This is a genomic window from Roseateles sp. T103 (assembly GCF_057219915.1).
In genome coordinates, this window is sequence record NZ_JBXVVS010000002.1 from 762,846 (window position 1) to 851,575 (window position 88,730).

The 88,730-nt window shown below is 68.3% G+C and carries 77 protein-coding genes and 1 riboswitch; of the genes, 33 read left to right on the forward strand and 44 right to left on the reverse strand.

Going from position 1 to position 88,730, the window contains the following annotated elements; translation table 11 throughout:
• The first annotated feature begins 115 nt into the window (after window positions 1–115).
• Window positions 116–1,366: a TetR/AcrR family transcriptional regulator gene (locus AC2EBS_RS09895; protein WP_484728222.1), complete on the forward strand. Its 1,251-nt coding sequence runs from the start codon at window positions 116–118 to the stop codon at window positions 1,364–1,366.
• Window positions 1,367–1,397: 31 nt separating this feature from the next.
• Here AC2EBS_RS09895 and AC2EBS_RS09900 read toward each other — a convergent pair whose 3' ends face one another.
• The 6 genes from AC2EBS_RS09900 to AC2EBS_RS09925 all read right to left on the reverse strand — a co-directional run bounded on the left by AC2EBS_RS09900 (window position 1,398) and on the right by AC2EBS_RS09925 (window position 12,030).
• A complete protein-coding gene (locus AC2EBS_RS09900; RefSeq protein ID WP_484728223.1) occupies window positions 1,398–2,996 on the reverse strand; it encodes a carboxylesterase/lipase family protein in 1,599 nt (532 codons plus the stop codon).
• Between the two features lie 3 nt (window positions 2,997–2,999).
• Entirely contained in the window at window positions 3,000–4,559 is a 1,560-nt protein-coding gene (locus tag AC2EBS_RS09905) for an FAD-dependent oxidoreductase (protein WP_484728224.1), read from the reverse strand.
• A gap of 175 nt (window positions 4,560–4,734) precedes the next feature.
• Window positions 4,735–6,663 carry a cellulase family glycosylhydrolase gene (locus tag AC2EBS_RS09910; protein WP_484728225.1) on the reverse strand — a complete coding sequence of 643 codons (1,929 nt, stop codon included), beginning with the start codon at window positions 6,661–6,663 and terminating at the stop codon, window positions 4,735–4,737.
• Window positions 6,660–8,225, reverse strand: coding sequence for a carboxylesterase/lipase family protein (locus AC2EBS_RS09915; protein WP_484728226.1), 1,566 nt, complete (start codon window positions 8,223–8,225; stop codon window positions 6,660–6,662). Before AC2EBS_RS09915 ends, AC2EBS_RS09910 begins: the two co-directional genes overlap by 4 nt.
• On the reverse strand, window positions 8,222–9,607 hold the full coding sequence (locus AC2EBS_RS09920) for an MFS transporter (RefSeq protein WP_484728227.1): 1,386 nt from the start codon (window positions 9,605–9,607) through the stop codon (window positions 8,222–8,224). Before AC2EBS_RS09920 ends, AC2EBS_RS09915 begins: the two co-directional genes overlap by 4 nt.
• Window positions 9,607–12,030, reverse strand: a complete 2,424-nt coding sequence (locus AC2EBS_RS09925) for a TonB-dependent receptor (RefSeq protein ID WP_484728228.1) — start codon at window positions 12,028–12,030, stop codon at window positions 9,607–9,609. The genes AC2EBS_RS09920 and AC2EBS_RS09925 overlap by 1 nt, the downstream gene beginning before the upstream one ends.
• A gap of 755 nt (window positions 12,031–12,785) precedes the next feature.
• Between AC2EBS_RS09925 and truD the strand changes: the two genes are divergently transcribed.
• Entirely contained in the window at window positions 12,786–13,802 is a 1,017-nt protein-coding gene (gene truD, locus AC2EBS_RS09930) for a tRNA pseudouridine(13) synthase TruD (protein ID WP_484728229.1), read from the forward strand.
• Between the two features lie 199 nt (window positions 13,803–14,001).
• Here the strand turns inward: truD and glmS are convergent, their stop codons facing one another.
• Complete coding sequence (glmS, locus tag AC2EBS_RS09935; protein ID WP_484728230.1) at window positions 14,002–15,876, reverse strand: glutamine--fructose-6-phosphate transaminase (isomerizing); 1,875 nt, start codon at window positions 15,874–15,876, stop codon at window positions 14,002–14,004.
• A 191-nt stretch (window positions 15,877–16,067) separates the two neighbouring features.
• Between glmS and AC2EBS_RS09940 the strand changes: the two genes are divergently transcribed.
• Window positions 16,068–16,574, forward strand: a complete 507-nt coding sequence (locus AC2EBS_RS09940) for an Lrp/AsnC family transcriptional regulator (protein WP_484728231.1) — start codon at window positions 16,068–16,070, stop codon at window positions 16,572–16,574.
• A gap of 15 nt (window positions 16,575–16,589) precedes the next feature.
• Here the strand turns inward: AC2EBS_RS09940 and AC2EBS_RS09945 are convergent, their stop codons facing one another.
• Genes AC2EBS_RS09945 through AC2EBS_RS09975 form a run of 7 tightly spaced genes read right to left on the reverse strand, consistent with a single transcriptional unit; the run spans window position 16,590 to window position 23,763 of the window.
• Window positions 16,590–17,774 (reverse strand): class I SAM-dependent rRNA methyltransferase, encoded by a 1,185-nt coding sequence (locus AC2EBS_RS09945; protein ID WP_484728232.1) that lies wholly within the window; start codon window positions 17,772–17,774, stop codon window positions 16,590–16,592.
• 28 nt (window positions 17,775–17,802) lie between these two features.
• Window positions 17,803–19,380: a hypothetical protein gene (locus AC2EBS_RS09950; RefSeq protein WP_484728233.1), complete on the reverse strand. Its 1,578-nt coding sequence runs from the start codon at window positions 19,378–19,380 to the stop codon at window positions 17,803–17,805.
• A gap of 36 nt (window positions 19,381–19,416) precedes the next feature.
• Complete coding sequence (gene xerC / locus AC2EBS_RS09955) at window positions 19,417–20,379, reverse strand: tyrosine recombinase XerC (protein WP_484728234.1); 963 nt, start codon at window positions 20,377–20,379, stop codon at window positions 19,417–19,419.
• Window positions 20,357–21,070 (reverse strand): DUF484 family protein, encoded by a 714-nt coding sequence (locus AC2EBS_RS09960; protein WP_484728235.1) that lies wholly within the window; start codon window positions 21,068–21,070, stop codon window positions 20,357–20,359. The genes xerC and AC2EBS_RS09960 overlap by 23 nt, the downstream gene beginning before the upstream one ends.
• Window positions 21,067–21,924, reverse strand: coding sequence for a diaminopimelate epimerase (gene dapF, locus AC2EBS_RS09965; RefSeq protein WP_484728236.1), 858 nt, complete (start codon window positions 21,922–21,924; stop codon window positions 21,067–21,069). Before dapF ends, AC2EBS_RS09960 begins: the two co-directional genes overlap by 4 nt.
• Window positions 21,925–21,975: 51 nt before the next feature.
• Window positions 21,976–22,890 (reverse strand): lysophospholipid acyltransferase family protein, encoded by a 915-nt coding sequence (locus AC2EBS_RS09970; protein WP_484728237.1) that lies wholly within the window; start codon window positions 22,888–22,890, stop codon window positions 21,976–21,978.
• 3 nt (window positions 22,891–22,893) lie between these two features.
• A complete protein-coding gene (locus tag AC2EBS_RS09975) occupies window positions 22,894–23,763 on the reverse strand; it encodes a lysophospholipid acyltransferase family protein (RefSeq protein WP_484728238.1) in 870 nt (289 codons plus the stop codon).
• A gap of 177 nt (window positions 23,764–23,940) precedes the next feature.
• Here AC2EBS_RS09975 and metK point away from each other — a divergent pair, with 177 nt between their 5' ends.
• Window positions 23,941–25,122 carry a methionine adenosyltransferase gene (gene metK / locus AC2EBS_RS09980; protein ID WP_484728239.1) on the forward strand — a complete coding sequence of 394 codons (1,182 nt, stop codon included), beginning with the start codon at window positions 23,941–23,943 and terminating at the stop codon, window positions 25,120–25,122.
• A gap of 91 nt (window positions 25,123–25,213) precedes the next feature.
• Here the strand turns inward: metK and AC2EBS_RS09985 are convergent, their stop codons facing one another.
• Complete coding sequence (locus AC2EBS_RS09985) at window positions 25,214–25,603, reverse strand: response regulator (RefSeq protein ID WP_484728240.1); 390 nt, start codon at window positions 25,601–25,603, stop codon at window positions 25,214–25,216.
• Between the two features lie 32 nt (window positions 25,604–25,635).
• Window positions 25,636–26,601: a chemotaxis protein CheX gene (locus AC2EBS_RS09990; protein WP_484728241.1), complete on the reverse strand. Its 966-nt coding sequence runs from the start codon at window positions 26,599–26,601 to the stop codon at window positions 25,636–25,638.
• A gap of 198 nt (window positions 26,602–26,799) precedes the next feature.
• Here AC2EBS_RS09990 and AC2EBS_RS09995 point away from each other — a divergent pair, with 198 nt between their 5' ends.
• From AC2EBS_RS09995 to AC2EBS_RS10005, 3 genes are all read left to right on the forward strand, one after another.
• A complete protein-coding gene (locus AC2EBS_RS09995; RefSeq protein WP_484728242.1) occupies window positions 26,800–27,831 on the forward strand; it encodes a GGDEF domain-containing response regulator in 1,032 nt (343 codons plus the stop codon).
• A gap of 82 nt (window positions 27,832–27,913) precedes the next feature.
• Window positions 27,914–29,794, forward strand: coding sequence for an ATP-binding protein (locus tag AC2EBS_RS10000; RefSeq protein WP_484728243.1), 1,881 nt, complete (start codon window positions 27,914–27,916; stop codon window positions 29,792–29,794).
• Window positions 29,791–30,663 (forward strand): phosphate/phosphite/phosphonate ABC transporter substrate-binding protein, encoded by an 873-nt coding sequence (locus AC2EBS_RS10005; protein WP_484728244.1) that lies wholly within the window; start codon window positions 29,791–29,793, stop codon window positions 30,661–30,663. The genes AC2EBS_RS10000 and AC2EBS_RS10005 overlap by 4 nt, the downstream gene beginning before the upstream one ends.
• Here the strand turns inward: AC2EBS_RS10005 and AC2EBS_RS10010 are convergent.
• On the reverse strand, window positions 30,640–31,437 hold the full coding sequence (locus AC2EBS_RS10010) for an HAD-IIB family hydrolase (protein ID WP_484728245.1): 798 nt from the start codon (window positions 31,435–31,437) through the stop codon (window positions 30,640–30,642). The two genes, AC2EBS_RS10005 and AC2EBS_RS10010, sit on opposite strands and share 24 nt — an antisense overlap.
• 71 nt (window positions 31,438–31,508) lie before the next feature.
• Window positions 31,509–31,608: riboswitch (S-adenosyl-L-homocysteine riboswitch) on the forward strand.
• 90 nt (window positions 31,609–31,698) lie between these two features.
• Between AC2EBS_RS10010 and ahcY the strand changes: the two genes are divergently transcribed.
• The 13 genes from ahcY (at window position 31,699) to AC2EBS_RS10075 (ending at window position 44,240) form a co-directional block, all read left to right on the forward strand.
• A complete protein-coding gene (ahcY, locus tag AC2EBS_RS10015; protein WP_484728246.1) occupies window positions 31,699–33,141 on the forward strand; it encodes an adenosylhomocysteinase in 1,443 nt (480 codons plus the stop codon).
• 145 nt (window positions 33,142–33,286) lie between these two features.
• Window positions 33,287–34,048, forward strand: a complete 762-nt coding sequence (locus AC2EBS_RS10020; RefSeq protein WP_484728247.1) for a TlyA family RNA methyltransferase — start codon at window positions 33,287–33,289, stop codon at window positions 34,046–34,048.
• A 1-nt stretch (window position 34,049) separates the two neighbouring features.
• Window positions 34,050–34,907, forward strand: a complete 858-nt coding sequence (gene metF, locus AC2EBS_RS10025; RefSeq protein WP_484728248.1) for a methylenetetrahydrofolate reductase [NAD(P)H] — start codon at window positions 34,050–34,052, stop codon at window positions 34,905–34,907.
• Window positions 34,908–35,046: 139 nt separating this feature from the next.
• The gene (locus AC2EBS_RS10030) at window positions 35,047–35,694 is read left to right on the forward strand and encodes an OmpW/AlkL family protein (protein WP_484728249.1); all 648 of its coding nucleotides are present in this window, start codon (window positions 35,047–35,049) and stop codon (window positions 35,692–35,694) included.
• A 113-nt stretch (window positions 35,695–35,807) separates the two neighbouring features.
• Entirely contained in the window at window positions 35,808–37,457 is a 1,650-nt protein-coding gene (locus tag AC2EBS_RS10035; protein ID WP_484728250.1) for a sigma-54-dependent Fis family transcriptional regulator, read from the forward strand.
• A 230-nt stretch (window positions 37,458–37,687) separates the two neighbouring features.
• Window positions 37,688–38,866, forward strand: coding sequence for an acyl-CoA dehydrogenase family protein (locus AC2EBS_RS10040; RefSeq protein WP_484728251.1), 1,179 nt, complete (start codon window positions 37,688–37,690; stop codon window positions 38,864–38,866).
• 21 nt (window positions 38,867–38,887) lie between these two features.
• Window positions 38,888–39,082: a rubredoxin gene (locus AC2EBS_RS10045; protein WP_484728252.1), complete on the forward strand. Its 195-nt coding sequence runs from the start codon at window positions 38,888–38,890 to the stop codon at window positions 39,080–39,082.
• Between the two features lie 20 nt (window positions 39,083–39,102).
• Window positions 39,103–40,503, forward strand: coding sequence for a CmpA/NrtA family ABC transporter substrate-binding protein (locus AC2EBS_RS10050; protein WP_484728253.1), 1,401 nt, complete (start codon window positions 39,103–39,105; stop codon window positions 40,501–40,503).
• 1 nt (window position 40,504) lies between these two features.
• Window positions 40,505–41,359, forward strand: a complete 855-nt coding sequence (gene ntrB, locus AC2EBS_RS10055) for a nitrate ABC transporter permease (RefSeq protein ID WP_484728254.1) — start codon at window positions 40,505–40,507, stop codon at window positions 41,357–41,359.
• A 17-nt stretch (window positions 41,360–41,376) separates the two neighbouring features.
• Entirely contained in the window at window positions 41,377–42,357 is a 981-nt protein-coding gene (locus tag AC2EBS_RS10060; RefSeq protein ID WP_484728255.1) for an ABC transporter ATP-binding protein, read from the forward strand.
• Window positions 42,354–42,797: a cyanase gene (gene cynS, locus AC2EBS_RS10065; protein ID WP_484728256.1), complete on the forward strand. Its 444-nt coding sequence runs from the start codon at window positions 42,354–42,356 to the stop codon at window positions 42,795–42,797. Before AC2EBS_RS10060 ends, cynS begins: the two co-directional genes overlap by 4 nt.
• A 22-nt stretch (window positions 42,798–42,819) precedes the next feature.
• Window positions 42,820–43,377: an OsmC family protein gene (locus tag AC2EBS_RS10070; protein WP_484728257.1), complete on the forward strand. Its 558-nt coding sequence runs from the start codon at window positions 42,820–42,822 to the stop codon at window positions 43,375–43,377.
• A gap of 110 nt (window positions 43,378–43,487) precedes the next feature.
• Window positions 43,488–44,240 carry a sulfite exporter TauE/SafE family protein gene (locus tag AC2EBS_RS10075; RefSeq protein ID WP_484728258.1) on the forward strand — a complete coding sequence of 251 codons (753 nt, stop codon included), beginning with the start codon at window positions 43,488–43,490 and terminating at the stop codon, window positions 44,238–44,240.
• On the opposite strand, the gene pepQ is transcribed toward AC2EBS_RS10075, so the two are convergent.
• Window positions 44,237–45,577, reverse strand: a complete 1,341-nt coding sequence (pepQ, locus tag AC2EBS_RS10080; RefSeq protein WP_484728259.1) for a Xaa-Pro dipeptidase — start codon at window positions 45,575–45,577, stop codon at window positions 44,237–44,239. The genes AC2EBS_RS10075 and pepQ overlap by 4 nt on opposite strands.
• A gap of 7 nt (window positions 45,578–45,584) precedes the next feature.
• Window positions 45,585–46,151 carry a 5-formyltetrahydrofolate cyclo-ligase gene (locus AC2EBS_RS10085; protein ID WP_484728323.1) on the reverse strand — a complete coding sequence of 189 codons (567 nt, stop codon included), beginning with the start codon at window positions 46,149–46,151 and terminating at the stop codon, window positions 45,585–45,587.
• 60 nt (window positions 46,152–46,211) lie between these two features.
• On the opposite strand from AC2EBS_RS10085, the gene AC2EBS_RS10090 reads away from it, so the two are divergent.
• Window positions 46,212–46,640, forward strand: a complete 429-nt coding sequence (locus tag AC2EBS_RS10090; RefSeq protein ID WP_484728260.1) for a TfoX/Sxy family protein — start codon at window positions 46,212–46,214, stop codon at window positions 46,638–46,640.
• Here the strand turns inward: AC2EBS_RS10090 and AC2EBS_RS10095 are convergent.
• Window positions 46,564–46,941, reverse strand: a complete 378-nt coding sequence (locus AC2EBS_RS10095) for a DUF2917 domain-containing protein (protein WP_484728261.1) — start codon at window positions 46,939–46,941, stop codon at window positions 46,564–46,566. The genes AC2EBS_RS10090 and AC2EBS_RS10095 overlap by 77 nt on opposite strands.
• Before the next feature lie 112 nt (window positions 46,942–47,053).
• On the opposite strand from AC2EBS_RS10095, the gene AC2EBS_RS10100 reads away from it, so the two are divergent.
• Window positions 47,054–48,025, forward strand: coding sequence for a LysR substrate-binding domain-containing protein (locus tag AC2EBS_RS10100; RefSeq protein WP_484728262.1), 972 nt, complete (start codon window positions 47,054–47,056; stop codon window positions 48,023–48,025).
• On the opposite strand, the gene AC2EBS_RS10105 is transcribed toward AC2EBS_RS10100, so the two are convergent.
• The gene (locus AC2EBS_RS10105) at window positions 48,022–48,609 is read right to left on the reverse strand and encodes a 5-formyltetrahydrofolate cyclo-ligase (protein WP_484728263.1); all 588 of its coding nucleotides are present in this window, start codon (window positions 48,607–48,609) and stop codon (window positions 48,022–48,024) included. The genes AC2EBS_RS10100 and AC2EBS_RS10105 overlap by 4 nt on opposite strands.
• Window positions 48,610–48,736: 127 nt before the next feature.
• Here AC2EBS_RS10105 and AC2EBS_RS10110 point away from each other — a divergent pair, with 127 nt between their 5' ends.
• From AC2EBS_RS10110 to AC2EBS_RS10120, 3 genes are all read left to right on the forward strand, one after another.
• Window positions 48,737–50,716, forward strand: a complete 1,980-nt coding sequence (locus AC2EBS_RS10110) for a lytic transglycosylase domain-containing protein (protein ID WP_484728324.1) — start codon at window positions 48,737–48,739, stop codon at window positions 50,714–50,716.
• Window positions 50,713–51,714, forward strand: a complete 1,002-nt coding sequence (locus tag AC2EBS_RS10115; RefSeq protein ID WP_484728264.1) for a complex I NDUFA9 subunit family protein — start codon at window positions 50,713–50,715, stop codon at window positions 51,712–51,714. The genes AC2EBS_RS10110 and AC2EBS_RS10115 overlap by 4 nt, the downstream gene beginning before the upstream one ends.
• Window positions 51,715–51,843: 129 nt before the next feature.
• On the forward strand, window positions 51,844–52,518 hold the full coding sequence (locus AC2EBS_RS10120; protein WP_484728265.1) for a glutathione S-transferase N-terminal domain-containing protein: 675 nt from the start codon (window positions 51,844–51,846) through the stop codon (window positions 52,516–52,518).
• Window positions 52,519–52,528: 10 nt separating this feature from the next.
• Here AC2EBS_RS10120 and AC2EBS_RS10125 read toward each other — a convergent pair whose 3' ends face one another.
• A complete protein-coding gene (locus AC2EBS_RS10125) occupies window positions 52,529–52,864 on the reverse strand; it encodes a hypothetical protein (RefSeq protein ID WP_484728266.1) in 336 nt (111 codons plus the stop codon).
• 203 nt (window positions 52,865–53,067) lie between these two features.
• Between AC2EBS_RS10125 and AC2EBS_RS10130 the strand changes: the two genes are divergently transcribed.
• Together AC2EBS_RS10130 and AC2EBS_RS10135 are read left to right on the forward strand one after the other, a co-directional pair.
• Window positions 53,068–54,300: a multifunctional CCA addition/repair protein gene (locus AC2EBS_RS10130; RefSeq protein ID WP_484728325.1), complete on the forward strand. Its 1,233-nt coding sequence runs from the start codon at window positions 53,068–53,070 to the stop codon at window positions 54,298–54,300.
• Complete coding sequence (locus AC2EBS_RS10135; protein ID WP_484728267.1) at window positions 54,297–54,749, forward strand: GNAT family N-acetyltransferase; 453 nt, start codon at window positions 54,297–54,299, stop codon at window positions 54,747–54,749. Before AC2EBS_RS10130 ends, AC2EBS_RS10135 begins: the two co-directional genes overlap by 4 nt.
• A gap of 141 nt (window positions 54,750–54,890) precedes the next feature.
• On the opposite strand, the gene AC2EBS_RS10140 is transcribed toward AC2EBS_RS10135, so the two are convergent.
• From AC2EBS_RS10140 to purE, 11 genes are all read right to left on the reverse strand, one after another.
• Window positions 54,891–55,751, reverse strand: a complete 861-nt coding sequence (locus tag AC2EBS_RS10140) for a hypothetical protein (RefSeq protein WP_484728268.1) — start codon at window positions 55,749–55,751, stop codon at window positions 54,891–54,893.
• 2 nt (window positions 55,752–55,753) lie between these two features.
• A complete protein-coding gene (locus AC2EBS_RS10145) occupies window positions 55,754–56,788 on the reverse strand; it encodes a hypothetical protein (RefSeq protein WP_484728269.1) in 1,035 nt (344 codons plus the stop codon).
• 121 nt (window positions 56,789–56,909) lie between these two features.
• Window positions 56,910–58,052 carry a class I SAM-dependent methyltransferase gene (locus AC2EBS_RS10150; protein ID WP_484728270.1) on the reverse strand — a complete coding sequence of 381 codons (1,143 nt, stop codon included), beginning with the start codon at window positions 58,050–58,052 and terminating at the stop codon, window positions 56,910–56,912.
• 32 nt (window positions 58,053–58,084) lie between these two features.
• The gene (locus tag AC2EBS_RS10155; RefSeq protein ID WP_484728271.1) at window positions 58,085–60,175 is read right to left on the reverse strand and encodes a putative bifunctional diguanylate cyclase/phosphodiesterase; all 2,091 of its coding nucleotides are present in this window, start codon (window positions 60,173–60,175) and stop codon (window positions 58,085–58,087) included.
• Between the two features lie 6 nt (window positions 60,176–60,181).
• Complete coding sequence (locus AC2EBS_RS10160; protein ID WP_484728272.1) at window positions 60,182–61,039, reverse strand: uracil-DNA glycosylase; 858 nt, start codon at window positions 61,037–61,039, stop codon at window positions 60,182–60,184.
• On the reverse strand, window positions 61,036–61,527 hold the full coding sequence (gene rimI, locus AC2EBS_RS10165) for a ribosomal protein S18-alanine N-acetyltransferase (protein ID WP_484728273.1): 492 nt from the start codon (window positions 61,525–61,527) through the stop codon (window positions 61,036–61,038). Before rimI ends, AC2EBS_RS10160 begins: the two co-directional genes overlap by 4 nt.
• Complete coding sequence (gene tsaB, locus AC2EBS_RS10170) at window positions 61,524–62,252, reverse strand: tRNA (adenosine(37)-N6)-threonylcarbamoyltransferase complex dimerization subunit type 1 TsaB (protein ID WP_484728274.1); 729 nt, start codon at window positions 62,250–62,252, stop codon at window positions 61,524–61,526. The genes rimI and tsaB overlap by 4 nt, the downstream gene beginning before the upstream one ends.
• Window positions 62,253–62,290: 38 nt before the next feature.
• Window positions 62,291–63,250, reverse strand: a complete 960-nt coding sequence (locus tag AC2EBS_RS10175; protein ID WP_484728275.1) for an SGNH/GDSL hydrolase family protein — start codon at window positions 63,248–63,250, stop codon at window positions 62,291–62,293.
• A gap of 20 nt (window positions 63,251–63,270) precedes the next feature.
• Entirely contained in the window at window positions 63,271–64,248 is a 978-nt protein-coding gene (locus tag AC2EBS_RS10180) for an L-threonylcarbamoyladenylate synthase (protein WP_484728276.1), read from the reverse strand.
• 7 nt (window positions 64,249–64,255) lie between these two features.
• On the reverse strand, window positions 64,256–65,434 hold the full coding sequence (locus AC2EBS_RS10185; protein WP_484728277.1) for a 5-(carboxyamino)imidazole ribonucleotide synthase: 1,179 nt from the start codon (window positions 65,432–65,434) through the stop codon (window positions 64,256–64,258).
• The gene (purE, locus tag AC2EBS_RS10190) at window positions 65,434–65,898 is read right to left on the reverse strand and encodes a 5-(carboxyamino)imidazole ribonucleotide mutase (protein WP_484728326.1); all 465 of its coding nucleotides are present in this window, start codon (window positions 65,896–65,898) and stop codon (window positions 65,434–65,436) included. The genes AC2EBS_RS10185 and purE overlap by 1 nt, the downstream gene beginning before the upstream one ends.
• A 121-nt stretch (window positions 65,899–66,019) precedes the next feature.
• Between purE and AC2EBS_RS10195 the strand changes: the two genes are divergently transcribed.
• On the forward strand, window positions 66,020–66,973 hold the full coding sequence (locus AC2EBS_RS10195; RefSeq protein ID WP_484728278.1) for a tetratricopeptide repeat protein: 954 nt from the start codon (window positions 66,020–66,022) through the stop codon (window positions 66,971–66,973).
• Between the two features lie 139 nt (window positions 66,974–67,112).
• Here AC2EBS_RS10195 and AC2EBS_RS10200 read toward each other — a convergent pair whose 3' ends face one another.
• The 3 genes from AC2EBS_RS10200 to fba form a co-directional block, all read right to left on the reverse strand.
• Window positions 67,113–68,222 carry a hypothetical protein gene (locus AC2EBS_RS10200; RefSeq protein WP_484728279.1) on the reverse strand — a complete coding sequence of 370 codons (1,110 nt, stop codon included), beginning with the start codon at window positions 68,220–68,222 and terminating at the stop codon, window positions 67,113–67,115.
• Window positions 68,223–68,265: 43 nt separating this feature from the next.
• Complete coding sequence (locus tag AC2EBS_RS10205) at window positions 68,266–69,162, reverse strand: phosphoribosylaminoimidazolesuccinocarboxamide synthase (RefSeq protein ID WP_484728280.1); 897 nt, start codon at window positions 69,160–69,162, stop codon at window positions 68,266–68,268.
• 88 nt (window positions 69,163–69,250) lie between these two features.
• The gene (gene fba, locus AC2EBS_RS10210; RefSeq protein ID WP_484728281.1) at window positions 69,251–70,315 is read right to left on the reverse strand and encodes a class II fructose-bisphosphate aldolase; all 1,065 of its coding nucleotides are present in this window, start codon (window positions 70,313–70,315) and stop codon (window positions 69,251–69,253) included.
• A 185-nt stretch (window positions 70,316–70,500) separates the two neighbouring features.
• Between fba and AC2EBS_RS10215 the strand changes: the two genes are divergently transcribed.
• Window positions 70,501–71,520, forward strand: coding sequence for an ATP-binding protein (locus tag AC2EBS_RS10215; RefSeq protein WP_484728282.1), 1,020 nt, complete (start codon window positions 70,501–70,503; stop codon window positions 71,518–71,520).
• Between the two features lie 197 nt (window positions 71,521–71,717).
• On the opposite strand, the gene pyk is transcribed toward AC2EBS_RS10215, so the two are convergent.
• From pyk to AC2EBS_RS10255, 8 genes are all read right to left on the reverse strand, one after another.
• Window positions 71,718–73,148, reverse strand: a complete 1,431-nt coding sequence (gene pyk, locus AC2EBS_RS10220; protein WP_484728283.1) for a pyruvate kinase — start codon at window positions 73,146–73,148, stop codon at window positions 71,718–71,720.
• Between the two features lie 88 nt (window positions 73,149–73,236).
• The gene (locus AC2EBS_RS10225) at window positions 73,237–75,561 is read right to left on the reverse strand and encodes an NADP-dependent malic enzyme (RefSeq protein WP_484728284.1); all 2,325 of its coding nucleotides are present in this window, start codon (window positions 75,559–75,561) and stop codon (window positions 73,237–73,239) included.
• A 526-nt stretch (window positions 75,562–76,087) separates the two neighbouring features.
• Window positions 76,088–76,657: an adenylyl-sulfate kinase gene (gene cysC, locus AC2EBS_RS10230; protein WP_484728285.1), complete on the reverse strand. Its 570-nt coding sequence runs from the start codon at window positions 76,655–76,657 to the stop codon at window positions 76,088–76,090.
• 5 nt (window positions 76,658–76,662) lie between these two features.
• On the reverse strand, window positions 76,663–77,541 hold the full coding sequence (locus AC2EBS_RS10235) for a carbon-nitrogen hydrolase family protein (protein ID WP_484728286.1): 879 nt from the start codon (window positions 77,539–77,541) through the stop codon (window positions 76,663–76,665).
• Window positions 77,538–78,512 (reverse strand): ABC transporter ATP-binding protein, encoded by a 975-nt coding sequence (locus AC2EBS_RS10240; protein WP_484728287.1) that lies wholly within the window; start codon window positions 78,510–78,512, stop codon window positions 77,538–77,540. Before AC2EBS_RS10240 ends, AC2EBS_RS10235 begins: the two co-directional genes overlap by 4 nt.
• On the reverse strand, window positions 78,505–79,509 hold the full coding sequence (locus AC2EBS_RS10245) for an ABC transporter ATP-binding protein (RefSeq protein WP_484728288.1): 1,005 nt from the start codon (window positions 79,507–79,509) through the stop codon (window positions 78,505–78,507). The genes AC2EBS_RS10240 and AC2EBS_RS10245 overlap by 8 nt, the downstream gene beginning before the upstream one ends.
• 17 nt (window positions 79,510–79,526) lie before the next feature.
• Window positions 79,527–80,417, reverse strand: a complete 891-nt coding sequence (locus tag AC2EBS_RS10250) for an ABC transporter permease (RefSeq protein ID WP_484728289.1) — start codon at window positions 80,415–80,417, stop codon at window positions 79,527–79,529.
• An 8-nt stretch (window positions 80,418–80,425) separates the two neighbouring features.
• The gene (locus AC2EBS_RS10255; protein WP_484728290.1) at window positions 80,426–81,427 is read right to left on the reverse strand and encodes an ABC transporter permease; all 1,002 of its coding nucleotides are present in this window, start codon (window positions 81,425–81,427) and stop codon (window positions 80,426–80,428) included.
• A 355-nt stretch (window positions 81,428–81,782) separates the two neighbouring features.
• Here AC2EBS_RS10255 and AC2EBS_RS10260 point away from each other — a divergent pair, with 355 nt between their 5' ends.
• The 4 genes from AC2EBS_RS10260 to AC2EBS_RS10275 all read left to right on the forward strand — a co-directional run bounded on the left by AC2EBS_RS10260 (window position 81,783) and on the right by AC2EBS_RS10275 (window position 88,586).
• Window positions 81,783–83,330 (forward strand): ABC transporter substrate-binding protein, encoded by a 1,548-nt coding sequence (locus AC2EBS_RS10260; RefSeq protein ID WP_484728291.1) that lies wholly within the window; start codon window positions 81,783–81,785, stop codon window positions 83,328–83,330.
• 135 nt (window positions 83,331–83,465) lie between these two features.
• On the forward strand, window positions 83,466–85,865 hold the full coding sequence (locus AC2EBS_RS10265) for a TonB-dependent receptor (protein ID WP_484728292.1): 2,400 nt from the start codon (window positions 83,466–83,468) through the stop codon (window positions 85,863–85,865).
• A gap of 101 nt (window positions 85,866–85,966) precedes the next feature.
• Entirely contained in the window at window positions 85,967–87,568 is a 1,602-nt protein-coding gene (locus AC2EBS_RS10270; RefSeq protein ID WP_484728293.1) for a sulfotransferase family protein, read from the forward strand.
• An 82-nt stretch (window positions 87,569–87,650) separates the two neighbouring features.
• A complete protein-coding gene (locus AC2EBS_RS10275) occupies window positions 87,651–88,586 on the forward strand; it encodes a LuxR C-terminal-related transcriptional regulator (protein WP_484728294.1) in 936 nt (311 codons plus the stop codon).
• The last annotated feature ends 144 nt before the right edge of the window (window positions 88,587–88,730 follow it).

Sequence of the window (88,730 nt, forward strand, 5' to 3'; positions counted from 1 at the left end):
TCTTGGCATGACCCAGCGCCATCATGCGAATAAGCAGAACATTCGGTATGTTTCTTGCTGACGAAGATCCGGTCTCGCGACGCGGCACAATGACGACAAACTCGGAACACAGCCCATGGAAGAGACCCCAGCCTTCGAAACCGGTGCGACTCAGTCGAAGCGATTCAGTCACAAGCGTGAAGCCATCATTGCTGCAGCAATCGGCCTCTTCAACGAACGAGGGGTGGTCGGAACGACCCTGTCGGAGGTCGCGGCGCGCGTCAATCTGATCAAGACCGGCGTCACCTACTACTTTCGCCGCAAGGAGGATCTGGCCCAGACCTGTTTCATGGGCGCCATCGACACGTTCGACGGGATCATTGCTTCGGCGGCGCAGCGGCAAGACATCGAGGATCGGATTCACCAACTGATCCGCGCCAGCGTGGAGCTCAATGGCCAGATCGCCGCGGGCCAGCGCCCGCCCATCATGTACTTCCACGAGATCCGTGCCCTGCCGCAGCCGCAGAGTACCGAGGTCTTCGACCGCTACACCGGCATGTTTCGCCGGCTGCGCCAGCTGCTGAAAGACCCGCGCACGGCTGATTGGTCCCGCGAGGATGCCAATGCCAGGAGCCACTTGCTGCTGTCGCTGCTGCATGCCATCAGTGCTATCGCCCATCGCTACGCACCAGAAGATCTGGGGCGCGTCGCACAGCGGCTCGGCGACGTGGTGATCCATGGGGTCGGGACAGCACATTCACAATGGCTGGACTCCGGCTTGGAAGCGCAGTGGCTGGAACAGATGCCAGAGAGGACCTTGTCCAATCAGTTCCTGAAAGCCGCCACGGAACTGATCAACGAGCAAGGCTATGCCGGCGCATCGGTCAATCGAATTTCCGAGCGCCTGAACCTCACCAAGGGCGGCTTTTATCACTACCACGACAACAAGGACGAGGTCGTCAAGCAGTGCTTCGATCGCTCGTTGTCGACCCTGCGCAAGGCGGTGAACTTGACCGAGACCTTCGGCGGCTCCGGCTGGGAGCATCTCTGCTCGATTGCCCGCGGCCTGGTCCTGTACCAACTCTCCGACGATGGCCCTTTGCTGCGCTGGTCGGCAAACTCGGCACTGCCCGATGCCGAGCATCGGACCCAGGTCGCCGAAGACTTCGGGCGCATGATGGAACGGGTCAGCGGCATCGTGGTCTCCGGGATGATCGACGGTTCGGTTCGGCCCGTGGATCCACGGCTTGCCGCCTTTGCGCTCTTGAGCGGCGTCATGGCGGCGGCTGAACTGCGTCGCTGGGTGCGTTCGGCAGACGCAGGGAATGCGTGCGAGCTCTACGCCCGGCCGATCATGATGGGCCTGCTGTCACCCGCCAGCCGTTGATCCGGGCCCCTTGCCGCGATCTGGGCGGCGGCTAGTAGCCGAGACGGGTCGCCAAGCCTTCGATCAGGTCCAGCCGTCGGCTTCGCTGGTCCGGCCTTGTCTCGATGCGGTCCGGCTCCACGCTCAGCAACAGTTCGCTTGTTCCGTAAGGCGACCATCGGGGGCGGCCGGGAGCGTTGGGGTCGCCATGCCGTGCGAATGCGGCGACGTAGTCGGCCATCGTCGCGGCAACCTCCAGGTCGCGCTCATCGAGCGAGAGCCCGGTGGCGCCCATGCGATCGAAGAAGTACGGTAGCGAATAGCCATGAGGGACGCCGGCCAGCCGCCCCACCGCCGCACGAGCCAGGTAGCCGAAGCGGTACATCCAGACGGGTGCGCCGTGCAGCCGCATCTGTCGAGCCAGGTGTCGTGCAGGTTCGGTGAAGACGATGTCGCCGCCCAGTTCCCGCAGCAGTCGCGCGCCATCCCCGCCATAGGCGGCTGTCACCGCCTGGCGGGCCTCACCAAACGCGGTCAGCGCGGTTTCGAGCATCGTCGGCGTCATCGCGAGCAGCGCTTCGGCATCCGTCGCGCCGACCAGATAGGGCACCGGCATGGCATCACCGCGGGCGAATGCCTCCGCGACTGTGTGACGGACCAGTTTGCCATCGATGACGACACCAGGGAACTGCTCGCTGCCGCTCGAAGCAGCCTCGTACGGCAAGGCCAGCTTGTCCAGCGGCAGGGCACGCAGCTCGGCCGCAGTGGCTGGCGCCAGACCTTGCGCTGCGATGTGCTGCTCGCCAATGGACTCGGCCGACCGTTCGCCCGGCTGCCTTGCCGTGCCGGCGCGCACCGTGACTGCGGGAGGAATGACGCGGCCACCGCCTGATTGCACGATGGCCTTGTGGAAGAGCCCGCGCGCCAGTGGCGAGGCGATCAGATGGTTCACCGAAGCACCACCGGCCGACTCGCCCATGAGCGTGACATTGGCAGGATCCCCGCCAAATGAGCGGATGTTCTGCTTCACCCAGCGCAGCGCCGCCAGCTGATCCTGAAGCCCGTAGTTGGCGAGCAGGCCGTCAGGGTTCTCGGCCGTCAGCAGAGGGTGCGCGAAGAAGCCCAGACGCCCGAGACGGTAGTTGAGCGACACGACAACGAGTCCACGGCGCGCCAGCGCCGTACCCTGGGTCATGCCGCGCGCCCCGGTTCCCGCTACAAAGCCGCCACCGTGAATCCAGACCAGCACCGGAAGGTCTGCGGCTCGCTCGCTCGGGGTCCAGACGTTGAGGTAGAGGCAGTCCTCGCTCTGCGGTCGGCCGCTGGGATCTATGGTGAGCCGGCTGGTGGGTTGCGGACATTCGTTGCCGGCCACCGACGCGTCCCGCGTCCCGCTCCAGCGCTCCGGAGTCGCGGGCGGACGCCAGCGCCGATCGCCGACAGGCGCTGCCGCGTAGGGGATGCCCAGGAAGCTGTCGACGCCATCGGCGGAACGCCCGGCCAACCGTCCCTGTGCGATGTCGAGGCCAAGCGGTTCAGCCTGCGCGGCGGCAGCCAGCGCCGTGAGCGCCAGCGCAGAGCAAAGCCGCGCCACGCCGGTGAGTGAATGGCCTGTACGCTGGGGAGCTGCCTGCTTGATGAAGGCGCGCATCGCTCAGCGCCCCTGGAGCTCGAGAATCTGTCCAGCAGCAACTAGCCTTGCGCGCAGATCCGCATAGTCGATGGACTGCACGGATCGGTTCTGCTCGATCGCCAGCGCTGCGGCGCTGGCCGCCGACTGCCCGAGGATCATGTAGACAGGCTCCATGCGGATGGAGCCATAGGCCATATGCGATGCCGACAGCGCCACAGGCACGAGCAGGTTCTCCGCCTCGCCACGCCGCGGCACGATGGATCGGTAACTGATCGGATACGCGCGCCCTGGCGGGTACTCGATATTGCCCTCGTTGCGAACAAAGCCGCGCTCGGTCACATAGCGCTGCACATTGTGCGAATCCAGCCAGTACGAGCCCATGCCCACCGGCTCGGGCGTCGCCTTGGCACCGAAGAGGTGAGGCTCGGCCATGACGAAGTCCGACACCATGCGTCGCGCCTCGCGCACATAGATCTCCCGGGGCCAGTTGCCATTGGCGCCGAACTCGTCCTTGCACAGACCCCAGCGGCGCATCTCCTGTTGGATGGACGCTGGCACTCGTGGGTCATTGCCGAGGAACCACAGCAGTCCCTGCTGATAGCGCCTGTGCGCGGCGACGATGGCCTCGCGCTCGGCATAGCTGCCTTCCGGATAGCCGTGGTTCATGCCTATCGCATCGAAGGACACGCCGCCCCAGTTGTTGACATCCGTCTTGCCATTGGGGATGCGGTCGAACTTGCGGAACACCTGATTGAAGCCCTTGGCCAGATAGCGCGCCATCAGCTCATGGTCCATCGGGTCGTAGCCCTCGGGCTGGGTGATTGGTGCGCGGTTCGCTGGCACGTCGGTCAGGCAGAGCCTGAAGGTGTAGGCCTGCACCTTCTTGTCTGCCGAACCGTCCGGCCCGGGTTTCTCGGCGGAAATGAATGGCAGCAGGCCGCTCTCCGGGCGCCCTGGGATGCGATAGGGATCGACGTCCGCCTCGATCTGATGGTGCAGGGTGTAGCGGGCCTGCACGCCGTTGAGCACCTCGCCATAGCTGGCATTGGACTCGCGCCCGACCGTGTAGCTCACGCCGGCTGCGGCCATCAGATCGCCTTCGTAGCTGGCGTCGATGAACATCCGGCCCCGATACAGCCGTCCATCCAGTGTGCGCAACGCCACGATGCGGCGACCGTCCATGTGCACGCCGCCAGGGGACCGATCGAGCCGCTGATGCCAACGAGGCTGTACGCGAGCCTCGCGCAACCAGGCGTCGAACACCGCCTCTGCGACATGGGGCTCGAACACCCACTGTGCGCCGTCGCTGACGAAGCGGTTCGCTGCCGGGTCCGGAGCGGCGGTGAACTTCCACGCCGAGGGCTGCTGGTAGTGCTGGTAGACGCGCCGGTAGAACTCGAGCGCATAGCCGCCTATCGCTCGGTGGTTGCCGACATCGGACCAGCCCAGCCCGTTGCTGCTCATGCCGCCGACATGGTCATCCGCGCAGAGCAGTTCGACGCTCCTATGCTGCCGGGCCGCGCTGATCGCCGCCACGACGCCGGCCGAGGTGCAGCCGTACACCACCACATCGGTCTGCACGGCTTGCCTGGGTTCCAGCCGAGCACAGCCGGCCAGAAGCAGGCTGCCGGCAGCGAGCCATACCGGCCACGGGAGTCTCGAGCGCATGGATGCGCAAAGGTCTCGGGTCATGAGTGTTCCTTCCATTCCTTGCGGCCTTGCCGGTGGTGCCTGCGATGGAGCCGAACCGGCCCGCTCAGAAGTAAATGACGATGCGCAGCTCGCCGTCTTCCTCGGCAGTGATGCTGAGCAGGCGTTGCTGGGGCGCATGCACCAGGCGCGCAGGCGCACCGCTGCAGTCGATCTCCATGCGCTCGGACTGCAGCCACTCGGGCAGATGGATCTCGGTGGGCGCGTCGATGGAGGCATCGGCCGCGATCAAGGCCTCGAACCTGCGCTTGCCCGGCAGGAACGAGACCTCGCGCAGACGGCCCTGGGCGGCGCGCACATAGGGGCGGTCGAAGCCGCGCCGCGCTCTTGCGCCGTCATGACGCTCGCCCTGGTCCGTCGAGTAGATCGAGAGGTCTTCCTGGTTCCAGCCGTCGCCGATCCAGGCGTCGTTGCGGTTGGATGCGGTGTAGTTCCACTGCATGCTGTGGATGCGCAGCTCGTCCAGCACGCCGTACATGGCGCCGAGCGCGGCCTCCTGCTCGGCCCAGACCTCGTCGTCGCGGCGCCCCTGAGCCCAGAGTTCGTAGGCATGCGCATCATCCAGGTCGTAGGGCGTGCCGAACTCGCCGATCAGCGTCGGCAGGCCGACGGCTTCGGACACTGCGCGCATGCCGCCCAGCTGGGCGCGGTAGCGCTCCAGCCGCGTGCTGTCGTTGCGGTCAAAGCGCTTGGTGTAGAGCAGCTGCGTGTCGTACCAATGACTCGCGTTCACGCTGGCCTGAGGCATGTCCTGGGGAAAGTAGCGACCCAGCGCGAGCGCATAGGGGTCCATCTCGGCGAAGAGCAGCCAGTCCTTGCGATGGCGCCGTACCGTGCTTGCGACGCGGTGGAAGAAGGGCGCGAAGATGTCGCTCGATGGCTCGATGGGCCGACCGTCGATGTGCGCGAAGGCGTGCTCGCACCTTGCGATCGCGCGACCGTCCTGCAGCGCGTAGATGCCTGCGGCTTCGAACGGGCAAGGCCGGTCCTGCTGCCAGATGCGAACCCGTTCGGCATTCAGGACGACATCCGGCCCCAGCGACAGCGCCAGCGTCTGCGGGTCGCGCTCGATCTGCGGCAAGGTGATCGGCAGCCCCTGTGCCAGCGCCAGGCTTTCCAGCGGCGACCAAGCCGGGCCCGGCTTGAGCGGACGCATGCGCTGCGACGCGCCGGGCAGCAGGCGCGCCGACAGCGGCGTGCCGACCCAGCCGAGGCCAGGCTCGTTCAGCGAGTCGAAGCCGATGACCTGCGGATACCTGGCCATGCGGCGCGCCATCTCGTCGACGGCGGCCAGGTAGCGCCCCTGGAGGAAGTCTTGCACGTTCTGGCCGTCGATCTCGAACTGGGGCGTGACCTGACGGCCGAGCCAGAACAGCGTCCACATGATGCCGCTGACTGGCGCCAGGTAGTTCGAACTCCAGGCCATCTTCGGATAGCTGGCCTGATGGGGGTTCGGATTGTCGAAGTCCATCGCTGCCTGCATCACCAGCGCGGCCTGCGCAGCCGGGAAGCGCGTGAAGTCCAGCCCGACCCTCTCCAGCGTCCACCCCGGTGCGCCCGCACCGCCGGACATGCGGCTCCAGACATCCTGATGAAAGTCGATGAAGACGCGGATGCCGTGTCGCCCGGCTGCCTCGACGACGGCGCAGAAATAGTCGAGGTACTCATCGTCGTAGCGACCGGGGCCGGCGTGCTCCACCGCTTCCCAGGTCGTGAGCAGGCGCACGCAGTTGAAGCCCCAGCGCGAGATGCGCGCGAAGTGCGCCGCTGCCTCGGCCAGCGGAAAAGGTCGGCCGATGAAGGAGACCTCGCGATGGTCCGAGAAGTCGGTGGGGATGTGGGTGCCGCCATCCGGGAACGGCAGCTTGGCGTCGGCGCCGAGATTGACGCCGCGCAGGATGATGTCGCGCCCTGCGCCATCGAGCAGGTGCGTTCCTTCCACGCGGATCGAGAAGAGCTGCTGTCGTGAGGTCATGGCGCCAGTCGGTTCCAGATCTGCGTCTGGTAGTGCTGTTCGATCAGGTCCAGACGCTCCCTGTCGAGGTCGTGCTCGACACGAGCGCCTTCGGCGTCGATCACCAGCGTCGCGCGCTTCGAGCCGTACTCGGGCCAGTCCCAGCCTGCACAGCCGGGACGTCCCGTCTTCGCGAAACACGCCCAGGCCGCGCTGGTTGCGCGCGCCACCTGGCGATCCGCATCGGTCACGCCGGCGATGGTCTCGGGGTTGTTGAAGACGTAGGCGATCTCGGACGCGTGCCTGGCCCCGCGCAGACGACTGCGCTGGCTCTCGGCCACATAGCCGAACCGGTAGTGGTAGGCCGGCTGGCCGCCCGCCGTGACCAGCTTGGCCATGAAGCGGGCCGGCTCGACGAAGACGGCGTCGGAGGGCAGCAGGCGCAGCTCGTCCTTGCCGCCGGCGGTGTAGGCCTTGCGCAGTGCGGGACCATCGTCGCGGAACTGCAGCACCGCGTAGTTGGCGATGCCATCGATGTTCGACATGGCCCCCAGCTCGTCGCTGTTGGCACCCACCATCACGGGTACCGGTGCCTGACGGCCGCGCATCATTGCGCTGATGAAGTCCTCGGTAGCGAAGTTGCCATCGATCATCCAGTTGATCGTGCGCCTGCGGTCGCCGTTGTTCATCATGTTGACGCCGCCGACGACCTGCTCGACCGACAAGGCGCGCAGCTGCGCGGCGGCTGTGGCGTCCGAGCCTTCGATGCCGAGCGACTTGGCAAAGCCGCTGCCGATCTCCTCCATCGACGGGCCACCGTCGAACGATGCGCCACGCATCCGGACCGGAGTGCTGCGTCCACCGCCGGACTGCACGATCAGCTTGGCGAACAGCCCGCGCGCTGTCGGGTGGTTGAGAATGCCTGCAGCAGAGCCGCCCCCCGCCGATTCGCCGAAGACCGTCACATTGGACGGATCGCCATCGAAGGCGCTGATGTTGTTGCGCACCCAGCGCAGCGCTTCGATCTGGTCCATCAGACCGTAGTTGCCCAGCGGCGCCTGCGGAGCCTCGGCCGTCAGCGCCGGATGGGCGAAGAAACCGAGCCGGCCGAGCCGGTAGTTGAACGTGACGACGACGACACCCTGCCGGGCCAGGGCGCGGCCGTCGGTCGTGGCCGTCGCGGCGCCGCCGTTGAGGAAGCCGCCGCCGTGGATCCAGACCATCACCGGGTGCGGTCCTTTGCCCGGTGGCGTCCAGACATTGAGCGTCAGGCAGTCCTCGCTCATGCCGGGTTCGAGCGGCTGCATATCGCCCGGGAACGGCAGCTGCGGGCACGAGGGGCCGTACGACCGGGCTGAGCGGATGCCGTCCCAGCCCTGCGCCGGAACTGGCGGTCGCCACCGACGCTCGCCTAGCGGCGGGACCGCGTAGGGAATGTTCTTGAACACCCTGATGCCCGCGTCCACCGTTCCTTCCAGTTCGCCCTGGGCGACGCGCACGCGTGGCGCCAAGGGATCGGCTGCATCTGCAGTGGCAACGCCGGCCGTCAGGACTGCGGCGACGAGTAGAACAAACGGCTTCATGTTGTTGTCGCTCCCGACGAGCGTTGCTGGATGTCGTGCAGCATCTGGCGATGCGCTCGCGGCGAGATGGGGTAGAAGAAGACCAGTGCGCCCGTCACCAAAGCGCCGCCCAGCGGAATCCAGAACATCATGTTCTTGATCGCCTCCAGCGTCTGCGCCGACTGTGCGCCGCTGCCTGTGTAGCCGGCCTGCGCTAGCAGCATGCCTAGGGCGCCGGCAGCCAGGCCTAGCGCCGCTTTCTGGCCCAACATGACCAGGCCGAAGGCGAAGGACTCGGAGCGGATGCCCGTCTTCCACTGGCCGTATTCCACGGTGTCCGGCAGCATGGACCAGAAGGAGACGACATAGGCCGCAGTGCCTATGCTCATCACCGCCAGCGCAGCATGCAGCGCCAGCAGGCCGTGGCCATCGGCAGCCTTCCAGAGCAGCAGGCCGAGCACCGTGGGCACGATGCCGGCGATCCAGACCTCGCGCTTGCCATAGCGTCGCGCCGCAAAGGTCCACAGCGGCACGCAGATGGCGACGACGATCGCGTACAAGCCGAACGCCCAGCCGACCAGGCGCGCATCGCCGACCACGTACTTGAAGTAGTAGACGAGGTTCTTCTGGAAGATGGTCTGCGTCATCGAGCTGACCGCCACACCGGCCAGCACGATCAGCAGCGGGCCGTTCAGCGCCGTCGTGCGCAGCTTCTCGCGCAGCGTCGGGCCGGAGGGTTCGTCGGCCGTGGCGGCATCCAGACCGGTAACGCCGAAAGCGCAGAGCAGCAGCATCGCTGTCGCGAGCGCTCCATAGAGCACCGCCACGCCCCCCCAGCCTTCACGCCCGTGGCCGAAATGAGCAGCGATCGGCAGCGTGGCCATCGCCACCACCACGGCCGCGGCCGTAGCGCCGATCATGCGGAAGGCGGCGATGTCGCCGCGCTCGTTTGAGTCCGTCGTGATGCGCGCACTCAGCGATGCGTAGGGAACGGCGACCACAGCGTAAAGGCCGCGGAACGCGAAGTGCAGCAGCACGGTGAGCGACATGCTCCACGACATGGCCCAGGTGGACAGCAGGAACATGGCGACGAAGCTCACGGCCAGCAGCGGTGCACCGATCAGCAGATAGGGCCGGTAGCGCCCTGACCGCGAACGCGTGCGGTCGGCCAGCAGTCCGACCAGCGGGTCCAGGGCGGCATCCCACACAAGTGCGAGCATGTAGATCGCACCGGCCGTGGCCGGCGGGATCTGCAGCACATCGGTGTAGAAGTACAGCAGGTACAGCGAGGCGATCTGCCAGTAGATGTTCAGGCCGAAATCGCCTGCACCTACCGCCAGCTTGCGCCCCGCACCCAGTCGGCCGGGCTGCCTCCCGGCGCTCTCGGAGAAGGCTGCTGCCATCAGTACCTCACCTGGAGCTCGAGGCCGTAGGTGCGTGGCGGCGTGAGCGAGTAGGTGGTCGCCACGCCGGCTGCCGTCGCGGCGGCGCCGACTGCCTCGTAGCCGAGCTTGTCAAGCATGTTGCGGGCGAAGGCAGCGACGGTGACCTTGCCTGAACCATTGGTGAAGCTGATGCGTCCATCCAGCTGGCCGAACGAGGGCGCCCTTGCGATGCCGTCCTCGAAGATGCCGGCCTTGATCGCGCTGCGCCAGGCATAGGTGCCGGCGACGAGCATCTGGCCGCCGAAGGCTGCAAAGCGGTAGGCCGGTGTCAGCGAGACCTTGTGCTTGGCCGCGACGGGCAGCGTGTTGCCCGAGACATCCTGCGCTCGGGCGCCGCCGGTGGCAGCGCCAACGGGGCGCGCGCCGGGCAGCAATGCCTGCGGATCGAGCGGGTTCACATAGCAGCAGCCGTTGACGATCTTGGTGTCCAGCCAGGCATAGGTGGCGAACAGGTTGAGACCCTGCGCCGCTTGCCAGTTCGCCTCGATCTCTACGCCCTGCGAGCGAACCTTGTCGAGATTGATCAGATCGGTACGCGCACTGGAGGAGCCGGCAGGCAGCACCAGCAGCGGGACCTGCATATTGCGGTAGCTGTAGTCGAACACGGCGGTGTTGACCCAGAAGGTCCGCGCCACCTCGCGCTTGTAGCCGACTTCGAAGGCATCGACGGTCTCGGAGTCGACCTGCGACACCGGCGCGATCGAGCCGATGTTGAAGCCGCCGGACTTGAAGCCGCGGCTGTACTTCGCGTAGGCCATGTTTTCGCGGTCGGGCGTCCATTGCAGGCCCGCCGTGCCGGACTCGGCCGACCACTTGCCGGACAAGCTGCGAGAGTCGTTGCGATAGTCGTAGGCCAGGCCCGTGCATTGATTCGCCTGGCAATAGAAGCCGACGCCCGGCCCCAGCGTCGGGTTGTAGATCACGCCATGCAGCGACTCGGTGGCGTTCTTGACATCCTTGCTCCAGCGCAGCCCGGCCGTCGCGCGCAAGGTCTTGGTGATGTCGTAGTCCACCTGACCGAAGACCGCGTAGCTGTCGCTCTTCTGTCTTGCCTGGCTGTCATAGAGCAGCCGGTCGGGGTTCGCCGGTGCGGGCCGGAACGGGCTTGCGTAGAACGGGGCCGCGACCTCCGGTGCCGAAGGCTGGTCGATGGTGACCGGCTGGTTGAAGTCTTCATGCAGGAAGAACAGTCCGCCGATCCAGCGCAGCGGCCCGGCCTTGGTCGAAACCAGGTTGAGTTCGTGGCTGAAATAACTGCGGTCTTCGATGTAGCGGCGCCTGTAGTCGACACCCATGGTCATCGGCACGCTCGCGCCGTTGGGGCGGTACTGGTAGGAGACCACCGCGCTGTTGTCGTAGTCCTGGATCTGGTCGAAGACGTACTGGTGGTAGCCGCCCACGTACTTCAGGTCGAAGCCGTCGAAGTAGACCGTCGCGTTGGCCACCAGGAGCTGGTGGTCCTTGAGCTTGGTGCTGGTCGGCGTGTTGGCGTTGAACTTGCGGATGTCGTTGTTCGCTGGGTTCGCAACCGTCGAACCGAAGGTCGGGTTCATGCCCAGCGGAATGGTCGGCGAGGTGGTGTCGTAATTGCCAAGCGTCGCGCTGTAGCGACCGCGCTCGTCCCGTTCCAGTCGGCCATAGCGAAGGAAGAAGTCGAAGTCTTCGAACTGCCCCTGCAGGATGCCTTCGACATAGCTGTTGTTGACGACACCGCCCTCATCCGGACCGCCGGCGATGTTCTGGTAGTAGCCGTCGGTCTGCTTGATGCGCTCGGCGTTGAAGCGCGCCTGGATGGACTCGGTCAGCGGGCCGGATACCGAGGCGCGGGCCTCCTTGCGGCCAAAGTTGTCGAGCGAGCCGCGGAACTCGGCATAGGGCTTCTTGGTCGCCGGACTGGCGATGACGTTCACCGCACCACCAATGGAGTTGCGGCCGTACAGCGTGCCCTGCGGGCCGCGCATGATCTCGACGCGCTCGATGAACAGCGGCGAACCAGCCGCGGACACGGTGGATGGCGCGTAGAAGCCGTCGGTGTAGACGGCCACGCCTGGATCGGTGCCCACCGTATTGGTCTGCCTGCCCACGCCTCTGATGTAGACCTTGTCCTGCGAGGTGCTGTACGAGAGGCCTGGCGTGACATTGGTGAGGTCCGCAACGGTCAGCACCCCGGTCTCCTCGCGCTGTTTGCCGGAGAACGACGAGACCGCCACGGGTGTTTTGGAAAGCGACTCGCTGCGCTTCTGGACCGTGACGACCACGGTCTCAAGTTGCTCCTTCTCCGCCTGCGACTCGCCGGGTTGCTGCGCCAGGACAGGCAGCGCAGCACCGACAGCAGCGGTGAGGGCAAGGACGCGGTGATTGGCTCTGGGCAGGAATTTCACTGTGATGTCTCCATGTTTGTTGTCTGCTCGCCTGGGTCTCATTGCGATGCGCCTCGGCCGAGGCAATTCCGAGCGCCCCTGGGCGCCTGGCCGCATCTCGACGCGAGTAGCTGCCTGTTACGTGTGCCTTCGGTCATTCATCAGTCACGCCAGATCGGCGCAGTTGTCCCGTACCGATCCCTTGTGAGCACCTGCCGGCGCCGATCGGGTCAACCGGTGCCTGCCATTGCGCGAAGGGCGCTCGTCGATCGAACAGCTCTGGCATCGCATCAGCCGATCGAATTGAACAAGCGGAATGTATTGCCTGTCCAGAGAATGCAGCAGAAATCGCATGTAACCAAGGGAATTCACTAGTCTGCACCGGTTTCTAAGCACAGCACCGGCCTGCTTTTTGAACAATAGGTTTGCAAAAGATCGGCTGCCAGCACGGATCAGCTTGCCGTCAGCGCTAGGGAGACTCCGTGCCAGACGGGTGACGCGCCGGCTGGCCTCGGTCGAGCGACCTCGTGACAGCGCGGCGCCGACGGCGTCGCTGCCGACCGAGGCCGTGGCCCTCGATCGACCGATCCCTGCGGATGCGGCTTTTCGCCCGCGCCGGCCCAAGGCCGCTCGCCATAGCGCGCCGCAACTCCCGTCGCTGCCGCATCGGCTGATGCTCGCCCAGGCATGCGAGCGGGGAGAGAATCACTGCCTGGTCTGCCCCGGGGTCGGCCAGACAGCCTGCCCCATCTACAGCTGGAGCCGTCAGACCGCTCATGACCGTCGCTTCTCAATACACGACCTTGCCGCCGTGGCCCAACGCCTATCCGTCCAGCGGCGCCTGCGCCACCCTGAAACTCCTCAACGAGGATTTCATCGTCACCGAACTGCCGCTGCAGCTACCCTCCGGAGAAGGCGAACACATCTGGCTGGAGGTCGAGAAGAACGGTGCCAACACCGCCTTCGTCGCCCAGCAGCTGGCCGAGGCTGCCGGCGTGCAGGAAAGGGACGTGGGCTATGCCGGACTCAAAGACCGCTACGCCGTCACGCGTCAATGGTTCAGCATCTATCTACCGAAGGGCGAAACGCCCGACCTGACCCAGCTTCAGCACCCGGAGTACAAGGTGCTGCACCAGAGCCGCCATGTGAAGAAGCTGCGCCCCGGTGATCTGCAGGGAAACCGCTTCCGCATCGTGCTGCGTGGCGTGAGCGGCGACCGCGACGCCATCGAGGCCAATCTCAAAGCCATTGCGGCTCAGGGCGTGCCCAACTACTTCGGGGCTCAGCGCTTCGGCTTTGATGGCGGCAATGTGACGCTGGGCCTGGCCATGCTGACCCGCGAAATCCGCGTACGCAACCCGAAGAAGAAGAGCATCTACCTGTCGGCGGTGCGCTCCTTCGTCTTCAATGAAGTGCTGGCACAGCGAATCCAGCAGGGACTCTGGAGCAAGACCCTGCCCGGCGATGTGCTGGACGAGGCGGGCCGACCCACCGGACCGCTCTGGGGACGGGGCCGCGTAGCCACCACCGATCAAGCGCAAGCCCTCGAGAACGACGTGGCTACACGTCATGCCACCTTGTGCGACGGCATGGAACACGCCGGCCTGGATCAGGAGCGCCGCGCCCTGGTGGCGAGCCCGGCTGAGATGTCATGGGAATGGCCGAAAGCCGATCAACTGGCGCTCAACTTCTCCTTGCCCGCCGGGAACTACGCCACGTCCGTACTGAGAGAAATCGTCAAGACCACGGAGCCTGAGCGGCACACGGAGAACGAGCCTGCGGCTGACGAATGACGGCTCAATCAATCGCTGGCCGAAGACGCTACCGAGCCGTCGCCGGATTCCCAGCTACCTGAACCCGCCCAGCCGCACCATTCCGACTGCACTCGCAGGCGCGACAGAATGCGACTCGCCGCGGCAACTGGCAGAGTTCAACCGACACTGAGGCTGCACCGACGGACTTGCTCCTCTCGAGCAACGACTCGAAGACGCGTCACTCAACCGTTACGCTCTTTGCCAGGTTGCGCGGCTTGTCGACATCCGTCCCACGTGCACAGGCCGTGTGATAGGCCAGCAGCTGCAGCGGCACCACGTGCAGGATGGGGCTCAGCGCGCCGTAGTGCTCGGGCATGCGGATCACGTGCAGGCCTTGCTCGCTCTCGATCTGCGTGTCGCTGTCGGCGAAGACGTAGAGCTGGCCGCCGCGGGCGCGCACTTCCTGCATGTTGCTCTTGAGCTTCTCCAGCAGCGCGTCGTTGGGTGCCACCGTCACCACCGGCATCTCGGCGGTGACCAGCGCCAGCGGGCCGTGCTTGAGCTCGCCGGCCGGATAGGCCTCGGCGTGGATGTAAGAGATTTCCTTGAGCTTCAGCGCGCCTTCCAGCGCAATCGGGTAGTGCAGGCCGCGGCCGAGGAACAGTGCGTTTTCCTTGCGGGCGAACTCTTCGCTCCAGGCGATCACCTGCGGCTCCAGTGCCAGCACCGCTTGCACGGCCACCGGCAGGTGGCGCAGCGCCTTCAGGTGCTCGGCTTCTTGCGCTTCGCTCAGGTGGCCGCGCGTCTGCGCCAGCGCCAGCGTGAGCAGGAACAGGCCGACCAGTTGCGTGGTGAAGGCCTTGGTCGAGGCCACGCCGATCTCGGCGCCGGCACGGGTGATGTAGGCCAGTTCGCACTCGCGCACCATCGCGCTGGTGGAGACGTTGCAGACCGTCAGCGTGTGCAGCATGCCCTGGGCGCGCGCATGCTTCAACGCGGCCAGCGTGTCGGCCGTCTCGCCGCTCTGGCTGATGGTGACGACCAGGGTGCGCGGGTTCGGCACGCTGTCGCGGTAGCGGTACTCGCTGGCGATCTCCACACTGGTGGGGATCTTGGCGATGCTCTCCAGCCAGTACTTGGCGGTGGAGCCCGAGTAGTAGCTGGTGCCGCAGGCCAGGATCAGCACCGAATCCACGTCCTTGAAGATGCGATAGGCGCCGTCGCCGAAGAGCTCGGGCGTGATGCTGGTGATGGACTCCAGCGTGTTCGCGATCGCCGTGGGCTGCTCGAAGATTTCCTTCTGCATGTAGTGGCGATAGGGGCCAAGCTCGGCCGCGCCGCTGTGCGCGTGCACCGTGCGCACCGGGCGCTCCACCGGCGAGTAGCGGCCGCTGCCGGCGGCGTCCAGATGCGTGATCCAGTAGCGGCCCATCTGCAGGTCCACCACATCGCCTTCTTCCAGATAGACGATCTGGTCGGTCACGCCGGCCAGTGCCATTGCGTCGGAGGCGAGGAAATGCTCGCCCTGGCCTGGTTCGGTGCCCACGCCCAGCACCAGCGGCGAGCCTTCGCGCGCGCCGACCACGCGGTGCGGTTCGTCGCGGCAGAACACCGCGATCGCATAAGCACCCCGGAGCCGGCCCAGCGCGGCCTGCACGGCTTCCAGCAGATCGCCGTGGTAGTGGTGGTCGATCAGGTGGGCGATGACCTCGGTGTCGGTCTGGCTGAGGAACTCGTAGCCGCGGCCCTTGAGCTCGGCGCGCAGCTCGTCGTGGTTCTCGATGATGCCGTTGTGCACCAGCGCGATCCGGCCGGCCGTGGCGCTCGTCGCGTTCGGGCCATGCGAGAAGTGCGGATGCGCGTTGTGCACCGCCGGTGCGCCATGCGTGGCCCAGCGGGTGTGGGCGATGCCGGTGCCGGACGCGATGCCGTCTTCCTTGGCCAGCGCATCGAGCTCGGCCACGCGCGAGGTGCTGCGTGCGCGCTTGAGCTCGCCGCCCTGGTGCACCGCCACGCCGCAGGAGTCATAGCCGCGGTACTCGAGCCGCTTCAGACCCTCGATCAGGACCGGAACGATGTTGCGCTGACTGACGGCGCCGACGATGCCACACATAGCGAGCTCCCTTGCTGGACGGACTGACGGTGTTGCCACGCCGGCTTCAGGCAGATGTCCGAGCCGTGCGAGGCGGGAGCGATCGTAGGCAGGCCGACAAGGTGAATGCTTTCAAAATTCTTTAGCAAATGAAATTCAATGCCATGCGTGATAAATTACCCAATTAAATTTCATGAATCCGTATTTTGTGAATGATTAGTTCATCACCCCCCGGATTGGATGCCACCGACCTGCGCATCCTCGACCTGCTGCAGCAGGACGCTTCGCTGTCCAACCAGGATCTGGCGCAGCGCGCCCATGTCTCGCCGGCCACCTGCCTGCGGCGGGTGAAGCGCCTGGTGGACGGCGGCATCATTGAGCGCCGTGTGGCCCTGCTGTCGCCGGCCAAGCTGGGCGCCGGGCTCTCGGCCATCGTCGAGATCACGCTGGACCGCCAAGGTGCCGAGCATCTGCAGGCCTTCGAGCAAGCCGTGGTGGACGACCCGGCGGTGCAGCAGTGCTGGCGCGTCTCGCCGGGGCCGGACTTCGTGCTGGTCGTTCAGGTGGCCGACATGCCGGCCTATAACGCGCTGGTTCAGCGCCTCTTCACGCAGCAGGCGAATGTGCGTAACGTGAAGAGCTTCTTCAGCCTGCAGCGGGTGAAGTTCGATCCGCGGCTGGCCTTGCCCAAAGCCGGTCATGCCGGCGCTGCCGGCTGAGCGGCGCGCGAGGCCTCAGCCGCGCTTGAGGATCAGCAGCCCCTTCAGGTACTCGCCCTCGGGGAAGTTGATCGTCTGCGGATGGTCGGGCGCGGCGCCGACACGCTCGAGGATGTAGCCGTCCACGCCCGCGTCCAGGCCCGCGCCGGCGACGATCTTGTGGAACAGGTCCGGCGCAATGCCGCCTGAGCAGGAGAAGGTGAACAGCAGCCCGCCGGGCGCCAGCAGCTTCAGGCCCAGGCGGTTGATGTCCTTGTAGGCGCGCGCGGCGCGCTCGGCGTGCGCCGCGGTGGGCGCGAACTTGGGCGGGTCCAGCACGATGGCGTCGAAGCTCTGGCCTTCCTGCAGGCAGCGGCGCAGCGTCTGGTTCACGTCGGCGTCCAGCGCGGTGTGGCGCGCGGCATCGAAGCCGTTGAGCGCGACGTGGTGCTTGGCGCGCTCCAGCGCCGGGCCCGAGGAGTCGACGCTGATCACCTCGTCGGCGCCGCCGGCCAGCGCGGCCACCGAGAAGCCTCCCGTGTAGCTGAAACAGTTCAGCACCCGCTTGGCCCCGTAGTGGCGCACCACGTCGGCGAAGCGCTTGCGGTTGTCGCGCTGGTCCAGGTAGTAGCCGGTCTTGTGGCCCTCGGCCACGTCCAGGCTCAGCTGCCACTCGTGCTCGCGGATCACCAGTTCGGTGGCGCCGCTGCCGCGCAGCCAGCCGCGGATCTCGGGCAGGCCCTCAAGGGCGCGCACGCTGGCGTCGCTGCGTTCATAGAGCTTGGTCAGCCCCGTCGCGGCCAGCAGCGCATCGGCGATCACCGCCTTCCAGCGCTCCATGCCGGCGGTGCCGAACTGCGCGACGAGCACATCGTCGTAGCGGTCGACCACCAGGCCGGGCAGACCGTCGGATTCGCCATGGATCAGCCGCACCGCGTTCGAGGCAATCGGCAGCCGCGCGCGCACCGCGACCGCGGCGGCGATGCGGCGCTGGAAGAAGGCGGCGTCAATGCGCTCGGCCTGGTCGAAGCTCCAGGCCCGCGCGCGGATCTGCGACTCGGGGCTGAACGAGGCCCAGCAGAGGAACTGGCCGTCGGCCGATTCCACGCGCACGGTTTCGCCGGGATCGGCGCGGCCCTTGTCGATGGCGCCCTGGAAGATCCAGGGATGCCGGCGCTGCAGCGAACGCTCCTTGCCGGCGCGAAGACGGATGCTTTTCATGATGGCGGCGATTGTCGCCGCCCGGGCCTTATCTGGTTAGCGCGCCAAAGGCATAGCCCAGCGAGACATTGACCAGCGACGAGGACTGCGTCTGCCCGCGCAGACTGCGCCACTGGCCCAGGCCGGTGCGCAGGCGCCAACGCTGCTGCTCGCCCAGCGTCCATTGCGCCCAGGCCTCGCCCTGCGCGATGGCGCCGCCGGCCACATCCACGCCGCCGCCGCCGGCCGCACCGACCAGCAGCTCGGCGCCAACACGCGGCATGCCCCAGTTGATCAGCAGCGGCTTGCTCTGCAGGCCCAGGCCGAAGAGGCCGAAGGAATAGGCCCCCGCGCTGCCGAAGGCTGCGCTGCCCGCCTGCGCCGAACCGTAGACGTAGGGGCTGAACTCGCGCGTCATCAGCAGCGCGAGATGGCCGATGCTCTCGCGCCGCCCGTCCTTGAAGCGCACCGAGGGCAGGCGCTGCAGGCTGGCATGCACGGTCTGCGTCTGCACCACGCCTTCGCGCTCGTCGAAGGGGCCGGCCTTGCCGATCGCCTCGTCCAGCGGCAGCGCCAGCGACAGCCGTGCATACGTGCTCTTGAACTTGCCGGTCGCCGCGCCCATCACGCCGGCATCGAAATGCAGGCTGGGGCCCCAGGGCGACTTCCAGCGCAGCGTCGGGCCGGCCTTGACCAGCCAGCCGTTGCCGGTGTCCACGTCGCCGCCGCCGCCCAGGCCGGCGGCGACATGCCAGCCACCGCGCCAGGCCTTGCTGCCCCAGAGCCTGTAGTCCTCGCCCAGCGTGCCCAGCACCTCCATATAGCCATCGGCGCCACCCGACGCCGCACCGGCCGCCTCCAGGCCCCACCAGGCGCCTTCGGTGACGTACTGGCGCAGCACCGCACCGGCCTTGCCGATGTTCTGCGTGGTCTTGCCGCTGCGCGTGCGCGCGCTGGACAGTGGCTGGTAGTGCCCCAGGCTCAGGCCGATCTCGTCGAAGCCCAGACCCGAACGCTTGTAGCCCAGCACCCGCTGTCCTGCGCTGGCCGGCGAGTAGCTCATGAAGCCGTCGGAATAGCCCAGCACCAGGCCCACCGAGTTGTCCTTGACGTTGCCGCTGGGGAAGCGCGTCTGCGCCAGTGCGAAGCCGTAGTACCAGTTGCCCACCTCGGTGCGCAGCGAGAGCTCGGGGCGCAGCATCAGCCCGCCGCCGAAGCGCACCTGGTCCGAGCTCAGGCCGCCGCCGGCGCCGGCATAGAGGCTGGCCGCCCAGTGCAGGTTCTGCGCCACACGGCCACGGCGCTGCGCGGTGAAGCCGACGGTGAAGATGCCGCCGTAGTTGCCCTGCGCGGCGCCGTAGAAGCTCGGCCCCACGCCCCAGCTGTTGTCCATCGCGACCAGATAGCTGGCGCCGAGCAATGCGATCCGCTCCTTGGTCGGCAACGTCAGCGGCGTCCAGTTGGCCTCGAAGGCGGCGGGCTGCGCGAGCAGAAAGCCCGGGCGAGGCAAGGGGCTCGCCTCACCGTCGTTGGCTGACTTCTGCTGCTGCGCCAGACCCAACGCAGGCGCCAGGGCCAGCGCGAGACAGGCAAATTTCCTCAGGAACGACTTGTTGTTCTTCGACATGGCGCGCAGCTTAGCAGCGCCTCCGGCCGAGGCGGCTCAGGACTTCTTCTTCGCGCGCGGATGCGCCGCGTCGTACACCTTGGCCAGGTGCTGGAAGTCCAGCTTGGTATAGACCTGCGTGGTGGCGATATGCGCGTGGCCCAGCAGCTCCTGCACCGCACGCAGGTCACCGCTGGATTGCAGCAGGTGCGAGGCGAAGGAGTGGCGCAGCATATGCGGATGCACATGCGCCGGCATGCCGGCCTGCAGCGCGCGTTTCTTCAGCACCGCGCGCACCTGGCCGTCGGACAGCCGCGCGCCGCGTGTGCCGACGAACAGCGCCGGCTCGTCCGCACGCGCCAGCTGCGGCCGCAGCGCCAGCCAGCGCTGCAGCGCCGCCGCCGCCGCGCTGCCCAGCGGCACGCTGCGCCGCTTGGATCCCTTGCCCAGCACCTGCACCTCGGCCGAGGGCAGGTCGATCCAGCCGCGCGCTGCGGCGCTGGCTTTCGCATCCAGGCCCACCAGCTCGGCCACGCGCAGGCCGCAGCCGTAGAGCAGTTCCACCAGGCACTGGTCGCGCGCCTCCAGGCGCGCATCGGCCGCGTTATCGGAGAAGTCCGCCAGCTGCACCGCGTCGTCGGCCGACAAGGCCTTGGGCAGCGGCTTGGGCGCCTTGGGCGCGCGCAGGCCGGCGATCGGGTTCAGCGGCACCAGGCCTTCGCGGCCCAGCCATTGGTAGAAGCCGCGCCAGGCCGAGAGCTGCAGCGCCAGCGTGCGCGGCCCCAGCCCTTCGGCATGCAGCAGGGCCAGCCAGCGCCGCGCCTGCGGCGGCTGCACGCGGCGCAGGCTCTCAAGCCCGTCGCGCTGGCTGAGCTGCTGCAGGCGCTGGAGCGCCTCGCCATAGATGACCAGCGTGCGCGCGGCGACGCGGCGCTGCACGCGCAGATAGTCAAGGTAGCGCTGCGCGTCCTCGCACAGCGCGACCACCTCGTCGGGCTCAGCCGGCCTTGCTCTGCTCATCGCTGCTGGCCGGCAGCAGACGGGCCAGCGCGGCGCTGGCGATCTCGCCGATGCGGGCCAGGAACTCGGTGCCCATCTCGGCGGTGTAGCGCGTCGGGTCCGGCGAGCCCAGCGCCAGCAGGCCGAAGCTCTGCTCGCCGCGCTTGAGCGGCACCAGCGCCAGCGAGGCCACGTCGCGGTCGCCCTCCAGCCAGCGCGCCGCCTCGAAGCCCGAGTTCACGCCGCAATAGGGCTGGGTCAGGCTGGCGGCGAAGCTCTTCACGTCGGCGCTGACCGGCTGCGCGAACTCGGCCTCGGCATGCTCGGGCGCCACGCCCCACAGGCGCAGGCCGGCCTGCGGGATCATGAACTGGTGGCGCAGCTCGCGCGTGGTCACCGCCGGCAGCGCAGCGGCGTCCTGCGTCAGCATCAGCGTCAGCGTCCAGCGGTGCAGGCGGTCGGCGATGGCGACGTTCTCCTGGCCGTTGCGGATCATCTCGATGATCTTGAACTCCAGGCCCTTGATCTTGTCGCGCAGCATCTCGGCCTGGCGCTCCTGCAGCGACACGGCGCGCTGGCTGTGCGGATGGCTCAGCTGCACGGCGGCCAGCATCTCGGCATGGCGCTCGAAGAAGCTCGGGTTGTTGACCAGGAACTCGGCGATGTCCTGTTCGGTGATGCCTGCGGTGCCCTGGTTGGCTTGGTTGCTCACAGCGAAATTTCTCCTTCAAAAACCGTCTCGGCCGGACCGGTCATCAGCACCGATGCGTCCAGGCCCTGGCTCAGGCCCGCCCATTCGATGGTCAGCAGCCCGCCGCGCGCCTGCACGTCCACCCGCTCGTCCAGCCAGCCCAGGCGGATGCCGGCGACCACCGCCGCGCAGGCGCCGGTGCCGCAGGCCAGCGTCTCGCCGGCGCCGCGCTCGTAGACGCGCAGCTTCACATGGCCGCGGTCGAGCACCTGCAGAAAGCCGGCATTGACGCGGCGCGGGAAGCGGTGGTGGCTCGCGATCTTCGGGCCCAGCGTCTGGACCGGCGCGCTGTCGACCTCGGCCACGCGCAGCACCGCATGCGGATTGCCCATCGACAGCACCGCCAGTTCGCTGTGCAGGTCGGCCAGCGGCCAGAGCTCGAAGCCGTTTTCCAGGCGCGGCTGCAGGCCGGTGGCGTCGAAGGGCACGCGCTCCAGCGCGAAGACCGGCGCGCCCATGTCGACGGTGACACGGCCGTCGTCGCGCAGCCGCAGCTCGAGCAGCGCATTGACGGTGCGCACCTTGATGCTGCGCTTCGCGGTCAGGCCCTTGTCCGACACATAGCGCACGAAGCAGCGCGCGCCGTTGCCGCAGTGCTCGACCTCGTCGCCGTCGTTGTTGAAGATGCGGTAGCGGAAGTCCACGCCCGGCTCAGTGCTGCCCTCGATCACCAGGATCTGGTCGCAGCCCACGCCGAAGCGGCGGTCACCCAGGCGGCGGATCTGCTCGGCCGACAGCGCCAGCGGCTGCGTGGTGGCGTCGATCACGACGAAGTCGTTGCCGGCGCCCTGCATCTTGGTGAAGCGCAAGTTCATATGCGGATTATCGCCGGGGCTCAGCCAGCGGCTTGTCTCGCCGACTGGCCCTCAGTACAAGGACGGCTCGCCTTCGGGGCGGGTCTTGAAGCGCTTGTGCACCCAGAAGTACTGCGCCGGATGCTCGCGGATGCGCGCCTCCAGCCAGCGGTTGAAGAACATCGCGTCGGCCAGCGGATCGTCGCTGGGATAGCCGTCGAAGGGTGCGCCGAACTCCACCTCGTAGCCGCCGCCGCCGGGCAGCATCGTGATCATCATGGGCTGCACCGGCATGCGCATCGTGCGCGCCAGCTTGGCCGGCGCCAGCAGCGTGCAGGCCGGCACGCCGAAGAAGGGCACGAAGGCCGAGTCCTTGGGGCCGAAGTCCATGTCCGGCAGGTTCAGGAAGGAATAGCCCTTGCGAATCATGCGCAGCACGCCGCGTATGCCCTCGTGGCGGTCGACGAAGGCATTCACGCCCAGGCGCTGGCGGCCGTAGAGGATCTGCTTGTCGAACACCTCGTTGCTCTGCGGCTGGTAGATGTTCACGCCCGGGCGACCCTGGAAGAGCATCAGCGCCGGACCCGACCATTCGAGCCCGACGAAATGCGGCATCAGCCACATCACCGGCGTCTCGCTCTGATCGGCCAGGTGCACCTGCCCTTTCACATGCACCAGGCGCTTGAGCCGCGCCGGCGACGCGAACCACAGCAGGCTGCGCTCCAGCAGGCTGCGCCCCAGCCAGCCGAAGTGTTCCTTCGCGAGGGCCAGGCGCTCGTCAGCGGTCTTCTCCGGAAAGCACAGCTCCAGATTGCGCAGCGCGATGCGGCGCCGTGAGCCGGCCAGCCTCCACAGCAGCCGCCCCAATCCCCAACCCAGCGCCGCCAGCACCGGCAGCGGCAGGAAATGCAGCAGCCAGACCAGGCCGATGAAGGCACGCGAGGCGCCATTGCCCAGGCGCTTGCCGAGCTTCTTGCCAAAGGACATCGATCAGCTCGCGTCCGACGGCTGGCCCAGGTCCAGCGCGCGCGGGTTCTTGTAGCGGTGGTAGCCCCAGAGGTATTGATGGGGCGCATCGAGAATCATCTGTTCCATCGCCTGGTTGATCTGCGTGGCAGCGGATTCTGGCGTGGATTCGCGCGCGATCTGCGGCCCCGGTCGCACCCGCACCACAAAGCCGCGGCCCCAGGGCAGCCGGTCGCCCCACAGGCACAGCACCGGCGCGCCACTCTGCTGGGCCAGCTTACCGGCCAGCGTCATCGTGTAGGCCGGACGACCGAAGAACGGCGCCCACACGCCCAGCCCCTCGGGCGGCACTTGGTCGGGCAGCAGCCCCACCACCTGACCCTGGCGCAGCGCGCGCAGCATCTGGCGCACACCAGCCAGCGTGGCCGGAACAGCCGACAGGCCCGGCCGGTCGCGCGAACCGGCGACGAGCTCGCGCATCCACGCCTTGCGCGCCGGACGGAACAGCACGGTGATCGGCGATTGCGCGCCGTAGCGCTCGGCAAAGGCCTGCGCGGTGACTTCAAAGCAGCCCAGATGCGGCGTCAACAGCACCAGCCCGCGCCCCTGCGCCAGTGCCGCCTCGACCAGCTCGGCACCCTCCCAGCGCACGCGGTCGCCCAGCCGGCTGTCCGGTGCACGCAGCCACAGCCAGGGAGCTTCGGCCACCATCCGCCCGGCATGGGCGACGGCACCGCGCGCGCGCTGCCACGGCAGACCGGCCGTCATCACCTGCGCGCGAAAGCGCTGCCTGTAGGTCGGCGAGCCCAGCCAGGTCAACCAGCCCAGCAGGGCGCCAATGCCATGGAGCAGCCACAGCGGCCAGCGGGACATCAATCGAAGCAGCATCGGCATCATGTTTCTATAATTCGGGCATCGCCGAGTTAATTTGGACAACTTGCGGGGCGATGCGGTTAATCGAGCGATCGAAATGCCGCCGGGCTGTCAAGCTCAACAAATGCCGCTAAAGCGTTCGCCGCGTCTCCTGACCAGCACGGCAACGCCGATGGACTGACATTCAAGGAGTACTCCGTGGCGAGCGATTTTCTCTTCACTTCCGAATCCGTCTCTGAAGGACACCCCGACAAGGTGGCCGACCAGATCTCGGATGCGATTCTCGACGCAATCCTGGCCCAGGACCCGGTGTCCCGCGTCGCGGCCGAGACGCTGACCAACACCGGCCTGGTGGTGCTGGCCGGCGAGATCACCACGCAGGCCAATGTCGACTACATCCAGGTCGCGCGCGACACGATCAAGCGCATCGGCTACGACAACACCGAGTACGGCATCGACTACAAGGGCTGTGCGGTGCTGGTCGCCTACGACAAGCAGAGCAACGACATCGCACAGGGCGTGGACCGCGCCAGCGACGACTACCTGAACACCGGCGCCGGCGACCAGGGCCTGATGTTCGGCTATGCCTGCGACGAGACGCCCGAGCTGATGCCCGCGCCGATCTATTACGCGCACCGCCTGGTCGAGCGCCAGGCCCAGCTGCGCAAGGACGGCCGCCTGCCCTTCCTGCGCCCCGACGCGAAGAGCCAGGTCACGCTGCGCTATGTGGACGGCAAGCCGCATTCGATCGACACCGTCGTGCTGTCCACCCAGCACGCCCCCGAGATGAGCCTGGGCGACAAGATGAAGCCCGAGTTCTACGAGGCGGTGCGCGAGGAGATCATCAAGCCGGTGCTGCCCAAGGAGTGGCTGACCGCCGACACCAAGTACCTGATCAACCCGACCGGCCGCTTCGTCATCGGCGGCCCGCAGGGCGACTGCGGGCTGACCGGCCGCAAGATCATCGTCGACACCTACGGCGGCGCCTGCCCGCACGGCGGCGGCGCCTTCTCGGGCAAGGACCCGACGAAGGTGGACCGCTCGGCGGCTTACGCGGCCCGCTATGTGGCCAAGAACATCGTCGCCGCCGGCCTGGCGCGCCAGTGCCAGATCCAGGTGGCCTACGCGATCGGCGTGGCTCGCCCGATGAACGTGACGGTCTACACCGAAGGCACCGGCGTGATCCCCGATGAGCAGATCGCCAAGCTGGTGAACGACCATTTCGATCTGCGCCCCAAGGGCATCATCCAGATGCTGGACCTGCTGCGCCCGATCTACAGCAAGACCGCAGCCTACGGCCACTTCGGCCGCGAAGAGCCCGAGTTCACGTGGGAGCGCACTGATCGGGCGCAGGTGCTGCGCGCCGCGGCCGGCCTGTAAGGACCGCGCGTTCGCCGCCAAGGATAAAGGCCGCTCCGAAATCCCGGGGCGGCCTTTTCATTTGCCGGCGCTCTGCCAGCCGCCGGCGGGCTCAGGCCGTCATGCCACAGAGCTTCTTCAGCGGCCCCAGCACCTTCTCGCCACGAAAGGGCTTGACGATCCAGCCGTTGACGCCGGCAGCGCGGCCACGCTCACGCATGCTCGCGCTGTCCTCGGTCGTCAACATGACGATGCGCACCTCGGCATTGCCGAGTTCCGCGCGGATCTTCTCCGCCATCGTCAGGCCGTCCATGTGCGGCATGTTGATGTCGCTGATCACCAGCCGGATCGAGGGATCGCGGTGCAGCTGCGCCAGGCCATCGCGTCCGTCGGTGGCGGTGGCCACCGCGAAGCCATGGCTGCCAAGGAAACTGCCCACGATCTCGCGCATCGTCGCGGAGTCGTCGACCACCAGTACCTTCGTCTGCGTCTCTTTCGTCATCTCTGCTTGCAGGTGGACGCCACGTCGCGCCCTCAGAACAGCTCCAGCTCGCCCGTGGGGCCGGACTCAGGCGCCTTGGCCGCCGCCTCGGCGAAGCCCTCGGGCGACCAGAACAGGTTGAAGATCAGGCGCTGCACGATCACCTGCGGCGGCATGCCTGGCCGGCGCGGGTCCGCAAGCTGGTAGCGGATGCACAGCTGCGGATCCTGCGAGCCGAAGGAGATGTACTTGTGCTCGTGGTTGATCACGATGGGCACCTGGGTGGGCTGGTGCGCGAAGCTGGTGTCGGGCACATAGCGGTTCTTGAAGGCGCCCCAGACCAGATTGGTGACCTCACCCAGCAGGTTGTTGATCTCGCGGAAGTTCAGGTCGCCACCCACGCCCACCGGAGCCAGCCCCTGGATCAGGCCCTGGCGCAGCCCCTGCTCCTCGGTCTGCAGCATCATGTAGCCGCGGCACCAGGTGCTCTCCAGCGGAATCAGCGTGGACACCTGGCCGAAGATGATGCGGTCGTGAACCACATAGGGCTCCTCGGCGCTGACGGTCGCGTGCGGAAACATCGAGCTCAGGGAGTTGATCGTGAGCTCCACGATGCCGTCGACCAGCTGCGTCGGGTAGCGCAGGCTGAAGATGCTGCGCTCCACGCCGGCACGCAGCTCCTCGATCGCGCCCGAGGTCCAGCAATGCCGAATCGCCCGCTCGTCGTCCGGCGCCAGCAGGGCGGAACTGGTGCGGCGCAGGAAGATCGGCAGCTCCGGCCGCTGCTTGTGGATGGTGCGGGCCAGATCCAGGGCCGTCGGCCCCTCGCCCGGCAGGTCTTCCGCCAGCAGCACGCCGCCCAGGTCCTTGTGCTGAGCCAGCGTCGCGACGGCATCGAGCGCGGTGCGCGGCAGCACCTGCAGGCCGATCTCCGCGCAGAAGTCCAGCAGCAGACGGTACTGCGCCGGGTCGTGCTCGAGCAGCAGGACCTTGGCCTCGAGATGGGTCGTATCGTTCATAGCCTTCCAGGACTTGCGCCCTGCCCAGAATGCAAACTACAAGCAAGAAGCGCGGCCGCCGTCCGCAACGCGCGGCCTCGCCCCATTGTGACTGCGTCTGGTGCCCGTCGCCTAGCACAAACCCTCTGCTGTCGCGACAGCACGGATCGATAATGCCCACGCCGTCAACTACTTCTCTTCCTAGCCGGAGCTGGAACGGTGGAAGCTTCAGCCTCGCTCCCCCCGCTGCGGGTTCTCGTCGTCGATGACCAAAGAAGCGCCCGCCAGTTGCTCGCGGCGCAGCTTGCCGCTGCAGGCCACTCGGTCATCGAGGCTCGCGACGCCGACGAGGCGCTCACCCGCTTCCGCGCCGACAGGCCCGATCTGGTGCTGCTCGATGTGGAGCTGCCCGGGCATGACGGCTACTGGATCGCCAGTCAGATGCGCGCCAGCGAGGCCGGCGGCTGGACGCCGATCATCTTCCTGTCCAGCCGCGACCAGGACCAGGACCTGTGGCTGGGCATCGAATCCGGCGGCGACGACTATCTGGTCAAGCCGGTCTCGGCCACGGTGCTGCAGGCCAAGCTTCGCGCCATGCAGCGCTTGCGCCGTGTCCAGTCGCGGCTGGTCGAGCTCTCGGACGAGCTGCGCAGCGCCAACGAGCAACTCAGCCGCCTGAGCCACGAGGACGCGCTTACCGGCATGCCCAACCGCCGCGCCTTCGACGCCCGGCTGCAGCAGGAGATCGCCAGCGCGCGCCGCGAGCAGCAGCCGCTGACGCTGGTGCTGTGCGACATCGACTACTTCAAGACCTACAACGACAAGCTCGGCCATGTCGAAGGCGACGCCTGCCTGCAGCGTGTGGGGCGCCTGCTGCAGCAATGCTGCCGCCGCCCGCGCGACAGCGCGGCGCGCTTCGGCGGAGAGGAGTTCGCGCTGATCCTGCCGGGCACGCCGCGCTCCGGCGCGATGAACTTCGCGCACAGCGTGCTGCGCAGCCTGCGTCTGGCGGCCCTGCCGCATCCGGCATCGGAGGTGTCGCCCTATGTCACGGTCTCCGGCGGCATCACCAGTTGCACGCCCGACGACGGCACCACCGTCGAAGGCCTGCTGCGCCGCGCGGACGATGCGCTCTATGCCGCCAAGTCACGCGGCCGCAACCGCTTCTTCAGCTTCGAGATGCAGATGGACACGCTGGAACAGCGATCGGCGCGCACGTCGAGCGCCAGCCAGGGCGGTATCGATGCCTGAGTTCCTCACCGAAGCCGCATGCCGGCGTCTGGCCCTGTGCCAGGCATGCCCGATCGACTGCCTGATGGACTGAGTCACCGCCTTGCTCAAGAGCCTGCGTTCCCAGTACTTTCTCGGCAGCCTCGTCACGCTGGTGCTGATGCTGGTCGTGCTGCTGTGGAATGCCGAGCAGCTGATGCACCGCACCCTCGAGGAGCGTTTCGGCGCCGAGCTGGACCTGGCGGCGCCGCTGCTGGGTGCGGCGGCCGCCCCTTTGCTGGCCGAGCGCGACTATGCCGGCGCACGCGACCTGCTGCTGCAGAGCGCCAATGCCTCGCACCTGGTGTTCGCCGAGTTGCTCGATGCCCGCGGCCAGTCGGTGGCACGGGTCGGGCGCCCCGTCGACGGCAATCCCGCCGTGCGCAGCACGCGTCAGGATGTGATCCTGGCCGGTCAGCGCCTGGGCCAGCTGCACCTGGGCCTCGATGCCTCCGCGCTGCAGGCGAGCCAGCAGCGGCTCTGGCGCAACAGCCTGTTGATCGGCACGGTGATCCTCGTGCTGGGGCTGGCGCTGCTGGCCGGATGGACAGCCTGGGTCAGCACCCATCTGCGCCGGCTGACCGAGGCCAGCCAGAGCGTCGCGGCAGGCCACTACGACCAGGCCCTGCCCACCAGCCGTGTGCAGGAGCTCGGGCTGCTGGCTGACTCCTTCAACCGCATGTCGGCCGCGATCCGCGACAAGATCGCCGCGCTGACTGCCAGTGAACAGGCCTTGCGTGCGCTCAACGAGGGGCTCGAATCCCGCGTGCAGCAGCGCACGCACGAGCTGCAGGCGGCGCGCGATACCGCCGAACGTGCCAGCCAGGCCAAGTCGCAATTCCTCTCGCGCATGAGTCACGAGCTGCGCACTCCGCTGAACGCCATCCTCGGCTTCGCCCAGCTGCTGGGCATGTCGCGAGAGCGACTGAGCGACGGCGAAGCCGAGAAGGTGCTGCAGATCGAGCGCGCAGGCTGGCATCTGCTGGAGCTGATCGACGATGTGCTGGACCTCTCGCGCATCGAGGCCGGCGAAATGAGCACGCGGCCCGAAGCGCTGGATGTGCGGGCCCTGGTGACCGAGACCACGCAGATGCTGGCCTCGCTGGCCGGCCAGCAGGGCGTGCAGGTGCAGATCGATCCGGGTGTCTCGCCGTGGGCGCGGGCCGACCGCAAGCGCCTCAAGCAGGTGCTGAACAACCTGCTGTCCAATGCGATCAAGTACAACCGGGCCGGCGGTCGGGTCACCGTGACGGTGGATCAGGTCGAGGCCGGCGAGGTGCGCGTCACTGTCGCCGACACCGGCCGGGGCATGACGCCGGACGAGCTCGAGCAGCTCTTCCAGCCCTTCGTCCGCTTCGACAAAGGTGCCGAGCTGACGCCTGGCACCGGCATCGGCCTGGTCATCACCCGACGCCTGATCGAGCTGATGGGCGGCCGCATCCAGGTGAGCTCGACACCGGAAGAAGGTTCGGTGTTCAGCATCTGGCTGCCGGGCTGTGCCATGCCGGCGGCAGCGCCGTCACTGCCGCCAGAGCGGCGCACAGCGGCGAGCACCGACACGCGCCCGATGCGACTGCTCTACATCGAGGACAACCCGGCCAATGCCGAGCTGATGCGCGGCCTGCTCGAGCGCCACCCGGGCTACACCCTCAGCCTGGCCGCCGATGCACAGCAAGGGCTGCAAGCGCTGCGCTCGACGCGCCCCGACCTGCTGCTGGTGGACATCGACCTGCCCGACCTCAACGGCATCGAGGTATGCCGCCATGTCCGTGCCGATCCGCGCAACGCCGGCCTGCCGATGATCGCCCTGAGTGCCAATGCCATGGCCGACGACATCCAGCGCGCCCTCGACGCCGGCTTCGACCGCTATCACACCAAGCCCCTGGACTTCCCTGCCCTGCTCGAGGACCTGGCAGTCCTGCTGAATCGGAGTGCCCCCCAATGAACACCTCCCGACGCCGGTTCTGCATGGGCAGCGCCGCACTGCTCAGCCCGGCCTGGCTGCAGGCACAGACGCAGGCTCCCCAGACGTCGCTGACCATCGGTCTGGCGCCCTTCCTGACCACTGCCGCGATGCTGAATGCCTTTCGGCCGCTGCGCGAGCACCTGGCTCACCAGCTGCAGCAGCCGGTGGAGCTCTATACCGCACGTGATTTCGTCGACCAGGTCCGCCAGACCCGCGCCGGGGCCTACGACATCAGCTATCTGCCCTCGCACATGGCCGGGCTGGCGATCAGCGACTGGGGCTTTCATGCGCTGGCCGGCTCGCTGAGTGGCACACCGGTGCTGCTGCTGGTGCGCAAGGGATCCACCACCGTTCGCGAGCCGGCCGATCTGCGCGGCCGCAAGATCGGCGCGCTGGGCCAGTTGTCGCTGAGCGCTGCGGTGGGCTCGCTCTGGCTGCAACGCCAGCAGCTCAAGCCCGGCCGCGACGTACAGCTGCTTGCGCAGGCCTCGATCAACACCGCCCTGATCAGCCTGGAACGCGGCGATGTCGATGCGGTCTTCGCCACGCGCAACCAGGTCGAGATGCTGCCGGCCGAAGGCTTTCGCAACCACGTCGTGCTGACCGAGGTCGGCAGCGTCGAGGCACCGATCTTCGTGGGCCAGCCGCGCCTGGGCGCCGAGCGGGTGGCACGGCTGCGCGAAGCGCTGCTGGCCTTCGTGCCGGACCCGGCGCGACCCGGCCTGGTGGGCAACACCCAGCTCTACCGCGTCGATGCGGCGGTGCGCAAGCGTCTGGCGCCGCTGCACGACATCGCGCAGGAGCAGCTGCGCGAGGCCGGCCTGCTAGACGGCAGCGGCGCGCGCTGACAGCAGCGCACGGGCCAGTTCCGCGAAGCCCGCACCGCGCTCGGCGCGTGTGACGTAGCCGGGCAGCGACTGCAGCTGCGGCAGGAAGCGGGCGATGTTCGCCACGCCCACCGACAGCGGCATGCGCGCGAACATCTGCTGGTCGTTGGTCGAGTCGCCCACATAGACCCAGTCCTGCGCCTCGAAAGGCTCGCCCAGCACCGCATGCACAGCCCAGTGTGCCGCGCTCCACTTGCTGTGCTCGCCGATCCAGCCATTGATGTGGATGGAGCTGACCGTGGCGCGCAGGCCGTGTTCGCGCATCACCGCGCAGACCGCCTCGATCTGCGCCGCGTCCAGATGGGCATGCTCGCTGTGGTCGATGGCGATGTCGGTCAGCCGGCCGGGGCTGTCGGTGGCCAGCCGTGCGCCCGGCACGCGGGCGAGCACGTCGGCGGCGCAGGCCTGCAGCCGCGCGAAGTTGGCGGCACGCGTGACCTCATCCTGGCAGAAGTCGCAGCGCAGCGCGCCCTCCGCGCCACGGCGCAGCATCACCGCGCCGTTCTCCGCGACGATGGCCGCCACCGGCCAGGCCAGCGCGAAAGGCTCGCTCCAGCCGGCCGGCCGGCCGGTGATCGCGATCACCGGCACGCTCGCAGCATCCAGCGCTGCCAGTGCATCCAGCGCTGACGCGCCGATGCCGGCATGGCCGTCAGTCAGCGTGTCGTCGATGTCGGTGAGCACGCCGCGCAGGCGGCGCAGCCGCTCGGGCGGGCACAGGGCAAGGGCATCCATGGCGCGGCATTGTCCGCAATCCAGCTCCTGTTCCGGACGCTCGGCAGCCGGGCATGCAGCTAGAATCGCGTCATTCCGAGGAGCGTTGCAACCCCGCACCAGGGGCCAGGCTCGGAACAAGATGCTCTGTGGATCACCGCCCAGGCCTCATCGCAACCGCGCTCACCCGCTGAAGTCCTGCGTGGGTGAGAGCCATTTCTCCCGAATCTCCCCCGGCGCCGGACGGCAGCGGCTTCAAGCAATTCGTTGAAGGAGCCCGCCATGAATGCCGCTACCACTGCCAAGACGCTGGCCGCAGACCAGTACCAGATCGCCGACCTGTCGCTCGCCGACTGGGGCCGCAAGGAAATCAAGATCGCCGAGCACGAGATGCCGGCGCTGATGGCGATCCGCCGCGAGTACGCCGCCAGCCAGCCGCTCAAGGGCGCGCGCATCACCGGCTCGCTGCACATGACCATCCAGACCGCCGTGCTGGTGGAGACGCTGCAAGCGCTGGGCGCTGAAGTGCGCTGGGCCAGCTGCAACATCTTCTCCACCCAGGACCACGCCGCCGCCGCGCTGGTGGCCGCCGGCACGCCGGTGTTCGCCCACAAGGGCGAGACGCTGACGGAGTACTGGGACTTCACGCACCGCATCTTCGACTTCGGGCCCAAGGGCTCGGCCGGCGAAGGCCCGAACATGATCCTGGACGACGGCGGCGATGCCACGCTGCTGATGCACCTGGGCCAGCGCGCCGAGAAGGATCTGTCGGTGCTGGCCAACCCGGGCAGCGAGGAAGAGCGCGTGCTCTTCGCGTCGATCAAGGCCAAGCTGGCCGAAGACCCGAGCTGGTACACCCGCAAGAGCGCCGAGATCATCGGCGTGACCGAGGAGACCACCACCGGCGTGCACCGCCTGAAGGAAATGGCCGCCAAGGGCACGCTGCTGTTCCGCGCGATCAACGTCAACGACTCGGTCACCAAGAGCAAGTTCGACAACCTCTACGGCTGCCGCGAGTCGCTGGTCGACGGCATCAAGCGCGCCACCGACGTGATGGTGGCCGGCAAGATCGCCGTTGTCGCTGGCTACGGCGACGTGGGCAAGGGCAGCGCGCAGGCGCTGCGCGCCTTGTCGGCCCAGGTCTGGGTGACCGAGGTGGACCCGATCTGCGCGCTGCAGGCTGCGATGGAAGGCTATCGCGTCGTGACCATGGAGTGGGCCGCCGACAAGGCCGACATCTTCGTCACCGCCACCGGCAACAAGAACGTCATCACCTACGAGCACATGGCCAAGATGAAGGACCAGTCCATCGTCTGCAATATCGGCCACTTCGACAACGAGATCGACGTCGCCGCGCTGGAAGCCAAGTGCCAGTGGGACGAGATCAAGCCGCAGGTCGATCATGTCATCTTCCCTGACGGCAAGCGCATCATCCTGCTCGCCAAGGGCCGCCTGGTGAACCTGGGCTGCGGCACCGGCCACCCCAGCTATGTGATGAGCAGCTCCTTCGCGAACCAGACGATCGCACAGATCGAGCTGTTTGCGCACAAGGATGCGTACGACATCGGCAAGGTTTACGTGCTGCCCAAGCATCTGGACGAGAAGGTGGCGCGGCTGCAGCTGTCGTTGCTCAACGCGCAGCTGACGGAGCTGACCGAGGAGCAGGCGGCGTACATTGGCGTCCCCAAGCAAGGCCCGTACAAGCCCGACACCTACCGCTATTGAGTGGGGGCTACTGCGCGCCTGCCATGCGTCGTTGCGGGTCCCTCCGCAGATCCTCACGTAGCGCTGCTACGTTCCGGTCTGCGGATCCGCCCGCGCCTAGCCTGACAGGCGCTCGCTACGCCCCGCAAGACCGGGCCTTACTTCGATGCGCGCTGACCAACTCCTCGTCGCTCACCAGCTCGCCCCCACGCGATCGGCCGCGCAACGGCTGATCGAGCGGGGTGCCGTGGAATGGGCCTCGGCGAAGGGCTGGGCAGCGGTGCGCAAGGCGGGCGAGGATCTGCCGCAGACGGCGCAGCTGCGCATCACCGACGATGCCGAGCTGCGATTTGTCTCGCGCGGCGGGCTCAAGCTGGAGGGCGCGCTGAAGGCCTGCGGCCTGTCGGTCGCGGGACTCAGCGTGCTGGACGTGGGCCAGAGCACCGGCGGCTTCAGCGACTGCCTGCTCAAGAGCGGCGCGGCGCGCGTGGTCGGCTTCGATGTCGGCCATGGGCAACTGCACGCCAGCCTCGCGGCGGACGCGCGCGTCACCGCGCTCGAAGGCCTGCATGTGCGCGACCTGGCCGGCTCGGCGCTGGAGGGCCACAAGCCCGATGGCGGCTTCGACCTGATCGTCGGCGACCTGAGCTTCATCTCCATGCTCGGTGCACTGCCGCAGCTGGCACCCTGGCTCAAGCCCGGGGGTCAGGTCTTGCTGCTGGTGAAGCCGCAGTTCGAGCTGGGGCCGCAGGCAGTGGGCAAAGGCGGGCTGGTCAAGGACAAGGCACTCTATCCGCAGCTCGAGGCACGCGCCCGCGAGGCCGCTGCCGCGCTGGGCTGGACCGTCAAGGCATACCTCGAGAGCCCGATCACCGGTGGCGACGGCAATACCGAATTCTTCCTCTGGGCCCAGGCCAAGGAACACTGATATGACGAACACGACGAACACCCCGACTGGCAAGACGCCGGTGAGCATCGAGTTCTTCCCGCCCAACACGCCGGTGGGCGCCGAGAAGCTCAAGACCGTGGTGCAGGAACTCAGCGCGCTGCAGCCGCAGTACTTCAGCGTCACCTACGGCGCCGGCGGCTCGACGCGCGAGAAGACGCTGGCCACGGTGATGCAGATCGCCGCGATGGGCTTTGAAGCCGCGCCGCACCTGTCCTGCGTGGGCTCGACGCGCGAGAACATCGCCGAGATCCTGGCCACTTACCGCGCGCAGAACATCCGCCGCGTCGTCGCGCTGCGCGGCGACCTGCCCAGCGGCACGGCCACCGCCGGCGAATTCCGCTACGCGGCCGAGCTGGTGCGCTTCATCCGCGAAACGCAGGGTTCCGACTGGGACATCGAGGTGGCCGCCTATCCCGAGTACCACCCGCAGCAGCGCTATGCGGCCAAGGACATCCAGCACTTCGCCGACAAGATGGCCGCCGGCGCCAACGGCGCGATCACGCAGTTCTTCTTCAACCCCGATGCCTACTTCAACTTCGTGGACGAGGTGCGCAAGCTCGGTGTGACGCAGCCCATCGTGCCGGGCATCATGCCCTTCCACAACTACGCGCGCATCGCGCAGTTCGCCGCGCGCGACGGCATCGAGATCCCGCGCTGGGTGGCGCTGAAGATGGAAGGCTATATGGACGACGCGGCGTCCATCCGCGCCTTTGGCCTGGACGTGATCACACGGCTGTGCGAGCGGCTGATCGCCGGCGGCGCACCGGGGCTGCACTTCTACACCCTGAACCAGTCTGCGCTGACGCTGGAGTTGTGCAGACGCCTCAACCTCGGCTGATTGTTTGCGCCAGCTCAAAGCCACAAGGCCCTCCCCGGAGGGCCTTGTGCGCATTTGCGGCAGGTCAAGGGTTTACCCGGGACGGAAACTTCAAATGGCGCCATCCGGGATGTTCCCGAAAACATGGAGTGATCAAGAAATGTCCAAGAAGATTCTTGCTGCCGTGCTGGCCACCGCTTCGCTGGCTGCCGTCCCCGCTGCTGCGCAGGCTCAGGCCGAAGGCCCGTTCATGGTCCGCGTGCGCGCCGTGCACCTGGACTCGGCCAATGACAACAACGCGCAGCTGACCGGCACGCTGGCCTCGCTGGGCGCCGGCCCCGCCTACATCAACAACAAGTGGCTGCCCGAGTTGGACATCAGCTACTTCTTCACGCCCAACATCGCGGCCGAGCTGATCCTGACCTATCCGCAAAAGCAGACCCTGTCGCTGGGCGGCGTGGGCAAGATCGGCACCTTCAAGCACCTGCCGCCGACCCTGAGCCTGCAGTACCACTTCGCGCCGGGCACCGGCTTCCGTCCCTATGTCGGCCTGGGCGTGAACTACACCAACATCTCCAGCGTGCACTGGGAAAGCGCCGTCAGCGCGCTGAACCTGAATCTGAAGCGCAACAGCTTCGGCCTGTCGGCTCAGATCGGCGCCGACATCGAGATCTCCAAGAACCTGTACCTGAACGTGGACGTCAAGAAGGTGCAGATCGGCACCACCGTGTCGTCCAACGGCGCCGACATCGGCAAGTTCAAGGTCGATCCGCTGCTGGTCGGCGTCGGCCTGGGCATGCGCTTCTAAGCGCCGCCACGCAGTCGAAGCTGCAAGCCGCCGGGCCAGCCCCGGCGGCTTTTTTTATGTCCGCGTCGCGGCTTGGCGCGAAGCTTGCTGTGCGGGGAGAGCGCTCCACTCCGATGCACCAAGTCAGGACGATGCCACCGCCATCGCAGACCATCGCCACCGAGACGGCACCGCCCGTCGGCGCGGGCGTACGCTCGGCCAGCGAGTTGCTGGTCGAGCAGGAGCGCCTGCTGCTGATCGAGGCGACGCGCCGCCTCGCGCGCTGCCTGGAGCCTGCGCGGGTGATCCGCGAGATGCTGCAGCTGATGTCCGAGCTGATCGGGCTGAACCGCGGCCGCGTCGTGCTGCCCGACCCGCAGGACCCCAGCGGCCGCAGCCATTGCATCGCCCATGCCTACGGACTCACGCGCGAGGAGATGGCGCGTGGCCGCTACGGCCGGGACGAAGGCATCACCGGCCGCGTGCTGGCCAGCGGCACCGGCGCCATCGTGCAGGACATCGACGCCGAGCCGGGCTTCCTGTTCCGCGCGGTCGAGCGCAGCACGCTGCCGGTGGGTACGGTCAGCTTCATCGCCGTGCCGGTGATGGGCACGCACGGCCAGCTGGGTGTGCTGGCCGCGCACCGCCTGCGCGCACGGCCGCGCCCGCTGGCGCATGACCTGACCCTGCTGGGCGCGCTGGCCGCGATGATCGGCCAGGTGCTGCAGGTCAACCGCCTGGTGGCCGAGCGCACCGCGGTGCTGGAGCAAGAGAACCACCGCCTGCGCCACACGCTGCACAGCCACGACGGCGCGCTGGCCAATCCGCCAGGCATCGTCGGTAGCGCAGCGCCGCTGCGCCAGGCCTTGCGCCAGCTGCGCCGGCTGGCGCCCACCGAATTCAGCGTGTTGCTGCAGGGCGAGCCCGGCACCGGCAAGGAGCTCTTCGCCCGCACACTGCACCTGCTCGGGCCGCGGCCCAACAGTCCCTTCGTCAAGTTCGGCGCTGCCGAGATAGAGCCGACCCAGCTCGAGGCCGTGCTGTTCGGTTCGCCGCCCAGCCTGCCGGCGCGCGCCGACTCCCGCAGCACGCCGCTCGGGCGCTGGGCGCAGGCCCGCGGCGGCACGCTGTTCATCGACGCGATCGACGCGCTGCCGCTGCCGGTGCAGCAGCGCCTGCTTGCACAGCTGCAGCAGCACCAGGATGGCGACGCGCCCGAGCTGCGCCTCGTGGCTGCCAGCAGCGCCGATCTGCGCCAGCTGGCGCAGGCCGGTCGCTTCAATGCCGAGCTGCAGCAGCAGCTGAGCCTGGTGCCGGTCACGCTGCCGCCGCTGCGCGAGCGCCGCGCCGATCTGCCCGAGCTGGTGCGCCACATCGTCAGCCAGCTCAACCAGCAGCACCATCGCAACGTCACCGTCGCGCCAGGGGCGATGGCCGCGCTGGCCGAGTTCGACTGGCCCGGCAATGTGCGCCAGCTCGAGGAGTTGCTCGAGCAGCTGGTGCTGCTCACGCCCGATGGCGAGCTCGCCGAGGCACGCGTGCAGCGCGCGCTGGCCGACGAACGCCAGCGCGGCGCCGCTGCAGCCGCAGCGGCCCTGCCCGGCGCAGGCCCCGAGATAAGAGCCGAGGGCCCGGCGGTTCGCCACTATGAATGGGTACGCGCCGACGAGCTGCCGCGCCTGCTCGACGCGGTGCAGCGCGCCGGCGGCAATCGCGCGCGCGCCGCGCGCGAGCTGGGCCTGACCGCGCGCCAGCTGAACTACCGGCTCAAGCAGCTGACCTGAGCGCACACGGTCGGCCGGCAAAGCCGATGCGACAAAGTGCGACAAAGCCGCACAAAGACCGGGACGCCCGCGCTGGCCCGCGGTGCAGCGCGCGCACCGCAATACCGTGCGCCAAGCCGATCACACCCGAAACCCCTGGGCAGGCGACGCTGGCACACGGCTTGCAGAAAGACAGGCAAGCAAGACCCGCTGGCTCGACCCCGAGCCGGCACTGCCAGGAGCCCGATGCCATGAGCGCAGTGATGGAGCAGCAAGTGCGGAGCGACAACGCCGCCGCAGACAACGCTTCGGCGAGCACGATCAGCGCGCTGATCAAGCAGCTGCTGGTGCCGCAGGTGCTGGACATCGATACCAAGGGCGTCTATCCGGAAGACTTCCTGCGCGAGCTCGGCAAGGCCGGCGCCTTCCGCGGCGCCGCCTCGCCCGCCTGGGGCGGCGACGGCAGCGGCCTGGCCCGCGTGATCGCGGTGATGGACGAGGTCTCGCGCACCTGCATGTCCACCGGCTTCATGGTCTGGTGCCAGACCGCCGCGGCGCGCTACATCGACCTGTGCGACAACGAGGCGCTGAAGCAGGAAGTGCTGCCGCGCATCGTCAGCGGCGAGCTGCTCGCCGGCACCGGCCTGTCCAACACGGTCAAGTCCTGCGATGCGATCGAGGACGCGCGGCTGAAGGCCGTGCGCGTCGATGGTGGCTATCGCGTCAGCGGCGTGCTGCCCTGGGTGTCCAACCTCGGCGAAGGCCATGTCTTCGTCACCGGCTGCCCGGTGGAGGGCAGCGCCGATGCCGCGCAGCGCGTGTTCTTCCTGGTCGACTGCTCGGCCGCGGACTTCCGCATGGTCGAGTGCGCCACCTTCGTCGCGCTGGAAGGCACGCGCACGCTGGCCTGCCAGTTCCGCGACACCTTCATCGCCGATGCCCGCGTGCTCGCACATCCCGAGCAATCGCCGGCCTTCATCCGCCGCATCAAGCCCGGCATGGTGCTGGCGCAGATGGGCATGGGCCTGGGCCTGATCGACGCCTGCATCGCGCTGATGCGCGAGGCCGATCGCACGCTGTGCCATGTCAACGAGTTCCTCGACGACCGGCCCGACGAGCTGCAGCCGCTGCTGGACGGCGCGCGCGCCGCGTCGAAAGAACTGGCCGAGGCCATCACCGCCGACCCATTGGCCGACGTGATCCTGCCCATCCTGAAGCTGCGCCTGGCCGGCGGCGAGCTCGCGCTGCGCGCCGCCAACTCGGCCCTGCTGCACCAGGGCGCCAAGGGCTATCTGCTGCGCAATGCCGCGCAGCGCCGCCTGCGCGAAGCCTGGTTCGTCGCCATCGTCACGCCGGCGATCAAGCACCTGCGCAAGGAGATCGCGCGCATCGAAAAAGCCGGCTGCGCGAGCTGCGCCAGCGAGATGTGATCCCAACGGAGACCGACAGCGATGAGCGACGACACCGCCACCACCACCGAGTTCAAGCAATGGGTCTGCAATGTCTGCGGCTGGGTCTATGACGAAGCCGCCGGCGACCCCGAGCACGGCCTGCCCGCCGGCACGCGGCTGCAGGACATCCCCGACACCTGGTACTGCCCCGAATGCGGCGTGACCAAGGCTGACTTTTCCCCGCTCGACTTCTGACTCAAGAAAAGGACTTCACCATGAGCCTGTTCGACCCGTTCAGTTCCTCGTCCCGCCTGATGCGCTGCAGCTGCGGCGCCCACGCCAGCCAGGCCGAGCATGAGGCCAGCGAAGAGAAGTCGGCCCACGATCTGCGCATCGAGCAGGGCGTCGAGCGCGGCGACATGGAGGCGATGAACCGCCGCGCGCTGGAAAGCGCGGTGATGCGCGCGATCTTCCCCGACGACCTGGAACGCCGCAGCTTCATCCGCGCCGTTGGCCGCCGCAGCGCGATGGCGGCGATCTCGTCCATCGTGCCCTTCGGCGCGCTGGAGGCGATGGCGCAGGAGAAAGGCGGCTCGCTGGAGAAGACCGACCTGAAGATCGGCTTCGTGCCCATCACCTGCGCCAGCCCGCTGATCATGGCCGACCCGCTGGGCTTCTACAAAAAGCAGGGCCTGAACGTCACGATGATGAAGACCGCCGGCTGGGCCCTGGTGCGCGACAAGGTGATGAACAAGGAGTACGACGCCAGCCACATGCTGGCGCCGATGCCGCTGGCCATCAGCATGGGCGCGGGCTCGTCGGCGATGCCGATCAATGTCGCGACCATCCAGAACATCAACGGCCAGGCCATCGTGCTGGCCAACAAGCACAAGAACAACCGCGACCCGAAGAACTGGAAGGGCTTCAAGTTCGCGATCCCCTTCGACTACTCGATCCACAACCTGCTGCTGCGCTACTACCTGGCCGAGCACGGGCTGAACCCGGACACCGACGTGCAGCTGCGCGTCACCGCGCCGCCGGAGATGGTGGCCAATCTGCGCGCCGGCAATATCGACGGCTTCCTCGGCCCCGATCCGATCAACCAGCGCGCGGTCTACGACGAGGTCGGCTTCATCCACGTGCTGTCGCGCGAGATCTGGGACGGCCACCCCTGCTGCTCCTTCGGCGTGCCGGCGCAGTTCGTCAAGGAGAACCCCAACACCTTCGCGGCGCTGTACCGCGGCATCCTCACCGCCGCTGCGATGGCGCGCGACCCGAAGAACCGCCCGCTGATGGCCGAGGTGCTGTCGCCCGCGGCCTATCTGAACCAGCCCAGGGCGGTGCTCGAGCAGGTGCTGACTGGCAAGTTCGCCGACGGCCTGGGCAATGTGCGCACCGTGCCCGAGCGCGTCGACTACGACCCCTACCCCTGGTATTCGATGGCGGTGTGGATCCTCTCGCAGCTCAAGCGCTGGGGCTATCTCAAGGGCGAGGTGCGCTACCAGGACATCGCCGAGCGCGTCTACCTGCTCACCGATGCGAAGAAGCGCATGGCCGAGGTCGGCATGGCCGTGCCCAAGGAGAGCTATCGCAAGTTCAAGGTGATGGGCAAGGAGTTCGACCACACCAAGGCCGACGCCTATGTCGACTCCTTCGCCATCAAGAAGGTCAGCTGATATGGGCAAGCTCATCAGTCGCCAGCGCCTGCGCGCCGCGTTGCTCTCGCTGGCCATCCTGATCGTCGGCCTCGGCCTGTGGCAAGCACTGACCCTCAAGCCGGCCGGGCAGCAGCTGCCCGCCGGCATGTCGGCCGAGTACGCGGCGCTGATGGGCAAGGGCGCGGAGAAGAGCGACGGCCTGCCGTCGCCAGCCAAGGTCGGCGAGGCCTTCGTGCGCTACCTCTCCGACCCCTTCTACGACAACGGCCCCAACGACAAGGGCATCGCGATCCAGCTGGCCCACTCGCTCGCCCGCGTCGGCCTGGGCTTCGGCCTGGCGGTGCTGATCGCGCTGCCGCTGGGCTTCGCGATCGGCATGTCGCCGCTGCTGCACCAGGCGCTCGATCCCTTCATCCAGATCCTCAAGCCAATCTCGCCGCTGGCCTGGATGCCGCTGGCGCTGTACACGATCAAGGACTCGTCGATCTCGGGCGTGTTCGTGATCTTCATCTGCTCGATCTGGCCGATGCTGATCAACACCGCGCACGGCGTGGCCTCGGTGCGCAAGGACTGGCTCAATGTGGCGCGCACGCTGGAGGTCAGCCGCTGGCGCACCGCCATGGAGGTGGTGCTGCCCGCCGCGGCGCCGACCATCCTGACCGGCATGCGCATCTCGATGGGCATCGCCTGGCTGGTGATCGTCGCGGCCGAGATGCTGGTGGGAGGCACGGGCATCGGCTACTTCGTCTGGAACGAGTGGAACAACCTGGCCCTGCCCAACGTGATCTTCGCGATCTTCGTGATCGGCTTCGTCGGCATGGCGCTGGACTGGGTGTTCGGCCGCCTGCAGCGCCTGGCCACCTATCGCGAGTGACGCACAGGAGCTTTCACATGACCCAGCATTTCCTCTCCGTCGAAGCCCTGGCGAAAAGCTATCTCGCCGACAACGGCAAGCCCGGCACGCCGGTGTTCGAGAACCTGAACTTCAGCATCGAGCAGGGCAAGTTCGTCTGCATCATCGGCCATTCGGGCTGCGGCAAGACCACGGTGCTCAATGTGCTTGCCGGGCTGGAAGATGCCAGCGGCGGCGTGGTGCTGATGCAGGGCCGCGAGATCAGCGGTCCGTCTCTGGACCGCGGCGTGGTCTTCCAGGGTCATGCGCTGATGCCCTGGCTGAGCGTGCTGAAGAACGTGATGTTCGCGGTGCGCTCGCGCTGGCCCGAGTGGAAGCCCGCGCAGGTCGAGGCGCATGCGCGCAAGTACCTGGAGATGGTCGGCCTGGCTGCGGTGGTCGAGCGCAAGCCGGCCGAGCTCTCGGGCGGCATGAAGCAGCGCGTGGGCATCGCCCGCGCCTTCGCGATCGAGCCCAAGATGCTGCTGCTCGACGAGCCCTTCGGCGCGCTGGATGCGCTCACCCGCGGCACCATCCAGGACGAGCTGCTGCGCATCGTGCGCTCGACGCAGCAGACCGTGTTCATGATCACGCACGATGTGGACGAGGCCATCCTGCTGGCCGACAAGGTGCTGTTGATGAGCAATGGCCCGCGTGCCCGTCTGGCCGAGATCGTCGAGGTGACGCTGCCACGCGAGCGCACCCGCCAGACCCTGCATCACGACCCGCAGTACTACCGCATCCGCAACCACCTGGTCGACTTCCTCGTCAACCGTTCGCGCGACTACGCCGACGGCGGCCCTGCCGCCGCTGCGCATGACCCGGCCCACCCGCCGGTGGTGCGCCCCGGCCTGGACGAGAGCGCCGCTGCCGTGGTGCTGCCGCTGGAGCGCGCGCGCCCGGCGCTGACCGCCATTCCAACCAACCCCGACACCGCATCCCAACCCGCACGCCTGCGTGCACAAGGAGAGTCCGCATGAACCGCCACGAGGTCACCGAACTGATCGTCCAGAACCGCATCGCCAAAGGCATCAGCTGGGCCGAGATCGCCAAGGCCGTGGGCCACAGCAAGGAATGGGTCACGGCCGGCTGCCTGGGCCAGATGACCTTCACCGCCGAGCAGGCCGCCGTGATCGGCGAGATGCTGGCGCTGCCGCCCGAAGCCGTGAAGCTGCTGCAGGTCGTGCCCTACAAGGGCTCGCTGCCCACCGCAGTGCCGACCGATCCGCTGATCTACCGCTTCTACGAGCTGATCAGCGTCTACGGCACCACCTTCAAGGAACTGATCCACGAAGAGTTCGGCGACGGGATCATGAGCGCGATCGACTTCAAGATGGATCTGCAGCGCGAGCCCAATGCGGCCGGCGACCGCGTCTCCATCACGATGAGCGGCAAGTTCCTGCCCTACAAGACCTACTGAACATTGCCAGGAGCAAGAGACCATGGACACCACCGCCGAGAAGACCGTTGCCACAGGCAGCTGCAACTGGGTCAAGGGCATCGATGCCGAAGGCCTGGCGCGCTTCGCCGAGAAGGGCCGCAACAACCCGAACTCGATGGGCACGATCAAGACCTTCACCACCTACGACGGCCAGTTCCGTTCGCTGACCCATGTCGGCGAGCTGCCGCCGGTGGTGGTGGATGAGCCGCCGCACCTGTTCGGACAGAACACCGCGCCCGCGCCCAGCGAGGTTCTGCTGTCCGCGCTGGGCGGCTGCCTGTGCGTGGGCGTGCATGCGGTGGCCACCGCGCGTGGCGTAAAGCTGTCCAAACTGGAAGTGGCGCTGGAAGGCGATATCGGCAACCCGGCCGCATGGGGTGCCGGCGGTGCGAAGAAGGAACCGGCGCAGATGGGCTTCCAGGCGGTGCGCGCCAAGATCGCCGTCGAAGGCGATGCGCCGCGCGAGGTGCTGGAGGAGATCGTGCGCCAGGCCGACTTCTACTCGCCGATGGCCAACTGCTTCCGCAACCCCATCCCCACCGATGTGGTGATGGTCTGAGCGGCGCAGGGCAGCGCGGCCGGCGCCGCGATTCCAGCGCCCGTGCGTCGGGCTGTCTTGCATGGCAGGACCGCTAAGCGGGCTCGGGGCTGCGTTACGCTGAGCAGCCCATGGAACTCAGCCTCGCCCATCTGCTGCTGCTCGCTGCTGCCGCCTTCGCTGCCGGCGTGCTCAATGCCATCGCCGGTGGCGGCAGCTTCCTGACCTTCCCGGCCCTGGTCTTCACCGGCGTGCCGCCGATCACGGCGAACGCCACCAGCGCGCTGGCGGTGAGCCCGGGCTATCTGGGCAGCACGCTGGGCTTCAAGGCCGAGCTGCGCGAACTGCCGGCCAGGCGCCTGCGCCGCGAGATGCTGATCTCGGCCTGCGGTGGCGTGGCCGGCGCGCTGCTGCTGCTCGTCACGCCGGGCAAGCTCTTTGCCGGCATCGTGCCCTGGCTGCTGCTCTTCGCCACCGCGCTGTTCGCGCTGGGCCCGGCAATCGCGCGGCGCGCGCAGGCCGGCGAGACACATACGCGCTGGCGCGAGCCGGGCCTGCTGCTGGTGGCCGTCTATGGCGGCTACTTCAACGGCGGCCTGGGCATCCTCTTGATGGCGCTCTACACCGTGGCCGGCGAGACGCGACTGAACACCGTCAACGCACTGAAGAACCTCAACTCGCTGGTGCTGTCCTGGCTGTCGGTGGCGGCCTTCGTCGTGGCCGGCGCGATCGCCTGGCGCCAGGGCCTGCTGATGATGGTCGCCGCCACGGCCGGCGGCTATATCGGCGCCCGGCTGGCCAAGCGCCTGCCGGTGGCCTGGGTGCGCGCCGGCGTGATCGCCACCGGCCTGGTGATGAGCGCCGTCTTCTTCGCGCGCGGCTAAGCGAGCGAGGCGAACGCCTCGCGCGTCAGGTTCTCCGGCGCACCGGCCTCGCGGCAGACCACATCGTCCTCGATGCGCACGCCGCCGCAACGCGCCAGGCGCTCGACCAGCGGCCAGTTCACGGCCGCACCCTGCGTCGTCGCGCGCAGCTTGGCCAAGAGCGTGGGAATGAAATACAGGCCCGGCTCGATGGTCACCACCATGCCCGGTGCCAGCGTACGCGTCAGTCGCAGATAGGGGTGGCCCTCGGGCTTGGGCAGCGTGCCGCCCGCCTCGCCGGCCATGAAGCCGCCGATGTCGTGCACCTGCAGACCCAAGAGATGGCCGATGCCATGCGGGAAGAAGGTCGACGTGACACGCTCGGCCACCATCGCTTCTTCGCTCAGCCCCTGCACGATGCCCAGCTCGCGCAGCACGCGCGCGGTGCGGCGATGCGCGCTGAGATGGATTTCGCGATAGTCGACGCCATGGCGCACCTCGTCCACCAGGCCCAGCTGCTCGCGCTCCATCGCGGCAAGCAGCGCATCGAACTCGGCCACACGGCCACAGCTCCAGCTGCGCGTGATGTCGGAGGCATAACCACCCACCTGCGCGCCCGCATCGATCAGCAGGCTGCGCGACTCAGCGGGGGCCTGCGCGTCCTGATACTGGTAGTGCAGCACTGCGCCATGCTCGTTGAGGCCGACGATGTTGGTGTAGGGCAGGTCACGGTCTGTATGGCCAGCGGCAGCCAGATAGGCGCGATGGATCTCCAGCTCGGACGCGCCGGCGAGGAAAGCCTCGCGCGCCGCACGGTGCGCCGGCGCGGCGCGGCGCGAGGCCGCGCGCATCTGCGCCAGCTCCCACGGCGTCTTGCAGGCGCGGCGGTAGTGCAGCAGGTCCAGCAGCGCAGGCGGGTTGTTCGGCACCAGCCCATCCAGCGCCGCATCGGCTTCGCCGACGATGGCCAGGCGGCCCGGCACCTGCAACAGATGCTCGCGCGCCTGCTGCGGCTCGCGGATCACGACGATCTCGAAATGCTCGACCCACAGGCCCGCCGGATCGGCCGGCGGCAGATGCCAGTAGTCGTCGGGCTGGTAGTAGACGAGCCGCGGCCTGTGCCCCGGGCGGATCAAGAGCCAGCTGTGCGGATGCTCGATCAACGGCAACCAATGCTTGAAGTGAGGATTGGTCTGGAACAGATAGGGCCGGTCGTCGAGAAAGGCGTACTTCTCGACGCCAGCGGCAATCGCCAGCGCATCGAAGCCGCTGCGCGCCAGCGCCTCCTCGCTGCGCTGCTGCAGCTCGGCGATGTGTTGCGCATACAGCGCCGTCAGATTCATATCGTCGTTTCGCATGGCTCGTTCAGTTCACATCCCACATGACGCCTTCCTCGGTGAGGATGGCATCCAGCGGTACGTCGTGGGGTTCGGGTTTCAACAGCGGCAGGAAGCCATGCGCATAGGCCAGTCCCGCGGTGGCGGGTCGCGGCTTCAACTCGGCCAGCGTGCGGTCCATGAAGCCGCCGCCATAGCCCAGGCGCAGCCCGCCGGGGCCGTAGCCCACGCAGGGCACGAGCAGCAGCTGCGGCTCGAAGACCTCGGTGTCCTTGGGTTTGGGAATGCCATAGGCATCCTCCTCCATCGGGCAGCCGGGGTACCAGACATGGAACTTCAGCGTGCCGTGCTGCTTGTCGACCACCGGCAGGCCGATGCGCCGCTGCGGGTCAGCCTCGCTCCAGCGGTACAGCGCCGGCAGCGGATCGAATTCGCCCTTGATCGGCCAGTAGGCGCCTATGGTCAGTTCCTTGCGCGTGACCAGCCAGACGCGCAGCACGCTCTGCAGCACCTCGGCGCGCTCCAGGCGGTCGCCAAGGTTCAGCCGGGTCTCGATCAGCTTGTGGCGCAGCGCAGCGCGGTCATTGCTCAGCAGGTCCAAGGCGAACTCCAGGGCTCGGGGCTACAGACGCCGCCATTGTCATAGAGTCCGGCCATGGCCCAGGCTGATGAATTCACCGAGCACTGCATCGAACTGCTGGCGCCGCTGGGTTCGGTGCGCGCGCGCCGCATGTTCGGCGGCCACGGTCTGTACCTGGACGAGCTGTTCGTCGCCATCATCGCCTTCGGGCAGCTCTGGCTGAAGGCCGACGCCGAGACCGCATCGGCCTTCGCGCAAGCTGGCTGCGCGCCGTTCCGCTATGACAAGCAGGGTCAGGTCATGACCATGGCCTACTTCGCTGCGCCCGAGGAGGCGATGGAGTCGCCGGCGCTGATGGCCCCCTGGGCACGGCTGGCGCTGCAGGCGGCGCTGCGCGCCCGCGCGGCCAAGCCAAAGGCGTCCCGCCTCAAACCGCCTGCAGCGGCGAAGTCGACGACGCGGGGCGGGCCGACGACGAGGACGAAGACCAGAACCAGCCACTGAGCCAGCGCCGCAGCAGGCCAGGCTGGCGCTGCGCGCAGACCATAGGCGGCACCAGCAGCTGGAAGCGCAGTTCCTCGCGCCAGGCCTCGATCACCAGCTCGCTGCCGCTGGTCAGCGCGATGCTCTGGCCGGCGCGCAACCAGATGTCCTCGCTGGACCCGGCGCCATCGTCCGCGCTGCGAGTCAGCCAGGCCTCGCCGGCCAGCAGGTGCAGCTCGCGCGGGCCGTGCTCCAGCCGCAGCCGCAGGGCCTGGCGGCTGCCCAGCATCCACTGCGCGCCTTGTTGTTGCAGTTCGCTCATGATTGCCTCTCCCGTTCCACGCGTCGACGGCGACACGTCTTGCAGGAAATACTAGGGTTCACCCGGAACCACGTCCAATGAGTTGCATGGCAGCGATTGATACCATTTGCTCATGAATCAAATCCGCCACCGCCCGCTCGCCGTCGGCCCGCTACGCGCTTTCGAGGCCGTGGCGCGGCTCTTGAGCTTCCGCGCGGCGGCCGAGGAACTGCACCTCACACAGTCAGCAATCAGCCGGCAGATCCAGGCCCTGGAACAGGAGATCGGCACCACCCTCTTCCAGCGCGGCACGCGCAGCGTGGCGCTCAGCGCCGACGGCGCGCTGCTGCAGGCCACGGTGCCGGCGCTGCTGGACAGGTTGGACGCCACCGTGCGCCAGATCCGCCAGGCCAAGGGACGACGCGTGGTGACGGTGTCCACTTTCGCCTCCTTCGCATCGCTGTGGCTGATCCCGCGGCTGGAGGCCTTCCAGCGCGAGCATCCGGACATCGACATCCGCGTCTCGGCGATTGATGCCATCGTCGACCTGGCCGACGGCGAGATCGACCTCGCGCTGCGCTATGTGCAGCCCGGCGCGGCGACCATCGGCGGGCTGCGCCTGTTCGGCGAGACGCTGACACCGGTGATCAGCCCCTGGCTGGCGCGACGCATCGAGGCCGGCGACGCACCGCCGCTGTCCAGGCCCGCCGACCTGGTCGGCCACACGCTGGCCGAAGAGGACGACCAGCGCCCCGGCGCGCGCTATTTGAGCTGGCGGCGCTGGCTGGCCGAGCATGGCCTGGCGCAGCTGCAGCCGCGGCGCTGGATGTACCTGAACTTCACCTACCAGCAGGTGCAGGCCGCGCTGGGCGGGCAGGCTGTGGCGCTGGCGCGGCTGGCGCTGGTGGCCGATGCCTTGCAGCGCGGCGATCTGATCGAACCCTTCGGTAGCGCCGGGCGGTTGGGCAGCCCGCTGGCCTACTGGCTGATGCAGTCCGAGGTCGGTCAGCGGCGCAGCGAGGTGCGTCAGTTCAGCGACTGGATCCTCGCCCAGGCCGCGCAGACGCGGCAGGAGATCGGCGAGGACGAGGGCAGCGGCACCTAGGGCGCAATGACTTCGCGCTCGGTGACGATCAGCGTCAGCGGCTGATCGTGCGCCTCGACGGCGAACGAGGTCTCGGCGCCGCTCCAGGCCAGCCCCACGCTGGTCACGCCCGGATGCTGCGCCAGCCAGCGGTCGAAATAGCCGCCGCCATAGCCGAGGCGATAGCCTTCGCGCGTGAAGCCCACACAGGGCACCAGCACCACATCGGGCACCAGCACCGCGCCGGCGCTGCTGGGGATGCCGCACTCGTCCTTCAGCGCCGGCTCGCGGCCATCCCAGGCGCGATAGAGCATCTCGCGGCCCTCGCGCTTGGCATAGGGCAAGGCCAGTCGCACGGGCTCTTCGAAATGCAGCGACTCCACCATGGCGGCTGCGTTAAATTCCCCGTCGAGGGCCCAGTACAAGCCCAGGCATTGCGGTTCCAGTTGCTGCAGCAGTTCGCCGAGCTGGCGCGCCACGGCGTCCGTGGCGGCGCCCGCCGTTTCGGCGGCGGTCCAGTCGCGGCGCGCGGCGAGCAACTGGCGGCGCAGCGCGCTGCGCTGATGCGCTGGCGTGGCGGCTGCGGTGGACGGCGGATTGGCCATGGGCTGTGTCAGTTTGAGAGAGAGTGAGTCAGCGTTGTTGCAGAAGAAGAAGGAAGCGATGTTCTCGGCAAAGGCAGTATATGCAGCGCCCCCGGCGCGACAGCGCCGCGGCGTGGCGAGGAAACTGATGCAGGCCGCCTGCCTGGCAGCGGTGCTGGCGGCGCCGGCTCCCGCCCTGGCCAGCCGCGCCGGCGAGCCGGTGCACCAGGCCATGGAAGCCTGGAAGAAGCGCGAACTGCGCAAGCTCGAGAACCTGGCCAATGGCGCGCTGGACACCCAGGACCCGCTGGCACCCTGGATCCACTACTGGGCGATGAATGCCCAGCTCTTCAAGGCCCGCCAGCATGAGCTGGACGAGTTCTATGCGCGCTGGAGCGGCAGCTATGTCGAGGACCGGCTGCGCAACGACTGGCTGCTGGAGCTGGGCCGCCGGCGCGACTGGGACAACTTCGCCAAGGACTACCGCGGCTTCAGGATGCGCGATGACCGCGAGGTGGCCTGCTATGCGCTGCTGATCGAGCACCAGCAGGGCCAGGACGTGCGTGCCGCCGGCCGCGCCGCCTGGCTGGCGCAGCGCGAGGCCGACGACGGCTGCAACCTGCTCGCCGAGACACTGCACAAGGCCGGCAAGATCAGCGATGCCGACGTCTGGCTGAAGGTGCGCCTGTCCACCGAAGGCGCCAAGCTGCGCGCCGCCAGGCAATCGGTGCTGCTGCTGTCGCGCGAGGCCGAACGCGGCATCGCCGATGCGCTGGACAAGCCGGATCGCTTTCTGAAAGCCAAGGGCCGCAAGGCCGGCAATCGCACCCAGGCCGAGCTGATCACGCTGGCGCTGACCCGCGTGGCCGCCGGCGACCACGAGGACGCCGCGGCGCTGCTGCGCAGCCGCTGGCACAAGGAGCTGCCGCCCGATCTGGCGGCCTGGGCCTGGGCCCAGGTCGCGCGCCAGGCCGCGCTGAAGCTGGAGGCCGACGCCAGCAGCCATTACGAGCAGGCGCTGCAGCTGCTGCCCAAGAAGGATGCCAAGCCGGAGTGGAGCGACGACACGCTGGCCTGGGCCGCGCGCGCCGCGCTGCGCGCCGACGCCGGCGCCGGCCGCTGGCCGCTGGTGCTGCAGGCCATCGAGCTGATGAGCGAGAGCGGACGCCAGGACCCCACCTGGCAGTACTGGCGGGCGCGTGCGCTGCAGGCCATCTCGCCACAGCGCCATGGGGCCGAGGCACAGCGCATCCTGCAGTCGCTGGCCTCGCCGCTGAGCTTCTACGGCAAGCTGGCCGCCGACGAACTGGGCCAGACGCCCGAGCTGCCGCCCGCACCCGCAGCGCTGAGCGCGGCAGAGCGCGCCGCCGCCGCCGCGCATCCGGGCCTGCAGCGCGCGCTGCTGATGATTGACAAGGGCCTGCGCAGCGAAGGCGTGCGCGAATGGAACTTCAGCCTGCGCGGCATGAGCGACCGCGAGCTGCTCGCCGCCGCGCAGCTGGCCTGCGAGCGCGAGGTCTGGGACCGCTGCATCTCCGCCAGCGAGCGCACCCGCCGGGAGATCGACCTCAGCCAGCGCTTCCCCATGCCGTTCCGCAACGAAGTCGTCGCGCAGGCGCGCGAGATCGGCCTGGACCCGGCCTATGTCTTCGGCCTGATCCGCCAGGAGTCGCGCTTCGTGATGGACGCGCGTTCGCATGTAGGCGCCTCCGGCCTGATGCAGGTGATGCCAGCCACCGCGAAGTGGACGGCAAAGAAGGCCGGCATGGCCGACTTCAGCGTCAGCCAGCTGACCGACCGCGATGTGAACCTGCGCATAGGCACGCGCTACCTGAAGCTGGTGCTCGATGACTTCGAAGGCTCGATGGCCATGGCCGCCGCGGCCTACAACGCCGGCCCCGGCCGGCCGCGCCGCTGGCGCGACGGGCCGGCGCTGGATGCGGCCGTGTGGGCCGAGAACATCCCCTTCAACGAGACGCGCGACTATGTGAAGCGCGTGCTCTCCAACACCACCATCTACGCACAGCTGCTGCACGGCACCGAGCAGCCGGGTCTGCGCCAGCGCCTGGGCGCGCGCATCGGCCCGCGCCCGAGCGCCGGCGGCGAGGTCAACAAGGAACTGCCATGACGACACCTGCTGCCCCCTCATCCCGAGACGACGCCTCGCCGGCCATCCTGCTGCTGGGCGGCAGCGGCTTCGTCGGACAGGCGGTGTGCGAGATGCTGCTGCGCCGCTACGGCGGCACCGCGCGCATCACCGTGCCCACGCGCCGCCTGGCCCATGCGCAGAACGTGCAGACTCTGCCCGGCGTGACCGTGGTGCCGGCAGACGTGCACCGCGACGACAGCCTGCAGCGCCTGATCGCCGGCCATGACGTGGTGATCAACCTGATCGCCATCCTGCAAGGCAGCGAAGCCGCCTTCGAACAGGCGCATGTCGCGCTGCCGCGTCGCATCGCGGCGGCCTGCGCGGCCACCGGCGTGACACGGCTGATCCACGTCAGCGCGATCGGTGCCGACCCCGCGGCGCCCTCGCGCTATCTGCGCAGCAAGGGCCGCGGCGAGCAGGTGCTGCATGTGGCCGAACAAGCGCAGGGGCTGCAACTCACGGTGCTGCGGCCTTCGGTGATCTTCGGCCGTGGCGACCGCTTCCTCAACCTCTTCGCAAGGCTGCAGGCGCTGTTCCCGCTGATGCCGCTGGCCGGCGCCGAGGCGCGCTTCCAGCCGGTGTGGGTGGAGGATGTGGCCCGCGCCATCGTCGCCTGCGTGCAGGACGACAGCAGCATCGGGCTGACCTACGAGCTGGCCGGGCCGACCGTCAGCACGCTGGCCGAGCTGGTGCGCCTGGCCGGCCAGGTGAGCGCCCATCCGCGCCCCATCCTGCCGCTGCCCGCGCCGCTGGCCTGGCTGCAGGCGGTGGCGATGGAGTTGCTGCCCGGCGTGCCGCTGATGTCGCGCGACAACATCGCCTCGATGCGCGTGCCCAATGTGGCTGGCGGCAAGCTGCCGGGGCTGGAGACCCTCGGTATCGCGCCAAGCTCGGCCGCCACGGTGCTGCCGGACTATCTGGCACCCGGTGCCGGCTGCCAGCGCCTGGACCGCTGGCGCGCCCAGCACCGCGGCTGAGCCGAAGCGACCGTTGCGGTCCGCGCATCAATCGCTTGCGCGGAATTCAGCGCTGCGCCGCAGCGCTGCGCTTAAGCTGTGCCCGCGCATACCCGCACGAACCGGCCACACCCACAGGAGTCACACGCCATGCTGCAGCTGATCATCGGCAACAAGAACTACTCGTCCTGGTCCATGCGCCCCTGGGTGCTGATGAAGGAACTGGGCATCGCCTTCGACGAGCGCAAGCTGCGCTTCGACTTCACGCCCGGTTCCAGCTTCTATCAGGCCATCGCCGCCTACACGCCGACGGGCAAGGTGCCGGTGCTGGTGGAAGACGATGGCTTTGCCACCTGGGACACGCTGGCCATCGTCGAGCGACTGGCCGATCTGTTCCCTGACGACGGCATCTGGCCTGCCGACGCCCGGCTGCGTGCCCGCGCGCGCAGCCTCTGCGCCGAGATGCACGCCGGCTTTGCCGTGCTGCGCAACCGCTGCCCGATGAATATCGAAGCCTCGCTGTCCGAGGTCGGCGCCAAGGCCATGGCCGAAGACCCGCGGCTGAAGGCTGAGCTCGCACGCATCGACGCAATCTTCAGCGCCGCGCAGCCGGGCGCCTTCCTGTTCGGCGCCTTCAGTGCTGCCGATGCCTTCTTCGCGCCGGTGGTGATGCGCATCGCCAGCTACGGCCTGCCGCTGTCCGACGCCGCCGCGGCCTATGCGCTGCGCGTGCGCGAGAGCGCCGGCGTCAAGGCCTGGATAGACGACGCGCTGGCCGAGCAGGATTTTCTGGACTTCGAGGAGCCGTATCGGACGAAGCGGTGAGGCTGAAGCTCTACTTGGCGCTCATGGACACCGCGGGCAGCTGAGTCGCTACAACGATCTGAAGCGCCTGCTGCTCGTTGAAACCGCTCTTCAGCAATTCCTGATACAGGTTGCGCTTGAACCGAGCCAATTGCTGCGCCGTCGCCGGCTTGGCGCCGACTTCCAGTTGCGCGTCGATGTTCACCTGAGTAATCGCCTTTATCGCAGGGACCATCGCCTGCAGATTCTCTTCCATCATCTGCGCCATGGGATCGCTGGAAGCGGGCTTGGCTTTGTTCGCCATCGCTGCGGCGCTGCAAACCGCGAGCAGTGCCGCACATGCCAGTTGCCGCAGTGTCTTGCTCATGTTTCTATTCCCCCTCGTCCTTTGGGCGTTTCAGGTTCAGCCGTGACAGGCGGCTGGCCGGAATGCTGCCCAGCAAAGTCCGCAGCCACCATGCGTTGAAACCCTTCGCCCCATGGAGGGTGGTCGACGACCAGCACATGTCAGAGCGGGGCAGAATCCAGGGCATGCCGAGTTCCCCTGCGCCCGACGCCGAGTCCAGCACGATGAAGACCTACAAAGTCGGCGGCGCCGTGCGCGACGCGCTGCTGGGCCGCACGGTCAGCGATACCGACTGGGTGGTAGTCGGCGCCACGCCGCAGCAGATGCTGGACCTGGGCTACCAGCCGGTGGGCCGCGACTTCCCGGTCTTCCTGCATCCCCGCACGCACGAGGAATACGCGCTGGCGCGCACCGAGCGCAAGACCGCGCCGGGCTATCACGGCTTCGCCTTTCACGCTGCGCCGGATGTCACGCTGGAGCAGGATCTGGCACGGCGCGACCTGAGCATCAATGCGATGGCACAGGACCCCGACAGCGGCCAGATCGTCGACCCCTATGGCGGCCGGCGCGACCTGGACGCGAAAGTGCTGCGCCATGTCTCCGACGCCTTCGCCGAAGACCCGGTGCGCATCCTGCGGCTGGCGCGCTTCGCGGCGCGCTTTCACGACTTCACAGTCGCGCCCGAGACGATGGCGCTGATGCGCCGGATGGTCGATGCCGGCGAGGTGGATGCACTGGTGCCCGAGCGCGTCTGGCAGGAGATCGCGCGCGGCCTGATGGAAGAGCACAAGCCCTCGCGCATGCTCGAGGTGCTGCGCGAGTGCGGCGCGCTGGCCCGCCTGGCGCCCGAGATCGCGCGGCTGTGGGGCGTGCCGCAGCCCGAGGCGCACCACCCGGAGATCGACACCGGCGTGCATCTGCTGATGGTGCTGGATGCCTGCGCGCGCCTGGACGCGCCGCTGCCGGTGCGTTATGCCTGTCTCTGCCACGACCTCGGCAAGGGGCTGACGCCGCCGGAGGTGCTGCCGCGCCACATCGGCCACGAGGGCCGCGGCGTGCCGCTGGCGCGGGCGCTGTCCGAGCGCTGGCGCGTGCCCAGCGACTGCAAGGAGCTCGCCGAGCTCTGCGCCCGCGAACACACCCATATCCACCAGAGCGGCGCCTTCGGACCCGAGGCCAGGCTGCGCCTGATCGAGCGCTGCGATGCGCTGCGCCGGCCCGAGCGCTTTGCGCAGCTGCTGCTGGCCTGCGAGTGCGATGCGCGCGGTCGGCTGGGGCTGGAAGACCGGCCTTACCCGCAACGTGAGCGGCTGCAGCGCGATCTCGATGTTCTGCTTGGCCTGGACCTCAGCGCCGTCACTGCCGACGCGCTGGCCCAAGGCAAGAAGGGCCCGGCCATCGGCCGTGCGGTGCAGGAGGCGCGGCTGCAAGCGCTGATGGCGAAGGACGGCCGATGAACCGCAGCGCCGCCCCTGCCCATGTTCGTATCGCCACCGCCGCCGACATCGCCGCGATGTGGGAGGTGCGTTACGCGGTCACCGAGAACACGCTGACGCCGGGCCGCCTCAGCGACGAAGATGTGCGCCGCGAGATCGAGGACACCGGCCGCGGCTGGGTGGTCGAGCGCACCGACGGCCCGGGCGTCGATGCCTTCGCGATCGGCAACGGCCGCAGCGGCAATGTCTGGGCGCTGTTCGTGCATCCGCGCGCGCAGGGTCGCGGCCTGGGCGACGCGCTGCATCGCACGATGCTGGACTGGTTCGCCACCCAGCCCGTCGCTACGCTGTGGCTGAGCACCGGCACCGACACGCGGGCGCGCGGCTTCTACGAGCGGCGCGGCTGGGCCTGCGTCGGCCCCTACGGCCAGGACGAGGTCAGGCTGGAGCGGAGCACCGACCAGGCCTGAAGGGAAGGCTCATCGGCCGCTCTGGCGACACGCCCTGGCGCCGGACCTGGCCTCTGCACTGATCGAACCGACCCGCGACGGCTCTGTACCTGCATGCTCTTGCGGACGCCAGATCGGCGTAGCAGGAGCAGCGCCCCCGGATCAGAGCCGCCGCGCAAGCCAGGCCTGCACCAGCGCCTCGGTCTGCTGGTGCGCGGGCTGCAGCGCGGCACCGACGGGCACGCTGCCTCGCCACAGTGCCGCTGCCGGACCGGCAGCGGTACGCTGTTCGCGCCAGGCCAGCTGGAAGCCGCCTGCCCAGCCACGATCGCTGCTGTGACGATGCAAGCCGAAGCTCGCCTCGAACTGGCGGCCCACGCCGCTGCGCAGCCGCGCAGTGTCCGCATGAGGAAAGTCCACCCGGATGCGGCCCGCCGGCGCGGCACCGAGCCAGAGCTCGCTGCGCCAGCGCCATGCGTTCGTTTGCAGCGGCAGCGCACCGTCGCCGCGCAGGCCTGCAGACAGGGCGAGCTGGCGATGCCGCTCCGGGTAGCCAAGCACGGCGCCCACCGAGGCAAGATCGCGCCGCATATCGCGCAGCTCCAGCCGCAGGCCGCCCATCCAGTCGGCGCTGCCGTGCAGCCGGTGCAGCGCCGCGATGCGCACTTGATGGGACTCGATGCGAGCGCTCGTCTCGACCGGCGCGCCGGCGTTGCTGCGCCCCGTGTAAGCGCGCGTGCCACGCAGCAGCTCGCCGTCCAGCTCGGCCTGCCAGGCGTCGCATCGCATCAGCGCACCCAGGCTGGCGCCCGACAGGCTGCCCGACTCGCGCAGCAGCTGCCGACCGGCAGCATCCTGCTCGGTCCAGCGGCTCTGCGCCAGCACCGGCGCCGCCTTCAGCGCACTCAGCCGATCATCGCCATCACAGAGGGTCGACGACGAGGCTGCCGCGGCCGTGCAGGCCGGCAGCAGCATCAACAGTGCCCAGCGCCGGCGGGCCCCGCCGGCTCGTGCGGCGCCCATGCTCAACCGCCGAGCTGCGCCCAAGTGCGTGTGACCGAGGTCTCGTAAGCACCGTTGCCGTCGGCATCCAGCTCGATCAGCACCGTGCCGTTGGCCTGCACGGTGACTCGCACCTGGCTGCCGGCGGCACCGCGGACCATCACCAGACCGGCGCGCGGCAGCAGCGCGTTCCAGTCGCGCACGATGGGCGTTGCCGTGCTGACGGTGATGGACTTGCCCCCCAGCGTGCTGCCGCCCAGCGTGCCCGAGATGCTGATGCTCTCGTTGTAGCCGTTGCCCGCCGGACGCTGCGACAGCGTCAGCGCAAAGCCGCTGAGCGTGCTGCTGACAGCGACTCCGCCCAGCGTGCCGCTGGTGCTGAGCGCAGGCACTTCGACCGTCACCGTCTCGTTGTAGGCGCCGGCGGCCGTCACCCGCAGCGACATCTGGCCGTTGCCAGTCTCGCTGCTGGTCGCGTCCGAAGCGCTGAGGTTCTTCAGCACCATGCCGACCGTGGCGCTGTAGCTGCTTGAACCGAAGGCTCCGCTCAGCGCGCTGAGTGCGATGTCCAGACCGCCGTTGATGGTGCTGCCATCCTCGACGCAGGCAAGGAAGCTCAGGCTCATCGAGTCGCCGGCATCGAAGTTGCCGTTGCCGTTCTGGTCGTTGACCGAGATGTTCACCGTGCCACCACCGCTGCAGGCCTCGGTGAAGCTGCTGACGGCGCCGGTGATCAGCTTGGGCGCACGCGCGAAACGGCCGGCCAAGAGCTCCATCTGCGCCATGGCGGCGCGCGTCGAGGCACCGCTGCGGCCGGTCTGCGCCGCGACAACGAGGCGGCTGCTGTCGACCAGGTAGGCGCCAGCGCTCACCGCCAGCTGGGCTGCGGTCACGTAGTTGCTGCTGTCCAGCGCCAGCGCGGCGGGCGTGACGGGCGTGCCGGCATCGCCGCCGCCGCCACCGCAGGCGCTGAGCAGCCCGACCGCAAGCGCGGTGGCGCAAAGGTTCAACGGGCGGCTGCGCACCGGTTGCGCCAGCTTCATCTTCAGTATCGTCATGTTCAAAGGCTCCCTGCCGATCAGGCTTGATCGGTCCGCGGCAAGTGTAGAAACACTGCGGCTGGGCGCTCATCCCTCCTCGGGGTGGAGTGGCGCCCAGGGTACAGACCCGCGCGCTTGATCAGAGCATGTGCGAGCGATCGCCGCGCGAGAAGCCGATCGCATCGAACTCGCAGCCCGAGGTGGCGAAGCCGATCACCTTGAAGAGCTCGCCCATCTCGTGTTCCTGCAGCAGCTTGTTGGCCATCGCGCGGGCCGGAAGTTCGGCGCGCCCCATCATCTCGGCGATACCGCAGTTGATCAGGAAGTGGGCCTGGCTGGTGTAGCCCAGCACGCTGAGGCCGGCGTCCTGGCCAGTCAGCGCGATGCCGCTGAAGTTCACATGCGCGGTGATGTCCTTCTGGCCCACCCGTTGCAGCGGGTCGGGGTCGGCCTGGTGCAGGTGGTGGCACATCAGCGTGCCGCCGATGCGCTGCGGGTGGTAATACTCGGCCGCGGGGAAGCCGTAGTCGATCAGGAAGACCGCGCCGCGCTGCAGCCCAGCGGCCAGCGTGCGCATGAAACCTTCGGCCTGGGCATGCAGCTCGGTGACGGTGCCCGGCGGGAAATGCCGGCGGTCGTCGTCGATGTCCAGCGAGGGTCGCAGCGCGCTGGGACGGTCGGCGAAGCTGAAGGCCGGTCCCGCGTCGGCCAGCACCACGCCGCGCTCCTGCCAGCACTCGCCATCGAAATGGATCAGCTGCACCGGCATCGCGTCGAGGACCTCGTTGCCGACCACCACGCCGCTGAACTGATCGGGTAGCGCATTCAGCCATTCGAGCTTGTCGGCCCAGCGCGCCAGGCGCTCGGCCTGGCGCGCACGCAGCGAGCCCGACAGATCGACGATGCGGTAGCGCCGCACGCGCTCGTCCAGCGCCTGCAAGAGCTGCGCGGCCAGTGCGCCGCTGCCGGCGCCGAACTCGATGATCTCGTCGGTGCCCGTGGCCTGCAGCGCCTGGCCGACCTGCACCGCCAGCGCCTGACCGAACAGCGGCGAAAGCTCGGGTGCGGTGACGAAATCCGAGCCGCTGTCCGGCATCAGGCCGAACTTGCGGCGCGTGCCGCTGTAGTAGCCCAGGCCCGGCGCATAGAGCGCCAGCGCCATGAAGCGGTCGAAGCCCAGCCAGCCGCCGGCCGCGGCGATCTCGCGGCGGATCAGCGCGGCCAGCGCCTCGCTCTCGTCGTCAGTGCGGCCGCCCCGCGTCGCGTCGTCGTCGTCATGCATCGCGGCATTGTAGGAAGGGCCGCCGCTGCGCCTCAGCGGGTCTGCAGCCAGCGCTCGAAGTCCTGCACCGACAGCGGCGGCGAGATCAGCTCGCCCTGCAGCGCGGTGCAGCCCCAGGCGGCCAGCAGCTCGCGCTGCGCCGGATTGCGCACGCCCTCGGCGATGACATGCAGACCCAGCCCCACGCCCATGGTGACGATGGCCCGCGTGATGGTGGCCGATCCGGTGTCCTCGGGCAGCCGGGCCACGAAGCTCTGGTCGATCTTCAGCGTGTCCAGCGGCAGCTGGGCCAGATGCGCCAGCGAGGTGTGGCCGGTACCGAAGTCGTCCACCGAGATGCCCAGACCCATGGCGCGCAGGCTGGCCAGCGTGGCGGGCACGCTGTGCATGTCCTCGGTGAGCATGCGCTCGGTCAGCTCCAGCTCCAGCCAGTCGCCGGGCACGTCGGCAGCATCGAGCACGTCGGCCACCGTGTCGGCAAAGCTGCTCAGCCGGAACTGCATGCTGGACAGGTTGACCGCGATGGGCACCGGTGCGACGCCGCTCTTGTGCCAGCGGCGCGACTGCCGCGCCGCCTCGCGCATCACCCACTCGCCCAGCGGCACCATCAGGCGGTGGCGCTCGGCCACGTCGATGAAGGCCTCGGGCGTCAGTAGGCCGCGGGTCGGATGCTGCCAGCGCAGCAGCGCCTCAACGCCCAGCAGCCGGCCGTCGTGCGCATCGACCTGCGGCTGGTAGTGCAGGCGGAACTGGCCATGCGTCAGCGCCTCGGCCAGCTCGGCCTCCAGCACCAGATCGGCATAGGCGCGCGTGGCCAGCTCCGGCGCGAAGAACTGGAAGGTCGCGCGCCCCCTGGACTTGGCCAGGTACATCGCGGTGTCGGCATGCTGCAGCAGCTCGGCCGCATGCTCGCCGTGCTCGGGGAACATTGCCACGCCGATCGAGGGCGTCACCGAGAGCTGGCGGCCGTCGGCGCGCACCGGCACCTCGACCACCGAGAGCAGCGCGCGCAGCACCACCAGCACGTCTTCGCGGCTGCGCACATCGCGCAGCAGCACGACGAACTCGTCGCCGCCGAAGCGCGCCACCAGGTCGGTGGAGCGCACGCAGCCGCGGATGCGCTCGGCCACCGTGGTCAGCACCTGGTCGCCCTCCAGATGACCCAGCGAATCGTTGACGCGCTTGAAGTTGTCCAGATCGATGAACAGCAGCGCCAGCGGCTGCTGCGCCACGCGCGCGCTGGCCAGCGCGGGACCCAGGCGATCCATGAAGGCGGCGCGGTTGAGCAGCTGGGTGAGCGAATCGTGCTGCGCCAGATGGTGGATGCGCGCCTGCGCGGCGATGCGATCGCGAATGTCGCGCACGATGGTCATGCGCTGGCTCTCGCCGTCGCGCTCCATGGTGCGCACGATGAATTCCACCGGGATGCGTTCGCCGCTGCGATGCACGACGGCGGTCTCGTAGCGCGTCTCGCGGCGCTCGTTCATCACCTGGCTGACCTTGGGCAGCTCGTCCTCGGCGACGAAGGCCAGCGCCGGCCTGCCCTTGAGCTCGCCCAGCGTGTACCCCAGCAGCGCGCACAGCGGCGGGTTGGCATCGGTGATCACGCCGTCGCGGTGGAAGACGATGCCCTCCAGCGTGGCCTGCATGAACTTCGACAAGCGCTCTTCGGACTCGCGCACCGCCTTGTCGGCCAGGTAGCGCTTGGTGATGTCGATGATCAGCACGAAGACGCTGCGGGTTGCGCCCTGATCGTCCACATGCGGCAGCAGGCTGACCTCGATCCAGCGCGCCTCACCGCCCGGGCCGCTCATTCGGCGCTCGTAGCTGACCGCCGTCTGCTCGGCAATGACCCGATCGACCTGCGGCTGGATCAGCGCCCGGGCCTCCTCGCCGATCACCTCGCCGAAGCTGCGGCCGATGATGGACTGCGGGTCGAAGCCGAAGCTCTGCGCATAGGCCTTGTTGGCGAATCGACAGCGGTAGTCTGCAGCGTCGTACAGCGCAATCAGCGCCGGCACGTTGTCGGCCAGCAGGTGGAACAGCTGGCCCGCCTCGTCGGCGGCAGCGCTCTCGGCGGCCCGCGCCGCCTGGGTCTCCTGCGAACCTGCTTGTGCATTCACGCGGATCTAGCCCGGTGTTTGTCCTTGTTGGGGCTGCGCCGCCGACAGGGCATCCATCGCCAGGCACAGATCGTCCCAGGCGCGAGCCTTGTCCGCTGGATTTCGCAGCAGATACGCCGGATGGTAGGTGACGATCAGCGGGATGCCGCGGAAATCGTGCACCCTCCCCCTTAAACGCCCGATGGCTTCGTTGCTGCCAAGCAGCGATTGCACGGCGAAACGCCCCATTGCCAGGATGATGCGTGGCTTGACCAGGTCGATCTGCCGCTCCAGGTAGGGCGCGCAGCGCGCCAGCTCCTGCGGCTCGGGGTTGCGGTTGCGCGGCGGCCGGCACTTCAGCGTGTTGGCAATGAAGACCTGCTGCTCGGGCGACCCGGCCTGACGGCCCAGACCGATGGCGCGCAGCATGTTGTCGAGCAGCTTGCCGGCCGTGCCGACGAAGGGCTCGCCTTGCAGATCCTCCTGCTCGCCCGGCGCTTCGCCGACGATCATCCAGTGCGCCCGCTCGTTGCCGACGCCGAAGACAGTGTTCTTGCGGCCCTCGCACAGGCCGCAGGCACGGCAGGCAGCGACAGCCTCGCGCAAGGCCGGCCAGTCGAGCTGCGCCACATCGTGGTCCGCCGATCCCCTCGGCGCCGACACAGCGACCTGCGCCGGTCGGACCGGCACTGCTGGCGGTGGCGCTACCGCCCTTGTTGCAGCCGCGACGGGCGGCACGGTTGCTGCAGCCTGAGCACTCGCGCCGGAAGCGGCGCCCGCAGCGACATCAGGCGGCCCGGCGGGCCGAACCCAGACGCGCAGGCCCATCGCCTCCAGCATCGCGCGCTGGCGCTCGTCCCACAGTGCGCTGCCTTGGTCGCTCATGACGAAGCTCCGGCGAGTTGCAGGCTCATCAGCACCGCGTCCTCACGCTGGCCATCTGCGGCGGGGTAGTAGGCGCGGCGCCGGCCGGTCTCGCTGAATCCATAGGCAAGATAGACCTGGCGCGCGCGATCATTGCTCTGCCGCACCTCGAGCCAGACCTGCTCGCAGCCCTCGCGCCGCGCCAGCGCACACAGCGCATCGAGCAGATGGCGCGCATGCCCACGGCCCTGCTGGGCCGGTGCCACCGTGATGTTGAGCAGATGCATCTCGGCCACGCCCTGCAGCGCGACGAAGTAGGCCATCAGGTGTCCATCGCCACCGCGCAGCGTCCAGGCCTGATAGCCGGCAGCGAGCGAATCGATGAAGTTGCCGCGTGACCACGGGAAGGGGTAGGCCAGCTGCTCGATCGCCATCACCTCGTCCAGATCGGACAGCCGCATCGGCTGCAGCGAGGCGGACGACGGGTCCGCACGGACAGCGGCGTTCATGCCGGAGCCGCTCCGCTGCGCGCCGCCAGTCGCTCGGCGGTGGTCTGCGCGACCTTGTCGCGCACATAGACGGGCAAGGCCTCGGCCGCATCGGTCTGCAGGCCCTGTGCCCAAGCCAGCGCCGCCAGGCTGGCCAGCGCTTCGCCGCGGCGGCGCTGCTGCGGCCACAGGCAGGGCGCCGCCTGCGCGAGCAGCGGAAACTCGTCCAGCGCCGAACCGCACAGTGCCGCCGGCATCTGCTCGGCTTGCCAGCGCGACAGCAGCGCCTCGGGGCTGTAGAGCCCCGGCTCGACAAGGGTCTGCCAGGCCGCGCCCTGCCAGGCGTAGGCCGCGGCATAGACCTCGCCCATGCGCGCGTCCATCGCCACCCAGATCACCTCCGGCATCGGCAGGCCCTCGGCCCGGGCCTGCAGGCGCGCGTCCTCGGCCACCAGCATCAGGCTGTCCAGCGCCAGCACCGGCTTGCCTATGCCGAAGGCCAGGCCCTGCGCCACCGCACAAGCGGTGCGCAGCCCGGTGAAGGCGCCAGGCCCGCGCCCGAAGGCGATCGCGTCGACATCGGCCAGCGTCAGGCCGGCTGCCGCCAACAGCGCCTGCGCCGCCGGCAGCAGGGTCTCCGAGGCCCGGGCACCGCCCTCACTCTCGTGCAGACGCAAGCCCGAAGGCGCGTGCAGGGCCAGGGTCAGCGCGTCGGTCGAACTGTCCAGGGCCAGCAGCACGCTCATGTCGATCAGGCAATGGGGCCGCGCACCGGCGGCCGGACTCAGAAGGGGTTGTTCTGCGCGCGGAACTGCGCCAGCAGCCCCAGACGCGCCTGGCCGGCCGGGCTCAGCAGCGTCGGCGTGGCCCACAGCCAGGTGTTGACGTTGGCGTCGGTGACCATGGTGTTGCTGGTGCAGTTCGGCAGTGCCACGCTGCTCTGGCAGGCCGCATCGACCACATTGCCGTAGCCGTAGTAGCCGGGGAACTTGACGATGGACTGCACCATCTCGTCCGCCAGCACCACGCCGAGTTGGCGCCCATCCAGCGTGACCTTGAGCGTCAGCGAGTTGTTGAAGGCCAGGCTCAGCGCGCTGAGCAGCTTAGCCCGGTTGGGGTCGGCCTTGCTGGTGTTCTCGGCCAGCGCGAAGGGGCTCAGGCCCATGTCCGGAATGGTGGGCAGGATCACGCGGCCGCCGGCATCGACCAGGCGGTTGACCTGCTGTGCCAGCAGCGCGCCGCGATCGGCGGCCTGGGCCTTCAGCGTCGCTTCGGACTGCAGCGGGTACTGCGCGTAGAGCTCGAGGATGTCGTTGGCGCCCGCCAGCACCGTCATCAAGGTCTTGGCATTGACGGTTTCGGTGGCGAGGAAGCCGTCGACCTGGGCCTTCACATCGGCCACCTTGGCGCCGACGGTCGCGTAGATCTTGCCGGTGGGCGCGGCCACATTGCCGGTATTGCACTCAGCAAAGACAAGCCCGAAGGTGGAGGCCAGTGTCTGCACCCACAGCGGATTCGCCGTGCAATCGATGGCGCCGGTCGTGCTGTTCAGCGCATTGACGGTGTACTTGCGACCGTCGCTGGTGATGACATTCGACTCGTCGCCGAACACCGCAATGCGCTTGGGCTCGAAGGGCTCGATCGCAGAGCCGCCGCCACAGCCCGTCAGGGCTGCGGCAGCCAGGGCCAACGCGCCGAACAGCTTGGGCGCCTGGCGCTTGCCGAACAAACTCTTGGTGATCAAGACACTCTCCCTATGGTCCGTCATTCAGAAAAGGCTGCCGCGGCACGCGACAGCCGGTCGCGCACGCCGTCCCAGGCCGGGTCGGCGGGCGGCGCCTCGATCCAGATTTCGCGCGCGCCGGCCGCGTCGAGCTCGCGCAGCACTGCGAACAGCTCGTGCGCCGTCGCCCGGGCATCGTCGGGCATGCGTCGATGCCAGTCGCCGCCGGTCGCTGCAGGCGTCCGCGAATATACCGCCAGCCCTGCCGGCAGGTTTTGCTGCAGTTTGCTGGCCAGTGTGTCCGTGGCCATCAGCCGCACGACCGCCCGCGGCGCATAGTGCGCGGCCAGCGTGCCCGAGGCCCGCGGCGCCTGCGCATCGGGCGCACGCAGTGGCTCGCCCGCCGCCGCCTCGATCTCAGCCGGCATCAGCACGCCGGGGCGCAGCAGCACCGGATGCGCGCGGCTGCAGTCGACGATGCTGGACTCGATGCCCACCGCGCAATCGCCGCCGTCCAGCACCCAGATCCGGCCCTCGAATTCTTCTTCCACATGGGCCGCGCGCGTCGGGCTGACGCGGCCGAAGCGGTTGGCGCTGGGCGCGGCGATGCCGCGCACACCGAGCGTGCGAGCTTCGGCCATCAGCGCCCGCGCCACCGGATGCGCCGGGCAACGCAGGCCGACGGTATCCTGCCCGCCAGCAGCGGCCGCGGCCACGCCCGGCTTGCGCGGCACGATCACCGTCAGCGGCCCGGGCCAGAAGGCGTCCATCAGGCGGCGCGCCACCGGCGGCAGCGCGGCGGCAAAGGCCTCGGCATCGGCGGCGTCGAGCACATGGACGATCAGCGGATGGTCGCTGGGCCGGCCCTTGGCGGCGAAGATCTTCGCCACCGCGGCATCGTCGTCGGCACGCGCGCCGAGGCCGTAGACGGTCTCGGTCGGCAGGGCCAACAGTTCGCCCGCAGCCAGGTGCTCTGCGGCGCGGCGCAGCGCGGCGGGATCGTGTCCGTCTAGCAGCACGGGTGCATCACCACTCGGTCGGCAGCCCCAGCACTGCAGCCGCGGCGCGGGCGCGCTGGCGCACCTCGTCGGCGCTGGCGCCGGTCACGTTCAGATGGCCCATCTTGCGGCCCTTGCGGGCGCTGGTCTTGCCGTACAGGTGCAGATGCGTGCCGGGAATGGCGAGCACGCGCGCCCAGGCCGGCGTGCGCTCGCTGCCCTGCTCGTCGAACCAGAGGTCGCCGAGCAGGTTGAGCATCACCGTGGGCGAATGCAGGCGCGGCGGGTTCAGCGGCAGGCCAGCCATCGCGCGGGCCTGCAGCTCGAACTGCGAGACATCGCAGGCATTGAGCGTGTAGTGGCCCGAGTTGTGCGGACGCGGCGCCATCTCGTTGACGACCAGGCGGCCGTCCTTCAGCACGAAGAACTCGATGCACAGCACGCCGACATAGGCCATCTCGCTGGCGATGCGCGCCGCCGCGGTGGTGGCCTCGACGGCCAGCGCGGGCGAGACAGCTGGCGCCGGCACCTCGGTGACGGCCAGGATGCCGTCGCGGTGCAGGTTCTGCTGTACCGGGAAGTGCACGATCACGCCGTCGCGGCCGCGCGCGACGATCACCGACAGTTCCAGCGCCAGCGGCAGCATCTGCTCGAGCACGCAGGGCACGCGCTTGAGCTCGTCCCAGGCGGCAAGGAGTTCCTCACGCGTCTTCACGCGGATCTGGCCCTTGCCGTCGTAGCCCATGCGGGCAGTCTTGAGGATGCCGGGCAGCAGCGCGGCATCGACCGCGTCCAGCTGCACCTCGCTGGCGATCACCGCATAGGGCGCGCAGGCCACGCCGCTGGCGCCGAAATGCGCCTTCTCGGCCGCGCGGTCCTGGCAGATGGCCACGCAGCGCCCGGCAGGCGCCACCGGCTTGCGGTGAGCGAGGAAGTCCAGCGCCTGGGCCGGCACGTTCTCGAATTCGGTGGTGATCGCGTCGCAGGACTCGGCCATGCGCGCCAGCGCCGCCTCGTCCAGATAGTCGGCACGGATGTGCTCGTGCGCCACCAGGCCGGCGGGGCTGGCCTCGTCCGGGTCCAGCACCAGCGTGCGGAAGCCCAGGCTCTGCGCGGCATGCACGAACATGCGGCCGAGCTGGCCGCCGCCCATCACGCCCAGCGTGGTGGTGGCTGCCGGCGGCAGGGTCTTGAGCTCGATGCTCATCAGACCAGGTCCTTGCTCATGCCGCGCGCATGCTCGGTCTGGCGCACACGGTAGGCGGCCAGCTTGTCGCGCAGCGCAGCGTCGCGGCGGGCCAGCATCGCCACCGCGAACAGCGCGGCATTGCCGGCGCCGGCGGTGCCGATCGCAAACGTCGCCACCGGGATGCCCTTGGGCATCTGCACGATCGAGTGCAGCGAATCGACACCCTGCAGATGACGGCTGGCCACCGGCACGCCCAGCACCGGCACCAGGGTCTTGGCCGCGATCATGCCGGGCAGATGCGCGGCGCCGCCGGCACCGGCAATGACGGCCTGCAGCCCGCGGCCCTCGGCGGCCTCGGCATAGGCGAACATCTCGTCGGGCATACGATGCGCCGAGACGACCTTGGCTTCATAGGCGACGCCGAACTCGGCGAGAATGTCGGTGGCGTGTTTCATGGTCTCCCAGTCGCTGCTGGAGCCCATCACCACGCCAACCAGGGGAGTGGCGTTCTGCAGATCCTGCACGACTCGCTCCAGAGGCTGGGAGTAAACCCCGAATTGTAGGCGGCCGCCGCGCGATGGCCCGCCCGGCACCAGGCACACCATGATCGACATCACCATTCAGAACTTCGAAACCGAGCTGCTGCAGGCCTCGATGCAGCAGCCCGTGCTGCTGGACATCTGGGCACCGTGGTGCGGCCCGTGCAAGAGCCTGGGCCCGGTGCTGGAGAAGCTCGAGGTCGCCTATGCGGGCCGCTTCGTGCTGGCCAAGCTCAACAGCGACGAACAGCCCGAGATCGCCGGCCAGCTGAGCCAGGCCTTCGGCGTGCGCTCGATTCCCTTCTGCGTGATGTTCGTCGGCGGCCAGCCGGTGGACGGCTTTGTCGGCGCGATTCCCGAGGCGCAGATCCGCGAGTTCCTCGACAAGCATGTGCCCAGCGGCGAGGCACTGGAAGCGCAGGAAGAGCTGGCCGAGGCCGAACTGCTGATGGCCGGAGGCGATCCCGATTCCGCGCTGGCCAAGCTGGCCCATGCGGTGCAAACCGACCCGAGTAACGAGGGCGCGCGCTTCGACTATGTGAAGGCGCTGCTCGAGCTGGGCCTGCTCGACGACGCCAAGGCGGCCTTTGCACCGGTGGCCGCGCAGGCCGCCGACACCATCACCCCGCATGCGCGCTTTGCCGCGCTGGCGCAGTGGCTGGCCGCGGCCGAGCGCGCGGCAGCCGGCCTGGACGTGGCCGCGCTGCAGGCGGCGATCGCCGCCAACAAGCGCGACTTCGAGGCCCGTTTCGCGCTGGCGCAGTCGCAGCTGGCGGCCCAGCAGTTCACCGCAGCGATGGACGAGCTGCTCGAGATCATCATGCGCGACAAGGCCTGGAACGGCGAGGCCGCGCGCAAGCTCTACGTCGCGATCCTGGAGCTGATGAGCAAGCCCGCACCGAAGGCGCAGGCCGCCGAAACCAAGAGCACGCTGGAGATCGCCGGCAAGAGCGCGGTCACGCCGGCCGACCCGGTGGTGGACCAGTACCGCCGCAAGCTCAGCATGGCCTTGTTCTGAGCAAGGACCCAAGACAGGCCCTGCGGCCTGTCTGACGCCTTGCGAGGGACCCGGCGCCTGCATGCGCCGGGGCTGAGCACACCCGAAGACAGGCCCTGCGGCCCGTCTGACGCTTCGCGATGGCGAAGAAACTTCCGCGCTACAGCGGCGGCCTGTCCAGGCCCGCAGCCTCCAGGCGCTCGGCCCAGTGCCCCTGCTGGGCGCTGAACTCGGCCCACTCACGCTGTGCCGCCTGCGCATGGGTGAGAGACACCAGCTCGTCGCCCAGCGCCTCATAGACTTGGGCCAGACGGCTGTGCGTGGCGGCGCGATCGTCGACATCGCAGCGCGGATCGATCTGCAGCTCGGCTTCGCGTGCATGGCCCAGGGCCTGCTCGCGCTGACCCAGGTTGACGCGGCACCAGGCCAGGTCGGCGAGCAGATTGCTGCCCAGGCGGGCCAGTCCGCCGCGGCCCACGGTCTGCGGCAGGAACTTCTCGTAGAGCTCGGCAGCCTGCGCATACTCGCCCTGCATGGCCAGCACCTGGGCGCGCAACAGCGGCGTCAGCTCGGCCATCGCCGAGCCGCCGACCGCGTTGTCGTAGTGGCGCACCGAATCGGCGCCGAGCAGCAGATCCGGGCGCGGTCGCGTCGGATAGGCCAGGCTCTCGCGACGCATCTGCGCAGTGCGCATCTCGGCAACGTTGTACATCAGCGCCGACTGCGTGGCATCGTCGCCCATGGCCTGCGCATACAGCCTGGCCTGCGCGTACCAGGCCTGCGCTTGCTCCCAGCGATCGGCAAAGTGCATCGCCAGGCCCAGCGCGATGGCCAATCGTGCCAGCGCCTGGTGGTCGTCCGGCGCGGCCGCGGCCAGGCAGGCCTTGGCTTGCTCGATCAGCTCGGGCAAGTCGTGCGCCACATAGGCCAGGTGTGCCAGCCAGGCCGTGGCGAGCAGATCGACCTCGCGCACCTCGGCGGCACGGGCGATCGCCTGCGCGCGCTGTACCTTGTCGCGCGCGCTGCTACCGAAGTCGGCGTAGTAATGCATCAGCCCCTCGGCCAACTGCAGCCATGCGCTCAGGCGCGGCTGCGGATGCTGGAAGGCAAGCTGGTGCAGCTGTGTCAGCTCCTCCCGCGCCGGGTTGAGCTGACCATGACGGGCCAGCAGCATGGCGCGCTGCACGCGCAGGCAGGCGCCATCGAGTGGGCTCGTCGCCTTGGCGATGCCCTGATCCAGCGACTGCAGCAGACGGGATCGGATCTGCATAGGCCGGGCCCTCCTCCGGCCCCAGGTTCCTGCCGACGACGCCTCAGCGCGTCAGCCGCTCCAAGGCTTCGCGATACTTGGCCGCCGTATTCGCGATCACATCGGGCGGCAACTGCGGCGCCGGCGCGGTCTTGCCCCAGGGCTTGCCGTCCACCGTGGCCTGCTCCAGCCAGTCGCGCAGGAACTGCTTGTCATAGCTGGGCGGGTTGGAGCCCACCGCATAGCTTTCGGCCGGCCAGTAGCGCGAGGAGTCGGGCGTCAGCACCTCGTCCATCAGCGTCAACGTGCCGTCGGCATCGAGGCCGAACTCGAACTTGGTGTCGGCGATGATGATGCCCTTGCTCAGCGCGTACTCGGCGGCGCGCTTGTACAGCGCAATGGAGATGTCGCGCACGCGCTCGGCCATCTCGCGGCCGATGATGCTGACGCAGCGCTCGAAATCGATGTTCTCGTCGTGGTCGCCCATCTCGGCCTTGGTCGCCGGCGTGAAGATGGGCTCGGGCAGCTTGGACGCGTTCTGCAGGCCAGCCGGTAGCTTGACGCCGCAGACCTCGCCGCTGGCCTTGTACTCGGCCCAGCCGCTGCCGGCCAGGTAGCCGCGCACCACTGCTTCAATCGGCAGGGGCTTGAGTCGCTTGACCAGCATGGAGCGGCCGCGCACCTGCTCCTTCTCCGCCTCGGTGACGACCGACAGCGGGTCCTCGCCGGTGATGTGGTTGGGCACGATGTCGCCCAGCTTGTCGAACCAGAACAGCGCCATCTGCGTCAGCAGCGCGCCCTTGCCCGGGATGGGCTCGCCCATGATGACGTCGAAGGCCGAGATGCGGTCCGAGGCCACCATCAGGATGCGATCGCTGCCCACCGCGTAGTTCTCGCGCACCTTGCCGCGGGCGATCAGGGGAAGCGAGGTCAGCGAGGATTGGAGCAAGGCGGCAGTCATGGGTCTTTCCGGTTGAGGCTGCGGATTTTAGGCGCGATGCCATGCAAAAGGCCCGCCGAAGCGGGCCTCAGGACGATGCGGGCGTCGTTTACTGGACGACCTGGGCCAGTTCGCCCTTGGCATAGGCCGCAGCGATGTCGACCAGGGTGCGCGGCTGGATCTTGCCGGCCTGGCCTTCGCAGCCGAACTCCAGATAGCGCTGCTTGCACACCGCCTTCGCAGCCTCGCGGGCGGGCTTGAGCCACTCGCGGGCGTCGAACTTGTCGGGGTTCTCGGCCAGGAACTTGCGCACCGCGCCCGTCATCGCCAGGCGGATGTCGGTGTCGATGTTGATCTTGCGCACGCCGTGCTTGATGGCTTCCTGGATCTCGGCGATGGGCACGCCGTAGGTCTGCTTCATCTTGCCGCCGTACTGGTTGATGATGGCCAGCAACTCCTGCGGCACCGACGAGGAGCCGTGCATCACCAGATGGGTGTTGGGGATGCGGGCGTGGATCTCCTTGACGCGGCTGATCGCCAGCACGTCGCCTGTGGGCGGACGGGTGAACTTGTAGGCGCCGTGGCTGGTGCCGATGGCGATGGCCAGCGCGTCCAGCTGCGTGGCCTTGACGAACTGCGCGGCCTCCTCGGGGTCGGTCAGCATCTGGCTGTGATCCAGCTTGCCGACGGCGCCGATGCCGTCTTCTTCACCGGCCTCGCCGGTTTCCAGCGAACCCAGGCAGCCCAGCTCGCCCTCGACGGTGACGCCGACCTTGTGCGCCATCTCGACGACCTTGCGGGTCACGTCCACGTTGTAGTCGAAGGAGGCCGGCGTCTTGCCGTCTTCCATCAGCGAGCCATCCATCATCACCGAGCCGAAGCCCAGATTGATCGCGCCTTCGCAGACCTTGGGGCTGGTGCCGTGGTCCTGGTGCATCACCAGCGGGATGTGCGGGTACATCTCGGCCGCAGCCTGGATCAGGTGCTTGATGAAGGGCTCGCCAGCGTATTTGCGGGCGCCGGCCGAGGCCTGCAGGATCACCGGTGCACCGACCTCGTCGGCGGCCGCCATCACGGCCTGCACCTGCTCCAGATTGTTGACGTTGAAGGCCGGAATGCCGTAGCCGTTCTCGGCGGCATGGTCCAGCAGCTGGCGCATGGAAACGAGAGCCATGAATGTCCCCGGTGGAGTTGCGAATGCATGGGCGGCGCTGTCGCTGTAACCGCGCCGTAACTGCGCCTGATTCTACCGGCGCCCCTGCGGCATCGGGCCAGCAGCCCCTTCATCCGGGGGCGGGCTGGCCGCCTTGCGCGCGGTGCGCTGCTCGTCGATAGTGGGCGCTCCGCAGGAGCCCGACGATGACGCGCCTCGCCCTTGACCACATGACGCTTTGGATCACCGCCGCCGCGCACGAGCATTCGCTGGACCTTACCGAGCATGTGGAAGAGCGCACCGGCGCCAGCCGCCGCGCGGTGCAGGCTGCCCTGCGCAAGCTGGTCGACGCGCATTGGCTTACGCGCAGCGGCAGCAGCCGGCGTCCGGTCTGGGGTCCCGGCGCGCTGCGCCAGGTCGCGCGCAGCTACACCCTGCACGGACTGCAGGAAGACCTGCCCTGGCAGCGCGACTTCGCACCCAATTTCGCGCTGCCGCGGCATGTCGAGCGCATGGTTCGCCATGGCTTCACCGAACTGCTCAACAACGCGATCGACCACAGCGGCGGCAGCAGCGTCACCGTCTCGCTGCGCCAGACCCCCAGCCATGTGCAGCTGCTGGTCTCCGACGACGGCTGCGGCGTGTTCGACAAGATCTGCAGCGCCTTCGACATCGCCGATGCGCAGCACGCGATGCTGGAGCTGTCCAAGGGACGGCTGACCAGCCAGCCCGAAGCGCACACCGGCCGAGGGCTGTTCTTCAGCTCGCAACTGGCCGATGTGTTCGACATCCACGCCAACAACACCGCCTTCCAGCGCCGCGCCTGGGAGGGGGCCGGCTGGCAGCCCGGCCGCCCGTTGCCGCGCCAGGGCAGCTCGATCTACATGGCGATCGCGCTGGACACCACGCGCACGCTGGAGCAGGTGCTCGAGGCCTGGAGCACCGATGGCAGCGGCATCGCATTCGACCGCACCACCGTGCATCTGCGCCTGCTCGCCGGCCCGGGCCAGGCTCTGGACTCGCGCGCGCAGGCCAGGCGGGTGGCCGCGCGCTTGCCAATGTTCAGGCGCGCGGAGATCAGCTTCGAAGGCGTGGACGACGTCGGCCACCCCTTTACCGACGAGCTGTTCCGCGTCTTCGCGCGCGCGCGGCCCGAGGTCGAGCTGGTGCCCACGCATATGTCGCCGCGCATCGCGGCGCTGGTGAAGAGCGCGCAACAGGGCTGAGCGCCTCGGGGCCGTTCGCCGGGCCGCCACAAGAACGGCCAAGGCTCATGTGGCTGGCGTGACAGCCGGCCGCATGAGCGTCCCCTCGGGGGACCGCCCGCGTAACCGCGGGCGAGGGGCGTCAGCCCGCCCGCTGGCAGGCGGTCGGGCCTTCGGTCGGCGTCGCAGGGTCCGCAGGGACCCTGCTCGGTCCGACCTCAGTCAACCCGGCAGACCTTGAGCATATTGGTGCCGCCCGGGTAGCCCATCGGCTCGCCGCAGGTGATCGCGTAGGTGTCCCCGGGCATCAGCACGCCGCGCTCGACCAGCAGCTGCTCGGCCGCCTTCAACGCGGTATCGCGGTCGTCGAACTTGGGCATGATCAGCGGACGCACATTGCGGTACAGCGTCATCTTGCGCTGACTGACACGCTGCGTGGTCAGCGCGTAAATCGGCACCTGCACGCGATGGCGGCTCATCCACAGCGCGGTGGAGCCGGACTCGGTCAGCGCGAGGATGGCCTTGCAGCCCAGGTGGTAGGCAGTGAACAGCGCGCCCATCGCGATGGACTGATCGATGCGCGCGAACTGTCGACCGGCAAAGTCGGTATCCAGCGCAACGAACTCGGCGCGTTCGGCCTCCTGTGCGATCGCCGACATCTGCTCGATGGTCTCCACCGGGAACTTGCCGGCTGCCGTCTCGGCCGAGAGCATCACCGCGTCGGTGCCGTCGAGCACCGCATTGGCCACATCGGACACCTCGGCGCGCGTCGGCACCGGGTTGACGATCATGGACTCCATCATCTGCGTGGCGGTGATCACCACCTTGTCCATCTCGCGGGCCAGCTTGATCATGCGCTTTTGCAGCGCGGGCACCGCCGCGTTGCCCACCTCCACCGCGAGGTCGCCGCGCGCCACCATGATGCCGTCGCTGGCCTTCAGGATGGCTTCCAGGTGCGGGATGGCCTCGTAGCGCTCGATCTTGGCGATCATGCCGGGCTTGTGGCGCCAGGGCTCGCCGGCCACATTGGCCAGCTGGCGCGCCATCTCCATGTCGGTGGCGTTCTTCGGGAAGCTCACCGCCAGGTACTCGCACTGGAAGGACATCGCGGTCTTGATGTCCTCCATGTCCTTGGCGGTCAGCGCCGGCGCGGTGAGGCCGCCGCCCTGCTTGTTGATGCCCTTGTTGTTGGACAGCTCGCCGCCCTGCTTGACGATGGTGTGCACCGCCTCGCCCTTGACGGCCTCGACGGTCAGCACCAGCAGGCCATCGTTGAGCAAGAGCGTGTCGCCGGGCTTCACGTCGCGCGGCAGCTCCTTGTAGTCCAGGCCCACGCAGTCCTGGTTGCCGAGCTCGGTGCGGCTCGCATCGAGCACGAACTTCGCGCCGTTGACGAGCTCGATCTTGCCGTTCTCGAACTTGCCGACGCGGATCTTCGGGCCCTGCAGGTCGGCCATGATGGCGACCTCCTTGCCCACGCGCGCCGCGACGTCGCGCACCAGCGTCGCGCGGTCGATGTGGTCCTGCGCCTTGCCGTGCGAGAAGTTCAGCCGCACCACGTCGACCCCGGCGCGGATCATGCGTTCCAGCACCTCGGGCGATGAGGAGGCGGGGCCGAGGGTGGCAACGATCTTGGTGGCGCGGGTCATGGACTGTCTCTCTATCGGTGCTTGTTAACGACGACCGATTATGAGCCGCGCCTGTGACCGCCCGGATACCGGACGGTTACCTGATCGCTCAGCCCCGCGCCGCCGACACATCGGCCGCGGCCAGCGCCGTCATGTTGATGATGCGACGCACCGTCGCCGAGGGGTTGAGGATGTGCACCGGCGCGGCCGCACCGAGCAGGATCGGCCCGACGGTGACGCCCTGCGCAGCGCTGATCTTCAGCACGTTGAAGGTGATGTTGGCCGCATCCAGGCTGGGCATCACCAGCAGATTGGCCGCGCCTTCGAGCTTGGCGCCGGGCAGGTAGGTCTGGCGTACCGCAGCCGACAGCGCCGCGTCGCCGTTCATCTCGCCGTCGCACTCGATGTCCGGATGCGCGGCGGCGAAGAGCTCGTAGGCGCGACGCATCTTCAGCGCCGAGGGCCTCTTGCTGGAGCCGAAGTTGGAGTGCGAGACGAAAGCCGGCTTGGGCGGCAGGCCGAAGCGGCGCACCGTCTCACAGGCCATGCCGGCAATCTCGGCCAGCGCCTCCGCGTCGGGCGCGTCGTTGACGAAGGTGTCGGTGATGAACAGCGTCAGCTGGTCCATCGTCAGCGCATTGACGGTGGCGAAGTTGCGTGCGCCGGGCTTCAGGCCGATCAGGTCGCTGACATGCTCCAGGTGCTGCTCAAAGCGGCCGACCATGCCGCAGATCAGCGCGTCGGCATCGCCCAGCCGGATGGCCAGCGCGCCGATCGTCGTGTTGGAGCGGCGCACCGCCGCCTTGGCCATCTCGGGTGTGACGCCGTTGCGGCCCATCACCTGGTGGTAGGTCTCCCAGTACTGGCGGAAGCGCTCGTCGTGGTTGGGGTCGATCAGCGCCACGTCCTCGCCCAGCTTCAGGCGCAGGCCGGCGCGCTTGATGCGCATCGCGATCACGTCGGGGCGACCGATCAGCGTGGGCTTGCACAGACCTTCGTCCAGCGCCACCTGCACCGCACGCAGCACGCGCTCATCCTCGCCCTCGGCGAAGATCACCCGCGCCGCATGGCCCTGCGCACAGGCAGCCTTGGCGGCGTTGAAGACCGGGCGCATGAACATGCCGGTCTGGTAGACGAAGCGCTCCAGCGAATGGCGGTAGGCCTCCATGTCCTGGATGGGCCGCGACGCGACGCCCGATGCCGCCGCCGCCTGCGCCACTGCCGGCGCGATGCGCAGGATCAGCCGCGCATCGAAGGGCTTGGGGATCAGGTAGTCGGGGCCGAAGACCAGTTCCTCGCCAGCATAGGCTGCCGCCACCTCGTCGCTGGTCTCGGCCTTGGCCAGCGCGGCGATCTCGCGCACGCAGGCCAGCTTCATCTCTTCGGTGATCTTGGTCGCGCCGCAATCGAGCGCGCCGCGGAAGATGTAGGGGAAACAGAGGACGTTGTTGACCTGGTTCGGATAGTCCGAACGGCCGGTGGCGATGATGCAGTCGGGCCGCGCGGCCTTGGCCAGTTCGGGGCGGATCTCCGGCTCCGGGTTGGCCAGCGCCAGGATGATGGGCTTGTCGGCCATGGTCTTGACCATCTCGGCCGACAGCACGCCGGCGGCCGAGCAGCCCAGGAACACATCGGCGCCGACCACCACGTCGGCCAGCGTGCGGGCAGTCGTCGCCTGGCAGTAGCGGCGCTTGGATTCGTCGAGCTTGGCCGCATCGGCGCGCTCGCTATGGATCACGCCCTTGGAGTCGCACACAAACACGTTCTCGCGCGCCACCCCCAGGCCCACCATCACGTCCAGGCAGGCGATCGCTGCAGCACCCGCGCCCGACACCGCGACCTTCACCTGGCCGATGTCCTTGCCCACCAGCTCCAGGCCGTTGAGCAGCGCGGCGCTGGAGATGATTGCGGTGCCATGCTGGTCGTCATGGAACACCGGGATGTTCATGCGCTCCTTGAGCTGGCGCTCGATGTAGAAGCACTCCGGCGCCTTGATGTCCTCAAGGTTGACGCCACCCAGCGTCGGCTCCATCGCCGCGATGATCTCCACCAGCTTGTCGGGGTCGCGCTCGGCCAGTTCGATGTCGAACACGTCGATGCCGGCGAACTTCTTGAACAGGCAGCCCTTGCCCTCCATCACCGGCTTGGCGGCCAGCGGGCCGATGTCGCCCAGGCCCAGCACCGCGGTGCCATTGGTGATCACGCCGACGAGATTGGCGCGCGAGGTGTAGTCGGCGGCCAGCGCCGGATCCTTCTCGATGTCCAGGCAGGGATAGGCCACGCCGGGCGAGTAGGCCAGCGAGAGGTCGCGCTGGTTGGACAAGGCCTTAGTCGGCGTGACGGCAATCTTGCCGCGCGTCGGGCTGCGGTGGTAGTCCAGCGCAGCATCGCGCAGTGCGGCTTCGGCCGGCGACAAAGGCTTGCTGTTGTCCATCCAGGGTCTCCTGCTGATTCGTAGGGACGGCGAGCTTACTCCCGCGATTCGCGCGCCGTGATGCGGACAGCTTTGCCCCTTATGCAAAGATCGCAAGCGGCTTGCGCGGCAGGGAAAGGCTGGCTGCGTGGATGGCGAACGGCAGCAGGCGCTGGCGTTCTTGCTTAGATCGGAGCGAGGAGCGTCGCGACGGCTTCGCTTTGCTCCATGTCCCCCGCCGCCCGTTGGGCGGCTCCTCCTTTACTTACGCAAAGCAAAGCCATCACACCGCTCCCGATACTTTGGTGGCAGGGCACGATTGGCACGCCACCATTGGAGCGGCAGCGGTGGGCCGGGGCGATTTGCGCAAGTAAAGGAGGAGCGGCCACGAAGTGGACACGGGGGACTGAGCCCGGACACAAACAGTCCAGTGGACTGTTTGTGCCTGGCGAAGGCCTGGGCCTCTGGCCCAGGCATGGAGCAAATCGCCCCGGCCCGACGCTGCCTCGCGCCGACCGACGCAGGCAAGCAAAGAGAACGCTGGCAGTCAGCCAGCCAAACGCTGCTGAGCCACCCACGCCTCATGCACCCTCGCCACCGCCTCATCAACGCCAAGCGAAGCGGTATCGATCACCACCTCTGCTGCAGCAGGCGCCTCATAGGGCGCGCTGATACCGGTGAAGTCGGGAATCGCGCCAGCGCGGGCGCGGCGGTACAGGCCCTTGGGGTCGCGCTGTTCGCAGACCTCCAGCGAGGTGGCCACATGCACTTCGACGAAACGGCCCGATCCGACGATCTCGCGCGCCATGCGGCGGTCTTCGAGCAGCGGCGAGATCAGAGCGCAGATCACCGTCAGGCCAGCGCGGTTCATCAGCGCGGCCACCTCGGCCACGCGGCGGATGTTTTCCTTGCGGTCGGCAGCACTGAAGCCCAGGTCGCGGCACAGGCCGGTGCGCACCGCGTCGCCATCGAGGATGAAATGCGCCACGCCCTCGCGGGCGAAGCGCTCGGCCAGGCCCTGGGCCAGCGTGCTCTTGCCCGAGCCCGACAGACCGGTGAGCCAGATCGTCAGTGGGGTGGCAGCAGAGGCAGCGTCAGCGCGGATCGAGGTGCTCATGCACCTCATTGTCCACGCGTGCGCAGCTCCAGCGGACCCAGCGTTTCCAGATACGGCGTCGGTGCGCCGTCGGGGCGGTAGCAGCCGAAGCGCTGGCGTCCGTCGCGGAAGGACTTCAGCACCTGGCCCAAGCCCTTGATGCCGTTCTCGCGCGCGTCGCGCACCACGTTCAGGTCCAGCGTGACCGGAAAGATCTCCTGGCCCTGGCCGGCTTGGTGCAGCACCTCACCGTTGGGGCCGGCAACGATGGACTTGCCGTTGCCCAGGCCGCCGGCGTTGTTCACATCGAAGAAAAAGCACTGCTGCATGATCGCGTTGGCGCGCGCGATGACCAGCTCTTCCTCACGGTCGATGGTGCCGGTCATCGTCGGATGCAGGATCACCTCGGCGCCGGCGCAGACCAGATCGCGCGTGGTCTCGGGGAACCAGCCGTCGTAGCAGATCGAGACGCCGAAACGGCCCACGCCCTCGATGTCGAAGACCAGCGGCTCACGCCCGCTCTCGACGCCCGCCTCGTAGGGGCGGAAGGGGTACATCTTGCGGTAGCGCGCGATCACCTCGCCCTGAGGGTTGATCACCGGCGTGGTGTTGTAGATCTTGCCGTCCTCGCCGCGCTCGTAGATCGAGCCGGGCAGCAGCCAGATGCCGTGCTGACGGGCCAGCGCCTGGAAGCGCTGCTCGGTCTCGCCGGGCAGGCTTTCGGCATGGCGCGTCTCCGGGCCCATGGGCGCCAGCTCGGCCAGCAGCACCATGTCCACCCAGGGGAAGCGGCGCATCGTCGCACCGACTTCGCGCTCGATCGCGTCGCGGTTGTCGGTGTTGGGCAGGGCCAGCTGCATGCCGGCGATGGAGAACTTGCTGCTGTTCTTCGTCGTGCTCGTCATTGTTCGGAAGCTCCAAGAGGAAAGTGGCAGGCCGCCTGGTGGGCGGCGCTGCCCGTGGTCGGGGGTACAGGCTGGCTGCAGCGTGCAGCGTCGGCACGCGCGCAGCGCAGGCGATAGGGGCAGCCGCCGTCGGCCGCGGCAGGCGCGAGCTCGGCGGCGCCCATCGCGATGGCGCTGCCGCTGCCCGGCACGGCGGCCAGCAGCTCGGCGGTGTAGGGGTGGCGCGGGTTGGCGAAGACCTGGTGCACCGGGCCGCGCTCCACCACCGTGCCGGCATACATCACCAGCACCTCGTGCGCGAGGATCTCCACCAGCGCGAGGTTGTGGGTGATGAACAGATAGCTCAGCTGCAGCTCCTCGCGCAGATCGCACAGCAGGTTCAGCACCTGGGCCTGCACGGAGACATCGAGCGCCGAGGTCGGCTCATCGAGGATGACGAAGCGCGGCTGCAGCACCAGCGCGCGCGCGATCACCGCGCGCTGCAGCTGGCCGCCGGAGAGCTGGTGCGGCAGCCGCTCGGCCATCGCTTCGGACAGACCCACGCGCGACAGCATGGCCAGCGCGCGCTCACGCAGCGCCGTCTTGGGCAGCGAAGGCTCGTGCACCTCCAGCGGCTCGGCCACGCTGCGCCAGATGCGCTGGCGCGGGTCCAGCGCGGTGAGCGGGTTCTGCAGCACGATGCCGAACTCGCGGCGCAGCGCCACGGTCTCGCGCGCACCGGCGCCGAGCAGGTCACGGCCGGACAGCAGCACCTGGCCCCCGTCGGCTGCGGCCAGCTTGGCGATGCACATCGCCGCGGTGGTCTTGCCGCTGCCGGATTCGCCGACGATGGCCAGCGAGCGCCCCGGCGCCAGCGCGAAATCCAGCCCGGCGAGCGCGGCGATGCGCTGGCCCGGATAGCGCTTGCGCAGACCCTGGACGGCGACGACCGCCTGCGATTGTTGTTGTGGCTGCTGCAGTACTTCAGACATGATGAACAGACTCCGCCGGCTGGCGCACCGGCAGCACCGGGTGATGGCATTCGACATGGCTGCCGGCACGCAGGCTCACCGTTGGCGGCGCGACGCGTGCGCAGGCTTCGACCGCGCGACGGCAGCGCTCGCGGAACACGCAGCCGGGCGGGTCCATGCTCGCCGGCAAGACCTGACCCTCGATCACCGGCAGGCGGCGCTGCGGCAGCGTGGCCTGCTCGCCGAGCAGACGCGGCTGCGCCTTCAGCAGGCTTACCGTGTAGGGGTGCGAGGCCGAGGCCATGATCTCGCGCGTGGCGCCGGATTCGACGCTGCGCCCGGCATACATCACCACCACGCGATCGGCCACCTCGGACACCAGCGCCAGATCGTGCGAGATCAGCAGCAGGCCCATGCCCTGGCCGGTGAGCTCCTTGAGCAGGCGCACGATGCGCGCCTGCACGGTGACGTCCAGCGCGGTGGTCGGCTCGTCGGCGATCAGCACCTCGGGCTCGCAGGCGATGGCCAGCGCGATCATCACGCGCTGCAGCTGGCCGCCGGACATCTGGTGCGGGTAGCGCGCCGCATAGTCCGCGCCCAGCTGCACACGCTGCAGCGCGCTGGCCACGCGGGCCTGCAGCGCCGCCTTGTTCTCGGCGGGGAAGTGCGTACGCAGCACCTCGGCGATCTGGCGGCCCACCGTGTAGAAGGGGTTCAGCGCGCTCAGCGGGTTCTGGAAGATCATCGCGATGCGCTTGCCGCGCACGCGGCGCAGCGTGGCCTCGGCCGCGCCCAGCACGTTCTCGCCACCGATGCGGATGCTGCCGCTGGTGCGCGCCTGAGCCGGCAACAGGCCCAGGCAGGCGAGCGCGGTGAGCGACTTGCCGCTGCCCGATTCGCCGACCAGGCCGACCACCTCGCCGGGGCGCACGGCCAGCGAACAGTGGCGCAGCGGCGTGCCCGAAGGCAAGGCCAGGCGCAGGCCCTCGACGACCAGGCCGCGCTCTTGTGTGTTCATTGCCGTCGTTGTCATGCTCATGCCGACCGCCCTTCGTGCTTGGGGTCGAGCAGGTCGCGCAGCCCGTCGCCGAGCAGATTGGCGGCCATCACCGCGACGAAGATCGCCGCGCCGGGGAAGGCCGCGGTCCACCAATATTCGAGGAAGACCGAGCGCGCGTTCGAGATCATCAGCCCCCACTCCGGCGTCGGCGGTGTGGCACCCAGGCCGATGAAGCCGAGCGCGGCAGTGGTGAGGATGGCGTAGCCGAAGTCCAGGCTGGCCTGCACGAGGATGGGCGTGCTGCAGTTGGGCAGCACATGGCGCCAGACGATGCGCAGATGCGAGGCGCCGAAGGCGCGCGCCGAGACGATGTAGTTCTCGGCCTTCACCGTCATCGCCGCGGCGCGGGCGATGCGCGCATACCAGGGGAACCAGGACACCGCCACCGCGAGCATCGCGTTCTCCAGCCCCGGCCCGGCCATCGCCACCAGCAGGATGGGCAGCAGCAGGGGCGGGAAGGCAAGGAAGAGATCGGCGATGCGCATCAGCACGCTGTCGATGCGGCCGCCTGCATAGCCAGCCACCAGGCCCATGGGCACGCCCAGCAGCACGGCCACCAGCACCACGCCCACGCCAATCAGCAGCGAGATGCGCGCGCCATGCAGCACCTGCGCAAAGATGTCGCGGCCCAGCGCATCGGTGCCGAACCAGTGCGCCGTGCCCGGCGGCAGCAGCTTGTTGGCCAGCTCGATCTGTGTGGGATCGGCCACCGGCAGCCAGGGCGCCAGCAGGCTGGCGAGCAGCAGGAACAGCAGCAGCGCGGCCGGCAAGGCGATAGGCGCGTGGCGGCGCAGCCAATGCCGCGCGCCTGCGCGGCGCGGCGTCGCCGGCGCGCCGGGCGCTGCAGCCATCTCGCTTGGATTCATCAAGGCACTCATGGGGACAGGCGCGGATCGAGCACGAAATACAACAGGTCGATCAGCAGATTGATCAGCAGGTAGACGGTGGAGACCAGCAGGGTCACGCCGATCACCGCGGGGAAGTCGTTGGTCACCACCGACTCGACGATGTAGCCGCCGATGCCGGGCCAGTCGAACACGTACTCGACGATCACGCTACCGCCGAGCATGAAGCCGTAGGTCAGGCCGATGACGGTGAGCAGCGGCAGCATCGCGGCGCGCAGCGCGAAGCCGAACAGCAGGCGCCGCGGTGCCAGGCCATAGGCGCGCACCGTGCGTACATGGTCGGTCTGCAGCACCTCGGCCATCACGTTGCGCGTGGTGCGCATCACCACCGCCAGCGAGGCTGCAGCCAGCGTCACCACCGGCAGCGTCAGGTGCTCGACCGCGCTGCGCCAGGCCTGGCCGTCGCCGGCGATCAAGGTATCCAGCAGGTAGAAGCCGGTCACGCTGGCGAAGGGCTGGTCCAGCAGCAGGTCCGAGTCGATGCGGCCCTGCAGCGGCAGCCATTGCAGCTGGCCGTAGAACACCAGCTGCAGCAGGATGCCGAGGAAGAACACCGGCACCGCCAGCAGCGCCACCGCGCCGCCGCGGCTCACGCGGTCGAAGGCCTGGCCGCGGCGCTGCGCGCTCCACACGCCCATCGGCACACCCACCAGCACCGCCAGCACCAGGGCCAGCGTCACCAGCTCGGCCGTGGCGGCAAAGCGCGTGGTGATCTCCTTCATCACCGGCTGGCCGGTGCGCAGGCTGTTGCCGAAGTCACCCTGCGCGGCGCGCAGCGCGAAACGCACGAACTGCTCGGGCAGCGGCCGGTCCAGCCCCAGCTCGGCGCGGGCCTGGGCGATCTGCGCCGCCGTGGGCTTGGCGCCCAGCGCCATCTCCACCGGCGAGCTGGGCAGCACGCGGCTGGCAATGAAGACCAGCGCCATCACGCCCAGCACGATGGCCAGCAGCGCGGCCGATCTCTTGGCCAAGTACAACCACATCCGGCAGTGCCCTTCCTCTTTCTCTATCAATCTCGTAAGACGGTGCCGCTCTTTGCGACGGCAGGGCGCCATTCTCACCAGCGGCCCCGGGGCCGCGCTACGCCCATCATGCGGCCCCGCCGCAGGGTTAGAGGGAAACCCTGAAAGCGCGCTCCTCGCCGCCAGGGCTCCCCCGCGCGGGGCGCCCCGCACAGGGAATAGTCAAGGGACTGTCACATCGGAAAAATCCACTTACCGTGATGCATGGGCCCGCCTGCCAACCTGGAGGCGTAAGCAGGGCCAGCGCCTCACACAGAAACAATATGGGCCAGGACTCATGAGATCGATTGGGAAAGAGGAGCGCATGGAGCATCGTCAGACGCTCAGAAAATGGGCCACGGCACTTGCCGTAGGCCTGAGCCTTGGCGGCGCCGCGATGGCCCAGCCGGCGCAACGGCCCCTGGTGTACGCGATGTACGCGGACATCAAGGACTGGGACCCGGCCATCGCGGCGTCCACCGAGGTGATCCTGCTGTCCAATGTCTACGAGCCGCTGGTCTGGTACGACCCCAAGGCGCCCAACGGGCTGCGCCCCGCGCTGGCAACGGCCTGGAGCGTCAGCAAGGACGGGCTGGAGTGGCGCTTCACTCTGCGCGAGGGCGTGAAGTTCCACGACGGCGAGCCCTTCGACGCCGCCGCGGCCAAAGCCTCGATCGAGCGCACCAAGAAGCTCGGCAAGGGCTCCGCCTTCATCTGGGACCAGGTGCAGAGCATCAGCACGCCGGACAAGCACACGCTGGTGATCCGCACCAAGCAGCCGGCACCGGTGGACCTGATCGCGTCCTCGCAATATGCGGCCTACATGGTCTCGCCCAAGGCGATGGCCGCCGGCACCGAGTGGTTCAACCAGGGCAATGCCGCCGGCACCGGCCCCTACCAGGTGCGCAAGTGGAGCCGCGGCCAGGAGGTGGCGCTGGAGCGCTTCGACGCCTACTGGGGCGGCTGGCAGCCGGGGCAGTTCCAGCGCGTGACGCTCAAGCTGGTGCAGGAGGCATCCACGCAGGCGCAGCTGATCCGTTCGGGCGAGGCCGATATCGTGACGCTGCCGGCAGCGGACTTGGTCAAGGCGCTGGCGCGCGACCCGAAGATCGCCGTGCTGCGCGGCCCCTCGTGGCGCAACACGCAGTTCCTCATCAACACCAAGAAGCCGCCCACCGACAACGCCGACTTCCGCCGCGCCCTCGCCTACGCCTGGGACTACAAGGCGGTGACCGAGAAGATCTACGAAGGCGGCGCGGCGCCGGCCATCGGCGTCGTGCCGTCGACGATGTGGGGCCATGACCCGGCGCTGAAGATGCCGCGCCTGGACCTGCAGCAGGCGCGCAAGCACCTCGAGGCCTCGGGCATTCCTCAGTCGCAGTGGAAGATCTCAGCCAGCTACATCGGCACTAGCGAGGAGTACAAGAACTCGCTGCTGCTGTTCCAGGCCAATCTCGAGAAGATCGGTGTGCAGTTGGAGCTGCGCCCAGGCCCCTGGGGAAAGATCTGGGACGACGCCAAGCGTGCCGACAGCGCGCCCCACCTGATCTCGATGACCTGGTGGCCCAGCTACGGTACGCCGTCGGACTGGCTGATCGGACTGTTCCGCAGCGAGTCGCCCACTGTGTTCAACCTGTCGCACTACGCGAACCCCAAGTACGACGCGCTGGTCAATGCCGGCGTGGCCGAAGAGGCTCGTGACCGCCGGCAAGCCAAGCTGAAGTATTCGCAGGCCCAGCAACTGCTGATCGACGATGCCGCGGCGATCTTCGTCGCCGATCTGCAGGGCCGGGTGATCCACCGCAAGTCCGTCAAGGGCGTGACGCTGAATCCCGCCTATGACGCCGTGATGTTCTACGGCCTGAGCCGCTAGTCCGCCCTTTCTTTTCTTCTTTCTCTTTTCTTTCGTCTCCAGCAGTACCGCCAGGGGCCGGTGCATCAGCGCTCGGCCGCAGGCATCGCTTTGCCCGCACAACACCGTTTCTACTGAACCACAGGAGTCCTGCTCATGAGCACGGCATCGAAGAAGACCCCGAGAACGACGACCCTGAAGCTGACCCCGCTGGCCGCTGCCGCCGCCGCGCTGAGCCTGCTCGCAACCAGCGAGGCCGCGCTGGCGCAGGCGCAAGGCGATGCTGCCAAGGAGAAGAACCAGCTCGACACGGTGGTCGTCACCGCGCAGGGCCGCAAGGAAAACGCGCTGAAGATCCCCTACAACATCTCGGCGATGAGCGGCGAAGATTTGCAGGAGCGCCGCATCACCGACCAGGTTGAGCTGCTGCGCGAAGTCTCCGGTGCCTCGGTGGTCGATCGCGGCTACCGCAATTCTGGCGTGGTCAGCGGCGTCACCGTGCGCGGCCTGAACCTCAACGGCGCCGCTTTAGGCGACTACCAGACCTCGGCCGTGCCGGCCGTCTCCACCTACGTCAATCAGACGCCCATCTACGCCAACTTCCTGATCAAGGATCTGGAGCGCGTCGAGATCCTGCGCGGCCCGCAAGGCACGCTGTACGGCTCGGGCTCGCTGGGCGGCACGCTGCGCTACATCACCAACGCGCCCGACCTGAAGACCTTCGGCGGCCGGGTGGAGGCCAACCTCGGCCAGAGCGACGGCTCCGATGGCTTCAACAAGAGCGGCGACCTGATGCTCAACGTGCCGCTGCTCAAGGACACGCTGGGCGCGCGCCTGGTGGTCGGCAAGGTGAAGAACGCCGGCCTGATCGACTACGTCAACGTCTACAAGCTCGACGCCAACGGCAACCCCGTCGCGCCCAACGGCATCACCAACCCGGCCGCCAGCTACGAAGTCAAGAAGGATGCCGACACGGTGGACATCACGTATGGCCGCCTGTCGCTGCTGTTCAAGCCGACGAGCAACTTCTCGGCCACGCTGACCTACCAGCAGCAGGAAGACGAGATCGGCGGCCGCCGCCAACCCACCCGCGGACTGGACGGCTGGGGCCGCAGCTACGGCAAGTACGAGAACGGCTCCATCCAGCTCGAACCGTCCAGCCGCAAGGTCGACATGACCGCGCTGGAGATGGAGCTGGACCTGGGCTTCGCCACGCTGACCAGCGCCACCTCGCAATACGAGCAGACCGGCTCCAGCCTGTCGGAGAACACTGGCTTCTACGCGAAGAACAACTGGCTCAAGGACTTCTACTACAACTACCCGCGGCCGATGGCGCAGGCCTTCCGCAGCTACGGCGACAAGGCCACAGTGCAGGAACTGCGCCTGATCTCGAAGAAGGGCGGCAGCTTCGACTACATCGTCGGCGTCTTCTACCAGGACCAGGACCTCGCGTCTTCGCAGCGCAGCTATCTTCGCGGCCTGAAGGAGTGGGCCGACGTCGCGGTGCCGGGCAACTACCTGGTCAGCAACAACGACTTCCTCTACGACCGTGCGCAGAACTTCAAGGAGACCTCGGGCTACGGCGAGCTGACCTATCACTTCGCGCCCACGCTGCGCAGCACCGTCGGTGCGCGTTTCTTCAACAACAAGTTCAGCAACGACACGACGATGGGCATCCCGGCCTGGGGCATGACGCCCGAGCGCTCGGTGTTCAATCAGCAGGACAGCGGCAAGCTCTTCAAGGTCAACTTGGCCTACGACCTCACACCGCGCCAGATGGCCTATGCCACGGTATCGCAAGGCTATCGCCGCGGCGGTGCCAACGCCGTGCCGCTGGTGGGCAACTTCAAGGAAAGCGCCGCCTATCTCACCTACGCGCCGGACACCAACACCAACTACGAGCTGGGCATCAAGGGCACGCAAAGCGGCATCAAGTACGGCGCCTCGCTGTTCTACATCGACTGGCAGGACGTGCAGGTCGAGACCAGCACGCCCAACTGGGGCTTCTTCGCCGCGCAGAACGGCGGCAAGGCGAAGAGCCAGGGGCTGGAGCTGGAGCTCAGCGGCGGCTTCGCTGCGGCCTGGCGCTGGGGCCTGAACTACACCTATGTGGACGCCAAGCTGGTCGACCCGGTGCTGCGCGTGGACAGGCCCAGCGTCGTGATCGCTCCGGCCGGCACGCGCCTGCCCGGCACCGCCCGCCACACCATCAGCGGCTCGCTGGAGCACACGATGGAGCTGAGCAACGGCTGGCAGTGGGTCAACCGCCTCTCGGCCTACTACCAGGGCGAGACCGAGAACGCGATTTCGACCAGCGCCCGCTTCGCCAAGACCTGGCCCAGCTTCAGCCAGTTCGGCATCAGCTCGATGATCGCCGCCGAGAAGTGGAACGCCACCTTCTACGTGAAGAACCTGCTCAACAGCGAAGGCCTGACCGGCGGCTTCCTCGAGGGCAGCATGGGCACGGATCCGGCACAGAACTACTACGGCAACGGCTCCAAGGTGTTCATCTCGCAGCCGCGCACCATCGGCGTCGCGGTGTCCTACAACTTCTAAGTCGGTTCGCTACGGCGGTAGCAGCAAGGGAGGCCTTGGCCGGGAGGCCACCCCTGCTGCTGCCGCCGCGCGCACTTTGATGAGCTGATAGTCTTGCCTGCATGAACAACAGCAGCACCGCCGCGACCGCACCTGCCCTGCCCCAACGCCTGCAGCAGCTGCAGCAGGCCTACGCGCAGGGCCGGCTGGACGAGGTGCAGCGCGGCGGCGCTGCGCTGGCCGCGAGCCAGGCCTCGGCGGCCGAGCTGCTGGCGGCCAGCCAGGTCTACCAGCAGCTCGGCGACTTCGACGCGATGCTGGCCTGCGCAGATCGCGCCAGCCGACTGACCCCTGGCGATGTCAACGCTGCCAGCCGGGTGGTCGAGTGCCAGATTTACCGCGGCCGCATCGATCTGGCGCGCGAGCGCCTGACCGCGATGGAAGCGGGCGCGCAACAGGACGCGCGACTGCTGCAGCACATCGCCACGCTGTGGCTGCATGCCGCCAGCCACGCCGACGCACAGCGCTGCTACGAGCGCGCCGCGCAGCTGCAGCCCGACGAGCCGGGCACGCTCTACAACCTGGCCACCTCGCTGATCACGATGGGTGACATCGCCCGCGCCGAGGCGCTCTATGCGCGCGTGATCGCGCTGCGCCCCGACGACTTCGATGCCTATCAGAACCGCGCCACGCTGCGTGTCTGGAGTGCTGACAACAACCATGTGGACGAGCTGAGGCGCGCGCTGGCGCGGCTGGGCGCCGATCATCCCGGCCGCGTGGCGCTGGGCTATGCATTGGCCAAGGAACTCGAAGACCTGCAGGACTGGGACGCCTCGTTCGCCGCGCTGGCCGATGCCGCGCGCGTGCGCCGCGCCCGCCTGGCCTACCGCGTGGACAGCGACGAGGAGGCGATGGCCGCCATCGCGGCCGCCTTCAACGCCAAAACGCTGGCGCGGCGCGCGCCCTCCCCATCACCGGGCGTCATCGAGCCCTCGCTGTTCGTGATGGGCCTGCCGCGCAGCGGCACCACGCTGGTGGAGCGCATCCTCGACTCGCACCCGCTGGTGGGCAGCATCGGCGAGAGCAATGCCTTCGCCTTCGCGCTGATGCGCCTGGCCGCCGGCCCGGGCGGCAAGCTGGCGATGGTCGAGCGCAGCGCCCACCTGGATGCCGCCGCGCTGGGCGAGGCCTACCGCGGCGCGCTGCGCAGTCACGGCCTGCCGGCAGCCAGGCAGCTGATCCTCAACAAGACGCCCAGCAACTACCTCTACCTGGGACTGATCCATCAGGCCCTGCCGCAGGCCAAGGTGGTGCACCTGACGCGCCACCCGCTCGACAGTTGCTATGCGATGTTCAAGACGCTGTTCCGCATGGGTTATCCCTTCAGCTACAGCCTCGAGGACCTGGGCCGCTACTACGTGGCCTACCACCGGCTGATGCAGCACTGGCGGCGCGACATCCCCGAAAGCTTCCACGAGCTAGCCTACGAGGAACTGGTGGCCGCACAGGAGCCTCGCAGCCGCGCGTTGCTGGACTACTGCGGCCTGCCCTGGGACCAAGCCTGCCTGGAGTTCCACCGCAATGCCGCGCCGGCCACCAGCGCCAGCGCCACGCAGGTGCGCCGGCCGATCTACAAGAGCTCGGTGCAGCTGTGGCGGCGCTATGAGCGCCAGCTCGCGCCGCTGCGCGAGCATCTGGAAAACCATGGCATCGCGTGTGACTAGGCTGCAACGCGGGCGCGTCCGGGCCGCGCTATCCTGAGCCGCCCCGCCACCTCACCCTCACCGCAGCATCGCCCTAAGCACCATGGCGCACCCGATCGAAAGCGCAGCCTGGCACCGCCTGATCGGCGGTCTGATCGAAGCGCTCGACAAGCCCAACTTCTGGAACATCCTGCTGCGCTATCTCAGCGACGTGGTTCCCTTCGACAACTGGGTGGTGCTGCTGTTTGCGCGCGATCGCAAGCCACAGGTGTTCGCCGAGAGCCCGACACCCGACGGCAGCGACGACGAGCTGTTCCAAGACTACCTGAACGGCTTCTACCTGCTGGACCCCTTTTACATCGCCTGCATGGACGATCCGCGCGCCGGACTAATGCGCCTGGACGATGTGGCGCCCGACCGCTTCGAGGCGGAGGACTACTACCAGCGCTACTTCAAGCTCAACATCGTCGCGGACGAGGTGCAGTTCAACCTGCCGCTGAATGCGGGCCCTGGCGACAGAGACGAGGGGCAGGTGCTGATCCTGTCGCTGGGAAGCAAACACCGATACACACTGGACGAGATCTCGGTACTGCACGCGATCAGCCCCTGGGTGCTGGCGCTGATGCGCCAGCGTGCGGCGCTGCACGAGGTGGGCGAGGAGGGGCTGCCGGTACTGATGTCTGGGCCTCCGGTCGATGCCGGCGCCGGCCCGCTGCCGACCGCAGCCGTGGTCGGAACGGCCCCCGCCGGATCGGCCTACGCCTCGCCCTCGCCAGGCCAGTCCGGCAGCGGCGACCTCCTGGACAGCGGCACCGCCACGCTGGCGCGTAGCGGCTCGTCCAACCTGACCAACCGCGAGTTGGAGATCGTGCACCTGCTACTCAGCGGTTTTTCATCCAAAGGCATTGCACAGAAGCTGAAGATCTCGCCCGAGACCGTCAAGGGCCATCGCAAGCACATCTACACCAAGCTTGGCGTGAAGTCGCACGCCGAGTTGTTCGCGATCTACCTGCAGGCGAGGTCTACGCAACCAAACTAGGCTGAAACCGCCCAACCCCAGGCGGCCCTAAAAAGCAAAACCCCTCTGGACTGGATCCAGAGGGGTTTGCGGGGATATTAGCCTGACGATGACCTACTTTCACACGGGAATCCGCACTATCATCGGCGCTGACTCGTTTCACTG

What these genes read in the sequence shown, in the direction of transcription:
- tsaB (WP_484728274.1), bottom strand. Translation starts at nt 62,252, where the DNA reads ATGAGCGTGCTGCTGGCCCTGGACAGTTCGACCGACGCGCTGACCCTG.
- AC2EBS_RS10010 (WP_484728245.1), bottom strand. Translation starts at nt 31,437, where the DNA reads ATGGATGCCCTTGCCCTGTGCCCGCCCGAGCGGCTGCGCCGCCTGCGC.
- AC2EBS_RS10160 (WP_484728272.1), bottom strand. Translation starts at nt 61,039, where the DNA reads ATGAGCGACCAAGGCAGCGCACTGTGGGACGAGCGCCAGCGCGCGATG.
- purE (WP_484728326.1), bottom strand. Translation starts at nt 65,898, where the DNA reads ATGGGCTCCAGCAGCGACTGGGAGACCATGAAACACGCCACCGACATT.
- AC2EBS_RS09900 (WP_484728223.1), bottom strand. Translation starts at nt 2,996, where the DNA reads ATGCGCGCCTTCATCAAGCAGGCAGCTCCCCAGCGTACAGGCCATTCA.
- AC2EBS_RS10040 (WP_484728251.1), top strand. Translation starts at nt 37,688, where the DNA reads ATGAGCGCAGTGATGGAGCAGCAAGTGCGGAGCGACAACGCCGCCGCA.
- AC2EBS_RS10050 (WP_484728253.1), top strand. Translation starts at nt 39,103, where the DNA reads ATGAGCCTGTTCGACCCGTTCAGTTCCTCGTCCCGCCTGATGCGCTGC.
- AC2EBS_RS10265 (WP_484728292.1), top strand. Translation starts at nt 83,466, where the DNA reads ATGAGCACGGCATCGAAGAAGACCCCGAGAACGACGACCCTGAAGCTG.
- xerC (WP_484728234.1), bottom strand. Translation starts at nt 20,379, where the DNA reads ATGAGCAGAGCAAGGCCGGCTGAGCCCGACGAGGTGGTCGCGCTGTGC.
- AC2EBS_RS10150 (WP_484728270.1), bottom strand. Translation starts at nt 58,052, where the DNA reads ATGCATGACGACGACGACGCGACGCGGGGCGGCCGCACTGACGACGAG.
- AC2EBS_RS10225 (WP_484728284.1), bottom strand. Translation starts at nt 75,561, where the DNA reads ATGGACAACAGCAAGCCTTTGTCGCCGGCCGAAGCCGCACTGCGCGAT.
- AC2EBS_RS10105 (WP_484728263.1), bottom strand. Translation starts at nt 48,609, where the DNA reads ATGGCCAATCCGCCGTCCACCGCAGCCGCCACGCCAGCGCATCAGCGC.
- AC2EBS_RS10130 (WP_484728325.1), top strand. Translation starts at nt 53,068, where the DNA reads ATGAAGACCTACAAAGTCGGCGGCGCCGTGCGCGACGCGCTGCTGGGC.
- AC2EBS_RS10140 (WP_484728268.1), bottom strand. Translation starts at nt 55,751, where the DNA reads ATGGGCGCCGCACGAGCCGGCGGGGCCCGCCGGCGCTGGGCACTGTTG.
- truD (WP_484728229.1), top strand. Translation starts at nt 12,786, where the DNA reads ATGACCGTCGCTTCTCAATACACGACCTTGCCGCCGTGGCCCAACGCC.
- fba (WP_484728281.1), bottom strand. Translation starts at nt 70,315, where the DNA reads ATGGCTCTCGTTTCCATGCGCCAGCTGCTGGACCATGCCGCCGAGAAC.
- ahcY (WP_484728246.1), top strand. Translation starts at nt 31,699, where the DNA reads ATGAATGCCGCTACCACTGCCAAGACGCTGGCCGCAGACCAGTACCAG.
- AC2EBS_RS10060 (WP_484728255.1), top strand. Translation starts at nt 41,377, where the DNA reads ATGACCCAGCATTTCCTCTCCGTCGAAGCCCTGGCGAAAAGCTATCTC.
- AC2EBS_RS09920 (WP_484728227.1), bottom strand. Translation starts at nt 9,607, where the DNA reads ATGGCAGCAGCCTTCTCCGAGAGCGCCGGGAGGCAGCCCGGCCGACTG.
- AC2EBS_RS10045 (WP_484728252.1), top strand. Translation starts at nt 38,888, where the DNA reads ATGAGCGACGACACCGCCACCACCACCGAGTTCAAGCAATGGGTCTGC.
- AC2EBS_RS10020 (WP_484728247.1), top strand. Translation starts at nt 33,287, where the DNA reads ATGCGCGCTGACCAACTCCTCGTCGCTCACCAGCTCGCCCCCACGCGA.
- AC2EBS_RS10030 (WP_484728249.1), top strand. Translation starts at nt 35,047, where the DNA reads ATGTCCAAGAAGATTCTTGCTGCCGTGCTGGCCACCGCTTCGCTGGCT.
- AC2EBS_RS09950 (WP_484728233.1), bottom strand. Translation starts at nt 19,380, where the DNA reads ATGTCGAAGAACAACAAGTCGTTCCTGAGGAAATTTGCCTGTCTCGCG.
- AC2EBS_RS09970 (WP_484728237.1), bottom strand. Translation starts at nt 22,890, where the DNA reads ATGTCCTTTGGCAAGAAGCTCGGCAAGCGCCTGGGCAATGGCGCCTCG.
- AC2EBS_RS10095 (WP_484728261.1), bottom strand. Translation starts at nt 46,941, where the DNA reads ATGAGCGAACTGCAACAACAAGGCGCGCAGTGGATGCTGGGCAGCCGC.
- AC2EBS_RS10090 (WP_484728260.1), top strand. Translation starts at nt 46,212, where the DNA reads ATGGCCCAGGCTGATGAATTCACCGAGCACTGCATCGAACTGCTGGCG.
- AC2EBS_RS10245 (WP_484728288.1), bottom strand. Translation starts at nt 79,509, where the DNA reads ATGAACACACAAGAGCGCGGCCTGGTCGTCGAGGGCCTGCGCCTGGCC.
- AC2EBS_RS10195 (WP_484728278.1), top strand. Translation starts at nt 66,020, where the DNA reads ATGATCGACATCACCATTCAGAACTTCGAAACCGAGCTGCTGCAGGCC.
- AC2EBS_RS09975 (WP_484728238.1), bottom strand. Translation starts at nt 23,763, where the DNA reads ATGCCGATGCTGCTTCGATTGATGTCCCGCTGGCCGCTGTGGCTGCTC.
- AC2EBS_RS10035 (WP_484728250.1), top strand. Translation starts at nt 35,808, where the DNA reads ATGCACCAAGTCAGGACGATGCCACCGCCATCGCAGACCATCGCCACC.
- AC2EBS_RS10240 (WP_484728287.1), bottom strand. Translation starts at nt 78,512, where the DNA reads ATGTCTGAAGTACTGCAGCAGCCACAACAACAATCGCAGGCGGTCGTC.
- AC2EBS_RS10145 (WP_484728269.1), bottom strand. Translation starts at nt 56,788, where the DNA reads ATGACGATACTGAAGATGAAGCTGGCGCAACCGGTGCGCAGCCGCCCG.
- AC2EBS_RS10215 (WP_484728282.1), top strand. Translation starts at nt 70,501, where the DNA reads ATGACGCGCCTCGCCCTTGACCACATGACGCTTTGGATCACCGCCGCC.
- AC2EBS_RS10100 (WP_484728262.1), top strand. Translation starts at nt 47,054, where the DNA reads ATGAATCAAATCCGCCACCGCCCGCTCGCCGTCGGCCCGCTACGCGCT.
- glmS (WP_484728230.1), bottom strand. Translation starts at nt 15,876, where the DNA reads ATGTGTGGCATCGTCGGCGCCGTCAGTCAGCGCAACATCGTTCCGGTC.
- AC2EBS_RS10070 (WP_484728257.1), top strand. Translation starts at nt 42,820, where the DNA reads ATGGACACCACCGCCGAGAAGACCGTTGCCACAGGCAGCTGCAACTGG.
- pyk (WP_484728283.1), bottom strand. Translation starts at nt 73,148, where the DNA reads ATGACCCGCGCCACCAAGATCGTTGCCACCCTCGGCCCCGCCTCCTCA.
- AC2EBS_RS10120 (WP_484728265.1), top strand. Translation starts at nt 51,844, where the DNA reads ATGCTGCAGCTGATCATCGGCAACAAGAACTACTCGTCCTGGTCCATG.
- AC2EBS_RS10115 (WP_484728264.1), top strand. Translation starts at nt 50,713, where the DNA reads ATGACGACACCTGCTGCCCCCTCATCCCGAGACGACGCCTCGCCGGCC.
- AC2EBS_RS10275 (WP_484728294.1), top strand. Translation starts at nt 87,651, where the DNA reads ATGGCGCACCCGATCGAAAGCGCAGCCTGGCACCGCCTGATCGGCGGT.
- AC2EBS_RS10200 (WP_484728279.1), bottom strand. Translation starts at nt 68,222, where the DNA reads ATGCAGATCCGATCCCGTCTGCTGCAGTCGCTGGATCAGGGCATCGCC.
- AC2EBS_RS10110 (WP_484728324.1), top strand. Translation starts at nt 48,737, where the DNA reads ATGCAGGCCGCCTGCCTGGCAGCGGTGCTGGCGGCGCCGGCTCCCGCC.
- AC2EBS_RS09910 (WP_484728225.1), bottom strand. Translation starts at nt 6,663, where the DNA reads ATGACCTCACGACAGCAGCTCTTCTCGATCCGCGTGGAAGGAACGCAC.
- AC2EBS_RS10205 (WP_484728280.1), bottom strand. Translation starts at nt 69,162, where the DNA reads ATGACTGCCGCCTTGCTCCAATCCTCGCTGACCTCGCTTCCCCTGATC.
- rimI (WP_484728273.1), bottom strand. Translation starts at nt 61,527, where the DNA reads ATGAACGCCGCTGTCCGTGCGGACCCGTCGTCCGCCTCGCTGCAGCCG.
- AC2EBS_RS09990 (WP_484728241.1), bottom strand. Translation starts at nt 26,601, where the DNA reads ATGAACGATACGACCCATCTCGAGGCCAAGGTCCTGCTGCTCGAGCAC.
- AC2EBS_RS10250 (WP_484728289.1), bottom strand. Translation starts at nt 80,417, where the DNA reads ATGAATCCAAGCGAGATGGCTGCAGCGCCCGGCGCGCCGGCGACGCCG.
- AC2EBS_RS10235 (WP_484728286.1), bottom strand. Translation starts at nt 77,541, where the DNA reads ATGACGAGCACGACGAAGAACAGCAGCAAGTTCTCCATCGCCGGCATG.
- AC2EBS_RS10005 (WP_484728244.1), top strand. Translation starts at nt 29,791, where the DNA reads ATGAACACCTCCCGACGCCGGTTCTGCATGGGCAGCGCCGCACTGCTC.
- ntrB (WP_484728254.1), top strand. Translation starts at nt 40,505, where the DNA reads ATGGGCAAGCTCATCAGTCGCCAGCGCCTGCGCGCCGCGTTGCTCTCG.
- AC2EBS_RS10260 (WP_484728291.1), top strand. Translation starts at nt 81,783, where the DNA reads ATGGAGCATCGTCAGACGCTCAGAAAATGGGCCACGGCACTTGCCGTA.
- AC2EBS_RS09985 (WP_484728240.1), bottom strand. Translation starts at nt 25,603, where the DNA reads ATGACGAAAGAGACGCAGACGAAGGTACTGGTGGTCGACGACTCCGCG.
- cynS (WP_484728256.1), top strand. Translation starts at nt 42,354, where the DNA reads ATGAACCGCCACGAGGTCACCGAACTGATCGTCCAGAACCGCATCGCC.
- AC2EBS_RS10185 (WP_484728277.1), bottom strand. Translation starts at nt 65,434, where the DNA reads ATGAGCATCGAGCTCAAGACCCTGCCGCCGGCAGCCACCACCACGCTG.
- AC2EBS_RS10135 (WP_484728267.1), top strand. Translation starts at nt 54,297, where the DNA reads ATGAACCGCAGCGCCGCCCCTGCCCATGTTCGTATCGCCACCGCCGCC.
- cysC (WP_484728285.1), bottom strand. Translation starts at nt 76,657, where the DNA reads ATGAGCACCTCGATCCGCGCTGACGCTGCCTCTGCTGCCACCCCACTG.
- AC2EBS_RS10075 (WP_484728258.1), top strand. Translation starts at nt 43,488, where the DNA reads ATGGAACTCAGCCTCGCCCATCTGCTGCTGCTCGCTGCTGCCGCCTTC.
- AC2EBS_RS10270 (WP_484728293.1), top strand. Translation starts at nt 85,967, where the DNA reads ATGAACAACAGCAGCACCGCCGCGACCGCACCTGCCCTGCCCCAACGC.
- AC2EBS_RS09915 (WP_484728226.1), bottom strand. Translation starts at nt 8,225, where the DNA reads ATGAAGCCGTTTGTTCTACTCGTCGCCGCAGTCCTGACGGCCGGCGTT.
- AC2EBS_RS09945 (WP_484728232.1), bottom strand. Translation starts at nt 17,774, where the DNA reads ATGAAAAGCATCCGTCTTCGCGCCGGCAAGGAGCGTTCGCTGCAGCGC.
- AC2EBS_RS09895 (WP_484728222.1), top strand. Translation starts at nt 116, where the DNA reads ATGGAAGAGACCCCAGCCTTCGAAACCGGTGCGACTCAGTCGAAGCGA.
- dapF (WP_484728236.1), bottom strand. Translation starts at nt 21,924, where the DNA reads ATGAACTTGCGCTTCACCAAGATGCAGGGCGCCGGCAACGACTTCGTC.
- AC2EBS_RS09940 (WP_484728231.1), top strand. Translation starts at nt 16,068, where the DNA reads ATGATTAGTTCATCACCCCCCGGATTGGATGCCACCGACCTGCGCATC.
- pepQ (WP_484728259.1), bottom strand. Translation starts at nt 45,577, where the DNA reads ATGCGAAACGACGATATGAATCTGACGGCGCTGTATGCGCAACACATC.
- AC2EBS_RS10125 (WP_484728266.1), bottom strand. Translation starts at nt 52,864, where the DNA reads ATGAGCAAGACACTGCGGCAACTGGCATGTGCGGCACTGCTCGCGGTT.
- metF (WP_484728248.1), top strand. Translation starts at nt 34,050, where the DNA reads ATGACGAACACGACGAACACCCCGACTGGCAAGACGCCGGTGAGCATC.